The sequence below is a fragment of the Bradyrhizobium canariense genome (genome assembly GCF_019402665.1).
In the GTDB taxonomy this organism is placed as follows: domain Bacteria; phylum Pseudomonadota; class Alphaproteobacteria; order Rhizobiales; family Xanthobacteraceae; genus Bradyrhizobium; species Bradyrhizobium canariense.
The window spans coordinates 57,177-171,182 of the sequence record NZ_VSST01000024.1 but is presented as its reverse complement, the minus strand read 5'-3'; the positions used below and the strand labels follow the sequence as shown (position 1 = coordinate 171,182).

The following is a 114,006-nucleotide window of genomic DNA, read 5'->3' as shown; positions in this document are numbered from 1 at the left end:
TCGGCGGCGAGCAAAAATTCTCTTCAAGATTCGCCTCAGTTCCGATCCGGCAGGCCGGTCCAACCTCAGAAGGACCGACCGGTTTTGCGGATCACCTCGGCACCTTGTGGCGGTTGCGCATGAGCATGGCGGGCTGCGTGCAAGGGGGCAAAGCAAAAGGAAAAGGCCATGACCAATCCAAAACCCAGGCCAACCATCGTTCATGGCGAAACGCACGCCTATCCCGTGCTGCCGCTGCGCGACATCGTCGTCTTCCCGCACATGATCGTTCCGCTCTTCGTCGGCCGCGAGAAGTCGATCCGCGCGCTCGAAGAGGTGATGAAGAACGACGCGCTGATCATGCTCGCGACCCAGAAGAACGCGTCCGACGATGATCCGGCACCCGATTCCATTTACGAGACCGGTACGCTTGCCTGCGTGCTTCAGCTCTTGAAGCTTCCCGACGGCACCGTGAAGGTGCTGGTCGAAGGGCTCGAGCGTGCGCGCGTGCAGAAGTACACCGATCGTGCCGACTATTACGAAGCGACCGCGATTGCGCTCGCCGACACCGACGCGAAGTCGGTCGAGGCCGAGGCCATGGCGCGCTCGGTCGTGTCCGACTTCGAGAGCTATGTGAAGCTCAACAAGAAGATCTCGGCCGAGGTCGTCGGCGTCGTGCAGGCGATCACCGATTTCGCCAAGCTCGCCGACACCGTCGCCTCGCATCTCGCTGTCAAGATCGCGGATCGCCAGGGCATCCTGGAGACGCTGTCGGTCACGCAGCGCCTCGAGAAGGTGCTGGGCCTGATGGAGAGCGAGATCTCGGTGCTCCAGGTCGAGAAGCGCATCCGCTCGCGCGTCAAGCGCCAGATGGAGAAGACCCAGCGCGAGTACTATCTCAACGAGCAGATGAAGGCGATCCAGAAGGAACTCGGCGACGACGACGGTCGCGACGAGCTCGCCGATCTCGAAGAGAAGATCTCCAAGACCAAGCTCTCCAAGGAAGCGCGCGAGAAGGCGCAGCATGAATTGAAGAAGCTGCGCCAGATGTCGCCGATGTCCGCGGAAGCGACCGTCGTGCGCAACTATCTGGATTGGCTGCTGTCGATCCCGTGGAACAAGAAGTCCAAGGTGAAGAAGGATCTGGAGGCCGCGCAGGCGGTTCTGGATGCGGATCACTACGGGTTGGAGAAGGTCAAGGACCGCATCGTCGAGTATCTGGCCGTGCAGTCGCGCGCCAACAAGCTCACGGGCCCGATTCTGTGCCTCGTCGGTCCTCCCGGCGTCGGCAAGACCTCGCTCGGCAAGTCGATCGCGAAGGCGACGGGGCGCGAATTCGTGCGCGTCTCGCTCGGCGGCGTGCGCGACGAGGCCGAGATCCGCGGTCACCGCCGCACCTATATCGGCTCGATGCCCGGCAAGATCATTCAGTCGATGCGGAAGGCGAAGTCGTCCAATCCGCTGTTCCTGCTGGACGAGATCGACAAGATGGGCGCCGATTTCCGCGGCGATCCGTCCTCGGCGCTGCTCGAGGTTCTCGACCCCGAGCAGAACGCGACCTTCAACGACCACTATCTCGAGGTCGACTACGATCTGTCCAACGTGATGTTCATCACCACCGCGAATACGCTCAATATTCCGGGGCCGCTGATGGACCGCATGGAGATCATCCGGATCGCGGGCTACACCGAGAACGAGAAGGTCGAGATCGCGCGCAAGCACCTGATCCCGAATGCGGTGTCCAAGCACGGCCTGGATTCCAAGGAGTTCTCGATCGACGACGACGCGCTGCTGCTTCTGATCCGCCGCTACACCCGCGAAGCGGGCGTGCGCAATTTGGAGCGTGAGCTCTCCACACTCGCCCGCAAGGCGGTGAAGGAGCTGATGATCTCCAAAAAGAAGTCGGTCAAGGTCACCGAGAAGACTCTGGAAGAGCTGCTCGGCGTGCCGAAGTACCGCTACGGCGAGATCGAGAGTGAGCCGCAGGTCGGTATCGTCACCGGCCTTGCCTGGACCGATGTCGGCGGCGAGCTGTTGACAATCGAAGGCGTCATGATGCCCGGCAAGGGCAAGATGACGGTTACGGGCAATCTGCGTGACGTGATGAAGGAATCGATCTCGGCGGCGGCGTCCTATGTCCGCTCGCGCGCGATCGTCTACGGCATCGAGCCGCCGCTGTTCGACCGGCGCGACATCCACGTGCACGTGCCGGAAGGCGCGACGCCGAAGGACGGTCCGTCGGCGGGCGTGGCGATGGCCACCGCGATCATCTCGGTCATGACCGGCATCCCGGTCCGCCATGATGTTGCGATGACCGGCGAGATCACGCTGCGCGGCCGCGTGCTGCCGATCGGCGGCCTGAAGGAGAAGCTGCTGGCTGCTGCCCGCGGCGGCATCAAGACGGTGCTGATCCCCGAGGACAACGCCAAGGATCTCACGGAGATTTCCGATGCGATCAAGGGCGGCATGGAGATCATCCCGGTCTCGCGCCTCGACGACGTCGTCGCCAAGGCGCTGGTCAAGAAGCCGGTGCCGATCGTCTGGGAAGAGGACACCAAGGTGACGGTGAAGCCGGACGGCGACGAAGCCGCCGGCGGCCTGACCGCTCACTGAGATCACAGCTCGAAAAGATGATAAAACGGCGCCTTCGGGCGCCGTTTTTGTTGTGGGGCAGCGGATGACGACAATGCACATCGACGGGCAATGCCATTGCGGCGCGATCACCTTTGAAGCGGAGATCGATCCCGAGACGGTGTCGGTCTGCCATTGCCGGGACTGCCAGACCCTTACGGGATCGCCGTTCCGGGTGACGGCGATCTGCACCAAGGCGGACGTCAAGCTGACCGCCGGCACGCCCAGAATCTACGGCAAGCGCGGCGATAATGGCCGGATGCGCTTCCAGCATTTCTGTGGCGACTGCGGTTCCCCGCTATTCACGAGCGGCGAGGGCGATCAGGAGGACGATTGGGGCATCCGCTGGGGCAGCATTCGCCAGCGCGACAAATTGCGGCCCGTCAGGCAGATCTGGTGCCAGTCGGCGGCGGTGTGGATCGACGCGGTGCCACTGCTGCCGGGACGGCCGGGAGATTGAGGGCCGGCTGGTGGGCGGTCACGGATTCGAACCGCGGACCCTCTCGGTGTAAACGAGATGCTCTAACCAGCTGAGCTAACCGCCCCACGGCGCCTCTTTAGCGCCCCCTCGGGTGTTGGAGCAAGAGGCGGCCGCACCGCAAACCGTGCTCATTTGAACCGCTTGATGACCTTCCGGCGTGGTATCACGACCGACAAAACGACAGAGGCCCCAATGGAACAGCCGAGCGGACACGAGCAGAACGCCGACCAGATCGCCTACTGGAATGGCCCCAGCGGGCAGCGCTGGGCCGATCGCCATGCGGCGCAGGAGAGCCTGCTCGGCCCCATTGCCGACGTGCTGATCGCCCGCGCCAGGCCGAAGCCGGGCGAGCGCGTCCTCGATGTCGGTTGCGGCTCCGGCGCGACGACGTTCGCGTTCGCGAAAGCGGTGACCCCGAATGGTTTCGCGCTTGGGCTCGACGTCTCCGAGCCGATGCTGTCGCAGGCGCGTGCGTTTGCGCCAAAGGGCTTGCCGCTCGATTTCGTGCTGGCGGATGCGACGGTGCATGCATTCGAGCCGGCGAGCTTTGACCTACTGGCCTCGCGGTTCGGCGTGATGTTCTTCGCCGATCCCATCGCATCTTTCACCAACCTCCGCCGTGCGCTGAAGCCGACGGGGCGATTGGCGTTTGCCTGCTGGCGCGAGCCGAAGGAAAATCCGTGGATGATGGCGCCGTTGATGGCGGTCTACAAACATGTGCCCAAGATGCCGCCGGTCGGGCCGGACGAGCCGGGCCCGTTCGCCTTTGCCTCCGAAGAGCGCGTGACGCGCATCCTGAAGGGCGCGGGCTTCGTCGACGTCGCCATGGAGCCGCACAATCTCGCGATGGATGTCGCGATCGGTGGCGGGCTGGATGCCGCGGTCGAGGGCTCGCTCCAGATCGGCCCCGCCAGCCGCGCGCTGCAGGGCCATCCTCCGGAGACATATGCCGCGGCAAAAGCCTCGATCCGCGAGATGCTCGCGCCGTTCCTGAAGGGGCAGAGCGTGGCGCTTCAGGGCGCGATCTGGATCGTGACGGCGAAGGCGGCGTAGGCGTCACTGTCTAGGCGTAGCCGTCGCCAAACACTCGGCGTCGTCCCGGCCTAGTGCGCAATTGCGCACGGGGGCCGGGACCCATAGCCCCAGGGACAAGTGCGGCGCGAGTCTGATAACCACGAGTCTTCGTTAAACTACTTCCTGTGGTTATGGGTCCCGGATCAGCGCTCCGCTTTGCTGCGCTTGTCCGGGACGACACCGGAGATCGGAGCTGCCACGCAGCCGCCTCACACCACATCATCCGGCGCCAGCGCGCAGCCGTTGTCGGGATGCGTCTCGACCTGAAGGGTGGTATGGCCGATGCGGTGAGAGCGCTTCAGCATCCGCGCGGTCTCCATCAGGAAGGCATCGCCGGCGCCGGTGGGCATGACGAGGTGGCAGGTCAGAGCCGTCTCGGTGGTCGAGATCGGCCAGACGTGGAGATCGTGGATCGCAGTGACGCCGGGCCTCCCCAGCAGAAGGATCTTGATCGCGGCAATGTCGGTGCCCCTGGGCGCGGCTGCCATCGACATGTCGATGGAGCCGCGAAGCAGGCTGGTGGTGCTCCAGAGGATGGTGGCGCAGATGACGAGGCTGGTGACGGGATCGAGCCAGAGCCAGCCGGTCCAGATGATCAGCGCCGCCGAGATGACGACGCCGAGCGAGACCGCGGCGTCGGCCGCCATGTGCAGATAGGCGCCTTCGATGTTGATGTCGTCCTTGCGGCCGCGCGCGAACAGCATGGCGGTAAAACCGTTGATGAGGATGCCGATGCCGGCGACGACCATCACGGTGATGCCGGCGACCGGCTCCGGCTCACGCAGGCGCAAAAATGCTTCCCAGCCGATCGCGCCGGTCGCGACCAGCAGGAACACCGCGTTCGCCAGCGCCGCCAGGATGGTGGAGGCACGAAGGCCGTAGGTGAAGCGGCCGCTGGGCGCGCGCCGCGCCGCGATCGATGCGCACCAGGCCACGACCAGGCCGAGCACGTCGCTAAGATTATGGCCGGCGTCCGCAAGCAGGGCGGTGGAGTTGCCGATATAGCCGTAGACGGCCTCGGCCACGACCAGCGCGGTGTTGAGCGAGATGCCGATCGCGAAAGCCTTGCCGAAGCTGGCGGGCGCATGGACATGGGTGTGGCCACCATGATCGTGATCATGGCCGTGGCTATGGTCATGGTGATGACCGCCGTGATGGTCGTGGCTTCCCAATTCTAGCGCTCCTCGGAAGCTGCCAAATCAGGCGCCATTGTAGGCGTTTCGGCAGCCCCGTCACGGCGGAACAGCACATAGAGCGCCGGTAGTACCAGCAGTGTCAGCACGGTCGCGGAGATGATGCCGCCGATCACCACGGTCGCAAGTGGCCGCTGCACCTCGGCCCCGGCCCCGGTGGCAAGGGCCATCGGCACGAAGCCGAGCGACGCCACCAGCGCCGTCATCAGCACCGGACGCAGGCGTGTCAGCGCGCCCTCGCGCACCGCGTCAACAACGGGGTGCCCCTCGCTGCGCAGCCGCTCGATGAAGGCGATGATCACGAGGCCGTTGAGCACGGCCACGCCCGACAGCGCGATGAAACCGACGCCAGCGCTGATGGATAGGGGAATGCCGCGCAGCAGCAGCGCCATGACGCCGCCCGTCAGCGCCAGCGGCACGCCGGAGAAAACGAGCGCCGCATCCGCCGCCGATCCCATGCCCATGAACAGCAGCAAAAACACCAGCAGCAGCGCCACCGGCACCACCAGCGTAAGCCGCTTGGTGGCGGAGACCAATTGCTCGAACTGTCCGCCCCAGCCGATCCAGTAGCCCGGCGGCAGTTTGACCTTCTCCGCGACGGCCGCCTCGGCCTCGGTGACGAAGGAGCCGAGGTCGCGCGCGCGGACATTGGCGGTGACGACGATGCGCCGCTTGCCGTTCTCGCGGCTGATCTGGTTCGGGCCGGGCGTCGCATCGACGGTTGCGACCGACGACAGCGGCACATAGCGCATCTGGGCGAGGGGGGAGCCGGGCAGTGCCGTCCGGATCGGCGCGCCGATTGTTGCCTCCTCACCCGGTGGCAGCGGGATCGGGATCGCCCTGATGGCTTCGAGATTGCCGCGCAGATGTTCCGGCAGGCGCACGACGATGTCGAAGCGGCGGTCGCCCTCGAACAGCTTGCCGGCGGACTTGCCGCCGACCGCGATCTCGACGATGCCCTGCACCTCGCTGATGCTGAGCCCGTACCGGGCGAGTGCCTGGCGGTCGAGACGAACCGTGAGGATCGGCAGGCCCGAGACCTGCTCGATCTTGACGTCGCTGGCGCCGCGAATACGGCGGATCGCGGCCTCCACCTGTTTTGCCGCGCCTTGCAGGATGTCGAGGTCGTCGCCGAAGATCTTGACGCCGACGTCGCTGCGCACGCCGGAGATCAGCTCGTTGACACGGAATTGGATCGGCTGGGAGATTTCATAGGCGCTGCCGGGGATGTCGTCGGCGGCACGGTCGATGGCCTCGATCACCTCGGCTTTGGGCCTGCCGGGGTCGGGCCATTCGGCGCGCGGCTTCAGCATGATGTAGCCGTCGGTCTGTGCCGGCGACATCGGGTCGGTCGCGATCTCCGCGGTGCCGATGCGGGTGAAGAACTCCTTCACCTCCGGAATCTGCTTGATGCGTTTTTCCAGCGCCTTTTGCAGGTCCAGCGACTGGGTCAGGCTGGTTCCGGGAATCCGGATCGAGGCCAGTGCGACGTCGCCTTCGTCCAGGCTCGGAATGAACTCACCGCCCATGCGCGCGGCGGCAACGCAGCTTGCGACCACGATGATGGCGGCCATGATTGCGACGCTGAGGCGATGGTCGATCGCCAGCCGGAGCAGGGGGAGATAGGCGCGCTTCGCCAGCCGCATGAACAGGTTTTCGTGTTCCGACACCTTGCCGGTGACGAAGATGGCAACCGCGGCCGGCACGAAGGTGATGGAGAACAGCACCGCGGCGCCCAGCGCCATCAGCACCGTCAGCGCCATCGGGGTGAACATCTTGCCTTCGACGCCGGTCAGCGTCAGCACCGGCAGGTAGACCACCGCGATGATCAGCGTACCGAACAGGCTCGGCTTGATCACCTCGCTCGAACCGCGCCGGATCGCACGCAGCCGTTCGGAGGTCGTGAGCAGGCCGCCTTTCTCGCGCTGAGCCTCGGCCAGCATGCGCAGGCAGTTCTCCACGATGATCACGGCGCCGTCGACGATGATGCCGAAATCGATCGCGCCCAGACTCATCAGGTTCGCACTGACCCTGGTCTCGACCATGCCGGTGACCGTCATGGCCATTGACAGCGGAATGACGCAGGCCACTACCAGCGCTGCGCGGATGTTGCCGAGGATCAGGAACAGCACGGCCACGACCAGGGCCGCGCCTTCCACCAAATTGTTCTCGACGGTGCGGATGGTGGCTTCGACCAGATCAGTGCGGTCGTAGACGGTCCGCGTCACGACGCCGTCGGGCAGCGATTTGGCGATCTCCTCGAGCCGGGCCGCGACACGGCGCGCCACGGTGCGGCTGTTTTCGCCGATCAACAGCATGGCGGTGCCGAGCACGGTTTCCTCGCCATCGCGCGTTGCGGCCCCCGTGCGCAAATCGCGGCCTTCGGTGACGGTCGCGATGTCCCTGATCCTGACGGGATTGCCGCCGCGCGAGCCGATGACGATGTCCCTGATTTCGCCGACATTGCCGACCTGGCCCGGCGAGCGAACCAGATATTGCTCGCCGTTGCGCTCGATATAACCGGCGCCGACGTTGGCATTATTTGCGGCGAGCGCCGTCATGACGTCGCGGAAGCCAAGCCGGTAGGCCATCAGCTTGCCGGGATCGGGGAGCACGTGGAATTGCCGCTCGAAGCCGCCGATGGTGTTGACCTCGATCACCCCCGGCACGTTGCGAAGCTGCGGCTTGATGATCCAGTCCTGCACGGTGCGCAAATCGGTCAGCGAATAGTCGTGGCCGCCTTGCGTCTTCGCGCCCGCCTTGGCCTCGACGGTGTACATGAAGATTTCGCCGAGCCCGGTCGAGACCGGTCCCATCGCGACCTCGACGCCGGCCGGAAGCTGGTCCTTTACCTGCTGGATCCGTTCGCCGACGAGCTGGCGGGCAAAATAGATGTCGGTGCCGTCCTTGAAGACGACCGTCACCTGGCTCAGGCCGTAGCGCGAGAGCGAGCGGGTGTAGTCGAGCTTGGGCAGCCCGCCCATCGCGGTCTCGACGGGGAAGGTGATGCGCTGCTCGGTTTCCAGCGGCGAATAGCCGGGGGCACGGGTGTTGATCTGGACCTGGACGTTGGTGATGTCAGGAACGGCGTCGATCGGCAGGCGCTGGAAATTCCAGGCGCCGAAAGCGACGACGCCGAATGCGAGCAAGAGGACCAGCCAGCGCTGCTGCAGCGAGACCGCGATGAGGCGCTCAATCATGCTCGGCCTCGCCCTTGCCCATCTCCGCCTTCACGACGAAGCTGTTTTCCGCGACGTAATGCTCGCCGGCCGATAGTCCGGCCCTGATCTCGACATGGCGGGAATCGGAATCGCCAAGCTCCACGGGGCGCGCCTCGATCTTGTCGCCGTCCTCGCGGACGAACACGATGGTCCTATTCTCCAGCGTCTGGATCGCGCTTTTGCGCACGGCGACCGCGACGTCGCGCGCGGCGAGGATCAGCCGTGCCGTGACGAACAGGCCGGGACGCAAGCGCCCGTCGGGATTTGGCAGCACCACGCGCGCCAGCGCGGTCTGGGTGTCGCTCGAGCCGATCGGGGCCATGTAGGAGATGGTGCCCTTGATCTCGCCGCGGCCGTCGTCGGGATCGATCAGCACCTCGTCGTTGAGGCGGACGCGCCGCAGGTCCTGCCGGTAGATCGACAGGTCGACCCAGATGGTCGAGAGATCGGCGACGACGAAAGCCGGCTTCTGCTCGGAGGCGTATTCGCCGAGCGAGATCTGCCGCTCGATGATGGTGCCGGCAAGCGGCGCCTTGAGCTCGTAGACGGTGAGGCTCTGGTTGCTCTCGATCGCGGCGAGCAGATCGTCCTTGCCGACCTTGTCGCCGATGCGCTTCTGGATCGATTTGGCGACGCCGGGAAAGCGCGGCGTCACCTGCACCACGGCTTCCTGGTTGGCGCGCAGGATGCCGTTGAAGGCGAGCGTGTCGGTCAGCGTGACGCTCGCGGCTTCCGCCAACGTTACGCCGGCGGCTGCGAGCTTGATGTCGGAGATGCGGATCCGGTCGGCGCCGTGCTCGTCCTGCTCGACATGGTCGTTCGGCTTGTCCGGCTTCTTGTCTGCGGCGTGTTCGGCATGCTCGACCCTTGTTGGGGCCAGCAGGGAATAGCCATAAGCGCCGAGCGCGGCGGTAACGAATGCGACGAGGATGGTGGAGGACGTCTTCATCGTGCGCTCTCCCGCGCCAGCGTGAAGGGATTGCCGACGAGGCCTTCGATGGTCGCCACCCCCGCGTGGAAATTCTGCAGCGCCTCCTGCTCGCGCAGCCGCGCCTGGGTGACGCTGGCCTGCGCATCGAGCACTTCGAGCAGGCTGAAGCGGCCCTGGCCGTAGCCTTGGGCGATGGCGTCCGAGGCTTCGGTGGCCTTGGGAATGGCGCTCTCGCGCAGCACCGCGAGCTCGCGCAGCGAGCCCTGGAGCGAGTCGTAGGCGCGGCCCGCGACCACGATCAGCGTGTTGCGGTTGGCCTCGCGCTCGGCCTTGGTCTTGGCAAGGCTTTCCTGCGCCGAAAGGATATTGCCCTGGTTCTGGTCGAACACGGGGATCGGCACCGAGACGGTGAGGCGCGCCGCGTCGTCATTGGTCTCGTTGAAATGGCGCCAGCCGGCGGCGATCCGCACGTCGGGATAGGGCCGCAGCCGCGCCAGCAACAGCTCGGCATTGCGCTGGGCATAGATCGCGGTCCAGCGCACCAGCTGCGGATTGGCATCGATCGCGGCGACGACGGACTGGAATGTCGGCGGCCGTCCCATCGTGTCGAGCCGTCCGGAGACCTCGCCGAATTTCGGTGCCGCGTCGCCCATCAGTACCGCCAGCTCGCGCCGGGCGCTGGCCAGCGTCGCCTTGAAGCGCTCGCGGTCGGCCCTCACCAGGGCGGATGCCACTTCCGCACGGCCGGTCTCGGCCGGCGAGGAGGCGCCGGCCTCGACGCGGCGGCGCAAGAGCGGCGTCAGCCGATCGATGGCGGTGATCTGCTCGTCGAGGATCTGGATGCGCCGCTGCGCGCCGAGTACGCTAAGGAAGGCAATCGCGGTCTCCGACAGCACCTCCAGCCTGACGGCCTTGCGCTGGATCGCGGCCACCTCGATGCCGGCGACACCCGCCGCAATCCGCGCGTCGCGTTTGCCGAACAGCTCGAAGGCCTGGCTGATCTGAAGCGTGGTCTCCGCCGATCGCGTGCCGCGATAGATGCCGGACCCGAACGAATTGTCCTGTTCGTAGCTCAGCTCCGGATTGAGGAGCGCACCGGCCTGGATGCGCTGGCCCGTGGCGATGCCGACATCGCGCTCCGCCGCGGTCAGTCGCGGGCTCGTGGCCAGCGCGCGCGAGAGTGCGCTCCGCATCGTCAGAGTCTGGGCGTGAGACGGCGCAAGCGCCAATCCGACAATCAGACACGCTACCGCGCACGCCAGGCGCGCGGCCATTCCCCTGTAAAACATGAAACCGACCTGTGAAGGATGAACCTCATGGGCGCGGAGCGCCCGACCAATCCATTCAGGTCATATGTTTGGGAGGCGGGGAGTCGGTGTCGGGAACAATTCCGGCGAGCCGGGGTGCGCGTTGTGGGCGCGATACGGACACGAGCCCGATCGATGCGGCCGGTGGCGCCGGCTGCGCCACCGTCACCGAGAAGCAGCCATGGCAATGATGTCCGCCGATGGCCTTGTGGTCGTTGTGATCTGCGGAGCCGTCAAGGACCGCGCTGATCTCCGAGCCGCCACCGGGCGTGGTGACGTCGATGTCGTGCAGGCCATGCAGCGCTCCCGCGAGCAGGTAGACAACCGCGATCAGCACAGACAGCAGCCCGCGCCAGTTGCGCGGCCGGCATGATCCTGAGGGCTGGCGGTTCGCGAGCACGATTTCACTCTGGTTGCGGTCTGCGTCCGGCCTAGCATGGGGGCGGGAACAGTGTCGACCCGCAACATTGTTACGTCCCTGGAACAATTGCCGCAGCGGTCGCGAAGACGGCAGCTCTTCTCATTGGCGCGTGATCAAGCTGAGCTGAGCATCGGCTGACGCTCCGCCTGCCACGTTCGGCACATCGCCGGCTTCGACCGTGACGACGGCGCGACAGCCGGCTTCCATGGCGCGTTCCAGCCATTTGATGGCTTCGTCGATCCACTGGTCGTGGTGCTCGGGATCGGCGATTGCCTTTTCCCGGAATGCATCTGCCTGATGAAGGCACGCGGTTCTGCGATCCACGCGGCTCTCCCAATCCAGAGGTTCCGCCCCGATCGCATCCTTGATGATCGGAGAGCCGGCGTCGTTAACATAGGACAGGAACCGCCGCCCAAAAACAAAGCCCCAGCCGGGACCGACCGGCTGGGGCTTTCGTGCTCACAAACTTCATCCTTGGGACTTGGACAAATAATCCGCATCGCGCCGGTTCGTTCCCGCAGGCTCGGTCCAATTTGGAACCTTCCTTATTCGTTGTGATTAGCGACGAGGAGACATTGAGGAGGACGGACCATGGACGGATTGATTTATCTCATCGGCTTGATCGTCGTGATCATGGCGATCCTGTCGTTCTTCGGCCTGCGTTGAGAGGGCGGTGATGACGATGGAAACTCTCATACGGGAAGACATCATGGAAGGCGGCGGCGTCGCTGCCGATGACCGGCGCACCATCCAGTGGAGCTCGGTCATCGCAGGCGCTTTGGCTGCCGGCGCAATGTCGTTCATCCTGGTCGGCTTTGGAGTCGCCGTCGGCCTGGGCGTCAGTTCAGCCTCGCCGACATGGCGCGATGCATCGGCGGCGCTTGCGCTGCTGTCCGGCTTCTATTTGATCATCCAGGCGATTATCAGCTTCGGCTTTGGCGGCTATGTCGCCGGCCGTACAGCAAGACCAGCGCCGGCGATTGCGACGATCGAAGACGATGGCGAACGACGGGATGGCGTGCATGGGCTGATGTCCTGGGCGCTTGCCGTGCTGCTTGGTGCCGCTCTGCTCGCGATGCTCGGCGCAGCAGCGATTGACCGCTCGCCGATGCGCAGTTCGGCCAGCAATACCTCCGCCGCCGAGCCCTTGTTGAGTTACGAGCTGGATAAGCTGTTTCGCGTAGCGCGGCGGCCCCCCAACACCGACCTCAGGGAACCTCGTGCCGAAGCAGGACGCATCCTGATGACGTCATCGAGCCACAGCGGCGTCAGCACCGATGATCGGGCCTACCTCGTGCAGCAGGTGGCCGCGCTGACGGGACTCGCGGCACCCGACTCGGAACGACGGGTCGACGCCGTGATCGCGGATTCAAGGACGGCGATCAATCGGGCGCGGCGTAACTCCATCATCGTCGCCTTCTCCGTTGCGGCAGCAACCCTGATCGGCGCTGCGGTGGCCTGGGCTGCGGCGGTGGCCGGCGGTCGCCATCGCGACGGCGAGCCGCTGCCGAACTGGATGGCAAGCTCGAACCGCTTCCATCGCAATCCGCGCGCGATGCCGGTGCCGTAAGCGGATCGGGCGTTGTTGCTGTCTACCTGTCGGTCCCGGCGCGCCGGCGGATAAACTCGGCAATGAGAGTTGTGATTTCCGCCGGGCGCTCCAGGTTAGGGAGATGTGCCACGCCCGGCATTTCGTGGCTCTCTGCGTCTGGGACTGACGCGACGACTTGGCGACAGCGTTCCTGGACGTAGGGGAAATCCAGGTCGCCCCATACAACCAGGGTTGGTACCGCGATTTCATGAAGCCGGTGGAAGAAGGGGCGAATGTCGACCTCCGATCCGAATGGCGGGCACCGGAGCGCTATGCCGTTCATATCAAGGAGCAAATCGCGAGCGGCACCGACTACGCGGCCTTCGGGCGCCAGCGGTCCATCAAGCCAGAGGCGCGCCTTCATGGCGTTCAACCGACCGAGATCGCCGGATGCCTCGGCCTGCCTCGATTGGATTATCAGCGTCTCGATGTCAGGGGTGTAGACCGGATCGGCTGCGCCTGCGACATTCGGCGCGATCAGAACGAGGGCCCGAACACGCGACGGATGCCGGAGGGCGGCGTCGAGCGCGATGCGGCCGCCGAGGGAGCAGCCAACGAGGATTGCGGGCTGGTCGTCTGCGGTAGCCTCCAGCACCGCGACCAGGTCTGCGAGTGCGGAAAAGTCCTCCGGCTCGGCGCGAGTTTCGCCGAACCCCCGTCGATCATACGCGACCGTCTTGTGAGTGGCGCTCATTCCATTCAATTGGGCGCGCCACATGCGACGGTCGCACACGTTGGCATGAAGAAAGACCGTCGCAGTGCCGCTGCCTGCAACCTCGGTTGCAAGCCTGGCGCGACCAGACACAATGTGTTGCATCGATTGCATGTCCAAGACCGACGACGGGTCGCGCCCAACCGATAGCCGGGAGCGATCCCGGCCATGGTGCTTTGACGAGAGGCGCTAGGCCTTCTCCTCCCAGATCATGGCGAGGTGGACGATCGTCTGCACCGCCTTCTCCATGTCCTGCCGGCTGACCCATTCGAGCCGGGAGTGAAATGCGTGCTCGCCGGCGAAGATGTTGGGGCAGGGCAGGCCCATGAAGGAGAGGCGGGAGCCGTCGGTGCCGCCGCGGATCGCGGTGCGCATCGGGCGCAGGCCGGCGCGGCGGATCGCTTCGATGGCGTATTCGAGAATGTGCGGGTGGCGATCGATCACCTGCTTCATGTTGCGGTACTGCTCCCGCACTTCGAATGTGTAGGTCGAGCGCGGAAAATCCTTCATCACGTCCTTGACGATGTTCTCGAGCAGGATCTCCTTCTCCTTCAGCCCTTCCTCGGTGAAGTCGCGCACGATGAAGGAGAGCGTCGCCTGCTCCAGCGCACCCTCGATGCCGATCGGATGCAGAAAGCCCTGCTTGCCTGATGTCGTCTCGGGCGAGCAGCCTTCCCGGGGCAGGCGCTCGACGATGGCGGCGGCGATCTTGATGGCATGCTCCATCTTGCCCTTGGCGTAGCCGGGGTGGGCACTGACGCCGTTGATGGTGATGGTGGCACCGTCCGCCGAGAAGGTCTCGTCCTCGACGCTGCCCGCACTCTCGCCGTCCATGGTGTAGCCGAACTCGGCGCCCAGCTTCTTGATGTCGACATTGTCGACGCCGCGGCCGATCTCCTCGTCAGGCGTGAACAGGATCTTGATGGTGCCGTGCTTCACTTGCGGGTTGTTGATGAAGAAATGCGCGGCATCCATGATCTCGGCGACGCCGGCCTTGTTGTCGGCGCCGAGCAGCGTGGTGCCGTCGGTGGTGATGATGTCGTTGCCGATCTGGTTCTTCAGCGCCGGATGCTCGGCGAAGCGGATCACCTGGCTGGTGTCGCCTGGGAGGGTGATATCGCCGCCGCGATAGTTCTTCACCATTTGCGGTTTGACGTCCTTGCCGGTGACGTCGGGCGAGGTGTCCATGTGCGAGCAGAAGCAGATCACCGGCACCTTCTTGGGTGTGTTGCCCGGGATCGTTCCGTAGACGTAGCCGTAATCGTCGAGATGAGCGTCCTCGACGCCCATTTCCCTGAGCTCGGCGGCGAGCACACGGCCGAGATCCTTCTGTTTCTCCGTCGAGGGCGAGCTCGGGGATTCCGGATCGGACTGGGTGTCGATGGTGACGTAGCGCAGGAAGCGCTCGGTCACGGTGTGCGAAAAGGTGAGGGAGGACATTTCTGGTCAAACCGCCGAGTGAGGTGAGAGAGGCGGTATACCAGAAAACTGGGCCGCGTTGCGGCCGGAGCAAGCCGATCAGGCTTAACGAAACGTGAGTGGTCAGATCGCCTCTTTCAGCTCCTTGACCGGGCGGAAGGCGACCTTCTTGCTGGCCTTGATGTGGATGGGCTCGCCCGTGGCGGGATTACGGCCGGTGCGGGCGGCGCGCTTGCGCACCTGCAGGATTCCAAGCCCGACGATCCGGACGCGGTCGCCCTTCTTCAGATGCTTGGTGATGAGGTCGACCATGTCGGTCAGAACGGCCTCGGCGCGCTTCTTCGACAGGTCCTGGCTCTCCGCAATGTCGGCGGCGAGGTGCTTGAGCGTGATGGTGGCGGGAGCGGCTGCCTTCTTCGCCGAATCCTTCTTGGCCGAGTCTTTCTTAGCCATGTCTGGCCTCCTCGATTCCTGCCGGTGGTCGGGATGACGGCTCCCAAACCCCGCAAGTTCCCGGAGGGGTAGACGATTCGGGGCTGGACTGACACGTCAGGCCCGCGGGCGAGGGTCACGTTCGTGCGCGCTCTCAGCGGAAAACCGATCGTTCCGGCTGTGGATGCAACATCCTTGACTTCAACAGGTCCGGCCTTTAAGTCCCCCCTCGTTCCGCAGACATTTGCGTGTCACGCGGGAGTAGCTCAGTTGGTTAGAGCGCCGGCCTGTCACGCCGGAGGTCGCGGGTTCGAGCCCCGTCTCTCGCGCCATTTTTGGCAATCCTTTCATACCCTTACCTTCAAATCCTGATCTCGCTTCGATCCCGGGTCCGGCGCGCCCCGACTTCCGCGTGCTTTTTGGTCTTTGACCCACGCAAAATCTCTCGCCCGCGCCACGGCCGTCAGGCGCCGGATTGATCGCGCCGTCGATCGCATGGTACCGCTCAATCCGGGATTGTTCGGATCGATTTGATGCAGGCAGCCGATTTCAGCGCGACGTTGCAGAATTTGTTCGCGAAGGGCGTGCGCTACGGCACCGTCATCGATCTGGGCTGCGCCGATGGGCACTTCGTGCTCAACCATCAGTCGTGCCTCGGCGGTGCGGTGCCACTGAACGTCGATGCTAACAGGATCTACGAGGACTCCCTCAAGGCGATCAAGGAGGTGCTTGGCGGGCACTATCGCATTTGCGCCATCACCGACCACGAGGGCGAGATCGAGATCACGGAATCGGTGCATCCCTACTGGTCATCGCTGCGCCCCGCCGGCGACGTCTACTGGTCGCGGGTCAACGACCTCTCCACCAGCAAGGTGAAAGTGCCGGCGACGACGCTTGATGCGCTGGTCGAGGAGCTGTCGCTCAAGCCGCCGTTCCTGCTCAAGCTCGATGTGCAGGGCGCGGAACAGGCCGCACTGAAGGGCGCGCGGTACGTGCTCGAGAATTGCAGCGTTGTCGTCTGCGAGACTGACGTTGACGACTTCCAGGACATCAACGCGATGCTGCTGGACGCAGGTTTCTTCCTCTACGATTTGACGACGCTGCAGCGCCTGCGCGACGGAACGCTCGGCTGGTTCTACCCGGTCTATGTCAGCGGCAAGCTCGCCCATCTGAAGCCGCAGGCGTTCTGGGACGCCGGCGACAATGCTGCCGTGATCGGCGTGCAGGAGACGCGCCGCAAGATGATCCTGGAGCAGAACAGGAAGGCCCTCAACCGGCTGCGTTATGGGCAGAGCGGTGTCGGCCGCAATGATCCCTGTCCCTGCGGTTCAGGCGACAAATTCAAGCACTGCTGCGGCAGCTATTGACCCGATCCATATCGGAGCATCACCCCATCGCCTGAATCAAAGAGGCCGCCCGAAGGCGGCCGTTCGGTATCAAACCGGACCTTTTTGATCCTCAGCGGATCTCCGACGTCCCGGCGCTGGTCACCACGACCGGCTTGCCGGCCTTGATCACGTGGGCGGATTGGGCGGTCTGGCTGTAATCGGCATTGGTGCGGGCTGCGATCCCGAAGCCGGCCACCGTGATGCCGGCCACCAGCGCCACCACCACGATCTTCAGGTGGGTCGCACGATCAGCAGAGTGAATGGAGTGGTTCATCTGAGCCTCCCGACGGGCTTTGCCGCCGTCTATGGCTCTTCTTGTAAGGACCGTCTGTTTCCGGATGGTTTCGCGGGTTCCGCAAAATGGTTTCATGAATACGCCCGGTTGGTTTCGCCGGGCTTGCGGTCTGCACCGGCCTCAGACGGCCGCCCGGCCGATATCGTCCCGGATCGAGCGCGCCGCCCAGACGAACAGGAGCGCCCCCAGCGTGGTCGTGACCGCCGCCGAAAGCAGGGAATAGCGCACGGCCTCGGCGCCGTAAGCGCCCTTCAGGGCATCGTTGACCACGCCTACCGCGAGCGGCCCGACGCCCTGGCCGAAGCAGGTGGCGGTGAGCGCGATCAGGGCGGAGGCCAGCGCCCGCATGCTCGGCTTGGCCACCGTCTGCGCGATCGCGAAGATCGGTCCGAGATGGAAGCCGACCAGGAACGAGGTCAGCGCCAGCGTGGCCACCATCATCGCAAAGTCCTGCGTCAGCATGCACAGCGCGAACACCGGGCCGGCAAGGCCCGAGGTGATGGCGGGCGCCCACAGCTTCCAGCGATCGTCGCGGCGGCTGATCTGCGCCACCACGAAGCCGCCGAGCAGGGTGCCCGCCATGCCGGCGAGCCCCTTGAAGGTGCCGGCATAGGTGCCGATCTCGGCGCTCGACAGATGGTGCACGCGCGCGAGGAACGGCGGTATCCACGCCGCGGTCGCATAGTTCGTGTAAGTGGTGAGACAGAAGCCGATCAGCACGATGATGAAGCTCTGCTGCGAGGCCAGGAAGCGCAGGGTCGGCCCGAGCGGCTCAGGCACGAAAGTCTCCTGCATGGCGCCGCGCTTCGGCTCGGAGATCGTCAGCCACAGGACAATAGCGAGCAGGATACCGGGCAGGCCCGCGACGTAGAATGCCATCCGCCAGCCATAGTGCTGGTTGACGTACCCGCCCACGAAATAGCCGAGGAAGACGCCGAGATAGGTGCCGACGGCGTAGATGCCGAGCGCGCGCGGACGCTCATTCTTGGCAAAGAGATCAGCGACGATCGATTGCGAGGCGGGAGAGCCCGCGGATTCGCCGATGCCGACGCCGATCCTCGCCAGCGCCAGCGAAGTGACGCTCGAAGCGGCGCCGCACAACGCCGTCATCGCACTCCAGAACGCGAACGCAGCGGCGACGATGTTGCGCCGGTTGAGCCGGTCGGCGACGCGCGCGATGGGAATGCCGAGCAGGGAATAGAACAGGGCGAAGCCGAAGCCCGCGAGCAGGCCCATCATGGTGTCGCTGAGCTGGAATTCCTTCTTGATGGGCTCGATCAGGACGTTGAAGATCGTGCGGTCGAGGAAGTTCAGCGCGTAGATGATCGTGAGCAGGCCGAGCACGTAATAGCGCCGTGCCGAGGGTTTTGCCGCGGCGGCCGTTTGCACCGACATCTGTGACGTCACATCGACCATCGCTTCCCCCAATTTGTCGTTGTTCTCGTTGTCGGTCCAGCCCTGATTGGAGCTGGCATGTCAGCCTTCGCGGATGTAATTCCCCGCTTCGAATTCGACCGGAGGCGCGTTCACATCGAATGAGATTCCGATCGGATTGCGGCCTGCTTCCATCGCTTCGAGCTGCTCGCTCAGCATGCGCCGGATCATGAGGATGCCGCGGTCGCTCTGGCCGAAATGCTCCTCGGAATGGATGGTCTGCGGTCCCTGGCCGACCTGGGCTTCGTAATCGCCCGGAAATTGCTGGTGCTCTTCCTCGGTCATGTCCCACCAGAATTTGCCGTTGAACTTCGAACGCATGCGGCCGATGTCGCCGGCGCTCTTGACGCGACCGGCGACGTAGATGCGGAACGAGGTGTCATCGATCGGCAGCGTCCAGCCAAGCGACTCGACGCGGGCGAACTGCGCCACGCGAGGGTTCGGCACGACGCGCAAGGTGGGGAGCGCCGCCTCGGTGACGCGGTAAAACACACGGCCGTCATCCTGCTTGCGGATCGAGCGTACGGCGATGCCGCGCGGCGTTTTGTCGAACGTCACCTCCGGCATCGACGCCATCATGTTGGTGAATTGCGGACCCGAGAACGAGCCGTGCAGCACCGGCACGTGGTAGGGATCGACCACATTCTCGAAATGCTGGAGCCAGTTGCAGGGGATGATCGCGGGACCGCCGCCGCCGATCGAGGAATCGTCGGCCTCGACGAACTCGCCGTCGTCCATGGTCTCCAGGCATTCATAGGCCGGTAGCACCGGACGTTTCTCGGCCGGGCCCATATAGGCGAAGATCAGTCCGTAGCGTTCCTCGACCGGATACCAGGGCTGGCGCACCTTGTCCTTGAACTGGCCGCCGTCGGGCTCGCAGGGCTGCTCCAGGCAATGACCCTCGGTGTCGAACTTCCAGCCGTGATAGCAGCAGCGGATGCCGTCCTCCTCGACCTTGCCATAATAGAGCGTGGTGCCGCGGTGGCAGCAGCGAGCGTGCAGCAAACCGGCGCGGCCGTGCTTGTCGCGGAACAGCACCAGATCCTCGCCGAGCGTGCGGACTTTCTTCGGCGTGTCGGTGGCGTCACTGATGAGGCCAACCGGATGCCAGTAGCGGCGGAGCAGTTCGCCCATCGGCGTGCCGCGCACGACCGAGGTGAGCTCGGTGCGGGTGTGCGCCGGCTTCATCGCATAGGCCGTGCCGAGATCGCGATCCCGCTGGGTGATGCTCATACCGGTCCTCCCGCAGTTGGCCGTACCGGCCGGGCCATTTTTGATGCCTTGTGCCAAGTGAAGATTAGATAGATGATAATGTCAACGATTTCTAAATGCCTCTTAGTCGCATTCGGATCAGGCTGGGGAGGTCGCGCTACCAAGACTTGGCACGCCGCGGCTTTCTTGGCAGAGGTGGACCATGAGCCAGACATCAAGCAGGGCCGGGCGCACATCGTCCGATGCGGACGAAAGTCAGTCGCCGGCGCCGATCACCGTCATGCTATCGTCGCGGCTGATGGTGCTGGCCAATCTGCTCAAGCGCGGTGCCATCCTGCGCTACAAGCGCCTCGCCGGATTGTCATCGGTCGAGTTCGGCCTGGTCGCCTCGCTCGGCCGGCGGCCGCCGATGAGCGTGGCGCGGCTTGCGGAAGCCGTCGGCCAGGACAAGGGGCAGATCAGCCGCGCGCTTGCGGAACTCGTGTCGCGCAAGCTGATCGCGAAATCGGCCAACCCGAAAGACAGCCGCGAGGTGCTGGTCTCGCTGACCGCAACGGGCCTTGCGGCACATGATGCGATCGTCGCCGGTGCGCAGGAGCGCAATCGGCGTTTGCGCGAACATCTGAGCGAAGCCGAGTTCGCGACCTTGCTGCAGCAGGTCGATCAGCTGACGGCGATCGCCGCCGAGATGCTCGAGAGCGAGAAGATTTCGCGCTGACGTTTCGGCGATCCCGGAACATGTTGGATCGCTTCCAAGACCCTTTCCAAGACTCTTTCTAAGACTCCTTCTAAGAGGCTTTCAATTAGGGAATTCGCGCGCGCTCCCCTAAGCGTCACCGCAAGCGCATGCCGTCATGGGCCGACAGCATGTGCAATCAAAACACGCAGTTTTGGGGTTGCGCGTGAACAGTCTTGGAATGCTGCGGTCGGCCGTATTGGCGACCGCATCCGCCTGGGTTTTGCTGCCGCAGGCATCGCTTGCACAATCTCCTGCGCAGAGTGGCGCGCAGAACATTCCGTCGGTGACCGTCACCGCGCCGGAAGCGCGCCGCCGGGCGGCGCCCTCCGTCCAGCGCCGCGCGCCGCGATCATCCGAGCAGACCGCCAGCCGGAGCAGGCCGCCGCCGCGCAATGTCGGTTTCGTCGAGACGCCACGCGGGCCGGTGCACGGCTACGTCGCCGGCCGCAGCTCGTCCGGCACCAAGACCAACACGCCGATCATGGAGACGCCGCAGGCGGTGTCGGTGATTGGCGCGGAGCAGATCCGCGACCAGAAGGCGAACAAGCTCGACGAGGTCCTGCGCTATGCCGCCGGCGTCCGCGCCGGGACCTTCGGCGCGGACACGCGCAACGACTGGTGGCTGATCCGCGGCTTCAAGTCCGACGATGTCGGACTGTTCCTCGACGGCATGCAGCTGTTCTACACGTCCTATGCGAGCTGGAAGCTTCAGACGCCCAACATGGAGCGCGTCGAGGTGCTGCGCGGTCCGTCGGCCGTGCTCTATGGCGGATCGAGCCCGAGCGGCATCGTCAACGTCATCAGCAAGATGCCGCCCGCGGAGCCCGTCCGTTTCATCGAGACCGGCGTCAACAATTTCGGCAATGCCTATGTCGGCTTCGATGTCGGCGGTCCGGTCGCGACGAGCCCTGAGAACGGCAAGCTGTTCTACCGCGTCGTCGGCCAGGTCCAGAACGGCCCCACGCAGGTCAATTTCACGCCGGATAACAACTACTTCATCGCGCCCTCGGTGACCTGGAAGCCGGACGCCGACACGACGTTCACGGTGCTGGCTTCAGCTTCCCGGCAGGAAACCCGAGGCATCAACTTCCTGCCCTATGAGGGCACGGTGACCAACGCTCGGTTCGGCAAGATCCCGACCAGCTTTTTCGCCGGGGATCCCAGCGTCGACAAGTTCACGCGCGAGCAGGAGATGCTCGGCTATCAGGTCGAGCGCAATCTCACCGACGATCTGACATTCCGGCAAAATGCGCGCTTTGCCCATGTCGACGTGACCTATCGCGGCTACGTCGGCAACAATTGGGCTGACATCAACACGGCTAGTCTTGGTCGCTACAATTGGTATGCGAAGAACACCGCCAACCAAGCCAATCTCGACAACCAGCTGGAGTACCGCTTCAACACCGGCGCGGTGCGGCACACCATGCTGTTCGGGGTCGATTTGAAGGGCTACCAGATCGACGACTATCAGGCTTTCAACTTCGGCACCGTTCCTTCGATCAACGTCTTCAATCCCGCCTATGGATTTGACATTCCGTTGACGGGCGCACCGTTCCGCAACTTCCAGATTACGCAGAAGCAGGCCGGCACCTATCTTCAGGATCAGATGAAGCTCGGCAACTTCACGCTGGTGCTGAGCGGCCGCAACGATTGGGTCGAGACGACGCAGGCTGGCCGTGATACCAGCGCCACGCTCGCCAGCCGCGACGACAGCAGGTTCAGCGGGCGCGCCGGGCTGATCTACAATTTCGACAACGGCATCGCGCCCTATGTGTCGTACGCCACAAGCTACAATCCAATTATCGGCCTCAACGCGCAAAACCAGCTGTTCCTGCCGGAGACCGGCCAGCAGGCGGAAATCGGCGTCAAGGTCGCGCCGCGGGGATTTGACGGCTACTTCACCGCTTCGGTGTTCGACTTGAAACGTCAGCATGTGGCAACGACCGACCCTGTCGTCACGACCTTGCAGAACCAGACCGGGGAGGTGACCTCGCGCGGCATCGAGCTCGAAGCGGTGGCGAACGCCACGCGCGAGCTGAAGCTGATCGGCTCGTTCACGGCCTACCATTTGTTCAACAGCAGGGATCTGGACCCGGCGTTGGTCGGCAAGACCCCGACCAACACGCCTGAGCTTCTGGTGTCCGGCTGGGCGGACTACACCTTCAAGGACGGGCCGCTGGCGGGCTTCGGCTTCGGCGGCGGCATCCGCTATATCGGTTCGTCGTGGGCGGATGCGGCCAATACCCTTGAGGTTCCCGCGGTCGTGCTGGGCGATCTCGCGCTCCACCATGAATGGCAGAACTGGCGCACCGCGCTGAACGTGGTCAATTTGACCGACAAGATCTACGTCGCCAGCTGCGCGGCGGCGTCCTCCTGCTTCTACGGCGACCGCCGGCGCGTCACCGCCAGCGTTTCCTACAAATGGTGAGGACAGGCCAAATGGTGGGGAAAGGCGAAAGGCGATCGTGAGAGCCTGACCGGCTCGTCACCCGGCTTCCACCACGAGATCGATGAGCTCGCGGGCCATGCCCCCCGGCCCGAAGCTCATGCGAGCGCGGCGCGCGACGACCCAGCCACGTTGCCGCCGCGCTCGCCACCCATTTTTCGCTGCGGCGAAGCGGGCGCCTCCTGCCCGACGCATTCGCCAGACGAGCCCGGGTCCGATCGTGATGCATGGCTCCCGGGTCGCTCGCCCGATAATGGGCGCGCTTGGCCTCGTTGTAATCTGGACTTTGCAGCGTCGCGGCCTAGATAGAGTGAGCCTTCCCAACCACGGACGTCACGGCCCAGCGCGTGTGGACTGATCGGGGCGCCCTTGCTGGGGCGGTCGATCTGCTCCATACCAGCCGCGGGGTGATTCCGGGATTTCCACCGTTCTGAGGGCGACAAAGGGCCTAAAAAGAGCGTGTCTTGCGCCCATTGGTGCACTGCGCTAAGGCTCAGAACAATTCCAAACTGGACGAATCCGTGGCTGTCCCGAGGCTGCGGGAAAAAGGGCTCGTCAATGAGCGGCATTCTGCAGAACTATCTTCCACTCGTCGTCTTCATAGGGGTAGCGGGCCTCATTGGCCTGGTGCTGCTGATCGCGCCGTTCATCGTGGCGTTCCAGCAGCCTGACCCGGAAAAGCTGTCGGCGTATGAGTGCGGTTTCAACGCCTTCGACGACGCCCGCATGAAGTTCGACGTCCGCTTCTATCTCGTCGCCATCCTCTTCATCATCTTCGACCTCGAGGTGGCGTTCCTGTTTCCCTGGGCTGTGGCGTTCGGCAAGCTTGGCGCGACCGGCTTCTGGTCCATGGTGGTGTTCCTTGGCGTGCTGACGGTCGGGTTCGCCTATGAATGGAAGAAAGGCGCACTGGAATGGGATTGAACCCTGTGTCGTCCGCCGGTCCGGTTCTCGCGCCGGCCCCCAAGGGCATCCTTGACCCGTCGACCGGCAAGCCGGTCGGGGCCAATGATCCGTTCTTCCTCGAGGTCAATTCGGAACTGTCCGACAAGGGCTTCTTCGTGGCCGCGACCGACGACCTCATCACCTGGGCGCGTACCGGCTCGCTGATGTGGATGACCTTCGGTCTCGCCTGCTGCGCGGTCGAGATGATGCAGGTGTCGATGCCGCGCTACGACGTCGAGCGCTTCGGCTTCGCGCCGCGCGCCTCGCCGCGTCAGTCGGACGTGATGATCGTCGCGGGGACCCTGACCAACAAGATGGCGCCGGCGCTGCGCAAGGTCTACGACCAGATGCCCGAGCCGCGTTACGTCATCTCGATGGGCTCCTGCGCCAACGGCGGCGGCTACTATCACTATTCCTACTCGGTCGTGCGCGGTTGCGATCGTATCGTGCCGATCGACATCTACGTGCCGGGCTGCCCGCCCACGGCGGAAGCGCTGCTCTACGGCGTGCTGCTGCTGCAGAAGAAGATCCGCCGCACCGGCACCATCGAACGCTAAGGTTTTACGTCATGGACGACGCCAAGCTCGACGCCCTGGGGCAGACGATCGTTAGCGCGCTTCCGGGCGCCGCCATCGGTCATTCGGTGGCCTTCAACCAGCTCACGGTCGATGTCGAGGTCAGCAAGATCGTCGAGGTGGTCAAGTACCTCCGCGACGACCCGAACTGCCGCTTCATCAATTTCACCGACATCACGGCGGCGGACTATCCCTCGCGCGAGAAGCGCTTCGACGTGATCTATCACTTCCTGTCACCGACCCTGAACGCGCGGGTCCGGCTCAAGGCCCAGGCCGACGAGACCACGCAGGTGCCGTCGCTGATCGAGGTGTTTCCCGGCGCCGACTGGTTCGAGCGCGAGGCCTACGACCTCTACGGCGTGATCTTCGTCGGTCATCCCGACATGCGCCGCCTCCTGACCGATTACGGCTTCGAGGGTCATCCGCTGCGCAAGGATTTCCCGACCACCGGCTTCCTCGAGGTCCGCTACGACGACCAGGAGAAGCGGGTGGTGTACGAGCCGGTCAGGCTCAACCAGGAATTCCGCAAGTTCGACTTTTTGTCCCCGTGGGAGGGCGCCGACTATCCGGTCCTTCCGGGCGATGAAAAAGCGGGGCCGAAGGTCTGATCATGAACGAGCAACCCGAACAGCTTCGCAACTTTACGATCAACTTCGGACCGCAGCATCCAGCTGCGCACGGTGTTCTTCGTCTTGTGCTTGAATTGGATGGTGAGGTCGTCGCCCGCGTCGACCCGCATATCGGCCTGCTTCACCGCGGCACCGAAAAGCTGATCGAGCAGAAGACCTATCTGCAGGCGATCCCTTATTTCGACCGCCTCGACTACGTCGCGCCGATGAACCAGGAGCACGCCTTCTGCATGGCTGCAGAAAAGCTGCTCGGCATCGAGGTGCCGCGCCGCGCGCAGCTGATCCGCGTGCTCTATTGCGAGATCGGCCGGATCCTGTCGCACCTGCTCAACGTCACCACGCAGGCGATGGACGTCGGCGCGCTGACCCCGCCGCTGTGGGGTTTCGAAGAGCGCGAAAAGTTGATGGTATTCTACGAGCGCGCCTCAGGCAGCCGCATGCACGCAGCCTATTTCCGCGTCGGCGGCGTGCATCAGGACCTGCCGCAGAAGCTGGTCGACGACATCGACGCCTGGTGTGATCCGTTCCTGAAAGTGGTCGAAGATCTCGACCGGCTGCTCACCGCCAACCGCATCTTCAAGCAGCGCAACGTCGACATCGGCGTCGTCTCGCTGAAGGAAGCCTGGGAGTGGGGCTTCTCCGGCGTGATGGTGCGCGGTTCGGGCGCGGCCTGGGATCTGCGCAAGTCGCAGCCCTATGAATGCTACGCCGAGATGGATTTCGACATCCCGATCGGCAAGAACGGCGACTGCTACGACCGCTATCTGATCCGCATGGAAGAGATGCGCCAGTCCGTGCGCATCATGAAGCAGTGCATCCAGAAGCTGAACGCAGCCGACGGGAAGGGCCCCGTCGTCGTCGAGGACAACAAGGTCGCACCGCCGCGCCGTGGCGAGATGAAGCGCTCGATGGAAGCGCTGATCCACCACTTCAAGCTCTACACCGAAGGCGTCCACGTGCCGGCCGGCGAGGTCTATGCCGCGGTCGAGGCGCCCAAGGGCGAGTTCGGCGTCTTTCTGATCTCGGACGGCACCAACAAGCCCTACAAGTGCAAGATCCGCGCGCCGGGCTTTGCGCATCTGCAGGCCATGGACCACATCTGCCGCGGTCATCTGCTCGCCGACGTCTCGGCGATCCTCGGCTCGCTCGACATCGTGTTCGGAGAGGTCGATCGGTGATGGCGCAGGCGCCGATCCAGTTTGACCGCGCCTCGGGGGCCCTTGAAGGGGCCAACCTGTGGGAGCGGACGGCTGCCTTGGCGCTGGTGACGGGATCGAAGATCTCGTCGCACTTCTCGCATATGGGCTACATCGCCTGCGCCAATCTGCTGCGGAAGACGCTGCCCGAGCGCAACATCGCGATCAAGCTCAACCCCGACGCCGTGTTCGAATTTCCCTACGGCGACGGCTATTGGAGCAAGCTGCTCAACCGCTCCTACAATTACGAGGACGAGCTGGAGCTGTTGTTCGCCGACTCCATCGACGTCGACTACACGCTGCTCGATTGCGGCGCGAATTACGGCTATTGGTCGGTGCTGGTGTCAAGCAAGCCGTTCGGTTCGCACAAGGCGATCGCGATCGAGCCGTCGGGGCAGAACTATCCGAAGCTCGCCAACAACGTCCGCATCAATGGCAGCCGCTTCGAGACCATGAAATGCGCGATCGGCGCGGCCCGTGGCACCGCGCGTCTGTCAGGCACCAAGCACGAGGCCTTCAGCATTGCCGGCGATGCGTCGGCGGTCGGCGAGGACGTGCCGGTCATCGCGCTCGACAATCTGATCGACGACGGCAAGGTCGCTAGCACCGGCAAGTACCTGATCAAGCTCGACGTCGAGGGCGTCGAGATCGAGGCGATCAAGGGCGGCGCCCGGCTGCTCCAGGCCGACAGCGTCGTCATGTGCGAGGAGCACGGCAGCGACCGCTCGCACGCAGTATCGCGCTACATCCTCGAACACACCCCGCTGAAGCTGATCGTCTACGATCCCAGCACAAGGCGTATGGAGACGGTGACCGAGCTGTCGATCCTCGACCGCATCAAGGTCTCCACCCATGTCGGCTACAATGTTTTCGGCACCGCAAGCGCATTCTGGCAGGACAGGATCAATGCCCTGAATGCGAAAACCGCGCGCCGCATGCAATGAGAGATTGAAGAGATGTCCGTTCGCCGATTAGCACCGAAGGAAGTCCAGCCCGCGAGCTTTGCGTTCACGGAGGAGAACCTCGCGTTCGCCAAGCAGCAGATCGCGAAATATCCGGCCGGGCGCCAGGCTTCGGCCGTCATCGCCATCCTCTGGCGCGTTCAGGAACAGCACGAAGGCTGGGTCTCGGAGGCCGCGATCCGCGCTGTCGCCGACATGCTCGATATGCCCTATATCCGCGTGCTCGAGGTCGCGACCTTCTACACGATGTTCCAGCTGGCCCCGGTCGGTAAGAAGGCCCACATCCAGGTCTGCGGCACCACGCCGTGCCGCCTGCGCGGCGCCGAGGATCTGATCCACGTCTGCGAGCACCGCATCCATCACGAGCCCTTCCATCTCTCCAAGGACGGCAATTTCAGCTGGGAGGAGGTGGAGTGCCTCGGTGCCTGCGTGAATGCGCCGATGGTGCTGATCGGCAAGGACACCTATGAGGATCTGACCAAGGAAAGCTTCGGCAAGGTGCTTGACGGCTTTGCTTCGGGCAATCCGCCCAAGCCCGGTCCGCAGAACGGCCGCCAGTTCTCGGCGCCGACCGGTGGGCCGACCACGCTGAAGGAGATCACCTGATGCGTGATCTCTCGGCGCCGCGAGTTGAAGGGAGCAGTGTTGTGAAGAAGTGGGGCTTCGTCGCAATGCATTCCGCCGTGGCGGCCACATTCATTTTCCTGCTTCAGCGCTTCGCCCTCAGCGCGTCGCTGGAATCCAGCCTGCTCTGGGCGCTGACCTTTGCCGTCTGCGCCGCCGGGCTTGCCTACAAGCAAGCCAACCGTTGATCGGAAAGCACTGACATGCTCGAGGACAAGGACCGCATCTTCAAGAACCTTTACGGCCTCCACGATTGGGGGCTCGAGGGCGCGCGGCGCCGCGGCGCCTGGGATGGAACGAAGAACATCATCGACAAGGGCCGTGACTGGATCATCAACGAGATGAAGGCCTCTGGCCTGCGCGGCCGCGGTGGCGCCGGCTTCCCGACCGGCCTGAAATGGTCGTTCATGCCGAAGGAATCGACCGACGGCCGGCCGAGCTATCTCGTCGTCAACGCCGACGAGTCCGAGCCCGGGACCTGCAAGGATCGCGAGATCATGCGGCACGATCCGCATCTCCTGATCGAGGGCTGCCTGATCGCGAGCTGTGCGATGAATGCGCATGCCTGCTACATCTATGTCCGCGGCGAGTTCATCCGCGAGCGCGAGCATCTCCAGGCGGCGATCGACCAGGCCTATGAGGCCAAGCTGGTCGGCAAGGACAATATCAACGGCTGGCCGTTCGACATCTATGTCGCCCACGGCGCCGGCGCCTACATCTGCGGCGAGGAAACTGCGCTGCTCGAGAGCCTCGAAGGCAAGAAGGGCCAGCCGCGGCTGAAGCCGCCGTTCCCGGCGAATGTCGGCCTGTACGGCTGCCCGACCACCGTCAACAATGTCGAGTCGATCGCGGTTGCGCCGGACATTCTGCGCCGGGGCGCGGCGTGGTTCGCCGGCATCGGCCGTCCGAACAATGTCGGCACCAAGCTGTTCTGCATTTCCGGCCACGTCGAGCGGCCCTGCAACGTCGAAGAGGCCATGGGCATTCCGTTCCGTGAGCTGATCGAGAAGCATTGCGGCGGCGTCCGCGGCGGCTGGGACAACCTCAAGGCCGTGATCCCCGGCGGCTCCTCGGTGCGCATGGTGCCGGCCGAGCAGATCATCGACACGCCGATGGATTTCGACTCGTTGAGCAAGCTGCGCTCGGGCCTCGGCACCGCGGCCGTGATCGTGATGGACAAGTCGACCGATTTGATCCGCGCCATCGCCCGCATCTCCTATTTCTACAAGCACGAGAGCTGCGGCCAGTGCACGCCATGCCGCGAGGGCACCGGCTGGATGTGGCGCGTCTTGACCCGCATGGCCGACGGTCGCGCCCACAAGCGCGAGATCGACATGCTGCTGGAAGTCACCAAGCAGGTCGAAGGCCACACCATCTGCGCGCTCGGCGACGCCGCGGCATGGCCGATCCAGGGCCTGATCGCGCATTTCCGTCATGAGATCGAAGCGCGCATCGACCAATATTCGCACAAGGCCGACATCGACGATGCCGGCGTCCGCGATCCCGTGAACATGGTCGCGGCGGAGTAGAGACAATGACCAAGCTCATCATCGACGGTAAAGAGATCGATGTCCCCGCCGAATACACGCTGCTTCAGGCGTGCGAGGCGGCCGGCGCCGAGATTCCGCGCTTCTGCTATCACGAGCGGCTGTCGATCGCCGGCAATTGCCGGATGTGCCTCGTCGAGGTGAAGGGCGGTCCGAAGCCGGTCGCGAGCTGCGCCTGGGGCGTGCGCGATTGCCGTCCGGGTCCCAAGGGCGAGCCGCCGGAAATCTCCACCCGTTCGCCGATGGTGAAGAAGGCGCGCGAAGGCGTGATGGAATTCCTTCTCATCAACCATCCGCTGGATTGCCCGATCTGCGACCAGGGCGGCGAGTGCGACCTCCAGGACCAGGCGATGGGCTATGGTGTCGACACCAGCCGCTTCGCCGAGAACAAGCGCGCCGTCGAGGACAAATATCTCGGCGCGCTGGTCAAGACCTCGATGAACCGCTGCATCCAGTGCACCCGCTGCGTCCGCTTCTCGGCGGAAGTGGCCGGCGCCCCCGAAATGGGCGCGACCGGCCGCGGCGAGGACATGGAGATCACGACCTATCTCGAGCACGCGCTGACGTCTGAGCTCCAGGGCAATCTCGTCGACATCTGCCCGGTCGGTGCGCTGACCTCGAAGCCCTATGCTTTCGCCGCGCGTCCGTGGGAGCTCGGCAAGACCCAATCGATCGACGTGATGGACGGCGTGGGCTCTGCGATCCGCGTCGACACCCGCGGCCGCGAAGTGATGCGTATCCTGCCGCGCATCAACGAGGCCGTGAACGAGGAGTGGATCTCCGACAAGACCCGCCACGTCGTCGACGGCCTGCGCACGCAGCGCCTCGACCGGCCCTATATCCGCGAAGCCGGCAAGCTGCGCGCGGCGAGCTGGCCTGAGGCCTTTGCCGCGATCGCCGCGAAGGCGGCCCGCACCGACGGCAAGCGGATCGGCGCGATCGCGGGCGACCTCGCCGGCGTCGAAGAGATGTTCGCGCTGAAGGATTTGCTGGCCAAATACGGCTCGGGCAATCTGGCGGTGCAGGGTGGCGATGCCTTCGATCCCGCGCTCGGCCGCGGCTCCTACATTTTCAATCCGACGCTCGCCGGCGTCGAGCAGGCCGATGCGCTGCTCATCATCGGCGCCAATCCGCGGAAAGAGGCGGCCGTGTTCAACGCCCGCATCCGCAAGCGCTGGCGCGCCGGCGGCTTCAAGGTCGGCGTGATCGGCGCCAAGACCGACCTGACCTACGATTATGACCATCTCGGCGCAGGCACCGACACGCTCGGTGAACTCGCGGCCGGCAAGCACTCCTTCATGGACGTGCTGAAGAACGCCAAGAACCCGATCATCCTGGTTGGTGCCGGCGCCGCCTCGCGCCACGACGGCGCCGCCATTCTCGCAGCCGCGGCCAAGCTCGCGCTCGACGTCGGCGCGCTCAAGGACGGCTGGATCGGCTTTGGCGTGCTGCATGAGAGTGCCTCGCGCGTCGGTGCGCTCGACATCGGCTTTGTCGCCGGTCAGGGCGGGCTGAACGCGGCGCAGATGACGACGTTCGGGACGCTCGATCTGCTGTTCCTGCTCGGCGCCGACGAGATCAAGCCGTCGGACGGCACCTTCGTCGTCTATATCGGCACCCACGGCGACCGCGGCGCCCATCGCGCCGACGTGATCCTGCCGGCAGCCGCCTATACCGAGAAGTCGGCGATCTACGTCAACACCGAAGGCCGCGTGCAGATGACCGGACGGGCCGCATTCCCGCCGGGCGAGGCTCGCGAGGACTGGGCGATTGTCCGCGCGCTGTCGGAGGCGCTCGGCAAGAAGCTTGGCTATGATTCGCTTTCGGCCCTGCGCCAGGCGATCTTCAAGGCCGTGCCGCATCTGATCCGTCTCGATCAGATCGAGGCCGGCTCGGCCGATCAGATCAAGAAGCTCGCGGGGAAGGGCGGCACAACGGAGAAGGCTCCGTTCAAGCCGCTTGTCGAGGACTTCTATTTGACCAACCCAATCGCGCGTGCGTCCGCCGTGATGGCGGAGTGTTCGCGGCTTGCCTCCGGGCAGATGCTGACCGCAGCGGAGTGAGCCGATGGAATTCTTCGAAAGCGCATTCTGGACCGGGTTTCTCTGGCCGCTGATCATCATGATCGCGGAGAGCGTCCTGGTGCTGGTCGTCCTGCTGGTGGCGATCGCCTACATCCTGCTCGCCGACCGCAAGATTTGGGCGGCGGTGCAGATCCGCCGCGGCCCGAACGTGGTCGGTCCCTGGGGCCTGCTGCAATCCTTCGCCGACCTCCTGAAGTTCGTGCTGAAGGAGCCGATCATCCCGTCCGGCGCCAACAAGGGCGTGTTTCTCCTTGCCCCCTTGGTCTCATGCGTGCTCGCGCTCGCGGCCTGGGCGGTGATCCCGACCAATCTCGGCTGGGTGATCTCCGACATCAATGTCGGCGTTCTCTTCATCTTCGCGATCTCGTCGCTGTCGATCTACGGCATCATCATGGCCGGCTGGTCGTCGAACTCGAAATATCCGTTCCTCGCGGCGCTGCGCTCGGCGGCGCAGATGGTCTCCTACGAGGTCTCGATCGGCTTCGTCATCATCACGGTGCTGCTCTGCGCCGGCACGCTGAACCTCTCGGCCGTGGTCGAGGCGCAGCATGTCCGCGGCCTCGCCAGCCTGATCGGGCTGCCGCAGCTCACCATCCTGAACTGGTACGTCTGGCCGCTGTTCCCGATGTTCGTGATCTTCTACGTCTCGGCGTTGGCGGAAACCAACCGCCCGCCGTTCGACCTCGTCGAAGCGGAATCCGAGCTCGTCGCCGGCTTCATGGTCGAGTACGGCTCGACGCCGTATCTGCTGTTCATGCTCGGCGAGTATGTCGCGATTGCCACGATGTGCGCGATGGCGACGATCCTGTTCCTCGGAGGCTGGCTACCGCCGGTGGACCTGCCGCCCTTCAATTGGGTGCCGGGGATCATCTGGTTCTCGCTGAAGCTGTTCTTCATGTTCTTCCTGTTCGCGATGGCCAAGGCGATCGTGCCGCGCTACCGCTACGATCAACTGATGCGCCTCGGCTGGAAAGTCTTCCTTCCGTTGTCGCTGGCGATGGTGATCGTGGTGGCCGGTGTGCTGCACTTTGCCGGCATCGCGCCGAAGTGAGGGCCGTCATGGGTATCAACATCAACGCCACTGCACGCTCGCTTCTGCTGTCGGAATTCGTCTCGGCGTTCTTCCTCGCCATGCGCTATTTCTTCCAGCCGAAGCCGACGCTGAACTATCCCTTCGAGAAGGGGCCGATCTCGCCACGCTTCCGCGGCGAGCATGCGCTGCGGCGCTATCCGAACGGTGAAGAGCGCTGCATCGCCTGCAAGCTGTGCGAAGCGGTTTGCCCGGCCCAGGCCATCACCATCGAGGCCGGTCCGCGCCGCAACGACGGCACCCGCCGGACCGTGCGCTACGACATCGACATGGTGAAGTGCATCTATTGCGGCCTCTGCCAGGAAGCCTGTCCGGTCGATGCCATCGTCGAAGGTCCGAACTTCGAGTTCGCGACCGAGACCCGCGAGGAACTGTTCTATGACAAGGCCAAGCTGCTCGCCAATGGCGACCGCTGGGAACGCGAGATCGCGAAAGCGATCGAACTCGACGCGCCGTACCGGTGAGATGAGAGCATGATCCTTCCCGCGCTGTTCTTCTATCTGTTCGCCGGCGTCTGCGTCGCCTCGGCGGTGATGGTGATTGTCTCGCGCAATCCCGTGCACTCCGTGCTGTACCTGATCCTGGCCTTCGTCAACGCCTCCGGCCTGTTCGTGTTGATGGGCGCCGAATTCCTCGCGATGATCCTGATCGTCGTCTATGTAGGCGCCGTCGCGGTGCTGTTCCTGTTCGTGATCATGATGCTCGACGTCGACTTCCTCGAGCTGCGCGAAGGCTTTATCGAGTACCTCCCGGTCGGCCTCGTGATCGGCGGCATCTTCCTGTTCGAGCTGCTGCTCACGGTCGGCTTCTGGGTCATCAACCCCGGCGTCGCCAAGACGATCACGGCGGCGATCCCGACCAACGTCTCCAATACCGAGGCGCTGGGCCTGGTGCTCTATACCAAGTACATCCACTACTTCCAGCTCTCGGGCATGGTGCTGCTGGTCGCGATGATCGGCGCCATCGTGCTGACGCTGCGGCACAAGGCGAGCGTCAAGCGGCAGGACATCAACGTTCAGAACGCGCGCACGCCCGAAATAGCGATGGCGATACGCAAGGTGACGCCGGGGCAGGGGCTCCAGGATTCTGACGCGGCGGAGTGGGTGAAATGACGATCGGGCTCGGACACTATCTTGCGGTCGGCGCGATCCTGTTCACGCTCGGGATCCTCGGCATCTTCCTGAATCGCAAGAACATCATCGTCATCCTGATGTCGATCGAGCTGATCCTGCTCGCGGTCAACGTCAACCTCGTGGCGTTCTCGACCTTCCTCGGCGACATCGTCGGGCAGGTGTTCGCGCTCCTGGTGCTCACCGTCGCGGCCGCTGAAGCCGCGATCGGTCTCGCCATCCTGGTGGTCTATTTCCGCAACCGCGGCTCGATCGCGGTTGAGGACGTCAATCTGATGAAGGGCTGATCGCATGATCCGGAAAAGTGGATACCGGTTTTCCGACCAGATCATGCGGAAAGATTAAATCATGGTCCAGGCAATCGTCTTCCTGCCTCTGCTGGGCGCCATTCTGGCCGGCTTGATCGCGCTTTTCGGCGCGCATGCCCGCAACCCCTCGGGCGACACGGTCGAGCATCACGATGATCACGGCCATGGCGCACACGCCCATGCGTCCGACACGATCAATGAGGATGCGTCGGTCATCCACGAGACACATCACGAGCCCGGCGACGGCCACGATGACCACCACGTCTCCGAGCCGCCCGCGGCGGGCTCGCGCGGCGCCGAGCTGATCACCACGGCATTGCTGTTCGTGTCGGCGGCGCTGTCCTGGATGACGCTGGTCGATGTCGGCTTCATGCACCATGACATGCGCATTCCGCTGCTGCCGTGGATCCTCTCCGGCGATCTCCAGGTCTACTGGACGCTGCGGGTCGACACGCTCACCGCCGTGATGCTGGTGGTGGTGACCACCGTGTCCTCGCTCGTGCACCTCTATTCCATCGGCTACATGGACGAGGACCCGAACCGGCCGCGCTTCTTCGGTTATCTCTCGCTGTTCACCTTCGCCATGCTGATGCTGGTGACCGCGGACAACCTCGTGCAGCTGTTCTTCGGCTGGGAAGGCGTGGGTCTGGCGAGCTACCTCTTGATCGGTTTCTGGTACCAGAAGCCGTCGGCGAACGCTGCCGCCATCAAGGCCTTCGTGGTCAACCGCGTCGGCGACTTTGGTTTTGCGCTCGGCATTTTCGCGATCTTCCTGCTGGCCGGCTCGACCGATTTCGAGACCATCTTCCATGCTGCGCCCGGCCTGACCGGCAAGACCATCGACTTCCTCGGCTGGCATGCCGACGCACTGACCCTGACCTGCCTGCTGCTGTTCATGGGCGCGATGGGCAAATCGGCGCAGTTCCTGCTGCACACCTGGTTGCCGGACGCGATGGAAGGCCCGACCCCGGTGTCGGCGCTGATCCACGCCGCGACCATGGTCACCGCCGGCGTCTTCATGGTGGCGCGCCTGTCGCCGCTATTCGAGCTCGCGCCGAACGCGCAGGCCGTCGTGATGTTCTTCGGCGCCACCACGGCGTTCTTCGCGGCGACCATCGGCCTCGTTCAGAACGACATCAAGCGCATCGTCGCTTACTCGACCTGTTCGCAGCTCGGTTACATGTTCGTGGCGATGGGAGCAGGGGCCTATTCGGTCGGCATGTTCCATTTGTTCACGCACGCCTTCTTCAAGGCGCTGTTGTTCTTGGGCTCCGGCTCGGTGATTTACGCGATGCACCACGAGCAGGACATCCGCAACATGGGCGGCCTGTGGCGCAAGATCCCCTACACTTACGCGGTGATGGTGGTCGGCACACTCGCGCTCACCGGCTTCCCACTGACCGCCGGCTATTTCTCCAAGGACGCGATCATCGAGTCTGCCTACGCCTCGCATAATCCATTCGCGATGTACGGCTTCCTGATGACGGTCATCGCGGCCGGCTTGACCTCGTTCTACTCGTGGCGCCTGATCTTCAAGACCTTCCACGGCGAGCCGCATGACGAGCATCACTACGAGGCTGCGCATGAAGCGCCGATCTGGATGCTGATTCCGATCGGTGTGCTCGCGGTCGGCTCCATCCTGGCCGGCTTCCCGTTCAAGGAGCTGTTCGCCGGTCACGGCATCGAGGAGTTCTTCCGCGAATCCGTGAAGATGAACCCGCACATCATCGAGGAGATGCACCACATCCCCGAGACCATCGCCTTCCTGCCGACGGTGATGATGGTGCTGGGCTTCCTGGTGTCGTACCTGTTCTACATCCGCCGGCCTTATCTGCCGGTCGAGCTCGCGAACACGCAGCCGATGCTGTACAAGTTCCTGCTCAACAAATGGTACTTCGACGAGCTCTACGACATCATCTTCGTCCGTCCGGCGAAGTGGATCGGCTACCAGCTCTGGAAGAAGGGCGACGGCTTCATCATCGACGGCCTCGGCCCCGATGGTGTCTCGGCCCGCGTGCTGGACGTCACCCGCAACGTCGTGAAGATCCAGACCGGCTATCTCTACCATTACGCGTTCGCCATGCTGATCGGTGCCGCCGGCCTGATCACCTGGTTCATGTTCGGCTTTGGAGGCCAGTAAATGACGACCTGGCCAATTCTATCCGTCACGACGTTCCTGCCGCTGGTCGGCGCGCTGATCGTCTATCTCAGCCGCGGCGATGACGAGGCGGCGCGGCGCAACTCGCGCTGGATCGCGCTGTGGACCACACTGATCACCTTCGCCGTGTCGGTGATCCTGGTCATGCGCTTCGACGCGTCGAGCGCCGACTTTCAGTTCGTCGAGAAGGCGAACTGGCTCGCCACCGGCATCACCTACCACATGGGCGTGGACGGCATTTCGCTGCCGCTGGTGATCCTGACCACCGCCATCATGCCGTTCTGCATCATCGCGAGCTGGAAGGCGATCACCAACCGCGTCCGCGAATACATGATGGCGTTCCTGATCCTAGAAACGCTAATGGTCGGCACCTTCTCGGCGCTCGATCTCGTGCTGTTCTACCTGTTCTTCGAAGGCGGCCTGATCCCGATGTTCCTGATCATCGGCGTCTGGGGCGGTCCGCGCCGGGTCTATGCGTCCTTCAAGTTCTTCCTCTACACGCTGCTCGGCTCGGTCCTGATGCTGCTCGCCATCATGGCGCTGTACTGGAACGGCGGCACCACCGATATCCCGACCCTGATGCACACCGCCGTGCCGCGCTCGCTGCAGACCTGGGCGTGGCTTGCTTTCTTCGCCTCGTTCGCGGTGAAGATGCCGATGTGGCCGGTGCACACCTGGCTCCCCGACGCCCACGTCGAGGCGCCGACCGCAGGCTCGGTGGTCCTGGCGGCGATCATGCTGAAGATGGGCGGCTACGGCTTCCTGCGTTTCTCGCTGCCGATGTTCCCGCTGGCCTCGCACGACTTCGCGCCGCTGATGTTCACGCTCTCGACCATCGCCATCATCTACACCTCGCTGGTGGCGCTGATGCAGGAGGACATGAAGAAGCTGATCGCGTACTCCTCGGTGGCGCATATGGGCTTCGTCACCATGGGTATCTTTGCCGGTACCATGCAGGGCGTCGCCGGCGGCGTGTTCCAGATGATCTCGCACGGCATCGTCTCCGGCGCGCTGTTCCTCTGCGTCGGCATCGTCTACGACCGCATGCACACCCGCGACATCGCGGCCTATGGCGGCCTCGTCAACCGGATGCCGCTCTACGCGCTGACCTTCATGGTCTTCACCATGGCCAATGTCGGTCTGCCCGGCACCTCCGGCTTCGTCGGCGAATTCATGACGCTGCTCGGCACCTTCAAGGTCTCGATCCCGACCGCGTTCTTCGCCACCTTCGGCGTGATCCTGTCGGCCTGCTACGCGCTGTGGCTCTACCGCAAGGTCGTCTTCGGGGCGCTGGTCAAGCCGTCGCTGATGAGCATGAAGGATCTCACCTTCCGGGAGGGCCTGACGCTGTTCCCGCTGATCGCGCTGACGATCCTGTTCGGCATCTATCCGAAGCCGGTGCTCGACATGTCGGCGGCCTCGGTCCAGCAACTCGTCAACAATTACAACACCGCTGTGACGGCCGTGAAGGCCGCCGCACTGCTCCAGTGAGCGGGCAGGTCAGGATATCGCCATGAGCTTTGAGACTGCAGGTTATCAACTGGCGCCGGTGCTGCCCGAGCTCGTGCTCGCGGTCGGAGCCATGGCACTCCTGATGCTCGGCGCCTATCGCGGGCAGGAGACCACCAAGACGGTCACGACGCTTGCGGTGCTGCTCCTGATCGTGGTCGGCGTGCTCGAATACATGCTGCCCGCGGGCAAGCACGTGACCTTCGGCGGTAGCTTCATCGTCGATGATTTTGCCCGCTTCATGAAAATCCTGGCTCTGATCGGCTCGGCCGTGACGCTGGTGCTGTCGACCGAGTTCCTGTCGGATCCGTCGCGCCGCATCTTCGAATACGCGATCCTGGTGCTGCTCTCGACGCTCGGCATGATGGTGCTGATCTCGGCCGGCGATCTGATCTCGCTCTATCTCGGCCTCGAATTGATGTCGCTGGCGCTCTACGTTGTGGCGGCCTCGAACCGTGACAACGCCAAGTCGACCGAAGCCGGCCTGAAGTATTTCGTGCTCGGCGCGCTTTCGTCGGGCATGCTGCTCTACGGCTCCTCGCTGATTTACGGCTTCACCGGCACCGTCGCCTTCACCGGCATCGCGGCGGCCGCGACGATCTCGAATGTCGGCCTGGTGTTCGGCCTGGTCTTCCTGCTCGCCGGCCTTTGCTTCAAGGTCTCGGCCGTGCCGTTCCACATGTGGACACCCGACGTCTACGAGGGCGCACCGACCCCGGTCACCGCCTTCTTCGCCTCGGCCCCGAAAGTGGCCGCGCTCGCGGTCTTCACGCGCGTCACGCTGACCGCATTCCCGGGGATCGTCTCGCAGTGGCAGCAGATCCTGGTGTTCGTGTCGATCGCCTCGATGGCGCTGGGTTCGTTCGCCGCGATCGGGCAGAGCAACATCAAGCGCCTGATGGCCTATTCCTCGATCGGCCATATGGGCTTTGCCCTGGTCGGCCTCGCCGCAGGCACGGTCGAGGGCGCGCAGGGCGTGCTGATGTACATCGTGATCTATGTCGCGATGACGCTGGGCTCCTTCGCCATCATCCTGGCGATGAAGCGCAACGGCCAGCCGGTCGAGCAGATCAGCGATTTCGCGGGTCTCTCGCGGACCAATCCGCTGCTCGCCTTCATGTTCGCGATGCTGCTGTTCTCGCTCGCCGGCATCCCGCCGCTGGCCGGCTTCTTCGCCAAATGGTACGTCTTCGTCGCCGCCATCAAGGCGAATTTGTTCACGCTCGCCGTTATCGGCGTGCTGACCAGCGTGGTCGGCGCCTACTACTATCTCAGCATCGTCAAGACGATGTATTTCGACGAGCCGGCCGGGCAGGTCGATCCGGTGCGCGTCGAAGTCAAGACGGTGCTGGCGGTTGCGGGTCTGTTCAACATCCTCTTCGCCCTGTTCGCGGGCCCGGTGGTGAGCGTCGCCTCCGCCGCGGCCAAGTCGCTGTTCTAGGATGGCATTCGCGCTCGGTCCTCGTGCGGCGTCGGCGGGCTACAAGCTCGCAGCTTTCGAACGGACCGGCTCGACCAATACCGAGGCGATCGAGCACGCGAGGCGCGGCGAACGTGGCCCGATGTGGTTCGTGACGTCGGAGCAGACCGCCGGCCGTGGCCGCCGCCAGCGCGCCTGGATCGCGCCAAAGGGCAACCTTGCCGCCAGCGTCCTCGAAGTCCTCGACGTCGCCCCTTCCGTCGCCGCGACGATCGGCTTTGCGGCCGGGCTGGCCGAGGAGGCCGCCCTGGAGAAGGTCAGCCTGGAGGCGGCACTGCGCCTTGGCGAGGGCCGTCCCCGCTACACCCTGAAATGGCCGAACGACGTGCTGGCCAGCGGCAAGAAGCTGGTCGGCATCGGCCTGGAGGCCGAAGCCATCGGCGACCGCCTTGCCATCGTCGTCGGCATCGGCACCAATGTCGTCGCCGCGCCCGAGGGCACGCCCACACCGGCGGTGTCACTGGCCGCGCTCGGCGTCCAGATCAGCGCTGAAGAGCTGTTCTCGGCGCTCTCCGATGCCTGGGTGGAGTTCCGCGGTATCTGGGACAATGGCCGCGGCTTTGCCGAAATTCGCAAATTGTGGCTGGAGCGCGCCGCCGGCCTCGGCGAGCGGGTCGCGATCCACACGGGAGTGATGACGCTGGAAGGCATTTTTGACACGATCGACGACACCGGCTGCCTGATCGTCCGCACTGCGGAGGGCCGGCGCGTGCCGGTGGCCGCGGGCGAGGTGTTCTTCGGCACGGCCGCCTCCGTGGGAGCTGCGTGATGGCGAAGCCTGAAGAACTGGTATTTGCACCGCTCGGCGGCGTCGGCGAGATCGGCATGAATTTGTCGATCTACGGCCTCGGCAACCGCCAGCAGCGGGCCTGGCTGGCGATCGATCTCGGCGTCTCCTTCGGCGACGAGGAGCATCTGCCGGGCATCGACCTGATCATGCCCGACGTCAGCTTCCTGGAGAAGGAACGCAAGAACCTGATGGGGCTGGTGCTGACCCACGCCCATGAGGACCATTTCGGCGCCATCATCGACCTGTGGCCGAAGCTGAAATGCCCGATCTACGCGACGCAGTTCAGTGCCGCGCTGTTCGAGGCCAAGTGTGCCGCCGAGCGCAATGCGCCGAAGATCCCGGTGACGGTGGTGCCGTCGGGCGGGCGCGTCGATATCGGCCCGTTCAACGTCGAGTTCATTCCGGTCGCGCATTCGATTCCGGAGTCGCATGCGTTGGCGATTCACACCGACGTCGGGACGGTGCTGCACACCGGCGACTGGAAGATCGATCCGACCCCGATCATCGGCCGCCCGACCGACGAAAAGCGGCTGCGGGAGCTCGGCGATGCGGGCCTGCTCGCCCTGATCGGCGATTCCACGAACGCCGTGCGCGACGGCCGCTCACCCTCGGAAGCCGAGGTTGCCAGGTCCATCACCGAGCTCGTCAAGGCCGCCAAGGGCCGCGTCGCAGTCACGACCTTTGCCTCCAACGTCGCGCGTCTGAAGGCCGTCGCCATCGCTGCGAAGGCCGCCGACCGTGAGGTCGTCGTGGTCGGCCGCGCCATGGAACGCGTGGTGCAGGTCGCCCGCGAGACCGGCTATCTCGACGGCGTGCAGAGTTTCCGCTCCGCCGAGGTCTACGGTCATCTGCCGCAGGACAAGGTGCTGGCGCTTTGCACCGGCAGCCAGGGCGAGCCCCGTGCCGCGCTGGCGCGGATCGCCAATGACGACCATCCCGAGATCACGCTCAACCGCGGCGACAGCGTGATCTTCTCCTCGCGCACCATTCCCGGCAACGAGAAGGCGGTCGGCGCGATCATCAATGGCCTGGTCTTGCAGGGCGTGGAGGTCATCACCGACCGCGACCAGCTGGTCCATGTCTCCGGCCATCCCCGCCGCGACGAATTGCGCGACATGATCGCCTGGACCAGGCCGCAGCTCCTGATCCCGGTCCACGGCGAGGCCCTGCACCTGAACGAGCACGCCAAGCTCGCGCGTGCCGCCGGCGTGCCGCGCGTGCTGGTCTGCCGCAACGGCGACCTCGTCAAGCTCGGCCCCGGCGATCCCGGCATCATTGGGCAGGTGCCTGCGGGCCGTCTCTACAAGGACGGCACGATTCTGGAGGACTCCAAGTCCCGCGCCGTGGTGGAGCGGCGCCGCATGGCCTTCTCCGGCTGCGCCTTCGTCGCCATTGCCATGACGCAGCAAGGTGAACTCGTCGACGATCCCGAGGTCGATCTGATCGGCATCCCCGAGAAGAACAAAGCGGGCGAGCCCTTCGACGACATCGTCTTCGACGCCGTGGTCTCCACCATCGAAGGTCTGCCGAAGGCGCGCCGTCGCGACGCGGATGCGCTGGCTGAATCTGTGCGACGCGCTGTCCGTTCGGTGATCAACGAACATTGGGGTAAGAAGCCCCCCTGTCTGGTACATGTGCTGACAGTGTAACGGGAGAGAAACATGCTGGGCCGGCTCAATCATGTCGCGATCGCGACCAAGGACGCCGTCAAGGCCGCCAAAATCTATGGCGCCGCATTCGGGGCCCAGATTTCGGAGGCCGTCGCGCTGCCCGAGCATGGCGTCACCACCGTGTTCGCGACGTTGCCCAACACCAAGATCGAGTTCATCGAGCCGCTTGGCGAGGCCTCGCCGATCGCAAAGTTCCTCGACCGCAACGCCGACGGCGGCATCCACCACGTCTGCTATGAGGTGGTCGACATCATCGCCTCGCGCGACACGCTGGTGAAGGAGGGCGCAAGGGTGCTCGGCGACGGCGTGCCGAAGATCGGCGCCCATGGCAAGCCGGTGCTGTTCCTGCACCCGAAGGACTTTTCCGGCGCGCTGGTCGAAATCGAGCAGGCATAGGCCGAAGCCATGGCCATCCAGATCTCAACGGCAATCGCGATCTACTTCGTCATCTGGTGGATCGCGCTGTTCCTGACGCTGCCGTTCGGCGTGCGCAGCCAGCACGAGGACGGCGTCGGAGTGCCGGGCAGCGACCCCGGCGCGCCGATCCTGACGCGGATGAGGAGCAAGCTGATCTGGACCACTATCATCTCGGCGATCATCTACGGGATCGCCATGGTCGCCTATCACGCCGGTTATCTCTCGATCGAACGCCTGTCGAAATTGATGGGCATGCCGTTTTAGGATTTCGTGGTTGGCTTTGTTGGGGGACCAATGACTTTTCAGAGGATCGTCGTCGCGCTTCTGGTGCTGATCGTCGCCGGCCTCGGTGCCATCGGCTATTTCGAGTGGAAGATGGCCGTGCAGGTGCGCACCCTGAAGGCGTTTGTCGAGGGCTACGTTTTCAACGAGGCCGTGATCGCCTGCGAGCAGGCCAAGAGCTCGACGCCGTTCAAATGGAACGGCGGCAAGAGCACCGCGGTGATCGGCCTGAACTCGGTCAAAACAGACAAATACACCGTCAGCGCCAGCTACACGCTGGTGGCGGACAGCGTCTATTGTGATTACGATCCGATCAAAAGAAAGGCCGAGATCGGCTCCAGCTTCCTGGAGCGGGAGTAACGATCCGGCCCCTAGATGGGATGGGATCGTCATGACCGGAGACGGGGCAGGGGATTATCGGATTCTGCATGAGGCTGACTTGCGGGATTATCTCGCAGGCGTTCCGGACCTCGCAGGGACCCTCGGTGGCGAGCCGGCCTCCTGGTCGATCACCGAAGTCGGCGACGGCAATCTCAATCTCGTCTTCATCGTCAAGGGCGGCCGCGGCGGCGTCGCCGTCAAGCAGGCGCTGCCCTATGTCCGCCTCGTCGGCGAAAGCTGGCCACTGCCGCTGTCCCGGGCTCATTACGAATATCTCGCTTTGTCGCGGCAGGCCGAGCTCGCGCCCGGCCTCGTGCCGGCGCTGCTGCATCACAACGAGGCCTTGGCGCTGACAGTGATGGAGCTGCTCGAGCCCCACATCATCATGCGCAAGGGGATGGTTGCGGGGACTCAGTACCCGCGCTTTGTCGATGACATCACCACCTTCATGGCGCGGACCTTGTTCTTCACCTCCGACCTCGCGCTGTCGGCGGCCGAAAAGAAGCAAGCCATCGCAGCCTTCGCCAGCAACCATGCACTGTGCAAGATCACTGAGGATCTGATCTTCACCGATCCCTACCGCATCGCCGAGCAGAACCGCTGGACCGCGCCCTATCTCGATGCGCTCGCCGCAGAGCTCCGCGAGGACATGGACCTGCATGTCGCGATCTCCCGGCTGAAGCTGAAGTTCATGGCCAGCCCCGAGGCGCTGCTCCACGGCGACCTGCACACCGGCTCGATCATGGTCACGGACGGCGAGACGCGGGTGATCGACCCCGAATTCGCATTCTACGGCCCGATGGGTTTCGACGTCGGCGCGGTGCTGGCGAACCTCCTGATGGCTTATTTTGCCTCCGCCGGTCACGAGCGCTCGCCGGGCGAGCGGCGTGCGTTCGAGGCCTGGGTGCTGGAGACGGTCGAGAACGTCTGGAACGCGTTCGCGCGCAAGTTCCTCGAGCTCTGGCGCGCCGGCGCCGCAGGCGATGCCTATCCCGCCTCGCTCTTCGCCGGCGAGACAGGCGCGGCACGACTGGAGGCCGAGCGGCAGGCCTACATGCAGCGGCTGTTTGCGGACACGGTCGGCTTCGCCGCGGCAAAAACCATCCGCCGCATCTTCGGTCTCGCCCACAATATCGATTTCGAGCTGATCGAGGATCCGCGCCGGCGCGCGATCAGCGAAGCACGCGCCGTGCGGCTGGCAAGGACGATGATGCTGGAGACGGGGGCGTTTCCGACCATCGCGGACGTCACCGCCGCAGCGCGAAAATTGCGCGACTGGCAGCCGGAGTTCTAGCGGGCGTCCTCGCAAATCGGCGCGACCCGCGCATACGTCAACCCCTTCAAGGCGCTTGCGCTCGACGTGCCGCGGATGATCAACTCTCGGACCAGAGCACGGCTTGCGTTGTCGGAGGGACCATGATGTTCAGGATAGTGGCGATCGTCGCGGGTTTGGGACTGGCGCTCGTCGCCTCGGCGGAGGCCCAGACGCCGCGCAAGGGCGGAACCATCCGCATGACCGCGCCTTATGGCTCGAGTTTCACCAGCCTGGACATTCTTACCACGCAGCGCGCCCAGGACGAGATCTACGCCAAGGCGTTGCACCGGTCGCTCTACATCTGGAATTCCGCGGAAGGCAAGCCGGTTCTGGAGCTTGCCAAGGAAGATGTGATCTCGGGCGGCGGTCTCGTTCACACCTTCAAGCTGCGCGACGACGCCTATTTCCACAACGGCCGCAAGATGACGGCCGACGACGTCATCTGGACCTACAACCGCATCATGGACGGCACCAAGGCTTATCCCGGCGCGCGTTATGTCCGCGTGATCGAGGGCGCGGCGGCGGTCGAGAAGGGGCAGGCCAAGGAGATCTCCGGCCTGAAGAAAATCGACGACTTTACAATCGAGATGAAGCTGACCGAGAAAGTCGATCCGGGTTTCTACTTCTGGAACGCGATCACGTCGATCTATCCCGCCGACGAAGCCGCCAAGGACAGCTTTCTCCAGAAGCCGATCGGTCTTGGGCCGTTCAAGTTCGTCGAGCACGTGCCGGGATCGCGCATCGTTCTGGAGCGGTGGGACCGGTTCTACAAGGCCGGCAAGCCCTACGCCGACAAGATCATCGTGTCGGTCATGGGCGAGGCCGCGGCACGCGATGTCGCCTTCCGCAACAAGGAGATCGACACCTCGGTGCTGGGACCGGCGCAATATGTCGCCTATCAGAACGACGCCGACCTCAAGGGCACCGTCGTCGAAGTCGCCGAGGTCTTCACCCGCTACATGGGGATGAATCCCGCGTTCAAGCCGTTCGCCGACAAGCGGGTCCGGCAGGCGATCAACTACGCGATCGACACTGACCTGATCATCAACAAGCTGGTCAAGGGCAAGGCCTACCGGGCCACCAGCTGGCTGCCGCTGACCTCTCCCGCCTACGACAAGGCCATGAAGCCCTATGCCTTCGATCCCGCCAAGGCCAAGCAGCTGCTCGCTGACGCCGGCTATCCCACGGGCTTCGAATTCGAATGGACCACCAGCCAGAACGAGAGCTGGGGTCTGCCGATCGTCTCGGCCGTGATCCCGATGCTGGACCGGGTGGGCATCAAGGCCAAGGTCAAGCAGGTCGAGACCGCGGTGCTGGCGGAGGTGGTTCGCAGCGGCGACTACCAGGCCTTCATCTACTCGCAGGCGACCGGACCAGATCCCCAGGCCGCCCTCAAATGCTTCCACTCGGCGACGCCGCAATCAGCCTGCAACTACATGAACTTCAAGAATCCCGAGTTCGACAAGCTGATCGACGAGGCCGGACAGTCCGATGACGCTGCAAAGCGTACCCAGCTGCTGCAAAAGGCCAACGCGCTCCTCTACGAGGAGGCGCCGGTCTGGTTCTTCAACTACAACAAGGCGGTCATGGCGGTGCAGCCGTGGCTCAAGGGAATTCAGCTGAACGCGACGGAACTCACCCATCAGAACGTCGAAGACCTCTGGGTCGACGAGAGCTCGCCCGCGAAGTGACACACGCTCTCGCGCTCCCTCCGTCGAGATGAACGACGGAGGGAGAGAGGAAAACTGCCGATGCTCTCCTTCCTGTTCCGCCGCCTGCTGCAGACCATTCCGACCGTGCTCGCGGTGGTGGCTCTGGTGTTCGTGCTGTTCAGCGTCGTTCCCGGCAGCATCGTCTCGTCCATGAGCGACGATGCCGATCCGCAGGTCGAGCTGCGCATGAAGAAGCAGCTCGGCCTCGACGATCCCGTCTATATCCGCTTCGGCACCTACATCGCCAAGCTTGCGACCGGTGATTTCGGAACGTCGTTCCGCACGCGCGAGCCTGTGACGTTCATGATCGCCAAACGGATATGGCCGACGCTCCAGCTCATCTTCACCGCCATGGTGTTTTCTGTCGTGATAGGGGTACCCCTGGGTTTCATCGCCGCGCTGAAGCCGGGGGGCATCGTCGACACGCTGGCCATGGTCGTGGCGGTGTCAGGACTTTCGATCGCCAAATTTTGGCTCGGACTGGTGCTGATGTATTTGTTTGCGTTGAAGCTCGGCTGGCTGCCGAGTTTCGGCTATGGCGATGGCGGTCTGAAATATCTGATCCTGCCTGCCGTGACGCTCGGCGTCTCGCCGATGGCGCTGTTCGCCCGGACGACACGTGCCGCCGTGCTCGAGATCATGACCGCGGATTTCGTTCGCACCGCGCGCTCCAAGGGCATGAGCGAGACCCGGGTCGTGAAGTGGCATGTGATGCGCAACGCGCTTGTGATCATTCTCACCACCGTCGGCCTGCAGTTCGGCGGGCTGATGGGGCAGGCGGTCGTGGTCGAGAAATTGTATTCCTGGCCGGGCATCGGCTCGCTGCTGGTCGACAGTGTCCTGCAGCGCGACATTCCGGCCGTGCAGGGCTCCATTCTCGTCGTGGTGCTGTCCTTTCTCGCCATCAATCTGCTGATCGACGTGCTCTATGGCGTGATCGATCCCAGGATCAGATACGCATGAAGCTCCGCGCCAATCTCATCATCGGTGGCGCGCTGTTCGCGCTTGCGATCCTGGTCGGCCTGCTCGCGCCCTGGCTGGCGCATACCGATCCCGTCCTGGACGCCAATCTGCTCAACGCGGAAGAGCCTCCGAGCTGGACCTGGTGGTTCGGCACCGACGACCAGGGCCGCGACATCTATTCCCGCGTCGTCTATGGCGCGCGCGTTTCGCTGACGGTCGGCATCGTCTCGCAGCTCATCAACAGCGTCATCGGCGTGGCGCTGGGCCTGAGCGCCGGCTATTGGGGCGGCTGGTGGGACGATGTCGTCAACGGCCTGACCAATCTCATGCTCGCGATTCCCTCGCTGATCTTCGCGCTGGCCATCATGGCGGTGCTTGGCCCCGGCCTGACCAGCCTTCTGATCGCACTCGGCTTGACCAACTGGTCCTTCACGTGCCGGATCGCGCGGGCCTCGGCGCTGTCGCTGAGGAGCCAGGGCTATGTGCAGGCCGCGACCGTGCTCGGCTACGGCGATCTGCGCATCATGATCACCCAGCTGCTGCCGAACATGTTGGGGCCGATCGTCGTCATCGGCACGCTCGGCATGGGCAGCGCGGTCTTGTCGGAAGCCGCATTGTCGTTCCTCGGCCTCGGCGTCCGCCCGCCGTTCCCGAGCTGGGGCAGCATGTTGTCGGATGCCCGCGATCAGATCACGACGGCGCCGTGGCTCTCGGTGTTTCCCGGCCTTGCCATCTTCCTGACGGTGCTCGGCCTCAATCTGCTCGGCGACGGCCTGCGCGACATTCTCGATCCACAATCGCGGAGCCGGCGCACATGACCGGCGCGCCGCTGATCGAAGTCGAGGATCTGCGTATCGATCTCGACGATGGAACGCAGCGCGTTGCGGCGGCCGAGGGTATTTCATTCCGCATCGATCGCGGCGAGACCTTCGGCCTCGTCGGCGAATCCGGCTGCGGCAAGAGCATCACCGCGCTCGCCTTGATTGGTCTGTTGCGGCAGCCTTTGTCGATCGGCGGCGGCGTCATCCGGTTCGAGGGGCGCGAGATCCAGCACCTTTCAGCCGGCCGGCAACGGGATCTGCGCGGCAATCGCATCGCCATGATCTTCCAGGAGCCGATGACGGCGCTGAACCCGGTCTCGCCGGTGGGCCGACAGATCGCCGAGATGTTCGTGCTGCACAAGGGCAAGAGCTGGCGGGAAGCCGACAGACTCGCGGTCGAGGCGCTTGCGAGCGTCCGCGTTCCCGCGCCGGAGCGGCGCGTGAACGATTACCCGCACCAGCTGTCCGGCGGCATGCGTCAGCGCGTGATGATCGCCATCGCGCTCGCCTGCGGTCCGGATCTCCTGATCGCCGACGAGCCGACAACCGCACTCGACGTCACCGTGCAAGCCGAAATCATTGAGCTGATGCGGAATCTGTGCGCCGAGCGGGGAACCGCAATCCTGATGATCAGCCACGATCTGGGGCTGGTTGCCAATGTCTGTCGCCGCGTGGCTGTGATGTATGCCGGCCGCATCGTCGAGGAGCGCGGCTCGGCCGATATTTTCCGGGCACCCTCGCACCCCTATACGCGGGGCCTGGTTGCCTCGCTGCCGCGGCTCGGCAGTCGCGCCGCGCTTGGCCGCACCCGGCTGACGGAGATCGCGGGCGTCGTCCCGGCCATCACCAATTTCCCCGACGGCTGCCGGTTCAATCCGCGCTGCGCACAGGCGACCGATATTTGCCGGACCACCGCGCCGGGTGCGGATTTGCTGGAGGCCGGCGGTCTGGTCAGGTGTCATCACCATGCATGAGCCGCAAGACAGGTTGGGTGAGACGCGGCCGGACGACGATGTCATTCTCAGCGTCAGGGATCTCGCGGTCCATTTTCCGCTCGGCGGCGGCCTGCTGGGGCGAGGCCGTCGGCTGCTCCGTGCCGTCGACGGCGTCGATCTCACCCTGAAGCGCGGCGAATGCCTCGGCCTCGTCGGCGAGTCCGGCTCCGGCAAGTCGACAGTCGCATTGTCGATCCTTGGTCTCGTGACGCCGACGCGCGGCCGCATCGTGCTGGACGGACAGGACGTGACGAACAGGCCATCCGGCGATCGCAAGGCGCTGGCCCGCATCGTGCAGATCGTGTTTCAGGATCCCTACGCCTCGCTCAATCCACGCCAGACCGTTCGCCGCACGCTGGAAGATCCCCTGCGTGTGCATGGCGTCACGGCCAAGAGCGAGATCGAGGACCGCGTCGCGAAGATGCTGCGGCATGTAGGCCTGCGGCCGGAGCAGGCCGACCGCTACCCGCATGAATTCTCAGGCGGCCAGCGCCAGCGCATCGGCATCGCCCGCGCCCTGATCCTCAATCCCAAAATCGTCATCTGCGACGAGCCCGTCTCGGCGCTCGATGTCTCGATCCGCGCCCAGATCATCAATCTGCTGCTGGAATTGAAGGAAACGCTCGGTCTCTCCTACATCATGATCAGCCACGACCTCGGCGTCGTCGAGCACATGAGCGACAAGGTCGCCGTGATGTATCTCGGCCGCATCGTCGAGAACGGCCACTGGCGCGAGATTTTCGAACGGCCGGCGCACCCCTACACCCAAGCCCTGATCGCCGCCATCCCCGATCCACTGCGCCACGCACCGCTGGCGACGACAGGCGGCGATCTTCCCAATACGCTCAATCCGCCGAACGGATGCGCGTTCAGCCCGCGCTGCCGGTATGCCGAGGCGGTGTGTCGGCGCGAGCCCGGGCCGGCGCTGGAAACGCGGACCGATGGGCACGCGGTGCGATGCTGGCGAGCGGATGAGATTGCGGGGCAGGCGGCGTTGGTGTCGACCGAGGGCGAACATTTTTAGGAAGGAGTGCGGCGACCGAAGCGGAAAAGTTGGTGAGCCATCCGCTGCGTGGCCAGAAGCTGCAGTTGAGCTGCCCTCAAACACGAGCGACTGAACGCTATAGAAGGCATAGAAAGCGTCTCACGAATGTCAGCGCCGTCTGCGCCACCTCCCGCCAGCCGCTGTTTATGGGCAGCGAGCGGTCGCGTCGCGGAAGTTGGACGAACTCGGTAACAGGGTGCTTATTGCGCTTCTGCCGTTCGTAGGCGGCGCGGGTGACCGATGGCGGGGTGTGGTCGCGCTCGCCGGAGATCGTCAGCAGCGGTCCACGCCCGGCGGCCTCGGCGTCGACGGGAGCCTCGGTCCAGACGGGCAGCTCCAGCACCCCGCGAAACGGAGCCGGTTCGATCGCCACCGTCGCGGCCGAAAGCCCGCGCCCGGCCAGGGTCTGCGCGATCAGCCCGCCAAACGAATGGCCGATCAGCGCCGGGCGGCGGTCCAGCGCCCCCGCGATGCGGGCGAAATGCGCCGCGACCTCGCCGATGGTTTCCGGTGCCGCGGCGCCGCCCAGCTCCGCCGGCCACCCGGGCGCCAACGGAGCATAGCCGGCGGCCTCGAACATTTCGGCCCATCGGTCCCACGAGCTGGGCTTCGACCACAGGCCATGGATGAAGATGACTGGCGGCTTCTGCGATGCGTTGGTCCGCTCGATCATCGCAGCGTCGACGGTCTCCATGATCATGATCAGTGGCCTTCGACCGCGAACAGGATCTCCGAAAAGCCGGTCACTGTTGCCGCGCGGTTCCAGTCCCGCTGCAGTTCGCAGATCAGCTGCACCCAGCTGGTGGGCTGGGCACCGGCTTGGACCAGGCGCAGCAGGCCGGCGTCGTGCGCCTCGCGGGAGGTGCCACCCACCGCGTCGACCACCGGATAGACTTCGAAACCCTCCTGTAGCGCGTCCAGCGCCGGGTGCACGAGGCACACCTCGGTCCAGAGCGCCGTCATGATCAGCTTCTTGCGGCCGGTGTTGCGGACTGCGGCGACGAAGTCCGCGTCCTCCCACGCGTTGATCGAGGTCCGGTCGATTGGCACGACATCCGGAAAAACATCCGATATCTGGTGGATGGTGGGTTGGTTGCGACCGGTGGCGACATTCACGGTAGCGATCACCGTCGGCAGGGCGAATAGCTTCGCGGTCCTGGCCACCGCGGTGATGTTGGCGACGAGGGTCCGCTTGGGCATCGATTGGATCGAGCTGACCTGAACCGGTTGGTAGTCGATGATCACCAAAGCCGCATTATGCGGGGTCAAAAGCTGGTCAGTCTTGGGATCGCGGATGGTGGAGAAGGACGTCATCGGAATTTCCTTTGGATCTGAAGTGCTCTGGAGCAGGTCAGTGGGATGCGGGCGGGGGGATGAAAGCCGTGTCGCTGGGGCCGATCCCGGTCAGACGGACGACCGCACCCTCGGCTCGTGTGAAGGCGAAGTGCGCAACGCCGCCGGGCTCGGTGTAGAGGCCGCCTGCCGTCAATGGCTTGACCGGCGCGTCGGAAACCTTGCTGCCGTAACCGAAGTACCAGGTGCCGGAGATCACCGTGGCGAAGCGGTCGTCGCGGTGGGTGTGCGGTGCGATCGCGGTGTTCGGCGGCACGTGAATTTCGAGCACATACGGGCCGGCCTTGGCGGGGTCGCCCGAGAGCAGCACGGTACGGATAGCAGGCACTCCGGAGGTGCCGGCGCCTGCGCCGGACTGCGGCATTGCCTGCGTCTGCTCCAGCGTCAGAGCGGTCTGACCCAGGTGCCCATTCTCCGCGGCGACGGGCCGTTCGTTGAGGAAGGCCTCGATCGCGGCCGACGTAGCCGCGGGTTGCTCCTCCATCAGCCAGTGACCGGAGCCTGCGATGACCCGCTCCTGCACGTCGATCGCGCCGGCCTGCATCACCGCCGCCATTGCCGGGCCGAAGGATGCGGCGCCACCGACCGCGAGAACCGGCATGAGCAGCTTGCCGTGCGCCGAGAGCCAGGCGCGGTTGTCGATCGCGTCCTGATCGAAGGCGGCGAACTGGCGGAAGCCGGCGTGCATGCGCCCCGGCGCGGCGTAAAGCTGCGCGTAGTGGGCTCGGGACGCCTCCGGGAAATTGGCCGGATTGGCCGAGAAGTCGTTCCAGAACCGGTCGAGATAGATCCGCTCGCGGCCGGCCACCAGGCGCTCCATATCCGGCCCGCCGAACCGGAAGTGCCACAGCAACGGGTTCTTCAGGATTTCTTCCCACGGCCCGACGCCCGGCACCGGCGCATCCATCAGCACCAGGTTCGTCACCCGCCCGGCGTGCCGTGAGGCCAGAGCGAACGCGACCATGTTGCCGATGTCGTGCGCCACGATGTCAGCGCGCGGCGCTTGCAGCGTGTTCATCACGCCGACGATGTCTTCCGCCTGATTGACCTTCTCGAAACCGGCCTCGGCGCGGGCGGAAAGGCCCATGCCCCGCAGATCGGGCACGATCACCGTGTGATTGCGAGCAAGGTTCGTCGCGAGCGGCGCCCACATGTCTCCGGTCTCGCCATAGCCATGCAGCAGCACGACCGTCGGTCCAGACCCGCCGACCCGGACGTGGAGGGTGGTGCCATTGGTCGCGACCTCTTCGGTGTGGAAGGTATTCGGGAAATCCGTGGGCCCGTCGGCCGCTGACGCGGCGGCGGTGCCGGCCAGGATGGCGAGCGCGGCTCCGGTGAGGGCAAACCGGCGAAGCTGGTCGGGGACGTTCATGGGCGATCTCCTGTGTTGGCCTTTTTCGTAGACGCAAAGCTAGACGAGGAAGATCGTTGGGATTAGCTACTACCCAGGCCAAGCATTTTTGACTGGAGCGCAAAGGTGGCAGCAGATACCGCGGACCGTGCCCGGGAACTGGAAGTGTTCTGCGCGGTCATCGACGGCGGCAGCTTCTCGGCTGCGGGTCGCGCGTTTGGACTGACGCCGTCGGCCGTGAGCCGCACTCTGGACCGGGTCGAGCAGCGGCTCGGCGTACGCTTGCTGTTGCGGACGACGCGCGCGTTGACGCCGACCGCGGAAGGCCGCGCCTATCTCAGCGCGGCCCGCCGCATTCTCGCCGATCTCGACGAAGCCGAGCAGGCGATCTCCGACCAGGGTTCGCCGCGCGGCCGCATCCGGGTCAGCGCTGCGGTCTCCCACGGGCGTCTTTGCATCGTGCCTCTGCTTGGCGAGTTCGTGCGCCGCTATCCGAACATCGTGGTCGACATCAATCTTGGCGACGGGATCGTTGACGTCGCTGCGGGGCAGGCGGATGTGGCGGTTCGCGGCGGTCCGCTGACTGACAGCGCGCTCACGGCGCGGCGCCTCAGCGAGAACGGCCGAACCATCGTCGCCTCGCCGGACTACCTGGCGCGCTGGGGCGTGCCCGAAACGCCGGAAGAGCTCTACAACCACAATTGCCTGAATTTCAGTTTTCGCCGGGCCGAGCCGGTTTGGCCGTTCCGCCGGGACGGAGTCGACTTCGCCCTGAAGGTGCGAGGCGCCATCGAGGCGAACAGTGGCGAGACACTGGGCCAGCTGGCGCTCGACGGCGTCGGCATCGCCCGTGTCGGCAATTTCAGTCTCGGGGACGCGATCGCGGAGGGGCGCCTGGTCCCGCTTCTCGAACCGTTCAATCCTGGTGACAAGGAGATCTTCCACGCCGTCTTCGTCGGCGGGCCGAACATGCCTGCTCGCGTCCGAGTATTCGTGGACTATCTTGTGGAGTGCATGGGCGGCAGTCGTGTTGAGGGAAAATCTGGTTGGCACGCGAGGCGTGGAACGGAATCGGTTTCGACCTGACGCGACAGAGGCGGTCGACGGTTTCGGCTCTCCAGAACCTATGATGTCTGGTGCTATCGATATCCGCCAACGACATGTGAAATGGCATCGCGGCGAGGCTATCGATTGTCGGTTGAGCCTATCGTCTGACGCCGACCAGACGAGGGCGGGGATTTGCGAGCGCCTTCCCGACGGGCAGGGCACGCAGCCATTCGCGGAAGCTGACGATCTCGGGACAATCCGCGGTACCCTCAGGCGCAATCAGCCAATCACCCAGACCTGATATCTTTAGGGGGGCCAATCCGCGCTTCCCAGACGCGCGATCGACGCCATGATGGAATTAGGTTCGGCATCATGGGACCACAACAATTGTCGATCTCACCGCCTAAGCGCTTCCACGGGATCGAGCCGGGCGGCGTGCCACGATGGGTAGAGCGTTGCGAGAAGCGACAGGGTTAGCGCCATGATCAAGACCGCGCTGGTCTCCCCGAAATCAATCTCCGCTGGCAGCTTCGAGAGAAAATAGAGTTCTCTCGGGAACAAGTCGGCGCTGGTCAGCCAGGATAGAAACTGTCGGATCGAATCGATATTAAGACAGACGAGAAGCCCAACGACCAACCCGACCGACGTTCCCACGACGCCGATCGAAGCACCCGTAATCAGGAATATCCGCATGATCGAGCCTCGTGAAGCACCCATGGTCCTGAGGATCGCTATATCGCTGCCCTTATCCTTCACCAACATGATGAGCCCAGATACGATATTCAACGCAGCTACCAGCACAATCATGGTCAGAATCAGAAACATCACATTGCGCTCGACCTGAAGCGCATTGAAGAAGGTCGAGTTCCGCTGCCGCCAGTCCACTAGGAAGACTGGCCGCCCGGCTGCTTCCGTCACAGCCTTGCGAAACTGATCGATGCGAGCGGGATCGGCTGTAAAGATCTCGACCGCAGTCACGTCCTTGTCGCGGTTGAAGTACGACTGAGCCTCTGCGATTGGCATGAAGACCATGCTCGCATCATATTCAGACATACCAATCTCGAATATGGCTCTGACTTCACACTTCTTGATCCGCGGCATAACCCCCATCGGGGTGACCGCGCCGTGTTGCGCAACGAGCGTGATGGCGTCACCGGCATGGAGCGAGAGCTGATCGGCGAGGCGCTGCCCGATGGCAACCCCCTGGTTCTCGTCAAAGCCTTCGATCGATCCTTGCTTGATGTTGTCGGCGATAGAGGTGAGCTTCTTAAGATCGTCGGCGCGAATGCCACGCACCAGAACTCCAGATGCGCCGGAAGACGACGCTAGCGCGGTGCCGTCGACGACAGGCGCGGCCAAGCGGATACCTGGCACCAGGCTGAGACGCTCGGCCATATCCTTCCAGTCGGTTAGAGGTGTTTCCAGCGGCTGGACTAGAATGTGACCGTTGAGACCGAGGATCTTGTCTAGAAGCTCTTTGCGGAAGCCGTTCATGACGGCCATGACAATGATTAGCGTGGCAACGCCAAGCATAATGCCGAGAAACGAAAATCCGGCGATGACCGAGATAAAGCCGTCCTTGCGGCGCGCCCGCAAATAGCGAGCTGAGAGCATCCATTCGAAGGGCGCAAACGGTGCGGTCGGCGGCTCTGTCATGATCTCAGCTTATGCCCGGTAATGACCGTCATTCTGTCCCATTGCGACGCGCTTGGCTAGTCGCGCACGCTTAAGTTGTCTGGTTTGGGCCGTCATCCAGGCGGCCTGATCCCGACTTCGAGCCAATTCCCGGACCGCACGGTAGCAGTTAGCTTCGCCATCAAGCGGCAGCACCGCAAAGTTTCGAGCGCCGTCACCTCAGTCGAGCCAACACCACGTCGCGGACTAGCCGAATGCCTCTCGTCGGCGTAATTTCCGCGCGCTCCCCGCCTTGAGACATCGTTTCCCCGAGGCTCAGTGCTGTCGGTGCAGGCCATAAATGGAACAGTTAGAGCGGTATCGCTATTGGCCAGCACCGTCAGCGAAGTGCTTGCGGTAAAACGCCACGACGTCGGTGTGGAAACTCCGATGAAAATCGACACGGTCGAAATTCGGCGCATCGGTGCAAGCGGTAGGGTTGGCCTGCGTCTCCTTCGGGATGCAAGTGGCAAGAAAAGAGAAGTGTTTGGCGTTGGCCACGAAGTGATAATCCGGCGCCGGGAGCCGTTGTTTGATCGTTGAAGCACAGCATCCGGAGAGTCCGTCAGCATTTTGCGCCGGATCGGAACTCCATAGTTGCACCGGTATCGCTATTTTCTTCAGGTTCTCCTCGGAGAAAACAAAAGCCGGATAAGGATCGGCCATTACTGCGGCTATGACGCGGGGGTCAGGTGTGATCGGTTGGCCCGGCACCTCGCCGCTTTCAAGCTGCTTGCAAGCCAACAGGCTCGATGTCGCGCAATTGGACAAGCCCTTTCGTAATTCTGGATTGCCGCCGATGACGGCGAGACTAGCCGCCAAACGAGAAGCCGTAGAGGCCAATGTGCCGGGCGTCGATGCGCGATGCATCGGGCCAGCTTTCGAGCATGTAGTCGATCAGTCGCTTGATATCCGCGGGGCGTTCGACGAGCACGGAAAGGCTGTCGGTACGGCTGGCATCGCGCCAGGTGTCACCGGGATGATTGAGCGCAGCGACGACAAAACCAGCATCGGCCAGCGCCGCGGCCGTGTCGTGGTGACCACCGAACCATCCTCTCCTGCCATGCGATATCACGATAAGAGGAAGCTTTTCGCCAGTCACCGAGCACCCGGGTACGGCGAAGAAAATGGCACCACGTGCGTCCATCTCTTTTGGAGGCTCGGCGCATGGTGTCCAGACCAGCAGCCTGATCGCCGGCCCGGCCGCGGCAGCGGGAATGTCGAAATTTCTGACCCCCGCAGCGTTTGCCGCGGTCAGCCCAAAGAAGAAGAAACAAATAGCGAGAACGAGCTTGGCGCGACCCATCATTTGCCCCGGTAGCTTCACCTCACAAGAAGACAACTTGAATCAAGCGATTATGTCGCCTTTGGGTCATTTTCAGCTCCCGACGCCGCCGACCAGTCGAGGGCGACGATTTCCGAGCGCGTTCCGGGCCGGCAGCGCCCGCAGCCACGCGCGGAAGCTGACGATCTCGGGACAATCCGCGGTGCCTTCAGGCGCAACGAGCCAATCACCCAGACCCGATCCCTCATCGACCCGGTCGCAGCGATAGCCCGGATGGTGGCCGAGGCCGCGAGCGATCAGCAGGTCGACCTTGCCTTCGACCAATTCGTGCAGGCCGGCCGGATGCAGCACCCGTAAGCCGATCTCCGCATGCGTGCTGCGAAACGCCGCGAGATCGAGGCGGCGGAGGTCGAAGCTGCCATGGATGCCCAATTGCAGCAGCACCGCACCTGCCGGCCTCAATTGTGAGGTCGCATCCGCAATGTGGCGAAAGCCTTCGGAGACCCCGGGCAGATAGGCCTGACCGGCGACGGTGAGGATGAGCTGCTTGTGCAGCCGCTCGAAAAGCTGCACGCCGAGGCGCGCCTCCAGCGCCTTCACCTGCTGCCCCACGGCGGCGGGCGTCACGTGTAGCTCGTGCGCGGCCAGCTTGAAGCTGAGATGCCGGGCGGCGGCTTCGAACGCGCGGAGCGCGTTGAGTGGGGGAAGGATGTAGGTCATCGGTCTCCATTTTGACACCGATGAGCTGTGGCCTTGCAATAGATTTTCTTGCGCTGAGCCGCAGCGATGATGCTTTGCGAAGCGGTGACGGCGCCGGATACGATCGACCTGCAATCCGGAGAAATCCTATGTCCCCAGCTCACATCGTCAGCCACAATCCCGCAACGGTCCATGCTCCCGCCGGCGGCTACTGCATGGGACTTGAACTGACGCAGCATCGCCGCCTGTTGTTCATCAGCGGCCAGGTGCCCCAGAGATCCGACGGCACCGTCCCTGACGGTTTTGAGGCGCAGTGCGAGCAGGCCTGGCGCAATTTGATCGAGGTGCTCGCCGCCGCGGGCCTTGGCGTCGCGCATCTGGTCAAGGTCACCACGTTCCTGACCGACCGCGCTCAACTCGTGACCAACCGCTCCATTCGTCGCGCGATGCTGGGCGAACACCAGCCCGCGCTGACGGTCGTGATTGTCGAGACCGTCGACAGCAAATGGCTGCTGGAGATCGAGGCGATCGCCGCCGAGTGAAACCGGCCGACTTTGCAATGAGCCAATCATATCAGGTGTCCCATGGCTGAGATCATCCATCCGTTTTACGAAGCGCATCGCGGTGCCATGGAGGCCGCCATGCGCGATCGGCTCGACCTGGCCGGAGCGATGTTGCGCGAGCGCGCGCAGCTTTCGGACATCGACGGCATCAGGCGGGAGGTGATGGACGAATTCGAAATCGTGCTCACCCAAATGCCCTATGTCGGCGGCGCTGCGAGCCGCATGAGCGATTTCTTCATGCGGTTGATGGGCTTCATGGCCATCAGCCGGGTGCTGCGGCGCCACGGCGTGCCGGTGGCTGTGATCGGCGAGATCGAGCGGGAAACCTACAAGGCGCAATTGCTCACCGTATCGGAAGCGCAACGTCTCGCCTTGGGGCGTCAATTCATGTCGCCGGAGAACCAGGCCCTGCTACGCGAGCAGGCGGCGAGAAGCACGACCGAAAGCCATCAGACCGAATTTCCGGAAGATTTCGTCTATGATTTCGTCGAGCCTGATACGGGTGACAGTTTTGAATTCGGCATCAACTACAAGGCTTGCGGCTTCTGCAAGCTCGCGGCGCGCCATGGAGACAAGGACGTCCTGCCGAATATTTGCGGGCTCGATTTCGTCGCCTACGCAGCGCGAGGCATCCGCCTGGAGAGGACACAGACGCTAGCGGGCGGTGCGAGCCACTGCAATTTCCGGTTCTCGCGGCTTGGGGCGGATGAGTAGGCCGAGAGCTAGGCCGCGGTCTCATGCTCCGCGATCGAAGGTGAGGCTGGATTGCCCCTGCGGTCACGTCGTCATTGCGAGCGCAGCGAAGCAATCCAGAATCTTTCCGCGGCGGCAGTCTGGATTGCTTCGCTGCGCTCGCAATGACGGAGGTTGGGGCGCTGTCCGGAGCCGACCTGCGCACACCGCCACGATGACATCATGCTCCTGTTTTGCCCGACGAGTCAAACGCCGCCATGGTCGCTGCTACACAATTTCGGATTTTTGTAAGTCGTTGAAGTCCCTCACAGTCTCTACTGTGCATGGGGTTGTTTTCGCGCTTTTGGTTTTGAGGGGCGGCTATTCCACCGCCTTTTCCCTCAGCCGCTGCGCATAGACATTGATGACAAGCGCCGCCAGCAGGATCAGGCCGCGGATCAGGATCTTCAGGAAGCTGTCGATGTTGACGTGGTCGAGGCCGTTGTTGAGAACGCCGAGCACGAACAGCCCGACGATGGTGTTGCCGATGCCGCCGCGGCCGCCGAACAGGCTGGTGCCGCCGACCACGACGGCGGCGATGGAGTCGAGCAGATAGGTATCGAACTCGTTCTGCTGCGCGCTGCCGAAATGGGCGACACCGAGCATGCCGCCGATCCCGGAGCACACTGCCGAAATGACCATCACCGCGCCGAGGATGAGCTTGACGTTGAGGCCGGAATATTCGGCCGCCTCGCGGTTGCCGCCGACCATGTAGACGTAGCGGCCGAAGCGCGTGTAGGTCAGCACCAGATGGCCGCCAAGCAGCATGATCGCGGCGACGATGACGATCCATGGGATGCCGCCGATCGAGCCGGAGCCGAGCGTGGTAATCACGCCGGGCACCTTGTAGGCGATCTGGCCGCGCACCAGCAGCGCCGAGATGCCGGCCGCGATCTGCATCATCGCCAACGTCATGATGAAGGAGGGGATGCCGATCACGGTCAGCCCGAGCGCATTGACGAGGCCGAGCAACGCGCAGAGCAAAATAGCCAGCAGGATCGCCGCTGCTCCGGGCAGGGGAATGTTGGGAATGTTGACGTAGGATTCCTGGAGCGTGAAGTAGGCGACCGCGATGCCCGTGACGTTGGCGATGCTGGCGATCGAGAGGTCGATCTCCGCGCAGAGGATCACGAAGGTGAGGCCGACGGCGATGATTCCCGTGACCGACACCTGCGTCAGGATGTTGCCGAGATTGTCCAGCGTCGCGAAGGAGGGGCTGGCCAGTGCAAAGAAGCCGGACAGAAAAATCAGCGTCAGGAACGGGGCGATGTTGCGCATCTGCGAGCGCAGGAAGGGCGCAAGCCCCCGCGCCCGCTGCCCCGCCGCCAAAGCCGTGTCACTGCTCGCCATCGTGCTTCTCCGTCACGCCGCTTCCAGCAGGCGGTCCTTGCTGACCGGCTCGTTCGTGAACTCCCGCACCAATGCGCCGCGCTTGAGCACGAGGATGCGGTCAGCCAGTGACAGCACCGTTTCCGGCTCGGTCGACAGCACGATGATCGCAAGCCCTTTGGCGCGGAGATCGCGGACGATGTTGATGACGTCGTTCTTGGCGCCGACATCCATGCCGCGGGTGGGCTCGCACAGCACCAGGAGTTTGGGCGGATAGGTCAGCCATTTCGCCAGCGCGACTTTCTGCTGATTGCCGCCGGAGAGCATGCCGAGATCGAGGCCGACCACCGGCGGTCTGATCTGGAGCTGCTCGACCTGGCGCTTTGCGATGTCGCGCTCCTGCGCCGGCTTCAGCAGCAACGCCGAGATGCGATCGAGGATGCTGATCGAGATGTTCTTGTAGACCGGCTCCTGGTGAAACAGCATCGCCCGCCGGCTCTCGGGCACCAGCGCCACGCCGGCGCGCCGCGCCGCTGCCGTGCTCGCGAAAGTCTTGGGCTTGCCCTCGACCGCGAGCGTGCCGCCGTCCGGCTTCAGCTTGCCGAACAGGATGCGGGATAATTCCTGCTGGCCACAGCCCATGAAGCCGTAGATGCCGAGCACTTCGCCGGCGCGCGCCTCGAAGGAGATGTCCTTCAGGCTGCGGGCCAGCGACAATTGGTTGACCTTCAGGACCACCGAGCTGTCGCTCGGCTGCGGCAGCATCAGATCGTCGCTGTAGCTGTGCTCGAGCGCTTCGCCGCCGCGACCGATCATGGCCTCGATCAGCGCGCCCTTGCTGGTCGCCGCACTTGCGGTCTCCGCGACCTTCCGCCCGTTGCGGAACACAGTCACCGTGTCGGACACGCGCAAGATGTCCTCGATGAAATGCGAGATGAAGACGATCGCCGTGCCTTCCTCGCGCAGGCGCCGCAGCGTCGCGAACAGTCGCTCGACCTCGGGCGGGGAGAGGGCGGACGTCGGCTCGTCCAGGATGACGATGCGTGCGCCGGAGAACAGCACGCGGGCGATCTCGATCAGCTGCTGGAGCCCGATCGGTAAGTCACCCAGCCTGCTCATCGGATCGACATCGATGCCGAAGCGGGCGAGCTGCTCGCCGGCCTCGCGCGCCATCCGCCGCCATTGCACCAGGCCGAGCCGGTTGGTCGGCTGGTTGCCCAGAAACACGTTCTCCGCGACCGTGAGGTCGGGCGCGACCGACAGCTCCTGGTGCACCATGGCGATGCCGGCGCTGTGCGCGTCGCGGGCCGAGCGGAAATGCGTCTCCTGTCCGTCGATCAGGAAGCGGCCGGAGAATTCTGTGTGCACGCCGGCGATGATCTTCATCAGCGTGCTTTTTCCCGCGCCGTTCTCGCCGACGAGACCGTGGATCTCGCCGGGTGAGAGCGCGAAGTCAACACCACGAAGCGCCTCGACGCCGCCGAAGCTCTTCGTGATGCCCTGCAGTTCCAGGATGGGCGAACGATCCTCTCGCATGGAGACTCAGATCAGGAAATGATCCTGCATCCACTGCATCCCGGCGGCGTTGGCCTTGGTGACGACCGGTCCGTCGGTAACGACGTTCTTCGGAATGCCCTGTCCGCTCTTTTCGCCGCCGACTACGGCGGAAACGCCCGCGATGATCGCGCCGCCATGGATTCGGCAGGACGGATTGCGGACGGTGGCAAACATGCGGCCTTCGCTGACCGCCTGGATCGCCGGTGGCATCGCATCGACGCCGCCAATCAGGATGTTGGTGCGGCCCCGCGCCTTCATGATGTTGACGGCGGCGAGCGCCATGTCGTCATTGTGGAAGAACGCCGCGTCGATCTGCGGGTACTTCGTCAGGTAGGTTTCCCAAAGACGTGCGGTCTTCGACACATCCCAGTCGGCCGGCTGCGTGTCCAGCACCTCAATGCCGGGGAATTGCTTCACGACGTTGTTGAAGCCCTTGGCGCGGCCCTGCGCGCCGGTGTGGCCGAGGGCTCCTTGCGTCATGATGATCTTGCCCTTGCCGCCCATGGCGTTGCAGAGCGCCTGCGTCACCGAGGCGCCCATGAACTCGTTGTCAGGGGCGAGGAAGGAGTGGACATTGATCTGGTCCAGCGGCGCAATCAGCGTGTCCATGTCGATCACGGGCGTGCCGGCGTCGATCATCTTCTGCACCGGCTGGGTGAGGGTGCCGATGCCAAAAGCCTGGATCGCGACGAAGTCCCATTTCTGCGACGCCATGTTGTCGATCGCCGCGCGCTGCTTCACGGCATCGAGCTGGCCGTCGAACCAGGTGACTTCGACATTGAACAGCTTGCCCCAGAATTCCGCCGCCTGCTTGCCCTGCGCGCACCAGGTCGCCTGGAGGCCTGCGTTGGAGAACGCCGCTTTCAGCGGCTTCTCGCTGCGTCCGACTTCGGCTGCAAGGGCGGGGTTTATGCCCATGCTGCCGAGGATGGCAGTCGCGGCGCCGGCGATTGCTGCCGCCTGAAGAAGATCGCGCCTCGTCGTCGAGAAATCTTTCGTCCCGGACATCGCTCGCTCCCATACAATTCTATTTTCGACGCGTCATTGATTGCGCGACCGATGTCCGAAAGTGTCTCACAAGAGTTGGCGCCACTCAATCCGCAATCAACGGCGGGATCGCCGCGAGACGCGTTGGTGCAGCGCAAATCGTCAGGCCGGGGCGCCGGCGAACGCGTCGATCTCGATGAGCAGTCGGTCCCAGGCCTGCGCGATGTCCGACGACCATTCATCGCCGAGAAGATCGCGCAGCGTGTCCCTGACGACGGCGAAGAAGGCAGTGAACAGCTCGCGCGGCGTGCCGTAGCCATCGTGCGACACGACCTCGCATGCGATCAGCCGGAATTGCCCACGGCGATCACCGGCGAAGTCGAGAATCGCCTCGATCGTGAGTGCCAGCATCGAGCCCATCACGAGTTCGCTGCCTTGTTTGCGGAACATCGCCCGCGTTTCGGGATGCTGTTCGAACAGCCGTCGATAGACGAGTGGCGTGAGGTCGATGCAGCGCGAGGCTGCAAGTTCAAAGCTCTGTTCGATCGGATTGGGAGACAGGTTCATCGGCGCTGTGGCCATTCAGACAAAAAAAGAGCGGGGCCCTAGCCCCGCTCGAAAATTGTGTCGACCCTATTATCCCCGATTCTAAGATTTGATCTTGATTGGCGGGGCGACGCTGCATTTTGCGCGTCAGGGGCTCCTCCCGAGACTTGGACCACCAGACTTCGACCTCGCGGCCAGCCTGAGCAAGGGGATGCTAGATCAACTTTTCTCACTTGTCATCATTTTCGGCAACGAATGTTCAAAATTCGAGCAATTGACGAAATGATCGGGCTGCCGGCCGGGTAAGCATATGACAAACATAAGAAATCTGTGGATGGGCCATCGGCTCGACTGCCTCAAATGCCGGAGGTTCCCTCCCGTGGGCGGTCGGACCACGGTTTTCCGGGAAGTTTGCGCTGGATTAAGAAGGCGGCGGAACCGGGCTCGACTCGGCCATAGCGCGGTGTTTAGTTAGTAGACGAACGAATGGTTCGGCGGATGCGCGCACGGCTGCAAAAATTCCTACCTCTGGTCCTGCTCGCCCTGGTGATGCAGGTGCTGGCGCCGATTGCCGCCTGTCTGGCGGCCGGCCAAGCCGTGGCCGATCCGTTGTCCGCCGCCGTCATCTGCCACAGCGCGAGCGAGCAGGGCGGCCTGAACGACCCAGCGGGTACGCCGGTCGCACATGCCGGTGCGTGTGCCCTCTGTTGCCTGGCGCAGGTGGGCGCGTCGCTCGATTCGTCGCCGCATGCCGCGCTCTCCGTTCCCTTCCGCCATGCCGAACGCGTGGTGTGGCACGCGGCGGAGGCATCCGCCGGGGCGGCCCATAAAGGCACAAACGCGCAGGCGCGCGCACCGCCTCAATTTTCCTGACGACTCTCGTGATCGCCGCGGTCCGCCGTAGGCGATTAATGCTGTCGAAAGGCCGGAGAGAAAGCCCGGCGTCAGGAATGCCCCATGTTACGTTGTCATGCCCGCCGTGGTGTGAGCGTCGTTGCCATTCAGGCCGCGCTGCTTGCATCATCGAACGGAGCCTTTGCCCAAAGCAGCAGCGCAGTGCTGCCGCCTATCACAGTTGAGGCGCCTCAGCAGAAGCGTGCGTCGGCCGTCCGATCGCCACGCAATTCTGCGCGATCGGCCCGCGTCACGCGAAGCCTGCGAACGACCCCATCGCCGCAGCAAACCGCGAGCGAACAGAGTGCAGGGGCTCCGGGTGCCCTGACGGTTCTGACTGCGCAACAAGCGCTGGCGGAGATTAACCAGACTCCGGGCGGCGTGGCGCTCGTCTCGGCCGATGCGTACAGGAACTCGACGCCGTCCAACACGATCAAGGATGTTCTGGATTACGTGCCCGGCGTGTACGCCCAGCCCAAATGGGGCGACGACACCCGCCTTTCGATTCGCGGGTCCGGCCTGTCGCGCAATTTTCATCTGCGCGGCGTGCAGCTCTATATGGACGGCATTCCGATCAACACCGCGGATGGTTATGGCGATTTCCAGGAGATCGATCCGAGCGCCTACAAATATGTCGAAGTCTTCAAGGGCGGCAACGCGCTTCAGTTTGGCGCCAATTCGCTCGGAGGCGCGATCAACTTCGTGACTCCGACCGGCCGCGACTCGTTTCCGAATGGTGTGTCCTTCGATGTCGGAGGATTCGGCTACAAACGCCTTCAGGCGAACGCAGGAGGCGTCAACGGGCGGTGGGACGGTTTCGTGACCGCTTCCGCGCAGGCCGCGGACGGTTTTCGCGATCACAGTTTTGGCTCGAGCAACCGTTTGAGCGGCAATATTGGGTATCAGTTCTCACCGGATGTCGAGACCCGGTTCTACCTCAATGCCAACGAAGTCCGGCAGCGAATCCCGGGTACCGTGACCAAGACATCCGCTTTGACCGATCCGGAAGCTGCTGCACCCGCGAATGTTGCGATGGATCAGCAGCGCAATATCGATACTGTCAGGCTCGCCAACAAAACCACCGTTCGTTTCGATGACACCAAAGTCGAATTCGGCGCCTTTGGTGTCGATCGCCATTTGATGCATCCGATTTTCCAGTGGCTGGACTACCGTTACAAGGACTATGGAGGATTCGCGAAGATCACGGATGACCGCACCATTGGCGGCTTCCGCAACAGGTTGGTCGCGGGCGTCTATGTGCTGAACGGCAGCATCGACAACCAGCAGTTCGCCAACATTGGCGGGCAGAAGGGTGCACTGCTTTCTTCCTCGATCGATCGGTCGGAGAATACCTCCGCCTATGTCGAAGACAGCTTCTACGTCATTCCAAATCTTGCGGTGATCGGCGGCACGCAATTTCTGTACGCGACCCGCAATCGGCAGGATCGTTTCCTCAGCGACGGGGATCAATCGGGGGCAACGCGCTTTAATGTCTGGTCGCCGAAAGGCGGTCTGTTGTGGCAAATCGATCCCGCCTGGCAGGCCTTCGCCAATGTCTCGCGGAGCGCCGAGGTGCCGAGCTTCGGCGAAAGCGCGATTGGTCCTGGCATTCCGACGATTCCGTTCACCAGCATCCGCCCGCAGATTGCGACCACGTACGAAATCGGGTCTCGCATGAAGCGGCCTGATTACGCCTGGGAACTGACGGCGTACCGGGCCAACATTCGCGACGAACTGCAATGCCTCTATAGTGCTTTTGGCAACTGCAATGTGACCAATGCCGACCACACCATCCATCAAGGCATCGAGGCCGGCGCGGGCGCAGCAATCTTTCGTGACATCTTCGTCAACGGCCCGGCGCCGGACAAAATCTGGCTGAATGTCGCTTATTCCTTCAACGACTTCCGCTTCGACAAAGATCCCACTTTCGGAAACAATCGATTGCCGGGAGCCCCAAGTCACTATTTGCGCGCGGAGCTTCTCTACAAGCACCCTACCGGTTTCTATGTTGGACCCAACGTCGAATGGGTGCCACAGGCCTACTTTGTGGACAGCATGAACACGCTGACGACAGAGCCTTACGCCTTGTTGGGATTGAAAGCCGGGTTCGACAATGGCGGCCCGATGTCTGCCTACATCGAGGGGCGCAATCTCACCAACAAGACCTACATAGCCAGCGCGAGCATCATCGATCGAGCGACGGCGACGTCAGCATTGTTTGAGCCGGGTACGGGAAGAGCAGTGTACGCTGGAATGAGGTATCGATGGTGACGGGCAAATGGCACTTGGGTCTATGTTCGGCTCCGCGGCAGGCCGGCGTTCCGAATGCCGATGCTGAAGGCAGCGGAAGGGTGTCGCGGAAGAATGCAGGGCCATTCTCGGCCCGATCAATCGTGAAAGAGGCAATCAACATGAAGACTATCGGACGAACTCTCCTTGCAATTTCACTGTTGCTGACCGGCTGTGCCGTCGCGCGGGCCGACGACGTCAAGGCGGGCGATCTCGTCATCTCGCAGGCGTGGAGCCGGGCGACACCGGGCGGCGCTAAGGTCGCCGGCGGCTATCTCACCATCGAGAACAAGGGCACAGTGGCCGACAAGCTGGTCGGCGTCTCCGCCGAGATCGCGGGGAAGGCTGAGGTCCACGAGATGGCGATGGACAATGGCGTGATGAAGATGCGTCTGCTCGACAAGGGTCTCGTGATCGATCCCGGCAAGACGGTGAAGTTCGCCCCCGGCGGCTACCACCTGATGCTGCAGGAGCTGAAGGGCCCCTTCAAGCAGGGCGACAAGGTGCCGGTGACGCTTCAGTTCGAGAAGGCCGGCAAGGTCGCCGTCTCCCTCGACGTACAGGGCGTCGGCGCCCAGGCGCCGGGCGAGGGCGGGCACATGATGAAGAAAATGCCGGATCATTCGGGAATGAAGATGTGACGAGCATGATCTGGACCTTCGGGAGACCCAATATGTCGAAGCGAACCTGGCTGATCTTTCTGAGCGTCTTTGCGGCAACGCCAGCGACCGCGCACGTCTTCCTCGAAGGCAAGCAGGCCACGGTCGGTGCTTCCTACAAGGCCGTCTTCGCCGTCCCGCACGGCTGCGCGGGCTCGCCCACGGTGAAAATCCGGGTGCAGATCCCGGAAGGCGTGATCGCGGTGAAACCGATGCCGAAGGCGGGCTGGAGTGTTGACGTGGTCGAGGGCAAATACGCCGGCGAATACGATTATCACGGCAACAGGCTCTCCTCCGGCGTCAAGGAGGTGACTTGGTCCGGCGGCAAGCTGCCGGACAAGAACTATGACGAGTTCGTCATGCACACGGCCCTGACCGACACGCTCAAACCGAACACAATCCTGTACTTTCCCGTAATCCAGGAATGCGAGACCGGCGTCAGCCGCTGGATCGAGATCCCCGCGGAGGGGGCCGGGCATTCGCACGAGGGCAAGTCACCGGCGCCGGGCGTAAAACTCCTGCCAAAACCCTGATGCGCCTGCTCGCCGCGCTCGCGACGCTGCTCCTCGTCGTCGGCTTCGCAACCGGCGTCTCGGCGCACGCGGCGCTGGTCGCGGTCGAGCCGGCGAGCGGCAGCATGCTCGCGAGCGCGCCAAAGGCGGTGGAGTTGCGCTTCAATGAGACAGTGACGCCGGGCGCGATCCGGCTGATCGACGGCGCGGGCAGGGCGCGGGATGATGTGCGCGTCAACGCATCGGGCGAGACCATCTCGGTCGTGATGCCGGCGGACCTGCCGCAGGGCACGGCCGTCGTCAGCTATCGCGTCATTTCGCAGGACGGCCATCCCGTCGCGGGATCGGCGATCTTCTCGATCGGCACGCCGACGGGGACGCAACCTCCCGCAAACGCCGATGGCGGATTGAACGTGCTGATCTGGCTGGCGCGGGTCGGTCTCAATCTTGGCCTGTTCGTCGGCGTCGGCGGCGTGTTCTTTGCTCGCTGGGTTGCGTGGTCGATGACCGGCATGACCGTTCCGCGCGTGGCGCTCGCCATCGGCCTCACGAGCGCGGTGGTGTCCATTGGCGTGTTGGGGCTGGATCTCCTCGGCCTACCGCTGTCCGCTCTCGCGACGATGGCTCCCTGGAAAGTCGCATCCGGGACCAGCGCGGGCCCAGCCTTGCTCGTGGCCATCGCTGCAATGCTGTTCGCGCTGCTGGCGCTAGGCCACGCGTGGTGCGCGCGCGCTCTGGCGATCATTGCCTTCGTCGGCGTCGGCTTGTCGCTGGCCATGACCGGGCACGCCGCTACGGCACCGCCCGAACTGTTGACCCGCCCGACAATCTTTCTCCATGGTCTCGGTGTGGCCTTTTGGATTGGGGCCCTCGCGCCGCTGGTCGCCCTGTTGTCAAAGACATCGGCCGCGGCATTGCCTGTCGTGAACCGCTTCTCCCGCATCGCCGCGCTGGCCGTTGGCGTTCTGGCATTGACCGGCCTCGCGCTCGCCATCGTCCAGCTTGAGAAGCCGTCCGCATTGGTCGAGACTCGGTATGGACTCATCCTCTCGATCAAGCTGGCGCTGGTGCTCGTGCTGCTGGCGCTTGCCGCGCTCAACCGCTTTCGCCTGACTCCGGCTCTGGCGGGGGATCACAAGGCCGCGCAGAGCCTGAAGCGCTCGATCGTGCTCGAATGCGCCATCGCGCTCGGCATCTTCGCCGTCGTGGCCGGCTGGCGCTTCACGCCGCCGCCGCGGACGATCATTCCAGAGACGCCGCTGGCGATCCACATCCACACCGACAGGGCGATGTTCCAGGTCCTGGTCTCGCCGGGTAAGGCGGGTATCGACGATTTCGTGCTGCAGCTCATGACCGGCGAGGGGGCGGTGCTTGAGGCCAAGGAGGTGACGCTGACGCTGAGCCTGCCCGAACGCGGCATCGAGCCGATGGAGCGGGACGCCTCGCGCGGGCCGGACCGCTACTGGCACGTGCGCAAGGTCGAGCTGCCCTTTGCCGGCCGCTGGCATGTGCGGATCGACGCGCTCTTGAGCGATTTCGAGAAGATCACGCTGGAGGACGAGCTCGAGGTGGCGGCGCCCTGAATCGGGCTCTTCGGCGCATCACGTCGAACCTGAAGTCGACGGAAAAATGACAGGAATTCCGCTGTGTTAGCGGGTTTTCCTCATTCCCGGTCTTGTGTTTTGGCTCCCAATCCGGTTTCACTGCAAGCCATCACTGATTCCTCGAGTATTGCCATGCGGTTGTCGCGGTTCTTTCTGCCCATCCTGAAGGAAAATCCGAAAGAGGCGGAGATCGTCTCGCATCGGCTGATGCTGCGTGCCGGCATGATCCGGCAGGAGGCCGCCGGCATCTACGCTTGGCTGCCGCTCGGCTTCCGCGTGCTCAAGAAGATCGAGCAGATCGTGCGCGAGGAGCAGGACCGCTCCGGCGCGCTGGAACTGTTGATGCCGACGCTTCAGCTTGCCGATCTCTGGCGCGAGAGCGGCCGCTACGATGCCTATGGCCCCGAGATGCTGCGCATCGCCGACCGGCACAAGCGTGAGCTGCTATACGGGCCGACCAACGAGGAAATGATCACCGAGATCTTCCGCGCCTATGTGAAGTCCTACAAGAGCCTGCCGCTGAATCTCTATCATATTCAGTGGAAATTCCGCGACGAGCAGCGTCCCCGCTTTGGCGTGATGCGCGGCCGCGAGTTCCTGATGAAGGATGCCTATTCGTTCGACCTCAACGAGGCCGCGGCGCGCGTCGCCTACAACAAGATGTTCGTGGCGTATTTGCGCACCTTCGCGCGGATGGGGCTGAAGGCGATCCCGATGCGCGCCGAGACCGGCCCGATCGGCGGCGATCTCAGCCACGAGTTCATCGTGCTCGCCGAGACCGGCGAATCCGGCGTGTTCATCAATCGCGACGTGCTGGACCTGCCGGTGCCGGGCGAGGACGTCGACTACGAGAGCGATTTGACGCCGATCATCAAGCAATGGACCTCGGTCTATGCGGCGACGGAAGACGTTCACGACGCGGCGCGCTTCGAGCAGGAAGTGCCCGCGGACAAGCGGGTGAACACCCGCGGGATCGAGGTTGGGCAGATCTTCTATTTCGGCACGAAATATTCCGACGCGATGAAGGCGCTGGTGGCGGGCCCCGACGGGGTCGACGTGCCGATCCATGGCGGCTCCTACGGCGTCGGCGTCTCGCGCCTGCTCGGCGCCATCATCGAGGCCTGCCATGACGATGCCGGCATCAAATGGCCGGAGGCCGTTGCCCCGTTCCGCGTGTCGATTCTCAACCTCAAGCAGGGCGATGCGGCGGTCGATGCGGCCTGCGAGAAGCTCTATGCGGAGCTGTCCGCCAAGGGCGTCGACGTGCTCTACGACGACACCGACCAGCGCGCCGGAGCCAAATTCGCCGCCGCCGACCTGATCGGCATTCCCTGGCAGATCATGATCGGGCCGAAAGGGCTCGCCGACGGCAAGGTCGAGCTCAAGCGGCGAAGTGACGGCGCCCGCGAGACCATGTCGCCTGCGGACGTGGTCGCAAGACTTGTGGGCTGATAAGGCTGGTCGGCTGAATATTGTTCATCGCCCCAGATTGCGGCCGCCAATCCGGCCACATTTGACCCCGAATCATGGGACTATCGAGCGATGGATGAGACCATGACCGAAACCGTTCAAACCGCGCCTTTTGCGCCATTCGAGTGGATGCTGTCGGCGCGCTACTTACGGGCGCGCCGCAAGGAGGGATTCATCTCGGTCATCGCCGGGTTCTCCTTCCTCGGCATCATGCTGGGCGTGGCGACGCTGATCATCGTCATGGCCGTCATGAACGGCTTCCGCAAGGAGCTGCTCGACAAGATCCTCGGGCTCAACGGCCACATCCTGGTCCAGCCGCTGGAGTCGCCGCTGACCGACTGGAAGGACGTCGCCGACCGCCTCAGCCAGGTCCAGGGCATCCGGCTCGCAGCGCCCGTGGTGGATGGCCAGGCGCTGGCGTCATCGCCGTGGAACGCCTCCGGCGTGCTGGTGCGCGGCATCCGCTCCGACGACCTCAACAACCTCACCTCGATTGCCAAGAACATCAAGCAGGGTTCGCTCGAGGGCTTTGACGACGGGCAGGGGGTCGCGATCGGCCGGCGCCTCGCCGACCAGCTGTCGCTGCACGCCGGCGACAGCATCACGCTGGTGGCGCCGAAGGGCGCGGTCACCCCGATGGGCACGACACCGCGCATAAAACCGTACAAGATCGCGGCGGTGTTCGAGATCGGAATGTCCGAGTATGATCTCGGCTTCGTGTTCATGCCGCTCGCGGAGGCGCAGGCCTATTTCAACCGCAGCAACGACGTCACCTCGATCGAGGTCTTCACCACCAATCCGGATCAGATCGTCGCGTTCCGCCAGGCCGTGACGGAGGCGGCGGGCCGGCCGGTGTTCCTGGTGGACTGGCGCCAGCGCAACTCGACCTTCTTCAACGCGCTCCAGGTCGAGCGCAACGTGATGTTCCTGATCCTCACCATGATCGTGCTAGTCGCGGCGCTCAACATCGTCTCCGGCCTGATCATGCTGGTGAAGGACAAGGGCAGCGACATCGCGATCCTGCGCACGATGGGGGCTTCGCAAGGCTCGATCATGCGCATCTTCCTGATCACGGGCGCCTCGATCGGCGTGGTCGGTACGATGGTCGGCTTCATCGTCGGGCTGGTGATCTGCCTGAACATCGAATCGATCAGGCAATTCCTGTCCTGGCTGACCAGCACCGAGCTATTTTCGCCAGAGCTGTATTTCCTGTCGAAGCTGCCCGCCGAGATCGACATCGGCGAGACCTCGGCCGTCGTCATCATGGCGCTGACGCTATCGTTCCTGGCGACGCTGTATCCGTCTTGGCGCGCCGCGCGCCTCGATCCCGTCGAAGCGCTGCGGTACGAGTGAGGGGCTGATGGAGAGCCAGGGGGCGGAAGATGTACCGGTCATTTATCTCCACGAGATAAAGCGACAGTACTTGCAGGGCGAGGTGCCGCTGACGATCCTCGACGGCGCCAAGCTCGCGCTGTGGGCGGGCCAGTCCGTCGCGCTGGTGGCGCCGTCCGGCTCGGGCAAGTCGACGCTGCTGCACATTGCGGGACTGTTGGAAGCGCCTGATTCCGGCGAGGTCTACGTCAATGGCGCGCCGACCTCGCAACTGCCCGACATCGAGCGCACCCAGCTTCGCCGTACCGACATCGGCTTCGTCTACCAGTCGCACCGGCTGCTGCCGGAGTTCTCGGCGCTCGAAAATGTGATGATGCCGCAGATGATCCGCGGCCTCAAGAAGTCCGAGAGCGTCAAGCGCGCCAAGGAAATCCTGGGCTATCTCGGCCTCGGCGAGCGCATCACGCACCGTCCGTCTGAGCTGTCGGGCGGTGAGCAGCAGCGCGTTGCGATCGCGCGCGCCGTGGCCAATGCTCCGCGGGTGCTGTTCGCGGACGAGCCGACCGGCAATCTCGATCCGCACACCGCGGACCACGTCTTCCAGGCCCTGATGCAGCTCGTCAAGGCGACCAAGGTCTCCATGCTGATCGCGACCCACAACATGGAGCTCGCCGGCCGCATGGACCGCCGCGTGTCGCTGTCGAACGGCCAGGTGGTCGAGCTCGAGTAAAAACCGCGAAAACAACCCCATGCACAGTAGCCAAGTGCTTGGCCGGACTGACTAAAAAAATGGCGCTCCCCGGGGCGTTCAAGGCCGGATCACCGTCAGTTTGAACGGTCCGCCATTGGCGGCGGCATGGGCTACCGCCTCATTGGCGTGGTCGAGGTCGAAGGCGGTGGCCTCGTACTCCTCCAGCCTCAGCAGTCCCGCGCGCACCAGCGCGATCAGGCGGCCTGACGCATCCGGCGGGTACATCCAGACGCCGTGGATGCTGATGCAATTGCGCATGATCCAGGGGTAGGGCAGCTCGAGGCCGGCGCCGCCGGCCATGCCGACACCGCCCATCAGCACGACACGGCCGTAAGGACGCACCGTCATGATCGCCGCGCGCACCACATTCGTGCTCACCGAGGGCGGCATGATGTCGAGCACGCAGTCGATCGGCCCTCGTGCCGCGCGCTTCATGCGCTCGCGGTCGTCGTCCTCATTGCCGGAGAGCCTGACCGGCTTGACGCGGTCGCCGAAGCGGCGGACGAGGTCGGCCAAGATCTTGTCGTTGCGGCCGGGCGCGACCACGCAGGCCGCGCCCATCGCAAGCGCGACCGAGACGGCCGCGCTGCCGAAATTGCCGGTGGCCCCGCTCACCAGCACGGTCTCGCCCGCCTGAAGATTGGCGGCAAGGAAACCGCCATAGGGCACCAGCAGCGTCCCCAGCGCGCACCATCGCGTGGCTTCGTCGGACGTGATTTGGCCGAGCCGTTTCACGTTCTCCGTCGGCACCCGCATCTGCTCGGCGAACGAGCCGTGGCGGAAATGCTGTTGCAGGCGCATGGCGCCGGCACCGGGGGCGGTGAGTCCTTGCAGGGCAATGTCGGGCGCTGCGGCGTCGTCGCGTGAGCGCACCGTCGGGTCGCAGAACACCCAGTCGCCAACGCTGAGCTTCGTCGCGTCCGGGCCGATGGCGCGGACCCGGCCGATGCCGCCAGGCCCCGGGATGATCGGCAGGTCGAGCGCATAGTTGCGCGCCCCGCTGAAGACCTCGTTCATGTAGGACAGCACCCGCGTTGCGACGACGTCCACGATGACCTCGCCCGTGCCGAGCACAGGGTCCGCGGCTTCCTCAATCGCAAGCGGCGATCCAAACGATTTCAATACGGCAGCCTTCATGATCTCACCTCAAAGTGGAGTGAAGCCCATATGCGCCGCCTTTCCAGGGTCGGGAAGGCCTGGTATTATCCTAGTATTCCCCAGGCCCTCCATCGAGGCACGTCACCATGGCCGACCCACGCCGCGTCGAATTCGGCGACTTCCTCAGGTCCCGCCGCGAGAAGCTGTCGCCGAAGATGGTCGGACTTCCCGCGGGCCGGCGACGCCGCACCGCGGGCCTGCGCCGCGAGGAGGTCGCGCAGCTCGCCGGCATCGGCGTCGACTGGTACATCCGGCTCGAACAGGGCCGCACCGTCAGCCCGTCGGTCACCACCGTCGACGCGCTGGCGCGCGCGTTACGCCTCAGCAAGACCGAGCATGCCCATCTCAAGGCACTTGCGCGCGACGGCGATAGGCGCGCGTTCACGCGCGAGGTCGTGCCGCCGCCCGTTCGACGGATGATCGAGAGCCTGGCGCAGCCGGCCTATGTCACGGGGCGGCGCTGGGACGTGCTGGCCTGGAACGCGGCGGCCGAGGAGATCTTCGGGTTCGGACAATTGCCCGAGCAGGACCGCAACACGCTGCTGCTGGTGATGACGAACAAGCAGGCGCGAAAATTCTACGGTGCCGGCTGGGCCGATGTCGCCAAGAGCATGGTCGCGATGTTTCGCGCCACTCACGACGTCTGGGCCGGCGATCCCGCCTTTGCGGAATTGCTGACGCGGCTGCGCCAGGGCAGTCCGGAATTCGTCAAATGGTGGGAAGCGCACGAGATCCGCAGCACCGCCGCGGGCCTCAAGACCATGAACCATCCAACCAAGGGCGTGCTCCGGTTCGAGCACACCAGCTTTCAGGCCAATGACGATCCGGCGCTAAAGCTCGTGATCTACACGCCGGTTTAGATTGCGGAAGCACAGGGCCCGAGTTCGTCACGTATGACGGTCAATGATCTGAAGCAGCCGATCGCAGGATGCCTCGATCCTCTTGTGGGGCGATGTGGCGACGCCCAGCAACAGGCCGGATCGCGCCGAGGCCGCAGACGCATGCCATAGCGACAGCGGCGTGGGCGCCAATCCAAACGATGCCGCTTCCCGCGCGATCGCGACGTCGGAGGTTCCGTCCGGCAGTCTCAGGACCGCGGCCAATCCGGCGATCGCAACGTCCTTGGCAACGCCCTTGGAGCCTGCTTTCAAATATTTCAGCAGCGCATCGCCTTGCGCGGCATAGGCCCGCTTCGTGCGTCGAAGATGCCGTAGATAGTGGCCGTCGCGAATGAATTCGGCGGTTGCGATCTGTACGGAGGGCCCGGGCGCCGGAGCGAGGCATGCCGCAACCTCGGCAAAACGGGAAGCCAGTGAGGCGGGTGCAACGACGAAGCCCAGCCGCAAGGCAGGAGTCAGGGTCTTGCTGAAAGACCCGATGTGAATGACGCGCCCGAAACGATCGAGAGAGGCGAGCGCCGGTGTGGCCCGGCCCCTCAGCTGAAGCTCGCTCAGATAGTCGTCCTCGATCACCCACACCCGCTCATGGGCGGCCCAGTCGAGAAGGCGTGAACGTCTGGCCAGCGACAATGTGGAGCCAAGCGGTGCCTGCTGTCCCGGGGTCACGACGACCAATGCAGCATCAGGTGCGTGTTTCAGGCCGTAACCGACGTCGATGCCGTCCGCGTCAACCGGAATCGGCGTGATCGACAACCTTGCAAGCTCAAGCCCGTGCCGTGTGAAGGGGAAGCCCGGGTCCTCCATCCAGACCTTTTTCTGCTCGAGGCAGAGAACCCGGAGTGCCAGTCCGAGCCCGCTGCTGAAGCCGCCGGTGATGATGATCTGCGACGGTGCACATTCGATCCCCCTCGCCAGCGCCAGATACGCAGCGATGTCGCGCCTCAATTCCAGCTCGCCGCGGGGATCCCGGTAGATAGCCGGTGCGCTCGTCTCCGCGCGCACCGCCCGCGTGCGCATCCTCGCGAACAGCTTGGCGGGAAAGGTCTCGTGAGCGGGCACACCCATCTGGAAAACGGCCGGTCCCGCAGTGAGCTCCTGGTACATCTCCATGAACGAGCCGGGGTGGGGAGCTGCTTCCTGCCGAGGGGTAAAGGCGGGCCGATCCGCGACGTGCGTTCCGGTTGCGCGCGACGCGACAATCAGTTGCGCGGATGAGAGTTTTTCGTAAGCCGAACGCACGGTGCCGCGCGCGACACCCAGCTGAGCCGCCAAATCCTGCCAGGACGGCAGACGAGCTCCCGGCGCGAGCACGCCGCTCTCGATGGCAGCTCCGATACCTCTGCGGATTTGTTCCGCCAATGGCGTCTTCGCAGATCGATCGAGCTCCAGCCGCAGCGGTTTGACCATGCCTCCGTGGTACACGATTTTTGTCCATTCTTGGTGCTTTTTTGTAGACCAGTGCGAGGACATTTATCAGACAAGGAACGTATCCGGCGACCGCCGCCGAACAGAACCGATCATGGAGTATGAAAATGGCCAAGCGTCTCGATTACGACCGCATTGCACCCGCAGGGATGAAAGCGCTCGGCGGCGTCTACGGCTATGTCATGCAGAGCAATCTTCCTGCCACGCTCGTCACTCTGGTCTATCTGCGCATTTCGCAGATCAACGGCTGCGCCTACTGCCTCGACATGCACACGCGCGATCTGCTGAAGAGCGGACAGAAGATCGAAAAGATCGCGCTGGTGCAGACCTGGGCGGAAGGCGGTCATCTCTTCGACGAGCGGGAGCGTGCCGCCCTCGCATGGGCTGAAACGGTGACCCTTGTGGCTGAAACCGGCATCCCGGATCAAGCTTACGAGGCTGCCCGCGCCGTCTTCCAGGAGCGCGAGCTCGTCGATCTCACCATCGCGATCGGCCTGATGAACGCGTACAATCGCATGGCAATCAGCTTCCGAAATACGCCACAGGCCGCGAAGGAGGAGATGGCAGCCTGACCGCGGTGCCAGACGGCAAGAGGGTACAGACATGCCTTCGACTGCGACGGCATGTCCTGAGAAATCGGCGATTCAAGGCAGGAGCTTGATATGACCATCGCAATTTCCGGCGTGAAGATTCCCGACAGTAAGATCGCACGGGAGGCCGCCGAGCTGGTGCGCCAGTACGAAAACGACATGTTGTTCAACCACTCGGTCCGCGTCTTTGTGTTCGGCGCGATCAAGGGACATCGGAAAAATCTAAAATTCGATTCCGAGCTGCTCTACATCGCGGCGCTGTTCCACGATCTCGGGCTTGTTGACCATTACCATACACAGACCATCCGATTTGAAGTTGATGGCGCCGATGCCGCCCGCGAATTTCTGAGGGGACACGGCATTGACGAGCCAAAGGCCGATCTGGTTTGGGAGGCGATCGCGTTACATACGACGCCTGGAATTCCACAATACATGCGGCCGGAAATCGCTCTCACGAATGCGGGCGTTTTGGTCGACGTCGTGGGGATTGGCTATGATGAGTACACGCCGGAGCAGCGCGACCAGGTGACCACCGCATTTCCGCGCGGTGACTTCAAGAACGAGTTCCTTCAGATACAAACCTGCTCAGCCTTGAAGAAGCCGCAGACCACGTTCGGGACTGTTAATTTCGATTACATCGAAGATCACGACCCCACATTTCACAAGCCGAACGCATGCACTCGCATCCGCAACACTCCCTGGCAGAGCTGACCTTCGGCGCGATGTTCGAGTTTCGCTACGTTGACTCATGGCGACGGTGCGGCCGGGGGCGTTACGCTGGCGTTCGGCTGCTGAATAGCCGGCCACGGGCTCTTGGGAGCCGGCGTCGTCACCGCGCATGACGTCGCAAGCTGCGGCCACACTGACGTCAGGCCCGTCAGGTCGATGTCGAATTTCGTGATGTCCGCCTTGTCGTCGGGTAGCAGCATGGTTTCGCGGACATGCAGGGAGCGGGACGCCAGTATCGCCTTGACCATCTCGGGATCGATGCTGCCGCGCCAGACCTCATATTTTCCGGCCCGCAATGCAGACCCTCCGGCCGTCTTGTCCGGAGCGGCGTCCGCCGTCACCAGGATGGTGCTCTTGCCGACGGCCGTCTCGTCGATCTCGCCCGCGAATGTCAGCGGCACGCGCTTTCTGCTTTCGCAAGACAGACGCCATTCTCCATAGGCCGGAACGAAGCGCCGTTCTCCTTCTTCAGCATCGCGATCTTGCGGACGAAGGGGCGCGCTTCGTTTTCCAGTTTCCAGGGTCCGTCCGCCACGTCTGGATTGGTAATCTGGCGACCAAGTGGGAGCAGGCAGAACGGCAGCCTCCCAGGGGACGGTGACGACGGGAACCTAAATGCCATCATGCGGTTATCGCGCAGACAATTTGCGCGACCCGGCTGCATCACTCAGAAAGTCAGGCGGGCTACCTGTGGTCGAAGCGAACAGCAGCGGGACGATCAAACGGCTGGCTCCTCGTGGAGCTAGGGAAGTGGCAGGGGAACACCAATGACGACAGCGACCGGGGTCCGCTCGGCCGATCGCAATTCCGTCTTAGCCACACTCGGCGACTACATCCGAGAGATCAGCAATCCCGACGATCTCGCCTACGCCGCGGCGGAGCTGCTCGGCCGCAGCCTGAACGTCAGCAGGGCAGGTTACGGCACGGTCGACACCTCAGCCGAGACCATCACCATTGTCCGCGACTGGAACGCACCGGGCATCCTGAGCCTCGCAGGCGTGCTGCAGTTTCGCGACTATGGCAGCTACATCGAAGACCTCAAGCGGGGCGAGACCGTCGTCTGTGCCGATGCGGAGAAAGACCCTCGCGTCGGCGATCGTGCCAATGCTCTCGAGGCGATCTCTGCGCGCGCGCTCGTCAACATGCCGATCTCGGAGCCCGACGGGGTCGTGGCGCTGCTCTATCTGAACGATGCCAAGCCGCGCGAATGGAGCCCCGAAGAGCTGGAGCTTATTCGCGATGTTGCCGAGCGCACGCGCACGGCCGTCGAGCGCCGCCGTGCGGAAACGGCTGTGCGGGAGAACGAAGCCCGCCTGCTTTTCCTGGACGCACTCAACAAGGAGACGGCCAGGACTCGCGATGCCGACGGCGTGATGGCGGTCACGACCAAAATGGTCGGCGAGCATCTCGGCGTCTCGAACTGCGCCTACGCCGACATGGATCCGGACCAGGACGGCTTCACCATACGCGGCGATTGGGCCGCGCCCGGCGCAATGCATATCATCGGTCACTACAGTCTGGCCGATTTTGGCAAGCAGGCGGTGCGAGAGTTGAGTGCGGGCAGGCCGCTCATCATCAATGACAATCTAAGGGAGATTGCGCCGGACGAAGCCGCCACTTTCCAGAACATCGGGATCGGTTCGACGATTTGCATGCCCTTGGTGAAAGAAGGGCGACTGACCGCCCTGATGGCGATTCATCACCGCGGCCCGCACCAGTGGACGCCGCGCGAACTCGCCTTGCTCACCGAAGTGACCGAGCGATCGTGGGCCCACATCGAGCGCGTCCGATCGGAACAGGCGGCGCGGGAGGCTGCCGAACGACTGACGCTTGCAAACAAGGCGGCTGGTATCGGCACCTGGGACTACGACCCGGTCAACAACGTTCTTCGATGGGATAGCCGCTGCAAGGAGGTATTCGGCTTATCGCCCGACGCCGAAGTCAGCTATGAAGGCTCGTTCCTGAAGGGCCTTCATCCCGAGGACCGGCAGCGCGCCCACGAGGCCGTCTCCGCAGCGCTGACGCCGCACTCTCCGCCAAACTACAACATGGAATACCGGACCATTGGCATCGAGGATGGGGTCGAACGCTGGATCGCCGCGACCGGTCAAGCCATCTTTGCCGACGGCCAGGCTGTTCGGTTCATTGGAACGGTTCTGGATATCACCGCGCAAAAGAAAACCGAGCGTCATCTCAGAATACTGAATGATACCGGGGCCTCGGTCTCTCGCGAACGCGACCTCGACAAGATCGTCCAGATCGTCACGGATGCCGGCGTCGGACTCACGGGTGCTCAATTCGGCGCCTTTTTCTACAACGTTCTGGCGCCGGATGGCGGCAGCTATATGCTGTATTCGCTGTCCGGTGCCTCGCCATCCGCGTTTGAAAACTTTCCGATGCCGCGCAACACCGCCCTCTTTGGCCCGACTTTCGAGGGCTCCGGCGTGGTGAGGTCCGACGACATTCTGCAGGACCCCCGCTATGGCAAGAACGCGCCGCGGAAAGGCATGCCCGAGGGCCATCTTCCGGTCCGATCCTATCTGGCGGTCCCTGTGATCTCGCGCACCGGCGAAGTCTTCGGCGGACTTTTCTTCGGTCACGCAGAGACGGGTAAATTCCAGGCCGAGCATGAATCCGCATTGCTTGGTATTGCGGGCCATGCCGCCACCGCTATCGACAACGCCCAGCTCTTGACCCGGCTCGAGGCGCTCAATGCGGGATTGGAGCAACGTGTTGCCGACGAAATCGCCGAGCGCATGAAAGCTGAAGAGCAATTGCGGCAATCCCAGAAGATGGAAGCCGTCGGTCAATTGACCGGAGGTATTGCTCACGACTTCAACAATATGCTGGCCGTGATTCTCGGCAGCTTGAACCTTGCCAAGCGGCGGCTCAGCAGGGGAGAGGTCAGCATAGACCGCTTCATCGAGGGCGCCATCGACGGTGCAAATCGCGCAGCTACGTTGACGCAGCGACTGCTCGCGTTCTCGCGCCAGCAGCCGCTCGCGCCTGAAGTCGTGGACATCAACAAGATGGTCGGCGGGATGAGCGAGCTGCTCGAGCGGTCGCTTGGCGAGCTAATCCGCCTCGATACGGTGCTGACGGCGGGCCTCTGGCGGGTCAAGGCAGACCCGGCCCAGCTCGAAAGCGCCGTGATCAATCTCGCGGTCAATGCGCGCGATGCCATGCCGAAGGGCGGCAGGCTGACGATAGAAACCAGCAACGCCTCGATAGACCGAAAATATGCTCGCGAGTACGCACTCGCACCCGGGCAGTACGTTCTCGTCGCGGTGACGGACAACGGCACGGGAATTCCGGCCGATGTGCTCGGTAAGGTGTTCGATCCGTTTTTCACGACCAAGGTCGTGGGCAAGGGCACCGGCCTCGGCCTCAGTCAGGTTTACGGTTTCGTGCGGCAGTCGGGCGGCCATGTCAAAATTGACTCGGAAGTCGATGTTGGCACGACCGTGAAGATCTACCTTCCACGCTTCGCCGGCGAGGAGGCGGGCTCAGATCTGTCGCAGGAAGAGACACCCGCCGGTGCGAGCCATCAGAACGAAACCATTCTCGTCGTGGAAGACGACGAGCGCGTCCGCAGCATGTCGTCCGAAAGCCTGCGCGAACTTGGCTATACCGTCATCGAGGCAGCCAGCGCCAAAGAGGCGATCAGGACGATCGAAAATGGTTTCGTTCCGGATCTGCTGTTCACGGATGTCGTCATGCCCGACATGACCGGCGCCGAGCTGGCGGCCGAGCTGTCGAGACGATTCCCGGCGCTGAAAGTGCTGTTCACCACCGGCTACACGCGCGATGCAATCGTTCACAATGGCGTGCTCGATGCCGGCAAGCATCTGCTTCCGAAGCCCTTCGCTATCGAAGACCTGGCTGCCAAAGTCCGCAGCTTGCTTGACGATATCTGAACGCGCTTTGGAAACGGTCTCTCCCGTTTGCAAGCCGCCGTCACAAGGGCTATGTCCCGGCTTTCGGAAGAGCATGAAATGACAATCTCGGATGACAACGACCTCGCGCGCCTGAAAGAAATCGGGCGCATCGTCGCCAATATCCTGGAGGCAATGGGGAAGGCGCTCGAGCCGGGCATGACCACCTCCGAAATCGATCGGATCGGGCGTGTACTGCTGGAGGCTGCCGGCGCACGTTCGGCTCCGGAGCTGGCCTACGACTTTCCGGGCGCAACCTGCATCAGCGTGAACGAGGAGATCGCTCATGGCATCCCGGGCGATCGGCGGATCGCGCGTGGGGACCTCGTGAACATCGACGTGTCAGCCGAGAAGAACGGCTTCTTTGCGGATACGGGAGCATCGTTCGCCGTTCCACCCGCAACGCGAGTGGTCGAACGTCTTTGCAGGGATGGCCGGCGCGCAATGTGGACGGGCCTGCAGCAGGTTGGAGCCGGCAAGCCGATCGCCGGAATCGGTCAGGCCATCGGGACATTTGCGCGGAAGAACGGTTACAGCCTGGTCAGGAACCTTGCCAGTCACGGTGTCGGCCTGTCGCTCCACGAAGAGCCGACGGAGATCGCAACATGGCCCGACCGCTCCGAACGCCGCATCATGAGCGAAGGCCTCGTGTTCACCGTCGAGCCGTTCCTGTCTCTCGGCGCCGAATGGGCACAGGATGGCGATGATCCTTGGACGCTCTACAGCAGCCCCGAGGCGCCGACCGTTCAATACGAGCACACGGTGATCGCCACGCGAAGCGGACCGTTGATCGTGACGATGGCTGGTTAAGGAGGCGTCCTCAAGCCACCGGATCTCGGGCCGCATCCAAAAGGCGGGCCGCATATCAGAGTCCCGATTTAATTGATGCGCCGCGAGTGGCGAGGGGGCTTCTTCTGCGCGAAATACGGGTTCGCTACGCACGTCGCCGACCGACCGACTGCTAAAAATCTGCACTGCTCGAGCGAGGTGTAGCGGCAATCGAAATAGCCAACGGGGCCGTAGATCTGCATGCAGACCGGATAGCTCGGATCATAGGTCTGCGCGCGCGCAGGCGCGCCCGCGAGGAGCAGGCCGATCGCGAGGAGCGCGAGGCGAGTGCGACGCATCTCAGCGCGGCACGTAGTAACCGGGTGAATAACCCGGCACCTGCGCGCGCGGCCTGTTCTGATACGCATAGGGGTCATCGCTCTGACCTGCGAAATAAGGGTTCGCGATGCAGGTGAGGGCGCGGCCCGACGAACTCGCCTGGCACTGCGCGTAACTGTCGAACGTGCAATTGCTCAGCCCCGGCCATTCATCGCCGGTCAGGCAGAAGGCATGGTGGGTCCCGAACGCGCGCGCAGGCACGCTTGCGCTGAGCGTGAGCCCAAATGTGGCGAGGGCGAGCGAAAATATGGCGACAATGGGGAGGGCAATTCGTCTGCGCATTCAATTCTCCAATCACGCGAACGTGCGCGCGACGTTGTCACGCGCGTGTGCCGCAGATGTCGTGTAATCGACAATGGAACTCGTGAAAACACTTGTTTCAAAGGGCTTCCAGCGCGCGCTGGTAAATCTTCATTAATGAAGCGCGATCCTTTGGCGCGGACTGTGGCGTCGAGGTTACAGCAATTCCGTCGCGCGCTGGTATGACGACGCCACGGCCCGGGGGCCTAACGACGAAACTGGAACGGGAATCAAATGAACAAGAATCTGTTGCTTGCTGCTGTGAGCCTTGTCGCGCTCGGCGCGACCGCACCGGCGCTGGCTGCTGACCTCGCTGCGCGGCCTTACACCAAGGCGCCGGCGATGGTTGCCGCGATCTACGACTGGAGCGGCTTCTACATCGGTATCAACGGCGGCGGCGGTTCCGCCCATTCGACCTGGGATCTCGTCGGCGGTGGCCGCGAGGGTTCGCACGATGCGACCGGCGGCACGGTCGGCGGCCAGATCGGCTACCGCATGCAGTCGGGCCAGTGGGTGTTCGGCATCGAAGGTCAGGGCAACTGGGCTGACTTCTCCGGCGACAACGTCAGCGCGCTGTTTGCGACGCGCAACCGCTCCAAGATCGACTCGTTCGGTCTGATCACCGGTCAGATCGGCTACGCCTGGAACAACGTCCTCGTTTACGCCAAGGGCGGTGCGGCTGTCGCCGGCAGCAAGTATGAAGTCTCGACCCTTGGCGGCGCGCTGCTGTCCTCGAACGATCAGACCCGTTGGGGTGGCACGATCGGTGCCGGCCTCGAGTACGGTTTCGCCCCGAACTGGTCGGTTGGCGTCGAGTACAACCACATCTTCCTGCAGGACAAGAACGTCACCTTCGCGCTGGTGCCCTCGACCGATCGCATCCGTCAGGACGTCGACATGGGCCTCGTCCGCCTGAACTATAAGTTCGGCGGCCCGAGCCTCGGCCGCTACTGAGTAGATGCCTGATATCGATCGCTCGACTTCGAGCGGTCGGCGAAAGCCCCGGCCATCGGCCGGGGCTTTTTTGTTGTTGGACTTCAGCGGGTTAACCATTCCGTTTCGAGACGGTCGAGATGGCTTGACTCCTGAGAACGAAATGAGAACAATGTTCTTCATACGTTCTCACCATGGAGTAAGCCATGTTCAGGATTTTCGTCGAAGAAGCCGCCGCGCTAGCCTCGATCGCGCTGTTTGTCGGGATGATCGCGATCTGGGCCCAGGTGCTCCCGCAGCTCTAGGCGCTGGCCAGGTTGGGGAAAAGCAGGACGACGCGGCCGATTGGCCGCTCTGGCGTGGACTCTGGCAGCGTGACGCCCCACCATTATGAGGCGAGTCGGCCGGGCGAGTGCAGGATGCCTCCCGTGCCGGTGACCGCTCCATCTCATCTGCAAGAGGCCGTCACGCGACCATGCCGAGCGCCGGATTTGTCCACCTTCACGTTCACTCGGCCTATTCGCTGCTCAAGGGCTCGATCAAGATCGCCAAGCTCGCGGAGCTTGCCAAGAAAGACCATCAGCCGGCGCTGGCGCTGACCGACACCGACAACATGTTCGGTGCGCTGGAGTTCTCCGACAAGATGGCGGGCTCTGGTATCCAGCCGATCGTGGGCTGCGAGATCGCGATCGAGTTCGGCGACCAGGATCCCACTGCGCGTAACGTGCTGCTGCCCTCGCGCGTGGTGCTGCTGGCCGCGCAGGAGCGCGGCTATCGCAGCCTGATGCGGCTGAACTCGCGCGCGTTCATGGAGACGCCCGACACTCATGCTCCCCACATCAAGTTCGACTGGCTCGAAGGCGAGACCGAAGGCCTGATCGCGCTGACGGGCGGTCCGGACGGGCCGATCTCGCTGGCGCTTGCCGGCGGTTATAGCGAGCTCGCGGCGGCGCGCTGCGAGCGTCTGGCCAGCCTGTTCGGGGACCGCCTCTACGTCGAATTGCAGCGCCACAACATCGAGAAGGAGCGGCGGGTCGAAAGCAGCCTGATCGACATCGCCTATACCAAGGGCCTGCCGCTGGTCGCGACCAACGAGCCGTATTTCGCCGCGACCGACGATTACGAAGCCCATGACGCGCTGCTCTGCATCGCCGGCGGCCGGCTGATCGCGGAGACTGAGCGCGAGCAGCTCACGCCCGATCACCGCTTCAAGACCCGCGCCGAGATGGCGGTGCTGTTCGCCGACATTCCGGAGGCGCTGGCCTCGACGGTCGAGATCGCCGAGCGCTGCTCGTTCCGGCCGATGACGCGCAAGCCGATCCTGCCGTTCTTCACGGTCGGCGCTGCCGCAAGCTCCGATGCCGCCTCCGTCGAGGCGGCCGAATTGAAGCGGCAGGCGGAGGAGGGGCTCGCCAACCGCCTGCGCGTGCACGGGCTGTCGCAGGGCACGACGGAAGAAGACTACAACGCGCGGCTTGCGTTCGAGCTCGACGTCATCATGCGCATGAAGTACGCGGGCTACTTCCTGATCGTCTCCGACTTCATCAAATGGGCAAAGGGCCAGGGCATTCCGGTCGGGCCAGGCCGTGGCTCCGGCGCGGGCTCGCTGGTTGCGTGGGCGCTGACCATCACCGACCTCGACCCGATCAAGTTCGGCCTGCTGTTCGAGCGCTTCCTCAATCCGGAACGCGTCTCGATGCCGGATTTCGACATCGACTTCTGCCAGGACCGCCGCGGCGAGGTGATCAGATACGTCCAGGAGCGCTACGGTCGCGACCAGGTCGCGCAGATCATCACCTTCGGTACGCTGCAGGCGCGCGGCGTGCTGCGCGACGTCGGCCGCGTGCTGCAGATGCCCTATGGCCAGGTCGACAAGCTCACCAAGCTCGTGCCGCAGAATCCGGCCGCGCCGGTGACGCTGGCCGCCGCGATCGAGAGCGAGCCGAAGCTCCAGGCGTTCCGCGACGAGGACCCGGTGGTGGCGCGCGCCTTCGACATCGCGCAGCGCCTCGAAGGCCTGACCCGTCACGCCTCGACGCATGCGGCCGGCATCGTGATCGGCGATCGGCCGCTGAGCGAACTCGTGCCGATGTATCGCGATCCCAAATCCGACATGCCGGTGACCCAGTTCAACATGAAATGGGTCGAGCCCGCGGGCCTCGTGAAGTTCGACTTTCTCGGTCTGAAGACGCTGACCGTGCTCGACGTGGCGTGCAAACTGCTCAAGCCGCGCGACATCCATGTCGATCTCGCGACGCTGCCGATCGACGATGCCGAAAGCTACCAGATGCTGGCGCGCGGCGAGGTGGTCGGCGTGTTCCAGGTTGAAAGCCAGGGCATGCGGCGCGCGCTGGTCGACATGCGCCCCGACCGTTTCGAGGACATCATCGCGCTGGTCGCGCTCTATCGACCGGGTCCGATGGCGAACATCCCGACCTATTGCGCGCGCAAGCACGGCGACGAGGAGCCGGAATATCTCCACCCCGTGCTGGAGCCGATTCTCAAGGAGACCTTCGGCGTCATCATCTACCAGGAACAGGTGATGCAGATCGCGCAGGTGATGTCGGGCTATTCGCTCGGCGACGCCGACCTGCTGCGCCGCGCCATGGGCAAGAAGATCCGCGCCGAGATGGAGAAGCAGCGCGAGATCTTCGTTGCAGGCGCAGTGAAGAACGGCGTGCCGAAGGGGCAGGCCGATACCATCTTCGAGCTGCTGGCGAAATTCGCCGACTACGGCTTCAACAAGAGCCACGCGGCGGCCTATGCGCTGGTGTCCTACCACACCGCCTACATGAAGGCGCATTACCCGGTGGAGTTCATCGCGGCGTCGATGACGCTCGATCTCAACAATACCGACAAGCTGTCCGAATTCCGCGCCGAGGCGCAGCGCCTCGGCATCAAGGTCGAGCCGCCCAACGTCAATCGCTCCGGCGCGACTTTCGAGGTCGGCGACAAGACCATCTACTACGCGCTCGCGGCGCTGAAGGGCGTCGGCATTGCGGCCGTCGAGCAGATCATCGCGGAGCGGACCAAAAACGGCTTGTTCACCTCGCTCGCCGACTTCGCCGCGCGAGTGTCGCCGCGCGCGATCAACAAGCGCATCATCGAAAGCCTCGCTGCTGCGGGCGCCTTCGACACCCTGGAGCCGAACCGGGCGCGGGTCTTCGCCGGCGCCGACTCGATTCTCGCCGCATGCCAGCGGGCGAACGAAGCTGCAACCATCGGCCAGAACGACATGTTCGGCAGCTCGGCCGACGCGCCGACCATCATGCTGCCGCAGATCGAGCCCTGGTTGCCGGCCGAGCGGCTGCGCCGCGAATATGATGCGATCGGCTTCTTCCTGTCGGGGCATCCGCTCGACGATTACGCCACCGTGCTGAAGCGGCTGCGTGTGCAGTCCTGGGCCGAGTTCTCCCGCGCGGTGAAGACCGGTGCCACCGCCGGCAAGGTCGCTGCCACCGTGGTGTCGCGCATGGAGCGGCGCACCAAGACCGGCAACAAGATGGGCATTATGGGGCTCTCTGATCCCACGGGTCACTTTGAGGCGGTGCTGTTCTCCGAAGGCCTTGCGCAATATCGCGACGTGCTGGAGCCGGGCGCCGCGGTGCTGCTCCAGCTCGGCGCCGAGCTTCAGGGCGAGGACGTCCGCGCGCGCGTGCTCCACGCCGAACCGCTGGACGAGGCGGCGGCCAAGACGCAGAAGGGCCTGCGCATCTTCGTGCGCGATACCAAGCCCCTGGAATCGATCGCCAAGCGTCTCGCCGGCCCCGACATGGCCGCTTCCAACGACGCCGCGCCGAAGGTCGGCAGTCCCGGCACAGCGCGCCGCTCCAACGGCGACGGCGAGGTCTCGCTGGTCATGATGCTCGACCTCGAGACCGAGGTCGAGATGAAGCTGCCCGGCCGCTTCAAGGTCTCGCCGCAGATCGCCGGCGCCATCAAGGCGGTCGCGGGCGTGGTGGACGTGCAGCAGCTCTGATCGAGTGGCCAGCGCTGAAGGTCGTGCGTGCTCCCTGCGGATGTTGTGGTTTCGTCACGTCATTGCGGCTATGATCGCGGCGATGCCATCGTCCACCTCGCCGGGAGGAAACGCGACATGTGCGACAAATGCTCTGAAGCTCTGCAGGGAAACGCTGGGCCGTCGCGGCGGTCCGCAATGCTGTTTGGCGCCGCCGCGTTCGGCCTTGCCCTCGCCGGCAATGCTTTCGCCAAGGAGACCAAGGCGCCGCCCAAGCCGCAGAACGTGCTGTCACCCGATGCGTCGTTGAAGCGCCTGACGGAAGGCAATGCGCGCTATGTCGACGGGGTGTCGCGGCGGCACGATTTCAAGCACGAGCGCGAGGCGTTGGTCGGCGGACAGAACCCGTTTGCCGCCGTGCTGAGCTGTGCCGATTCGCGCATCGCGCCGGAATATGCCTTCGACACCGGCCGTGGCGATCTGTTCGTTTGCCGCGTCGCCGGAAATTTTGCCGGCACCGAAACCATCGCCAGCATGGAATACGCGGTGGCCGTACTGAATACGCCGCTGATCCTCGTGCTCGGCCATGACGCTTGCGGCGCGATCGATGCGACGCTGAAGGCGATCAAGGACAACAAGCCGCCGCCGGGCCATATTCCCTCGCTGGTCGATGCGATCACGCCCGCCGCCAAGGCTGCGATGCAGCAGGGCGGGGACGTCCTCGACAAGGCGATCCGGCAGAACGTCATCGACAACATCGCGAAGCTGAAATCGGCAGCGCCGATCCTCAACGCGGCCGTGGAGCAGGGCAAGCTGAAGGTCGTCGGCGGCATCTATCGGCTCACGACGGGAACGGTCGACCTGATCGCGCAGGGCTGAACCGGCTGACTTCGCCTCGCGCCGGTGCGTCGCCGCGTCACTTACGCGGAGCTGACGCCGGCGCGGGTGGCCATCCCTCCGCCTCAATCCAAGTCTTCGCTATTTGGAAGCCTTTCGTTCAAGTGCCATTCAGCTGGCCACGCGTCTAATGCGGGGCGGCACCTCAACAACAAAACGGGCAAGCAAGCCATGCGTGGGACGCTCAGAGCCTTCATTTGCCTTCTCCTGCCGATCGCGGTCCTTGCCGCAGGCGCGCCGGAGCCGGCGCGTGCGCAGCAGCAGGAAAAGCGTATCGCGCTCGTGGTCGGCAACGGCGCTTATGCCAAGTCGCCGCTGGCGACGACGGCAAACGATGCCGGCCTGATCGCGCAGACGCTGCAGGCGGCGGGCTTCGACGTCGTCGGCGCCCGCGATCTCGACGGCGACACGCTGCGCAAGAGCTTTCGCGATTTCATCCAGAAGGCGCAGGCCTCCGGACCGGGCACCGTCGCGATGGTGTATCTCGCCGGCTATGGCGTGCAGCTTGCGGGTGAGAACTATTTCATCCCGGTCGACTCCAACATCACCCGCGACACCGACATTCCGACCGAAGGCTTGCGCATCGGCGACTATCTCCGCCAGCTCGCCTCCGTTCCGCTCAAGGCCAACATCATCGTGCTCGACGCCGCGCGGGCGCAGCCCTTCGTGGAGGGCGGCCAGCAGATCGCGAGCGGACTTGCGCTGGTCGAGCCCGACGCCAACATGCTGATCGCGTTCGACGCCGCGCCCGGCACGGTGGCGCCCGAGGAGCCCGGACCGTACGGCATCTATGCGCAGTCGCTGGCGGAGATGATCCGCACCGGCGGCCTGCCGCTGCCCGAAGTGTTCGACCGCGTTCGCCTGCGCGTCAACGAGGCCAGCAAGGGCGCGCAGGTGCCCTGGAACGAGCAGAAGATATCGGCGCAATTCTCGTTCTTCGAGCGCGGGCCCGACGCGCCGCCGCCGGAGGCCGCGCCCGACCAAGTCGCTGCGATCCGCAACAAGCCGATCCGCGATCTCGGCGTGCAGGATGCCTATGCCGCCGCGCTCACGCGCGACACGCTTCCAGCTTACGAAGAGTTTCTCTCCGCCTATCCCGGCGACCCGCTGTCGAAGCGCGTGATGGTGATCGTCGCGGCGCGCCGCGAGGCCATCACCTGGCGGCGGACCTATCGTACCGACACGCCGGAAGCCTATTGGTCGTATCTGCGTCGCTATCCGCGCGGTCCGCATGCGGCGGATGCGCGCCGGCGCCTGGCGATTCTCACCGCGCCGCCCGAGCCGCCGCCGAGCTTCGCGATGATCGACTACGACGTGCCGCCACCGCCGCCGGAGGAGGTGGTCTATGTCGACCGTCCCGTACTGTATTTCAGCGATCCGGATTTTGGCTTCGCGCCGCCACCGCCGCCGCCGGTCTACTATCTGCCGCCGCCGCCGCCGGATTTCGTCGTGCTGTCGCCGCCGATGCCGGTGATCGGCCTGTTCGTGCTGCCGCAGCCGATGTTCGTGCCGATTCCCGTGTTCGTCAGGCCGCCGGTCTATGTCGCACCGCCGCCGAACAACATCATCTATCAGAACATCCATAATACGACGGTCATCAACACAGTGATCAACCAGCCGCCGGCACCGCCGGTGGGTGCGGGTGCGGGTGCGGGTACCGGAGCGGGACCGGGCAATCTCACACCGGCCATTGCCGGGCGCACCAATCCGGCTGGTCCAGCCATGCCGCAGGCGGTCCTGCAGCGTGCCGCCCTGATTCAGCAGGGCAAGGCGCCGATGCCGCCGAGCGCGACGATGCGGCCGACGGCGAGGCCAGGAACGCCTCCGGCGACGCCCGCCAATGCCGCGCCGACCGGTACGCCACCTGCCGCTCCGCCTGCCAGTCCATCTGCCACGCCACCGGCCAAGCTGCCCCAAGCCAACACGCTGCCGGTTCCCGGCACCCATGGCGGTCCACCTGTACCGTCAGCGGGAGCCGGGCCACTGCCGGGCGGCAGACCCGGGCAGTCGACAGCCACTGCTCCCGGCGCGCCGCTGCCGACCCATTCGGGAGTGCCTGCGGGAGTGCCTGCGGGAGCGCCTACGGGCGCGCCGACGACTGCTGCTCCCGGCACCACGCCGCCAGCCCATCCCGGTGCACCGACCGGCGCGCCGGCGACTGCGCCCACGGCGACAAGCCCGGCCGCTGTGCCCGGCCAACTGCCGAAGCCGCCGGTTGCCCAGGCCCCGCCCGGGACCGGGCCTGGGGACCATGGCAAGTCCGCGACCCGGGAGCCGGCTGGCTCGCCGCCGGCTGCCCGCACGCCTCCGCCTCCTGGCCCAGTTGGACGACCGGTCACGCCGCCGCCCTCGGCGGTGCGGGAGCCGATCCGGCCGCAGCATCAGCCGACCGCTGCTCCCGCCCAGGCTGCCCGGCCGCCGGCACCACCACCACCGCGGCCTCAGGCCGTGGCGCGCCCGACGCCTCCGCCTCCACCGCGTATTGCACCGCCGCCACCGCCACGGGTGGCTCCGCCCGCCGCGGTCGCTCGGCCGGCGCCGCCGCCAATGGCGCGTCCCGCGCCGCCGCCAATGGCGCGTCCCGCGCCGCCGCCGCCGGTCGCCCGGCCGGCGCCACCTCCGCCGCCTCGGATGGCCGTCGCGCCACCGCCGCCGCCGCGCCCAGCAGCGCCCCCACCGCGTCCTCCGGCTCCGCCGCCGGCGGCAAAGAAGTGCCCGCCGAACCAGCCCAAATGCTAGTGGGGTCCGCGGGCGCAGCGTGATCTTTACGGAAGAGGGCCTTTCGCGGGCGAAAGCCGCCCCGAAAGGCCCTTATTTCCTTGCTTCTGGTCGAAATCGCGCTATACACCGCGCCATCTCACACGGAAGCATGGCTCACAAGGCCGTCCGGTGGCAGCCGGGGCGACAACGCTCCGTTCTGCTCACACGCTTCCGGAGGAACCAACCGGAGAATTAGAACGATGGCACTACCCGATTTCACTATGCGTCAGCTCCTCGAAGCCGGCGTGCACTTTGGTCACCAGTCTCACCGCTGGAATCCGAAAATGGCGCCGTTCATTTTCGGCGCTCGCAACAACATCCACATCGTCGATCTCGCGCAGACCGTGCCGTTGCTGCATAACGCCTTGCAGGCGGTCAGCGACACCGTCGCCAAGGGCGGCCGCATCCTGTTCGTCGGCACCAAGCGCCAGGCGCAGGACGGCGTTGCCGACGCGGCCAAGCGCTGCGCTCAGTATTTCGTCAATTCGCGCTGGCTCGGCGGCACGCTGACCAACTGGAAGACGATCTCGGGCTCGATCAAGCGCCTGCGTCATCTCGACGACGTCCTCGCCGGCGGCGATGCCTCCTCCTACACCAAGAAGGAGCGCCTGACGCTTCAGCGCGAGCGCGACAAGCTCGATCGCTCGCTCGGCGGCATCAAGGACATGGGCGGTCTACCCGACCTGATCTTCGTGATCGACACCAACAAGGAAGACATCGCGATCCAGGAAGCCCAGCGGCTCAACATCCCGGTCGCGGCGATCGTCGACACCAATTCGGATCCGAAGGGCATCACCTATGTGGTGCCGGGAAATGACGACGCCGGCCGCGCGATCGCGCTCTATTGCGATCTGATCGCACGCGCTGCGATTGACGGTATTTCGCGCGCCCAGGGCGATTCCGGCATCGACGTCGGTGCTTCGGTTCGGCCGGTCGCAGAAGAGCTGCCCGCCACGAGCGGCTTCCAGGGCCTCGCCGGCCCGCGTGGCACCTCCGACGATCTCAAGAAGCTCCCGGGCGTGTCGGGCGCGATCGAGAAGAAGTTCAACGACCTCGGCATCTTCCACTTCTGGCAGCTGGCCGAGCTCGATCACGACACCGCGCACAAGATCGGCGAAGAAGTCGGCTTGCCGAGCCGCGCGGACGCCTGGGTGGCCAAGGCCAAGGCCCTGACCGCGGAAGCGGAATAGTCAAAAAGAGCGATGGGTTGGCCGGACAAGTTCCGGCCACCATTTCAGTTGACGCGAATTCCTGAGATGGACCGCGGCGAGGCGATCTGGCCGCGCCGCGGCAAACCGGCAGGCAAAAAGGATTTTGAACGATGGCAACGATCACAGCTGCGATGGTCAAGGACCTGCGCGAGTCGACCGGCGCAGGCATGATGGACTGCAAGGCCGCGCTGACCGAAAACGACGGCAACATGGAAGCGGCGCAGGATTGGCTGCGCAAGAAAGGCCTGTCGAAGGCCGCCAAGAAGTCGGGCCGCGTCGCCGCCGAGGGTCTGATCGGCGCGCTCACCAAGGGCAACAAGGGCGTCGTGGTCGAGGTCAATTCCGAGACCGATTTCGTCGCGCGCAACGGCCAGTTTCAGGGCCTCGTCAAGATGATCGCCCAGGTCGCGTTCAACGTCGGCGCCGATGTCGACAAGATCAAGGCCGCCAAGGTCGGCGACGTCACGATCGAAACCGCGATCAATGACGCGATCGCCACCATCGGCGAGAACATGACGCTGCGGCGCGCCGCTTCGCTCGAAGTCAGCCAGGGCGTGGTGTCGAGCTACGTCCACGGCGCGGTCGTCGAGGGCGCCGGCAAGATGGGCGTGATCGTGGCGCTGGAATCGCCGGGCAAGGCCGACGAGCTCGCAACGCTTGGCCGCCAGATCGCGATGCATGTCGCGGCCGCCAACCCGCTGGCGCTCGATCCGTCCGGTCTCGATCCGGCGGTCGTCAAGCGCGAGAAGGACGTGCTCGCCGACAAATATCGCCAGCAGGGCAAGCCCGAGAACGTGATCGAGAAGATCGTCGAGTCCGGCCTGAAGACCTACTACAAGGAAGTCTGCCTGCTCGAGCAGGCCTTCATCCACGACACCGGCAAGTCGGTGGCGCAGGCGGTGAAGGAAGCCGAAGGCAAGGTCGGCGGCGCGGTGAAGATCGCGGGCTTTGTGCGCTATGCTCTCGGTGAGGGAATCGAGAAGCAGGAAAGCGACTTCGCGGCCGAGGTCGCGGCGGCCAGCGGCAAGAAGTAAGCGCCGGAACGTTCCTCCCGGCGTGCCGCCGGAAGCGGCGGCCGGACAAGGAAAGTGCTCATGACTGATCCGGTCTATCGTCGCGTCGTGATCAAGCTGTCCGGCGAATATCTCGCCGGATCGCAGGGTTTTGGCATCGATCAGCCGACCATTGACCGGGTCGCCGACGATCTGATCGCAGCCCGCCATCTCGGTACCGAAGTCGCCGTCGTGATCGGCGGCGGCAATCTCTTTCGCGGCGTCGAGGTCTCCTCGCGCGGCGTGTCGCGCCCGACCGGCGACACCATGGGCATGCTCGCGACGATGATGAACTGCCTCGCGCTGGAGGCCACGATCGAGCGCAAGGGCACGCCTGCGCGCACGCTGTCGGCCTTCGTCATGCCCGAGATTTCCGAACTGTTCACCCGCACCGCGGCACACAAATACCTCGCCGAGGGCCGGATCGTGTTGCTGGGTGGCGGAACCGGTAATCCGTTCTTCACCACCGACACGACCGCGGTGCTGCGTGCGGCCGAGATCGGCGCCCAGGCGGTGCTGAAGGCGACCAATGTCGACGGCGTCTACTCGGCCGACCCGAAGAAGGACCCGACGGCGACGCGATTCGACCGTCTGACGCATTCGCAGGCGATCGAGGGTGGCTACAAGGTGATGGATGCGACCGCCTTCGCACTTGCCCGCGAGACGTCGCTGCCTATCATCGTGTTCTCGATTGCGGAGCCGGGTTCGATCGGCGCTGTACTGCGTGGCGGCGGCCACGGAACCATTGTCGCCGGCTGACGGCTTGTCGTTGCACCCTAAGAGAAGGGGTGCGGAGAGGTCGCCGGGATTTTGAAGGAGAAACGTGATGGCCACGGATAATTTCGATCTCAACGAAGTGAAGCGCCGCATGCAGGGGGCGATCCAGTCGCTCAAGCACGAACTTGGCGGCCTGCGCACCGGTCGCGCCTCCGCCTCGATGCTCGATCCGGTGCAGGTCGACGCCTATGGCAGCCACATGCCGCTGAACCAGCTCGCCACCGTCAGCGTGCCGGAGCCGCGCCTGATCTCGGTGCAGGTCTGGGACAAGTCGATGGTCAAGGCGGTGGAAAAGGCGATCGTCGATTCCAATCTCGGCCTGTCGCCGGCGACCGAAGGCCAGGTGCTGCGCCTGCGCATCCCCGAGCTCAACGAGGAGCGTCGCAAGGAGCTCGTCAAGGTCGCGCACAAATATGCGGAAGCCGCCAAAGTCGCCGCGCGCCATGTCCGCCGCGACGGTCTCGACGTTCTCAAGAAGCTCGAGAAGAATCACGAGATGTCCGAGGACGATCAGAAGCGTCACGCCGACGAGGTGCAGAAGGCGACCGACGGCACGATCTCCGAGATCGACCAGTTGCTGGCCGCCAAGGAAAAAGAAATCCTCACCGTCTAAACGCGATGGATCGCGCTTTAGGTTATTGTTCGCGCATGATCTTTTCGGAAAACCGCGTCGCACTCTTCCGGATCATGCTTTAAGGCAGCCTCATGTCCAACGCCGCCGCGCCCGCAACGGAAGGACCCGATCGGTCCGATGCGCCTGCGCATGTCGCCATCATCATGGATGGCAACGGACGTTGGGCGGCCGCGCGCGGCTTGCCACGGGCGGAAGGCCATCGCCGCGGCGTGGAGGCCCTGCGCCGCGTGGTTCGCGCGTCGCATGAGCTTGGCATCCGCTATCTCACCATCTTCTCCTTCAGCTCGGAAAACTGGTCGCGCCCGGCGAGCGAGATCGGCGATCTGTTCGGCCTGTTGCGCCGCTTCATCCGCAATGATCTGGCGAGCCTGCATCGCGACGGCGTCAGGGTACGTATCATCGGCGAGCGGGAGGGGCTGGAGGGCGACATCTGCGCGCTTCTCAACGAGGCGGAGGAGCTGACGCGCGATAACACGCGCCTCACGCTCGTCGTCGCCTTCAATTACGGCTCGCGGCACGAGATCGCGAAGGCGGCGCAGAAGCTCGCGCGCGAAGTCGCCGAGGGCCGGCGCAATCCCGACACGATCGATGCCGAGACATTGGGGGCGCATCTCGACGCGCCCGACATTCCCGACCCCGATCTCATCATCCGCACCAGTGGCGAGCAGCGGCTGTCGAACTTCCTGATGTGGCAGGCCGCCTATAGCGAGCTCGTCTTCGTGCCGATTCACTGGCCCGATTTCGACAAGGCGGCGCTGGAAGGCGCAATCGCCGAATTCGCCAGGCGCGAGCGCCGTTTCGGCGGCCTGGTCGCGAAAACCGCCTCGTGAGCGAACCCGACTCCGCACCGGCCGGCTCTCAGCCTGCCCCGAGCAATCTCGTGATGCGAATCCTCGCAGCGCTGGTGCTGGCGCCGCTCGCCATTGCGCTCGCTTATGCCGGCGGCTGGCTGTGGGCGCTTCTCGTCACCCTGGTGTCGATCGGACTGTTCGCGGAATGGCTGATGGTGGTGGGCGCAGGCTCGACCGCGCTGACCGGGGCGGGAACGATCGTCATCGCCACGATGGGCTTGTGCGTTGCCTTCGGCGCGCTGAAGACCGCAATCATCACCGGCTTGATTGGCGGGGCGATCGTGACGGTGATCGCGCGGGGCAAGTTCGTCTGGGCGGCCTCCGGATTCGCCTATGCGTCGGCGGCGCTACTGGCCTCGATCCTGCTGCGGAAGGATCTCGTGAACGGCTTCGCCGCGCTGATGTTCGTGCTGCTCGTGGTGTGGGCGACCGATATCGGCGGCTATTTCGCCGGCCGCGGCATTGGCGGACCGAAGCTGTGGCCGCGCGTCAGCCCGAAGAAGACCTGGGCAGGGGCGCTCGGCGGCTTTGCCGCAAGCCTTTTGGTCGCGGCCGGCTTTGCCGCTTGCGGGCTTGGAAAGATAGTTCCATTGCTGCTCGTCGCCGCGGTGCTGTCGGTCGTGTCGGCCTGCGGCGATCTGTTCGAATCCGCGGTCAAGCGGCGCTTCGATGTCAAGGATTCCAGTCACTTAATTCCCGGCCACGGCGGCCTATTGGACCGTCTGGACGGTTTTGTCGCTGCCATCCTGGTGGCATGGATTATCGGCTTCCTTCGCCATGGTGTGCATAGCGCCGGAAGCGGTCTTATGGTTTGGTGAACATATGAGCGCGGTTCCATTGCGTAACAACAAGGCTGCGGCATCGACCGTCCGCAGCGTCACGGTTCTCGGCGCCACCGGCTCGATCGGCGACAGCACGATGGATCTGCTGCGCGCCTCTCCCGAGCGCTACCGTGTCGAGGCGCTGACGGCGAACAGCAATGTCGAAGCGCTGGCAAAGCTCGCCAAGGAGTTTTCGGCGCGCTTCGTCGCGATCGCCGACACCTCAAAATTTGCCGAGCTCAAGGCCGCGCTCGCGGGCACCGGCACCGAATGCGGCGCCGGTGAAAGCGCAGTGATCGAGGCCGGCGCGCGTCCGGCCGATTGGGTGATGGCCGCCGTGAGTGGCGCGGCCGGGCTGAAGCCGGCACTGGCGGCGGTCGACCGCGGCGCGCATGTCGCGCTTGCGAACAAGGAATGTCTCGTCTGCGCCGGCGATTTCTTTATGCAGCGCGCGGCGAAAGCGGGCGCCTGCATCCTGCCTGCGGATTCCGAGCACAATGCGCTGTTCCAGGCACTCGCCTCGGGCAATCGCGACGAGCTCGTCCGTGTCATCATCACGGCCTCCGGCGGCCCGTTCCGGACCTGGAAGCCTGCCGACATCGAGCAGGCGACACTCGAGCAAGCCCTGAAGCATCCGAACTGGAGCATGGGCCAGAAGATCACGATCGATTCCGCCTCGATGATGAACAAAGGGCTCGAGGTGATCGAGGCTTCCTATCTGTTCGCGCTCTCGCCCGACGAGATCGACGTCCTCGTTCATCCGCAGTCAATCATCCACGGCATGGTCGAGTTCTCCGATCGCTCGGTCGTGGCCCAGCTCGGCGCACCCGACATGCGCACGCCGATCGCGCATTGCCTCGGCTGGCCCGACCGCATCAAGGGTCCCGCCGCCAAGCTCGATCTGGCCAAGATCGGCCAATTGACCTTCGAGGCGCCGGATTTCGAGCGCTTCCCCGGCCTGCGCCTGGCCTTCGATTCGCTCCGGACCGGGAAGGGGGCGACCACCGTCTACAACGCCGCCAACGAGGTCGCGGTCGCGGCCTTCATCGCGGGCAAGATCCGGTTCGGCGCGATTGCCCGGCTGGTTGAGGCGACGCTGGACGACTGGGTTCGTGGCGGGAACCAGGCCCCGCTGACGTCAGCGGACGATGCAATCGCTGTTGACCATGTTGCGCGAAATAGGGCTGCCGCCCTATTGCCTCAAATTGCCTTAAAGGCATCCTAGATGGTTCGGGGCCAGGGCCTTGCGGCGCTGGATGAGGGAATTCGATGATTGACTTTTTCGTCCATAGTTTCAATACGTTGAGCCATGGGCTCCTCGGCTACGCGGTTCCCTTCCTGTTCGTCCTGACTATCGTCGTGTTCTTCCATGAGCTCGGCCATTTCCTGGTCGCGCGCTGGGCAGGCGTTCGCGTGTTAACTTTTTCGCTCGGTTTCGGACCTGAGCTGGTCGGCTTCAACGACCGTCATGGCACCCGGTGGAAGATCTCGGCGATCCCGCTCGGCGGCTACGTCAAGTTCTTCGGCGACGAGAGCGAGGCTTCGACGCCGTCGTCCGAGAAGCTTGCGGCCATGACGGCCGAGGAGCGCGCCGGCAGCTTCCATCATAAGAAGGTCGGCCCGCGCGCCGCCATCGTTGCCGCCGGACCGATCGCCAATTTCATCCTGGGCGCGCTGATCTTCGCCGGCATGGCGCTGTATTACGGCAAGCCGAGCACGATCGCGCGCGTCGACGGTGTCGTCGCCGACGGTGCTGCGGCGGCAGCCGGCTTCAAGATCGGCGACGTCGTCGTCCAGATCGATGGCAAGCCGATCGAAAGCTTTGCCGATATGCAGCGCATGGTTGCGATGAATGCCGGTTCGCCGCTTGCCTTCCAGGTCAAGAGGGACGGCACCATCGTGTCGCTGACCGCGACGCCGGCGCTGCTCGAGCGCAAGGATCCCTTCGGCAACAGCCACCGTCTCGGCGTGCTCGGCATCGAGCACAAGTCTCAGGCCGGAGAGGTCTCGACTTCGCCGGTCGGCGTCGGCGAAGCGCTCAAGATCGGGGTTGAACAGGTCTGGTTCATCATCACCAGCACCTTCAAGTTCCTGGGCTCGTTGTTCGTGGGGAACGGCAATCCGAACGAGGTCAGCGGCGTGCTCGGCATTGCCAAGATGTCGGGGCAGGCGGCCAGCGCCGGGTTCCAGTTCGTGATCAACCTCTGCGCGGTGCTGTCGGTGTCGATCGGTCTGTTGAATCTGTTCCCGATCCCGCTGCTCGATGGCGGTCACCTTATGTTCTATGCGGCGGAGGTCGCCCGTGGTCGGCCCCTGTCCGAGCGGACTCAGGAGATGGGGTTCCGAATCGGGCTCGGCTTGGTGCTGATGTTGATGGTGTTTGCGACCTATAACGACATCCTCCGGATGGCCTCATCCTGATAGGGGCTTTTTTGTGGCGTTGTCGGGCGTTGCTCTTGGGCAACGTCTTGGAATGAAAATGAAATTACGGCGCGCTCGACCGTTTGCGGCGTCGGTGAAATTGTCTACAAGCGGCTTGAACTTGGGGAATCTCCAGACCGGGGTTGGGTCTGGTACGGAATGATAAGGGCGCGTTGCGCAATGAAGTTTGGACTGCGACTCCGGGGGGGCTTGCTCGCAACCCTGATCATGTTCGGCGCGCCGGTGCTTGCCCCGGTTGGGGCTGCCTTTGTGTCTTCGTCTGCGCTTGCTCAGACCGTGCAGTCGATTTCCGTTGAAGGAAATCGCAGGGTCGAGGTGGAGACGATCCGCTCCTATTTCAAGCCGGGTCCCGGCGGTCGCCTCGATCAAGGCGCTATCGACGACGGCCTCAAGGCGTTGATCGAGACCGGCCTGTTCCAGGACGTCAGGATCAACCGCGGTGCCGGTGGCCAGATCGTCGTCTCCGTGGTGGAAAACCCGGTGATCGGCCGCATTGCCTTCGAGGGCAACAAGAAGATCAAGGACGAGCAGCTCACTGGTGAAGTCCAGTCCAAGGCGCGCGGCACCTTCTCCCGCGCCATGGTGCAGTCCGACACGCTGCGAATCGCCGAAATCTATCGCCGTTCCGGCCGCTACGACGTCCGCGTCACGCCTGAAGTCATCGAGCAGCCGAACAACCGCGTCGATCTCGTCTTCACGGTCGAGGAGGGCGCCAAGACCGGCGTCAAGTCGATCGAGTTCGTCGGCAACAACGCGTACTCGTCGTACCGCCTGCGCGACGTCATCAAGACGCACGAATCGAACCTGCTGAGCTTCCTCGCCAGCAGCGACATCTACGATCCCGATCGCGTCGAGGCCGACCGCGACCTGATCCGCCGCTTCTATCTCAAGAACGGTTTCGCCGACGTCCAGGTCGTGGCCGCGCTCACCGAATACGATCCGGAGAAGAAGGGCTTCAACGTTACCTTCAAGATCGAGGAAGGCTCCCAATACCGGGTCGGCTCGATCGACTTCCGCTCCAGCATTCCGAACTTCGATCCCACCTCGATGCGCAACTATTCGCGCGTCAATGTCGGCTCCCTCTACAACGTCGAATCGGTCGAGAAATCGGTCGAGGAGATGCAGATCGAAGCCTCGCGGCGCGGTTATGCGTTCGCCGTGGTCCGTCCCGGCGGCGACCGCAACTTCGAGGCGCACACCGTGTCGGTCGTGTTCAACATCGACGAGGGCCCGCGCACCTATATCGAGCGCATCAACTTGCGCGGCAACACCCGCACGCGCGACTACGTGATTCGTCGCGAGTTCGACGTCTCCGAGGGTGATGCCTACAACCGCGCGCTGGTCGACCGTGCCGAGCGCCGCTTGAAGAACCTCGACTATTTCAAGAGCGTGAAGATCACGACGGAGCCCGGCTCGTCGAGCGACCGCGTGATCCTGCTCGTGGACATGGAAGAGAAATCGACCGGCGATTTCTCGGTCTCGGGTGGTTACTCCACCACCGACGGCGCGCTGGCCGAAGTCTCGGTGTCCGAACGCAATTTGCTCGGCCGCGGCCTGTTCGCCAAGGCGGCGGTGACCTACGGCCAGTATGCCCGCGGCTACTCGCTGTCGTTCGTCGAACCCTATTTGCTCGATTACCGGGTCGCGCTGGGTCTCGACCTCTATCAGCGTGAGCAGAAGTCCAACAGCTACATCTCCTACGGCACCAAGACGCTCGGCTTCTCGCCGCGGCTCGGATTCTCGCTGCGTGAAGATCTGTCGCTGCAGGTGCGCTACTCGATCTACCGGCAGGAAATCACGCTGCCGTCCTACCTGGCGAACTGTAACAACAATGTGGGTTCGGCGGCTTTCAATCCGAGCCCGGCCTTCGCCAATGCAAATGGCATCGACCTGAGCTCCACCAACGGCCTCGGCTGCTACAGCGACGGTGAAGCCTCGCTGCCGGTGCGCAAGGAACTTGCCAACGGCAAGACCCTGACCTCGGCGCTCGGCTATTCGCTGTCCTACAACACGCTCGACAATAACAAGAACCCCACCGACGGTCTGCTGGTCGATTTCCGGCAGGACTTCGCCGGTGTCGGCGGCGACGTCTCCTACCTGAAGACTGTGGTGGACGCGAAGTACTACACTCCGCTGGTGTCCGATATCGTCGGCCTCGCTCGCATCCAGGGCGGCATGCTGAACAAGATGGGCAGCGATCTGCGCATGCTCGATCACTTCCAGATGGGCCCGAACCTCGTCCGCGGCTTTGCCCCGAACGGCATCGGACCGCGCGATTTGAACCCCTTCGGTACGCAGGACGCGCTTGGCGGCACCAAATATTGGGGTGCTTCGCTCGAATTGCAGATGCCGTTCTGGTTCCTGCCCAAGGAAGTGGGTCTGAAGGGCGCCGTCTACGCCGACGCCGGTGGACTGTTCGACTATCAGGGCCCGACGACATGGTCGGTGACCAACGAAATGACCACGACCAAGAACTCGAGCTGCACGCCGTCGACCGTCAATCCAGCTTCGGCTGGAACCTGCACCGGCCTGGTGTATGACAACGGCAATGCGGTCCGGTCGTCGGTCGGCGTCGGCTTGATCTGGGCCTCGCCGTTCGGTCCGCTGCGCTTCGACTACGCCGTGCCGCTGACCAAGGGCAAGTACGACCGTACGCAGGAGTTCCGGTTCGGCGGCGGCACCTCTTTCTAATTCGAACAGCACGGCACGATCCGGACCACGGGATCCCGTTTCCGAAAGGGATCGTGCCAATCCAGGAGATGAGGCATGATGCGGCTTGGCCGCTTCATGCCGAAGCCGGACCGCGACGGGGTGGAATGGCGCAGCCGACCTTCTTCACACAGCCGCCCGCCTCAGCGCTGGCCGACATAGCCACGCTGACCAAGGCGGAGCTGGTCGATCCCGCCAGGGGCGGCCAAATCATCAGGGGTCTTGCTTCGCTCGACGAAGCCGGCCCGATGCACCTGACGTTCTTCGACAATCTCAAATATGCCGATGAGCTCAAGGCGACCAAGGCCGGTGCTTGCCTGGTGAGCCCACGCTTCGAGGCCCGGGTGCCCGCGCACGTCGCCGTGCTGCGGGCGCCACAGCCGTTCCGCGCCTTCGTCAGGATCGCGCGGGAGTGGCACGGCGACGCGCTCCGGCCGCAATCCTGGACCGGCAACGACGGCATCGCGACGTCGGCCATCATCGACCCCACCGCCAGGCTTGAGGACGGCGTGATCGTCGATCCCCTGGCCGTGATCGGTCCTGACGTGGAGATCGGCAGTGGCACGGTGATCGGTGTGGGGGCCGTGATCGGCCCGGGCGTCAAGATCGGCCGGGACTGCAATGTCGGCGCACGCACCGCCATCCAGTGCGCGCTGATCGGCAACGATGTGCTGATCCATCCCGGCTGCTCCATCGGCCAGGACGGCTACGGCTTCATCTTCTTCGGCCCCGAGGGCCACCTGAAAGTGCCCCAGACCGGCCGCGTGCTGATTCAGAACAACGTGGAGGTCGGCGCCGGCACCACCATTGATCGCGGGTCCTTGCGCGACACCGTGATCGGCGAGGGGACCAAAATCGACAATCAGGTCCAGATCGGCCACAATGTGACCATTGGCCGGCACTGCCTGCTGGCAGCCCAGATCGGCCTTGCCGGCAGCCTCACCCTCGGCGACAACGTGGCGCTGGGAGCGAAGGTGGGCATCAACAATCACGTCAAGATCGGGGATGGAGCTCAGGTCACTGCCATGAGCGGCGTCAAGGACGACGTTCCTCCCAACGGACGCTGGGGCGGGTTTTTTGCCAAGCCGACCCGGCAGTGGTTCAAGGAAATTTTGGCGGTCGAGCGCCTGGCGCGCGACAGCAAGGCCGATCCGAAGCAGGAGGAACGGGAGTGACGGACGAAGCACCGGTCAGGTTCGAGCTTGTGGACATCAACATGATCCTGCAAACGCTCCCGCACCGTTTTCCGATGCTGCTGATCGATCGCGTGATCAACATCCGCACCGATTACAGCGGCATCGGCATCAAGAACGTCACCTTCAACGAACCGCCGTTCCAGGGCCATTTTCCCGATCGCCCGGTCTACCCCGGCGTCATGATGATCGAAGCGATGGCGCAGACTGCCGGTGTGATCGGCATCAAATCGGTCGAGGGCACCGACAAGCCGCGCGCGGTCTATTTCCTGACCATCGACAAGTGCAAGTTCCGCAAGCCGGTGCTGCCCGGCGATACCATCGAATATCACATGCGCTCGATCGGCCGCCGCAAAGCCATGTGGTGGTTTCACGGCGACGCCAAGGTCAATGGCCAGGTGGTTGCGGAGGCCGACGTCGGCGCCATGCTGACCGACTGAGCGGGATCAACTTCTCTGGATACGCTCGCGTGCAGGACAAGCGTACCGGCCGCCGCTGACCTCGCGCTTGATGTTCTGGTTGAAGAACTTTCCCATGGACGGTGCGCCCAGCAGGCGCTCGACCGTGTCGACCGGCACGCCGCAATAGCCGTCATAAACGCCATCCACAGCCACGATGAGGGCCTGCTGCGCACGGTCGTAACAGACCCGCTGAAGCACTGTGCTGCGGGTAATGTCGCGGCATTCGTATGTCTTGAGATCGACGAGGCGGTGTTCGGCGGTCTCGATCGTCTCGGATACGATCGGCGCGGCCGCGAGCTGTGCGAATAGAAGTGCCAGGGCCCTGACCACGATACCTGAAGCTCCGCGTGAACTTGTTGACGAACCGGGAAGGCTGCCTCATCCGGCACTTGAAACAGGGAGAGATCATACGTCACTGGACAGATCGGGCATAGTCGCGCTAACCAGCGGAAAACCGAGCGACTTCAACACCTAATCAGACCTTCTTGATGAGTCAGATTGCTTGATGAGTAAGATTGATCCCACCGCACGGATCGCGGACGGCGCCGTGATCGGCGAGGGCACCGAGATCGGACCCTATTGCATCATCGGTGCGCATGTCGTGATCGGCAGTAACTGCAAGCTGATCGGACAGGTCACCGTCATCGGCCACACCTCGATCGGAGATGGCTGCGTGATCTCGCCGTTCGCGGTGCTGGGCGGCGCGCCCCAGGATCTCAGCTACAAGGGCGAGCCCACGAAGCTTGAGATCGGCTCGGGCTGCACCATCCGCGAAGGCGCGACCATGAATGTCGGCACCATCAAGGGCGGTGGCCTGACGCGCGTCGGCAACGACGGCTATTTCATGAACAACAGTCATGTCGGGCATGACTGCATGGTCGGCAACAACGTGATCTTCGCAACCTCGGCGACGCTCGGCGGCCATTGCGAGATCGGTGACTCCGTCTATATCGGCGGCCTGTCCGCAGTGCATCAGTTCACCCGCATCGGCCCCTATGTGATGGTTGGCGGTGTCTGCGGCGTGCGCGACGACGTCATCCCGTACGGGCTGGTCAACGGCCAATATGCGGTGCTTGAGAGCCTCAACCTGATCGGCATGAAGCGGCGCAAGTTCACCAAGCAGCGGCTTGCGACCGTGCGCGCGTTCTATCAGAAGCTCTTCCATGGCCCCGCTACCTTTGCCGAACGCCTGGAGGCGGCGCGGCCGCTCGCCGGTGAAGATCCGGCCATCGGTGAAATCCTCGACTTCATCGGCAAGGGCAAGCGCCCGCTCTGTCTTCCCCCCATCGCGAAGTGATGATGGGATGGCCCCGGGCATGACATCGGCGGCTTCGGAGATTTCATCGCCGGTCGGCGTGGTCGCTGGCGGCGGCGCGATGCCGTTCGCGGTTGCCGAATCGCTCGCCGCCCGCGGCATCACGCCGGTGTTGTTTCCCCTTCGGGGCGCCTGTGACCCGGCACGGGTGGAGAAATTCCGTCATCGCTGGATCTCGGTCGGCCAGCTCGGCCGCGCCATGCGGCTGTTTCGCGAGGAGGGCTGCCGCGACCTGATCTTCATAGGCACGCTGGTACGGCCTTCGCTCTCGGAGGTCCGGGTCGACTTCACGACGCTCCGGCTGCTCGGCAATGTCATCCGCGCTTTCCGCGGCGGCGACGATCATTTGTTGTCCGGCGTCGGGCGTATTCTCGAACAGGGCGGCTTTCGCATGGTCGGCATCAAGGATGTCGCGCCCGACCTCTTGATGCCGGAGGGCTGCATCAGCCGCGCCTGGCCGAGCGACACCGGCAAGACCGACATCGAGCGCGGACGCGCGGTGCTGACCGCGCTCGGTCCGTTCGACATCGGCCAGGCTGCGGTCGTGATCGACGGCCATGTGGTGGCGGTCGAGGACATCGAGGGCACCGATGCGCTGCTCGCGCGGGTGGCACGGCTGCGCGAAGAGGGCCGCATCCGCGCCGCCACCGGGCGGGGCGTGCTGGTGAAGGTCCCAAAGAGCGGGCAGGATCTGCGCTTCGACCTGCCGACGATCGGCCCGCGCACTCTCGAGGGTGTCGCCGCCGCAGGGCTCGCAGGCATTGCCGTCGTCGCGGGCAACACCATCGCCGCCGAGCCGCAGGCAATGATCGCGCTCGCCGACGCCAAATATCTCTTCGTCATCGGCCTGCCGGCGTGATGCAAGGCCGCGATCCCAAGCGCAAGATATTCCTGATCGCCACGGAGGAATCCGGCGACCGGCTCGGCAGCGCCTTGATGAAGGTGCTGCGCCAGCGCCTCGGCGACGGCGTGCAGTTCGTAGGCGTCGGCGGCCACACCATGGCGCGCCAGGGGCTGGAGACGCTGTTTCCGATCGAGCAGCTCTCGATCGTGGGCTTCGCCGCGGTCGTGCAGCAACTGCCGAAGATCCTGCGACTGATCCGCGAGACCGCGGAGGCCGTGACCGAAGCCGCGCCGGACGCGGTCGTCATCATCGACAGCCCCGACTTCACCCACCGTGTCGCCCGCCGCGTGCGGGCGCGCAATCCGGCGATCCCGATCGTCGACTACGTCTCGCCGCAGCTCTGGGCCTGGCGGCCGGGGCGGGCGCGGACCATGCTCGGCTATGTCGACCATGTGCTCGGCCTGTTGCCGTTCGAGCCGGAGGAATATCGCAAGCTCGGCGGTCCGCCATGCAGCTATGTCGGCCATCCCCTGATCGAGCAATTGCCCTCGCTGCGGCCGAACGCGGAGGAGCAGGCGCGCCGCGACGGCGAGCCGCCGGTGTTGCTGGTATTGCCCGGCAGCCGCCGCAGCGAGATCAGGCACCATCTCGACGTGTTCGGCGCGACGCTCGGCCGATTGCGGACGGACGGCCGCCCGTTCGAACTGATGCTGCCGACCATGCCGCATCTCGAAGCCACCATTCGCGAAGGCATCGCGAACTGGCCGGTCCAGCCTCAAATCGTGGTCGGCGAGAACGAGAAGCGCGCCGCCTTCCGCATCGCGCGCGCGGCATTGGCAAAATCCGGCACGGTGACGCTGGAGCTCGCGCTATCGGGCATCCCGATGGTGACGGCCTATCGCGTCGGCGCGATCGAAGCCTTCATCCTGCGCCGCGCGATCCGCGTCTCTTCGGTGATCCTCGCCAATCTCGTGATCGGCAAGGATGTCATCCCGGAGTTCCTGCAGGAAGACTGCACGCCGGAGAAGCTGGCGCCCGCGCTCTCGGAGCTTCTGACCGATTCACCACTGCGCCGGCAGCAGGTGGAAGCGTTCGCCCAGCTCGATCCGATCATGTCGACCGGCAACAAATCGCCGAGCGTGCTCGCCGCCGACATCGTGCTGGCGACGATGCGAAAGGGCAGGCGGGCTAGCTAGGACGTGTACTCACAAGCGGCCCTAGTCCGCTTGGATCCAGCCATTCCAGCATTCAAACCCTCGCTATCCGATTTGGCAAAGAGGCGTTAATCCGAGCTTGAAGCCACATTAGAAGTGAGGTCGGTGTCTCCTTGTGGCGCCAGGGCTGACCTGCCTCGCGCAGCCGGTCGAGGACTCGTGCCCCTGAACGGACATCGCGGATATCCAAATTCTTAATATCAATGGCGCTGCGGTAGCCCAGCAACTGAATGGGATGATGTCCTCGCAGTGGTTAATAGCTTCTCCTGGCCTCTCAGAGCGTCCAGCAGTTCGTCGGCCGAGAAGGGCTTGATCAGGACAGTGAGACCTTGCGCGGAGATCAATTTCATCGTTTGCGACCTGATGTCGCCCGTCATCACGACGGCCGGTAGGTTCAAGCCAAGGGCGACACGCAGGCTCTTAATGGTCTCGATGCCATCCGATGAGCCACGAAGGTTGTAGTCACACAGCAGTACATCCGGGCGCAGACCCTGCTCTTTGATCAGGGTCAAGGCTTCGCTCGCCGTTGCGATAACGGTGGCGTCAATCCCTCTTGCCTTCAACGATCTCTGCAGCGCCGATCGCAGGGACGCCTCGTCCTCTATCGCGAGAACGCTGCCCAGGAAGGCACCACTGCAAGGGGGCACCAGCGACGCCGCTTCTGGCGCATTGGCGCCGGATCGAGCGCGCGGAACCTCGATGAAAAACCGTGTGCCCCTCCCTGCGATAGAACGCACCTCGACCTTGTGATCCAGCATTTCTCCAAGCCGCCTTACGATCGCGAGGCCCAGCCCAAATCCGCCCCGTTCCGCGCCATCAGTCCCCTGGTAGTACTCATCGAATATGTGCGGAAGTTGATCTTCGGTGATACCGATTCCGCTGTCCCACACTTCGATGCGAACCTTGTCACCGACTCGTCGGCATCCAAGCAAAATTTGTCCCCGGTCAGTGTATCGGACTGCATTTGATAAGAGGTTGCGGATCATCTCCGCAAGCATTCGGCTGTCGCTGCGGACGATGAGCCCGGAACGTGCAACGCGCAGTCGGAGTCCTCTTTCCTGCACAGACGCGGCGAAGTCTCTAGCGAGCGGCTCGAAAATTTCAACTAGAGAAAACTCACTCACGGATGGACGCAGTTTTCCGGATTCCAGCTTGTTCACATCGAGCAGGCTGGAGAGGATGCTGGTCATGGTATCCAGCGATTTCCGAATGTCAGCGACAAGATCGTGCGCTTCACCGCTTGAATGGAGCGATTCAAGCGCTGCCTGCAGAAGCTTCAGGGTCTGCAATGGCTGGCGCATGTCATGGCTTGCCGCAGCAAGAAAGCTCGATTTGGCGCGATCGGCTAATTCTGCCGCTTCTAAAGCGCCCTGCAATCGGGACTCCCTTTCCAGAATGGCGTGATGGTGAAGCCTCCGCTCGCTAAACAGGGCAGCAAGAACAAGAGCACCTAATGTGATCGCCAGAATGGTAGCTTGAGCAGTCAGCACACGATCTTCGATCGACAGACGTGCGTCCCCGAAAATGCCGATGGTGAAGATTGTCGTCCAGACGACCGTAGTCGAGCATAAGAACGTGGCAATCGCCGTGAACGCTGAACGAAGGCGAGCCGCGATCCAGAGCAGAAGTGGACAAAGTGCGCTGACCGCCAGCACCGCAGTCCAGGGCTCATTGCGCAAGAAAGCCAGCAGCGCGCATATGAGAGACACCACGCCGAGCGCAAGAACGCCCTCCGCAACTTCCCCCCGCGGCGGGGGAGCGCGCGCTAGCGACGCCAGGCCAATTGCGAGCGGCGTCACCGCAATCGTCCCTGTTGCGGCAGATGAAACCCAGTGAAGCCAGATCACCGCCGGGGACGCAGCCGACCCGTGAAACAGCGCAAATACTGCCGTACCACCAAGGCCGGAAAGGCTCGCTGCAATACCGGTCGCGGCAAATAGCGCAAGTACGCTGCGCAGTTCATTCAACTCGAATGGAGATCCACAAAAGCGGTGGATCAGGCCCGCGATGATGACGACTTCACCGGAGTTCGTGACAGCAAAGAACAACGAACTCCAGATGTTGCGATCGCCTAGCAGGTTAGCCGCAATCGTTGCAGCGACCACTCCGAGCACGACAGGCAGCTGTGCCGCAGGACCAAGCGCGATCAAAATCCCCGAAGCCACCCCCCCCGCTGGCCAGAATAGGGCAACACCATCGGCCGGGTCCAGCAATGCAAGGCTCAGCCGCGCGGTGAGAAAATAGGCGAGTGCCACTGCGAATGTCAAAAGAACGTCTGCGCCGCTTGCGAGCGGGCGGCGAGCCACCATCTGTTTTGCGGTAATCCCCAATGCCTTCCACCACTCGTCTGGGCCCATATCCCTGACGCGCAAAGCCTTCCGGGGCCGCCGCGACGTCGCCAACTCGGCGGCTCTAGCGAGTATAGGCCAGATTTCCGCTCAAGCCATCATGTTGTCTTGCATTAGTCTTCCTGTGGCCCAACTCGGACCCAAGGTGAGATACGCCAACCCGACTGCTATCGGATACGGAGCGGACCTCTATGAGGGAGCTCGGGTGTGTCAGTACACGCTCTAGCCGAGACCAGCGTCGACCTGAAAACATTGGCGCGTGATGCGCTGGCTGTCGTCGGAGGCGAGGAACAGCGCCATGTTGGCGATGTCCTCAGGCGTCACCGCGTCGGGAATGGCCTGACGCGTGCGCAGCTCGGCGATCGCCTGGTCGTCCGGGTACCACAGCCGGCGCTGACGCTCCGTGATCACCATCCCCGGCGCTATCGCATTAACGCGGATGCGGTCGGGCCCGAGCGACCGGGCCAGGGAGTTGGTGAAGCCGACAATCGCGGCCTTCGCCGCGGCGTAGACCGGCAGCCCCGGCGCGCCGCGCATCCAGGCAATCGACGACATGTTGATGATCGAACCGCCGCCGCGCGCCTGCATCTGCGGCACCACCGCTTGCGCTGCAAAGAAGACGTGCTTGAGGTTGACGCCGATCATCCAGTCGAACTCGGCCGAGGTTACCTCGGCCAGTACCTGGCGTTGATCGTTAGCGGCGTTGTTGACGAGAACCGCGGCATCGCCAAGCGATCCCTGAACCTGCGCCATAGCGTCGCGCAAGGCGTCGATGTCGAGCAGATCGCACGGCACGAACAAGGGCGCGGTCCCAGCCGCGGCCTTTACATCCGCGACCAGCGCCCGGCCGGCTGCCTCATCGAGATCCAGGAACGCGACACGAGCCCCTTGCGCCGCGAACGACCGCACGAAGGCGGCACCGATGCCGCTGGCGCCACCGGTGATCAACACCACGCGATCCCTAAGACCGGCATAGCTCGTTCTTGTCATGCGATCAGTCGCTCCGTCTCGGGGTCGAACAGGCAGATGCGGCGGGTGTCGAGCGCGAACGGGGCGGCGGCGCCCGGTGTGGGGCGGATATCCGGCGTGATGCGCGCCAGCGCAGGCTCGCCGCCAAGCCGCAGCAGCACGATCGTTTCGGCTCCCGTCGGCTCGACCATCTCCACCGGCGCGTTGACGACGACGGGCGGATCGGCGGAAAATACGCGGCTGCCCTCGGCGATGCATTCCGGCCTGATCCCGACCACCACGTCTCGGCCGACAAAGGGGGCCGCCGCATCATATTGGCCAAGGCGGAGGCGGACCTCGTCCGGCCGTCCCGCGCCGATCACGACCACCGGCCCGCTGGCGTCAGCCTCCAGCCGTGCCGGCATCGTGTTCATCGGCGGCGAACCCATGAAACGGGCCACGAACAGATTGGCGGGATAGCGATACACGGTGTCCGGATCGGCAAACTGCTGCACCACGCCTCGATGCATCACGGCGATGCGCGTCGCCATCGTCATCGCCTCGATCTGGTCGTGGGTGACATAGACGATGGTGGCGCCGATGCGCTGGTGCAGACGCTTGATTTCCATTCGCATCTCGACACGCAGCTTGGCGTCGAGGTTGGAGAGCGGCTCGTCGAACAGGAAGAGCAGGGGATCGCGCACCAGCGCCCGGCCCATCGCCACACGCTGGCGCTGGCCGCCGGAGAGCTGCGACGGCTTGCGGCCGAGTAGCGGCTCGATCTGGAGCAGCCTTGCCACATTCGCCAGCGCCTTTTCCTGCTCCGCCTTCGCTACGTGGCGGCATTCCATGCCGAAGGTGATGTTCTGGCGCACCGTCATCGACGGATAGAGCGCGTAGGACTGGAACACCATGGCGATGTCGCGGTCCTTCGGCGGAATGTCGTTGACGACACGTCCGCCGATTTCCACGGTGCCTGAGCTCGGGAGGTCGAGCCCGGCGATGATGTTGAGCAGCGTAGACTTGCCGCAGCCGGATGGGCCGACGAGCACGGTGAATTCACCGCTCTCGATGTCGAGATCGATGCCCTTCAGCACCTCCAGATTGGCGTAACGCTTGGACAGGGCGCGAATGCTTAGGGCTGCCATGACGATCCGATCATTTCACGGCGCCGGCGGTGAGGCCGCGCACGAAATACTTGCCGCCGATCAGATAGATCAGCAGGGTCGGCAGGGCGGCGATCATCACCGCCGCGCTTTGCACGCCATGCTGCGGAATGTCGGCGACCGCGGCGGATAGCGCGATCAGCGCGGCGGTGACCGGCTGCTGCTGACCGGTCGTGAATGTCACGCCGTAGAGAAACTCGTTCCAGATATGCGTGAACTGCCAGATCACGGTGACGACCAGAATAGGCGGCGAGAGCGGCAGGATGATGCGCCAGAAAATACGAAAGAACCCTGCGCCATCGATGCGCGCAGCTCTTATCAAATCCGGCGGGATCGCAGTGTAGTAGTTTCGGCAGAACAAGACGGTAAAGGAGAGTCCCTGGATCGTGTGGATCACGACCAGGCCCGTGAGTGTGTTCATCAGGCCCGTATCGCGCAACACGATGGTCCAGGGAAGCAGGCGCATCTGCTGGGGAAGGAAGAGGCCGAGAGTCACGATGCCGTAGATCCAGCTATCGCCGCGAAAGCGCCAGAGCGAAATGGCGTAACCGGCGACAGCACCGAGCAGGGTCGAGAAAATCGTCGCGGGAATCGTGACCAGCGCGGAGTTCAGCATGTACGGCCGGATGCCGGCGCAGGTCTCGGCGACGCAGAAACCGCTCCAGGCGGTGGCGTAATTGCTCCATGCCCATTGTTTCGGCCAGCCGATCATCGAGGCCTGCGCGATCTCCTCGTTGCTACGGAGCGAGTTCAGCACGACGACGGCCAATGGCGCGAGCCACGCCGCAGCGACCAGCGAGACGACGAGATAGATCAGGATCCGGCCTGGCGCGAAGGTTCGCTCACGCATGGATCGCCCGCCGCCGCTGGACGTAACGCCACGCTGCATAGGGCAGCAAGACCGCAAGAAGAATGAGCAACATGAGCACTGCCGCCGCCGCTCCCCGTCCGAGCAGGCTGCGCTGGAACATGAGGTCGTAGACGACGAGGGCCGGCAGCTGGGTGGCGATCCCGGGACCGCCGTTGGTGAGTGCGCGGACGAGGTCGAAGGTCGAAATCGCGAACTGCAGCTGGATGACGATGACGGTGATGGTGATCGGCCAAAGGGTCGGCAGGATGACGCGCCGGTACATTCGGATCGGTCCGGCGCCGTCGATTTGCGCGGCCTTGATCAGGTCGGCGTCGACGGAGCGGAGGCCGGCCAGGAACAGCGCCATGGCAAAACCGGAAGATTGCCAGATCGCGGCGATGACAATGGTCCAGATGGCCATGTCGCGGTCGATCAGCCAGTCGAACCGGAACGAGATCCAGCCTAGGTCGCGAACCAGCTTCTGGATCCCGAGGCCGGGATTGAGCAACCAACTCCAGACCGTGCCGGTGACCACGAATGACACCGCCAGAGGATAGAGGAAGATCGACCGCAGCAGGTTCTCGCCGCGAATACGCTGGTCGAGCAGGATCGCAAGGATGAGGCCGGACGCCAGGCTCAGCAACACGAAGGCGCTGCCAAACAGCAGCAGATTGTCCAAGGCAATCTGCCAGTTCCGCGATGCTGCAACCGCAGAATAGTTGCGCAAACCGACCCAGCCCGAGACCGGGACCAGAGTGGACGGTGTGAACGATATCCAGATCGTCCACAGCGTAAACGCAATGAGGTGCGCGGCGGACATCAGCAGCGGCACCCAGATCGTCAAATATTCGGGCAGCCGGCGTACCCAGTCAGAGGCCGCCGGCCGGCCCGGTGTTGTCGAGACGGCGATCGTCAACGTGAGCTCTCGACGGCCTCGGCGAGGCGTATGGCCGCTTGCTCAGGCTTGATCGTCTTGTTCTTCACGTACTCCGTGATCACGTCGATCATCGCTGCGGTCATCCCGTTTTCCTGCGCCATGTTGTGCGCAAGACTGAGGACGGCCTGATTGCTGGCGATCGCGTCTTTCAGGGCTGCCGCGGTCCGCCGTTGACCGTCCGACCAGCCTTCGCCCGACAGATCGACATCGGTGCGCACGGGGATCGATCCCGTGATCTGCGAATACATGGTCTGGATCGCTGGGTCCATCACGAGCTGGGCCATCAGCGTCTGGCCGGCCTGCAGATCGGCCTCCTTGCGCTGCCAGAATATGAAGGCGTCGGCATTCAACAGGAAGACCGGCTTGCTGTTGTCGCTCGGGCCCGGAGCGATCATGAAGTCCTCGAACTTGAAGCCGGCGTTGCGCAAGACGCCCTGCGCCCACCCGCCCATGATCATCATGCCCATGTCGCCCTCGACAAAGCGCTTCAGGTTGGTCGAAAAGTGCTGGGCGCCGACGTTGGGGTCCATCCAGTCGGCAATCTTGCGCACCTGTACGAAGGCATCCTTTATCTCGGGGCCCTCCAGGGCCTTCTTGTCGAGATTCATGATGGCTGCGCGGTATGCGGCGGGACTGATGCCTGCCAAAGCGGCCTCGAATTTCTGGCCGTCGTCCGGGCGGGTGCCACCGTTGGCGATGGGATAGGGGACTCCGCCTGCTTTCATCTTCTCAGCGAGGTCGTTGAACTCAGCCCATGTGACGGGGACCTTGTCAGCCTTGGCCTTGTCCATCGCGCGTTTGGAAAGAAACAGCATGTTGGTGCTGTAGATCTGCAACGGCAGTGCAATCCACTTGCCTCCCGGTTTGTGCAATTTTGCAAGGTCAGGCGCGACAACCTTTTCGTAGCCGGCGGCAGCGACGACGGCATCGAGATCGACGGTTGGGGCAATCTTCGACCAGGCCGCGATCTCGGGGCCCTTGAGCTGCGAGCAGGCCGGTGGGTCGCCGGCCATGATCTGGGCACGCAGCTTGTTCATCATCTCGGTGGTGAAGCCGGGGACGGGCGAGTGCTGCCAAACCCCGCCTTTCTCTTCGAACTTCTTGCCGAGCGCCGTGATGGCGGCCCCATCGCTGCCTGCGGACCATTGCGAGATCGCAGTCAGACGCGGCTTGATCGCGCCTTGCGCGCGGGCAAAGGCCGGCAGCGCGAGCGCGGCGGCAGATCCGGCGAGCAGTTGGCGCCTTGTTGTCGTGATCGGCATGGCAAGTTCCTCCCGGTGTGAACTCTTTCGCGCGAGAGCCGCGCGGCATCAG

Annotated in this window: 102 protein-coding genes, 2 tRNA genes and 2 pseudogenes; 69 read left to right on the top strand and 37 right to left on the bottom strand. The window is 64.0% G+C overall.

Features of this window, described 5'->3' with window-relative positions; translation table 11 throughout:
- Positions 1-168 precede the first annotated feature (168 nt).
- Together lon and FXB41_RS14555 are read left to right on the top strand one after the other, a co-directional pair.
- The gene (lon, locus tag FXB41_RS14560; RefSeq protein ID WP_219682228.1) at positions 169-2,592 is read left to right on the top strand and encodes an endopeptidase La; all 2,424 of its coding nucleotides are present in this window, start codon (positions 169-171) and stop codon (positions 2,590-2,592) included.
- Positions 2,593-2,665: 73 nt separating this feature from the next.
- Positions 2,666-3,070 carry a GFA family protein gene (locus FXB41_RS14555; RefSeq protein WP_219682260.1) on the top strand — a complete coding sequence of 135 codons (405 nt, stop codon included), beginning with the start codon at positions 2,666-2,668 and terminating at the stop codon, positions 3,068-3,070.
- A gap of 8 nt (positions 3,071-3,078) precedes the next feature.
- On the opposite strand, the gene FXB41_RS14550 is transcribed toward FXB41_RS14555, so the two are convergent.
- Positions 3,079-3,155, bottom strand: a tRNA-Val gene (locus FXB41_RS14550).
- Between the two features lie 128 nt (positions 3,156-3,283).
- Here FXB41_RS14550 and FXB41_RS14545 point away from each other — a divergent pair.
- Positions 3,284-4,144: a class I SAM-dependent methyltransferase gene (locus FXB41_RS14545; protein WP_219682227.1), complete on the top strand. Its 861-nt coding sequence runs from the start codon at positions 3,284-3,286 to the stop codon at positions 4,142-4,144.
- A gap of 230 nt (positions 4,145-4,374) precedes the next feature.
- Here FXB41_RS14545 and FXB41_RS14540 read toward each other — a convergent pair whose 3' ends face one another.
- The 6 genes from FXB41_RS14540 to FXB41_RS14515 form a co-directional block, all read right to left on the bottom strand.
- Entirely contained in the window at positions 4,375-5,337 is a 963-nt protein-coding gene (locus tag FXB41_RS14540; protein WP_219682226.1) for a cation diffusion facilitator family transporter, read from the bottom strand.
- Positions 5,338-5,339: 2 nt separating this feature from the next.
- Positions 5,340-8,558 (bottom strand): efflux RND transporter permease subunit, encoded by a 3,219-nt coding sequence (locus FXB41_RS14535; protein WP_219682225.1) that lies wholly within the window; start codon positions 8,556-8,558, stop codon positions 5,340-5,342.
- Positions 8,551-9,528 carry a divalent metal ion exporter adaptor subunit IhpB gene (ihpB, locus tag FXB41_RS14530; RefSeq protein WP_219682224.1) on the bottom strand — a complete coding sequence of 326 codons (978 nt, stop codon included), beginning with the start codon at positions 9,526-9,528 and terminating at the stop codon, positions 8,551-8,553. The genes FXB41_RS14535 and ihpB overlap by 8 nt, the downstream gene beginning before the upstream one ends.
- Entirely contained in the window at positions 9,525-10,799 is a 1,275-nt protein-coding gene (gene ihpA, locus FXB41_RS14525; protein ID WP_219682223.1) for a divalent metal ion exporter subunit IhpA, read from the bottom strand. Before ihpA ends, ihpB begins: the two co-directional genes overlap by 4 nt.
- Positions 10,800-10,854: 55 nt before the next feature.
- Positions 10,855-11,217: a hypothetical protein gene (locus FXB41_RS14520; protein ID WP_219682222.1), complete on the bottom strand. Its 363-nt coding sequence runs from the start codon at positions 11,215-11,217 to the stop codon at positions 10,855-10,857.
- Positions 11,218-11,337: 120 nt separating this feature from the next.
- Positions 11,338-11,562: a protein-tyrosine phosphatase family protein gene (locus tag FXB41_RS14515; RefSeq protein WP_219682221.1), complete on the bottom strand. Its 225-nt coding sequence runs from the start codon at positions 11,560-11,562 to the stop codon at positions 11,338-11,340.
- A 352-nt stretch (positions 11,563-11,914) separates the two neighbouring features.
- Between FXB41_RS14515 and FXB41_RS14510 the strand changes: the two genes are divergently transcribed.
- Positions 11,915-12,808 (top strand): hypothetical protein, encoded by an 894-nt coding sequence (locus FXB41_RS14510; RefSeq protein WP_007603523.1) that lies wholly within the window; start codon positions 11,915-11,917, stop codon positions 12,806-12,808.
- Between the two features lie 22 nt (positions 12,809-12,830).
- Here the strand turns inward: FXB41_RS14510 and FXB41_RS14505 are convergent, their stop codons facing one another.
- From FXB41_RS14505 to FXB41_RS14495, 3 genes are all read right to left on the bottom strand, one after another.
- Positions 12,831-13,646, bottom strand: a complete 816-nt coding sequence (locus FXB41_RS14505; protein ID WP_219682220.1) for an alpha/beta fold hydrolase — start codon at positions 13,644-13,646, stop codon at positions 12,831-12,833.
- An 84-nt stretch (positions 13,647-13,730) separates the two neighbouring features.
- Positions 13,731-14,981, bottom strand: a complete 1,251-nt coding sequence (pepT, locus tag FXB41_RS14500; protein WP_219682219.1) for a peptidase T — start codon at positions 14,979-14,981, stop codon at positions 13,731-13,733.
- A gap of 102 nt (positions 14,982-15,083) precedes the next feature.
- Positions 15,084-15,413, bottom strand: coding sequence for an HU family DNA-binding protein (locus FXB41_RS14495; RefSeq protein ID WP_007603525.1), 330 nt, complete (start codon positions 15,411-15,413; stop codon positions 15,084-15,086).
- Between the two features lie 234 nt (positions 15,414-15,647).
- Here FXB41_RS14495 and FXB41_RS14490 point away from each other — a divergent pair.
- Positions 15,648-15,724, top strand: a tRNA-Asp gene (locus FXB41_RS14490).
- Positions 15,725-15,925: 201 nt separating this feature from the next.
- Positions 15,926-16,759 carry an FkbM family methyltransferase gene (locus FXB41_RS14485; protein WP_219682218.1) on the top strand — a complete coding sequence of 278 codons (834 nt, stop codon included), beginning with the start codon at positions 15,926-15,928 and terminating at the stop codon, positions 16,757-16,759.
- Between the two features lie 91 nt (positions 16,760-16,850).
- On the opposite strand, the gene FXB41_RS14480 is transcribed toward FXB41_RS14485, so the two are convergent.
- The 3 genes from FXB41_RS14480 to FXB41_RS14470 form a co-directional block, all read right to left on the bottom strand.
- Positions 16,851-17,054, bottom strand: coding sequence for a hypothetical protein (locus tag FXB41_RS14480; protein WP_026232877.1), 204 nt, complete (start codon positions 17,052-17,054; stop codon positions 16,851-16,853).
- A gap of 141 nt (positions 17,055-17,195) precedes the next feature.
- Entirely contained in the window at positions 17,196-18,491 is a 1,296-nt protein-coding gene (locus tag FXB41_RS14475) for a spinster family MFS transporter (RefSeq protein ID WP_007603529.1), read from the bottom strand.
- A 60-nt stretch (positions 18,492-18,551) separates the two neighbouring features.
- Positions 18,552-19,742, bottom strand: coding sequence for an aromatic ring-hydroxylating dioxygenase subunit alpha (locus FXB41_RS14470; protein ID WP_007603530.1), 1,191 nt, complete (start codon positions 19,740-19,742; stop codon positions 18,552-18,554).
- A gap of 181 nt (positions 19,743-19,923) precedes the next feature.
- Between FXB41_RS14470 and FXB41_RS14465 the strand changes: the two genes are divergently transcribed.
- From FXB41_RS14465 to FXB41_RS14325, 29 genes are all read left to right on the top strand, one after another.
- Entirely contained in the window at positions 19,924-20,439 is a 516-nt protein-coding gene (locus FXB41_RS14465; RefSeq protein WP_007603531.1) for a MarR family winged helix-turn-helix transcriptional regulator, read from the top strand.
- 199 nt (positions 20,440-20,638) lie between these two features.
- Positions 20,639-22,888 (top strand): TonB-dependent siderophore receptor, encoded by a 2,250-nt coding sequence (locus tag FXB41_RS14460; protein ID WP_219682259.1) that lies wholly within the window; start codon positions 20,639-20,641, stop codon positions 22,886-22,888.
- 576 nt (positions 22,889-23,464) lie between these two features.
- Positions 23,465-23,830 (top strand): NADH-quinone oxidoreductase subunit A, encoded by a 366-nt coding sequence (locus FXB41_RS14455; RefSeq protein WP_007603535.1) that lies wholly within the window; start codon positions 23,465-23,467, stop codon positions 23,828-23,830.
- Positions 23,821-24,408: a NuoB/complex I 20 kDa subunit family protein gene (locus FXB41_RS14450; protein ID WP_007603537.1), complete on the top strand. Its 588-nt coding sequence runs from the start codon at positions 23,821-23,823 to the stop codon at positions 24,406-24,408. Before FXB41_RS14455 ends, FXB41_RS14450 begins: the two co-directional genes overlap by 10 nt.
- A gap of 11 nt (positions 24,409-24,419) precedes the next feature.
- On the top strand, positions 24,420-25,034 hold the full coding sequence (locus FXB41_RS14445; protein ID WP_007603539.1) for an NADH-quinone oxidoreductase subunit C: 615 nt from the start codon (positions 24,420-24,422) through the stop codon (positions 25,032-25,034).
- Positions 25,035-25,036: 2 nt separating this feature from the next.
- Positions 25,037-26,233, top strand: a complete 1,197-nt coding sequence (locus tag FXB41_RS14440) for an NADH-quinone oxidoreductase subunit D (protein ID WP_007603549.1) — start codon at positions 25,037-25,039, stop codon at positions 26,231-26,233.
- Positions 26,233-27,195, top strand: a complete 963-nt coding sequence (locus FXB41_RS14435) for an FkbM family methyltransferase (RefSeq protein ID WP_219682258.1) — start codon at positions 26,233-26,235, stop codon at positions 27,193-27,195. The genes FXB41_RS14440 and FXB41_RS14435 overlap by 1 nt, the downstream gene beginning before the upstream one ends.
- 12 nt (positions 27,196-27,207) lie before the next feature.
- Positions 27,208-27,819 carry an NADH-quinone oxidoreductase subunit NuoE gene (gene nuoE / locus FXB41_RS14430; RefSeq protein ID WP_219682217.1) on the top strand — a complete coding sequence of 204 codons (612 nt, stop codon included), beginning with the start codon at positions 27,208-27,210 and terminating at the stop codon, positions 27,817-27,819.
- Entirely contained in the window at positions 27,819-28,025 is a 207-nt protein-coding gene (locus tag FXB41_RS14425) for a hypothetical protein (protein ID WP_007603552.1), read from the top strand. The genes nuoE and FXB41_RS14425 overlap by 1 nt, the downstream gene beginning before the upstream one ends.
- Positions 28,026-28,040: 15 nt before the next feature.
- Entirely contained in the window at positions 28,041-29,366 is a 1,326-nt protein-coding gene (gene nuoF, locus FXB41_RS14420; RefSeq protein WP_219682216.1) for an NADH-quinone oxidoreductase subunit NuoF, read from the top strand.
- Between the two features lie 5 nt (positions 29,367-29,371).
- Positions 29,372-31,447 carry an NADH-quinone oxidoreductase subunit NuoG gene (nuoG, locus tag FXB41_RS14415; RefSeq protein WP_219682215.1) on the top strand — a complete coding sequence of 692 codons (2,076 nt, stop codon included), beginning with the start codon at positions 29,372-29,374 and terminating at the stop codon, positions 31,445-31,447.
- A 4-nt stretch (positions 31,448-31,451) separates the two neighbouring features.
- Positions 31,452-32,519: an NADH-quinone oxidoreductase subunit NuoH gene (gene nuoH / locus FXB41_RS14410; RefSeq protein ID WP_007603555.1), complete on the top strand. Its 1,068-nt coding sequence runs from the start codon at positions 31,452-31,454 to the stop codon at positions 32,517-32,519.
- A gap of 14 nt (positions 32,520-32,533) precedes the next feature.
- The gene (nuoI, locus tag FXB41_RS14405) at positions 32,534-33,022 is read left to right on the top strand and encodes an NADH-quinone oxidoreductase subunit NuoI (protein WP_026232873.1); all 489 of its coding nucleotides are present in this window, start codon (positions 32,534-32,536) and stop codon (positions 33,020-33,022) included.
- A 9-nt stretch (positions 33,023-33,031) separates the two neighbouring features.
- The gene (locus tag FXB41_RS14400) at positions 33,032-33,670 is read left to right on the top strand and encodes an NADH-quinone oxidoreductase subunit J (RefSeq protein ID WP_007603557.1); all 639 of its coding nucleotides are present in this window, start codon (positions 33,032-33,034) and stop codon (positions 33,668-33,670) included.
- Positions 33,667-33,975, top strand: coding sequence for an NADH-quinone oxidoreductase subunit NuoK (gene nuoK / locus FXB41_RS14395; protein ID WP_007603558.1), 309 nt, complete (start codon positions 33,667-33,669; stop codon positions 33,973-33,975). The genes FXB41_RS14400 and nuoK overlap by 4 nt, the downstream gene beginning before the upstream one ends.
- Before the next feature lie 61 nt (positions 33,976-34,036).
- Complete coding sequence (gene nuoL / locus FXB41_RS14390; protein ID WP_007603560.1) at positions 34,037-36,136, top strand: NADH-quinone oxidoreductase subunit L; 2,100 nt, start codon at positions 34,037-34,039, stop codon at positions 36,134-36,136.
- Positions 36,137-37,645 carry an NADH-quinone oxidoreductase subunit M gene (locus tag FXB41_RS14385; protein ID WP_007603561.1) on the top strand — a complete coding sequence of 503 codons (1,509 nt, stop codon included), beginning with the start codon at positions 36,137-36,139 and terminating at the stop codon, positions 37,643-37,645. It abuts the gene before it with no gap.
- Positions 37,646-37,667: 22 nt separating this feature from the next.
- Positions 37,668-39,104, top strand: a complete 1,437-nt coding sequence (nuoN, locus tag FXB41_RS14380) for an NADH-quinone oxidoreductase subunit NuoN (protein ID WP_007603562.1) — start codon at positions 37,668-37,670, stop codon at positions 39,102-39,104.
- 1 nt (position 39,105) lies between these two features.
- A complete protein-coding gene (locus FXB41_RS14375; protein ID WP_007603563.1) occupies positions 39,106-39,912 on the top strand; it encodes a biotin--[acetyl-CoA-carboxylase] ligase in 807 nt (268 codons plus the stop codon).
- Positions 39,912-41,582 carry a ribonuclease J gene (locus FXB41_RS14370; protein ID WP_007603564.1) on the top strand — a complete coding sequence of 557 codons (1,671 nt, stop codon included), beginning with the start codon at positions 39,912-39,914 and terminating at the stop codon, positions 41,580-41,582. The genes FXB41_RS14375 and FXB41_RS14370 overlap by 1 nt, the downstream gene beginning before the upstream one ends.
- A gap of 12 nt (positions 41,583-41,594) precedes the next feature.
- Positions 41,595-41,999: a methylmalonyl-CoA epimerase gene (gene mce, locus FXB41_RS14365; protein ID WP_007603572.1), complete on the top strand. Its 405-nt coding sequence runs from the start codon at positions 41,595-41,597 to the stop codon at positions 41,997-41,999.
- Between the two features lie 9 nt (positions 42,000-42,008).
- A complete protein-coding gene (locus tag FXB41_RS14360; RefSeq protein ID WP_007603573.1) occupies positions 42,009-42,284 on the top strand; it encodes a DUF1467 family protein in 276 nt (91 codons plus the stop codon).
- A 30-nt stretch (positions 42,285-42,314) separates the two neighbouring features.
- On the top strand, positions 42,315-42,662 hold the full coding sequence (locus FXB41_RS14355) for a hypothetical protein (RefSeq protein WP_007603574.1): 348 nt from the start codon (positions 42,315-42,317) through the stop codon (positions 42,660-42,662).
- Positions 42,663-42,693: 31 nt separating this feature from the next.
- Positions 42,694-43,977, top strand: a complete 1,284-nt coding sequence (mtnK, locus tag FXB41_RS14350) for an S-methyl-5-thioribose kinase (RefSeq protein WP_219682214.1) — start codon at positions 42,694-42,696, stop codon at positions 43,975-43,977.
- Between the two features lie 122 nt (positions 43,978-44,099).
- Positions 44,100-45,689 (top strand): ABC transporter substrate-binding protein, encoded by a 1,590-nt coding sequence (locus FXB41_RS14345; RefSeq protein WP_088941256.1) that lies wholly within the window; start codon positions 44,100-44,102, stop codon positions 45,687-45,689.
- A gap of 60 nt (positions 45,690-45,749) precedes the next feature.
- The gene (locus tag FXB41_RS14340) at positions 45,750-46,673 is read left to right on the top strand and encodes an ABC transporter permease (protein ID WP_007603579.1); all 924 of its coding nucleotides are present in this window, start codon (positions 45,750-45,752) and stop codon (positions 46,671-46,673) included.
- On the top strand, positions 46,670-47,491 hold the full coding sequence (locus FXB41_RS14335) for an ABC transporter permease (protein ID WP_007603580.1): 822 nt from the start codon (positions 46,670-46,672) through the stop codon (positions 47,489-47,491). Before FXB41_RS14340 ends, FXB41_RS14335 begins: the two co-directional genes overlap by 4 nt.
- Positions 47,488-48,468 carry an ABC transporter ATP-binding protein gene (locus FXB41_RS14330; protein ID WP_007603581.1) on the top strand — a complete coding sequence of 327 codons (981 nt, stop codon included), beginning with the start codon at positions 47,488-47,490 and terminating at the stop codon, positions 48,466-48,468. The genes FXB41_RS14335 and FXB41_RS14330 overlap by 4 nt, the downstream gene beginning before the upstream one ends.
- Positions 48,461-49,513 (top strand): ABC transporter ATP-binding protein, encoded by a 1,053-nt coding sequence (locus FXB41_RS14325; RefSeq protein ID WP_219682213.1) that lies wholly within the window; start codon positions 48,461-48,463, stop codon positions 49,511-49,513. Before FXB41_RS14330 ends, FXB41_RS14325 begins: the two co-directional genes overlap by 8 nt.
- A 97-nt stretch (positions 49,514-49,610) precedes the next feature.
- Here the strand turns inward: FXB41_RS14325 and FXB41_RS14320 are convergent, their stop codons facing one another.
- The 3 genes and pseudogenes from FXB41_RS14320 to FXB41_RS14310 all read right to left on the bottom strand — a co-directional run.
- Positions 49,611-50,234: an alpha/beta hydrolase gene (locus FXB41_RS14320; protein ID WP_007603583.1), complete on the bottom strand. Its 624-nt coding sequence runs from the start codon at positions 50,232-50,234 to the stop codon at positions 49,611-49,613.
- 2 nt (positions 50,235-50,236) lie between these two features.
- A complete protein-coding gene (locus FXB41_RS14315; protein ID WP_007603584.1) occupies positions 50,237-50,848 on the bottom strand; it encodes a hydrolase in 612 nt (203 codons plus the stop codon).
- Positions 50,849-51,320: 472 nt separating this feature from the next.
- A pseudogene (locus FXB41_RS14310) lies at positions 51,321-52,259 on the bottom strand (alpha/beta fold hydrolase); the annotation flags it as partial.
- 105 nt (positions 52,260-52,364) lie between these two features.
- Here FXB41_RS14310 and FXB41_RS14305 point away from each other — a divergent pair.
- On the top strand, positions 52,365-53,324 hold the full coding sequence (locus FXB41_RS14305) for a LysR family transcriptional regulator (RefSeq protein WP_219682212.1): 960 nt from the start codon (positions 52,365-52,367) through the stop codon (positions 53,322-53,324).
- Positions 53,325-53,442: 118 nt separating this feature from the next.
- On the opposite strand, the pseudogene FXB41_RS40695 reads toward FXB41_RS14305, so the two are convergent.
- The 5 genes and pseudogenes from FXB41_RS40695 to FXB41_RS14290 all read right to left on the bottom strand — a co-directional run.
- Positions 53,443-53,586 (bottom strand): annotated as a pseudogene (locus FXB41_RS40695) (LysR family transcriptional regulator); the annotation flags it as partial.
- 95 nt (positions 53,587-53,681) lie between these two features.
- Positions 53,682-54,941, bottom strand: coding sequence for a lipoprotein-releasing ABC transporter permease subunit (locus tag FXB41_RS14300; RefSeq protein ID WP_219682211.1), 1,260 nt, complete (start codon positions 54,939-54,941; stop codon positions 53,682-53,684).
- Between the two features lie 342 nt (positions 54,942-55,283).
- Positions 55,284-55,781, bottom strand: a complete 498-nt coding sequence (locus FXB41_RS40690) for an alpha/beta hydrolase family protein (protein WP_246648834.1) — start codon at positions 55,779-55,781, stop codon at positions 55,284-55,286.
- Positions 55,771-56,268: an alpha/beta hydrolase family protein gene (locus tag FXB41_RS40685; RefSeq protein WP_246648833.1), complete on the bottom strand. Its 498-nt coding sequence runs from the start codon at positions 56,266-56,268 to the stop codon at positions 55,771-55,773. Before FXB41_RS40685 ends, FXB41_RS40690 begins: the two co-directional genes overlap by 11 nt.
- A gap of 69 nt (positions 56,269-56,337) precedes the next feature.
- A complete protein-coding gene (locus FXB41_RS14290; RefSeq protein ID WP_007603589.1) occupies positions 56,338-56,964 on the bottom strand; it encodes a LysR family transcriptional regulator in 627 nt (208 codons plus the stop codon).
- A gap of 128 nt (positions 56,965-57,092) precedes the next feature.
- On the opposite strand from FXB41_RS14290, the gene FXB41_RS14285 reads away from it, so the two are divergent.
- On the top strand, positions 57,093-57,485 hold the full coding sequence (locus tag FXB41_RS14285; RefSeq protein ID WP_219682210.1) for a RidA family protein: 393 nt from the start codon (positions 57,093-57,095) through the stop codon (positions 57,483-57,485).
- Between the two features lie 42 nt (positions 57,486-57,527).
- Positions 57,528-58,220 carry an L-2-amino-thiazoline-4-carboxylic acid hydrolase gene (locus FXB41_RS14280; protein WP_219682209.1) on the top strand — a complete coding sequence of 231 codons (693 nt, stop codon included), beginning with the start codon at positions 57,528-57,530 and terminating at the stop codon, positions 58,218-58,220.
- Positions 58,221-58,559: 339 nt separating this feature from the next.
- Here the strand turns inward: FXB41_RS14280 and FXB41_RS14275 are convergent, their stop codons facing one another.
- The 4 genes from FXB41_RS14275 to FXB41_RS14260 form a co-directional block, all read right to left on the bottom strand.
- Positions 58,560-59,588, bottom strand: coding sequence for an ABC transporter permease (locus tag FXB41_RS14275; RefSeq protein WP_007603594.1), 1,029 nt, complete (start codon positions 59,586-59,588; stop codon positions 58,560-58,562).
- A 12-nt stretch (positions 59,589-59,600) separates the two neighbouring features.
- A complete protein-coding gene (locus tag FXB41_RS14270; protein ID WP_007603595.1) occupies positions 59,601-61,103 on the bottom strand; it encodes a sugar ABC transporter ATP-binding protein in 1,503 nt (500 codons plus the stop codon).
- Between the two features lie 6 nt (positions 61,104-61,109).
- Positions 61,110-62,132, bottom strand: a complete 1,023-nt coding sequence (locus tag FXB41_RS14265; RefSeq protein WP_219682208.1) for a sugar ABC transporter substrate-binding protein — start codon at positions 62,130-62,132, stop codon at positions 61,110-61,112.
- 141 nt (positions 62,133-62,273) lie between these two features.
- Complete coding sequence (locus FXB41_RS14260; RefSeq protein ID WP_007603597.1) at positions 62,274-62,678, bottom strand: globin; 405 nt, start codon at positions 62,676-62,678, stop codon at positions 62,274-62,276.
- A 477-nt stretch (positions 62,679-63,155) separates the two neighbouring features.
- Between FXB41_RS14260 and FXB41_RS14255 the strand changes: the two genes are divergently transcribed.
- The 8 genes from FXB41_RS14255 (at position 63,156) to FXB41_RS14220 (ending at position 72,147) form a co-directional block, all read left to right on the top strand.
- The gene (locus tag FXB41_RS14255; protein ID WP_246648831.1) at positions 63,156-63,530 is read left to right on the top strand and encodes a DUF2946 family protein; all 375 of its coding nucleotides are present in this window, start codon (positions 63,156-63,158) and stop codon (positions 63,528-63,530) included.
- 84 nt (positions 63,531-63,614) lie between these two features.
- Positions 63,615-65,822, top strand: coding sequence for a TonB-dependent receptor family protein (locus tag FXB41_RS14250; RefSeq protein ID WP_007603599.1), 2,208 nt, complete (start codon positions 63,615-63,617; stop codon positions 65,820-65,822).
- A 140-nt stretch (positions 65,823-65,962) separates the two neighbouring features.
- Entirely contained in the window at positions 65,963-66,481 is a 519-nt protein-coding gene (locus tag FXB41_RS14245) for a copper chaperone PCu(A)C (protein ID WP_035995788.1), read from the top strand.
- A gap of 32 nt (positions 66,482-66,513) precedes the next feature.
- The gene (locus FXB41_RS14240; protein WP_007603602.1) at positions 66,514-67,032 is read left to right on the top strand and encodes a YcnI family copper-binding membrane protein; all 519 of its coding nucleotides are present in this window, start codon (positions 66,514-66,516) and stop codon (positions 67,030-67,032) included.
- A complete protein-coding gene (locus FXB41_RS14235; RefSeq protein ID WP_007603604.1) occupies positions 67,032-68,594 on the top strand; it encodes a copper resistance CopC/CopD family protein in 1,563 nt (520 codons plus the stop codon). The genes FXB41_RS14240 and FXB41_RS14235 overlap by 1 nt, the downstream gene beginning before the upstream one ends.
- A gap of 153 nt (positions 68,595-68,747) precedes the next feature.
- Positions 68,748-70,067 carry a proline--tRNA ligase gene (gene proS / locus FXB41_RS14230; RefSeq protein ID WP_007603605.1) on the top strand — a complete coding sequence of 440 codons (1,320 nt, stop codon included), beginning with the start codon at positions 68,748-68,750 and terminating at the stop codon, positions 70,065-70,067.
- A gap of 90 nt (positions 70,068-70,157) precedes the next feature.
- Positions 70,158-71,438, top strand: a complete 1,281-nt coding sequence (locus FXB41_RS14225; protein WP_007603606.1) for a lipoprotein-releasing ABC transporter permease subunit — start codon at positions 70,158-70,160, stop codon at positions 71,436-71,438.
- 7 nt (positions 71,439-71,445) lie between these two features.
- Positions 71,446-72,147, top strand: a complete 702-nt coding sequence (locus tag FXB41_RS14220; protein ID WP_007603608.1) for an ABC transporter ATP-binding protein — start codon at positions 71,446-71,448, stop codon at positions 72,145-72,147.
- A gap of 78 nt (positions 72,148-72,225) precedes the next feature.
- Here FXB41_RS14220 and FXB41_RS14215 read toward each other — a convergent pair whose 3' ends face one another.
- The gene (locus FXB41_RS14215) at positions 72,226-73,305 is read right to left on the bottom strand and encodes a zinc-binding dehydrogenase (RefSeq protein ID WP_219682206.1); all 1,080 of its coding nucleotides are present in this window, start codon (positions 73,303-73,305) and stop codon (positions 72,226-72,228) included.
- A 107-nt stretch (positions 73,306-73,412) separates the two neighbouring features.
- Between FXB41_RS14215 and FXB41_RS14210 the strand changes: the two genes are divergently transcribed.
- Positions 73,413-74,186 (top strand): helix-turn-helix transcriptional regulator, encoded by a 774-nt coding sequence (locus FXB41_RS14210; RefSeq protein WP_219682205.1) that lies wholly within the window; start codon positions 73,413-73,415, stop codon positions 74,184-74,186.
- A gap of 27 nt (positions 74,187-74,213) precedes the next feature.
- Here FXB41_RS14210 and pdxR read toward each other — a convergent pair whose 3' ends face one another.
- Positions 74,214-75,632 (bottom strand): MocR-like pyridoxine biosynthesis transcription factor PdxR, encoded by a 1,419-nt coding sequence (gene pdxR / locus FXB41_RS14205; RefSeq protein WP_219682257.1) that lies wholly within the window; start codon positions 75,630-75,632, stop codon positions 74,214-74,216.
- 125 nt (positions 75,633-75,757) lie between these two features.
- Here pdxR and FXB41_RS14200 point away from each other — a divergent pair, with 125 nt between their 5' ends.
- Together FXB41_RS14200 and FXB41_RS14195 are read left to right on the top strand one after the other, a co-directional pair.
- Positions 75,758-76,222: a carboxymuconolactone decarboxylase family protein gene (locus FXB41_RS14200; protein WP_007603613.1), complete on the top strand. Its 465-nt coding sequence runs from the start codon at positions 75,758-75,760 to the stop codon at positions 76,220-76,222.
- A 90-nt stretch (positions 76,223-76,312) separates the two neighbouring features.
- The gene (locus FXB41_RS14195; RefSeq protein WP_219682204.1) at positions 76,313-76,951 is read left to right on the top strand and encodes an HD domain-containing protein; all 639 of its coding nucleotides are present in this window, start codon (positions 76,313-76,315) and stop codon (positions 76,949-76,951) included.
- A 35-nt stretch (positions 76,952-76,986) separates the two neighbouring features.
- On the opposite strand, the gene FXB41_RS14190 is transcribed toward FXB41_RS14195, so the two are convergent.
- A complete protein-coding gene (locus tag FXB41_RS14190) occupies positions 76,987-77,370 on the bottom strand; it encodes a hypothetical protein (RefSeq protein WP_246648830.1) in 384 nt (127 codons plus the stop codon).
- A 366-nt stretch (positions 77,371-77,736) separates the two neighbouring features.
- Between FXB41_RS14190 and FXB41_RS14185 the strand changes: the two genes are divergently transcribed.
- Complete coding sequence (locus FXB41_RS14185) at positions 77,737-80,886, top strand: GAF domain-containing protein (protein WP_219682203.1); 3,150 nt, start codon at positions 77,737-77,739, stop codon at positions 80,884-80,886.
- Between the two features lie 78 nt (positions 80,887-80,964).
- On the top strand, positions 80,965-81,714 hold the full coding sequence (gene map / locus FXB41_RS14180; RefSeq protein WP_219682256.1) for a type I methionyl aminopeptidase: 750 nt from the start codon (positions 80,965-80,967) through the stop codon (positions 81,712-81,714).
- A gap of 68 nt (positions 81,715-81,782) precedes the next feature.
- On the opposite strand, the gene FXB41_RS14175 is transcribed toward map, so the two are convergent.
- Positions 81,783-82,031, bottom strand: a complete 249-nt coding sequence (locus FXB41_RS14175; RefSeq protein ID WP_219682202.1) for a DUF3551 domain-containing protein — start codon at positions 82,029-82,031, stop codon at positions 81,783-81,785.
- Position 82,032: 1 nt separating this feature from the next.
- Entirely contained in the window at positions 82,033-82,353 is a 321-nt protein-coding gene (locus FXB41_RS14170; RefSeq protein WP_219682201.1) for a DUF3551 domain-containing protein, read from the bottom strand.
- 252 nt (positions 82,354-82,605) lie between these two features.
- Between FXB41_RS14170 and FXB41_RS14165 the strand changes: the two genes are divergently transcribed.
- From FXB41_RS14165 to fabZ, 15 genes are all read left to right on the top strand, one after another.
- Positions 82,606-83,325 carry an outer membrane protein gene (locus FXB41_RS14165; protein ID WP_007603620.1) on the top strand — a complete coding sequence of 240 codons (720 nt, stop codon included), beginning with the start codon at positions 82,606-82,608 and terminating at the stop codon, positions 83,323-83,325.
- Between the two features lie 454 nt (positions 83,326-83,779).
- A complete protein-coding gene (gene dnaE, locus FXB41_RS14160) occupies positions 83,780-87,283 on the top strand; it encodes a DNA polymerase III subunit alpha (protein ID WP_219682200.1) in 3,504 nt (1,167 codons plus the stop codon).
- Between the two features lie 117 nt (positions 87,284-87,400).
- The gene (locus FXB41_RS14155; protein WP_219682199.1) at positions 87,401-88,141 is read left to right on the top strand and encodes a carbonic anhydrase; all 741 of its coding nucleotides are present in this window, start codon (positions 87,401-87,403) and stop codon (positions 88,139-88,141) included.
- 189 nt (positions 88,142-88,330) lie between these two features.
- A complete protein-coding gene (locus FXB41_RS14150) occupies positions 88,331-90,898 on the top strand; it encodes a caspase family protein (RefSeq protein ID WP_219682198.1) in 2,568 nt (855 codons plus the stop codon).
- A gap of 221 nt (positions 90,899-91,119) precedes the next feature.
- Positions 91,120-92,109, top strand: coding sequence for a 30S ribosomal protein S2 (locus FXB41_RS14145; protein ID WP_007603625.1), 990 nt, complete (start codon positions 91,120-91,122; stop codon positions 92,107-92,109).
- A gap of 131 nt (positions 92,110-92,240) precedes the next feature.
- Complete coding sequence (gene tsf, locus FXB41_RS14140) at positions 92,241-93,164, top strand: translation elongation factor Ts (protein ID WP_007603626.1); 924 nt, start codon at positions 92,241-92,243, stop codon at positions 93,162-93,164.
- A 60-nt stretch (positions 93,165-93,224) separates the two neighbouring features.
- Entirely contained in the window at positions 93,225-93,941 is a 717-nt protein-coding gene (gene pyrH, locus FXB41_RS14135) for a UMP kinase (protein WP_007603627.1), read from the top strand.
- A 67-nt stretch (positions 93,942-94,008) separates the two neighbouring features.
- Positions 94,009-94,572, top strand: a complete 564-nt coding sequence (gene frr, locus FXB41_RS14130) for a ribosome recycling factor (protein WP_007603628.1) — start codon at positions 94,009-94,011, stop codon at positions 94,570-94,572.
- Between the two features lie 92 nt (positions 94,573-94,664).
- Complete coding sequence (locus tag FXB41_RS14125) at positions 94,665-95,423, top strand: isoprenyl transferase (RefSeq protein WP_219682197.1); 759 nt, start codon at positions 94,665-94,667, stop codon at positions 95,421-95,423.
- Entirely contained in the window at positions 95,420-96,262 is an 843-nt protein-coding gene (locus FXB41_RS14120) for a phosphatidate cytidylyltransferase (protein ID WP_219682196.1), read from the top strand. Before FXB41_RS14125 ends, FXB41_RS14120 begins: the two co-directional genes overlap by 4 nt.
- A gap of 4 nt (positions 96,263-96,266) precedes the next feature.
- Positions 96,267-97,490, top strand: a complete 1,224-nt coding sequence (gene dxr, locus FXB41_RS14115) for a 1-deoxy-D-xylulose-5-phosphate reductoisomerase (RefSeq protein WP_219682195.1) — start codon at positions 96,267-96,269, stop codon at positions 97,488-97,490.
- Positions 97,491-97,534: 44 nt separating this feature from the next.
- A complete protein-coding gene (gene rseP / locus FXB41_RS14110; RefSeq protein ID WP_106945001.1) occupies positions 97,535-98,686 on the top strand; it encodes an RIP metalloprotease RseP in 1,152 nt (383 codons plus the stop codon).
- Positions 98,687-98,866: 180 nt separating this feature from the next.
- Positions 98,867-101,398: an outer membrane protein assembly factor BamA gene (gene bamA, locus FXB41_RS14105; protein ID WP_007603633.1), complete on the top strand. Its 2,532-nt coding sequence runs from the start codon at positions 98,867-98,869 to the stop codon at positions 101,396-101,398.
- A 125-nt stretch (positions 101,399-101,523) separates the two neighbouring features.
- On the top strand, positions 101,524-102,591 hold the full coding sequence (lpxD, locus tag FXB41_RS14100) for a UDP-3-O-(3-hydroxymyristoyl)glucosamine N-acyltransferase (protein WP_007603634.1): 1,068 nt from the start codon (positions 101,524-101,526) through the stop codon (positions 102,589-102,591).
- A gap of 41 nt (positions 102,592-102,632) precedes the next feature.
- A complete protein-coding gene (gene fabZ, locus FXB41_RS14095) occupies positions 102,633-103,049 on the top strand; it encodes a 3-hydroxyacyl-ACP dehydratase FabZ (RefSeq protein ID WP_051058562.1) in 417 nt (138 codons plus the stop codon).
- Between the two features lie 6 nt (positions 103,050-103,055).
- Here the strand turns inward: fabZ and FXB41_RS14090 are convergent, their stop codons facing one another.
- Positions 103,056-103,400 (bottom strand): KTSC domain-containing protein, encoded by a 345-nt coding sequence (locus FXB41_RS14090; protein WP_007603639.1) that lies wholly within the window; start codon positions 103,398-103,400, stop codon positions 103,056-103,058.
- A 175-nt stretch (positions 103,401-103,575) separates the two neighbouring features.
- Between FXB41_RS14090 and lpxA the strand changes: the two genes are divergently transcribed.
- The 3 genes from lpxA to lpxB are packed head-to-tail and all read left to right on the top strand — an operon-like array spanning position 103,576 to position 106,425.
- Positions 103,576-104,367, top strand: coding sequence for an acyl-ACP--UDP-N-acetylglucosamine O-acyltransferase (gene lpxA / locus FXB41_RS14085; RefSeq protein WP_219682194.1), 792 nt, complete (start codon positions 103,576-103,578; stop codon positions 104,365-104,367).
- Between the two features lie 19 nt (positions 104,368-104,386).
- Positions 104,387-105,244 (top strand): LpxI family protein, encoded by an 858-nt coding sequence (locus tag FXB41_RS14080; RefSeq protein ID WP_219682193.1) that lies wholly within the window; start codon positions 104,387-104,389, stop codon positions 105,242-105,244.
- Positions 105,241-106,425 carry a lipid-A-disaccharide synthase gene (gene lpxB, locus FXB41_RS14075; protein ID WP_219682192.1) on the top strand — a complete coding sequence of 395 codons (1,185 nt, stop codon included), beginning with the start codon at positions 105,241-105,243 and terminating at the stop codon, positions 106,423-106,425. Before FXB41_RS14080 ends, lpxB begins: the two co-directional genes overlap by 4 nt.
- A gap of 218 nt (positions 106,426-106,643) precedes the next feature.
- Here lpxB and FXB41_RS14070 read toward each other — a convergent pair whose 3' ends face one another.
- The 6 genes from FXB41_RS14070 to FXB41_RS14045 all read right to left on the bottom strand — a co-directional run bounded on the left by FXB41_RS14070 (position 106,644) and on the right by FXB41_RS14045 (position 113,954).
- The gene (locus FXB41_RS14070) at positions 106,644-108,773 is read right to left on the bottom strand and encodes a sensor histidine kinase (RefSeq protein WP_219682191.1); all 2,130 of its coding nucleotides are present in this window, start codon (positions 108,771-108,773) and stop codon (positions 106,644-106,646) included.
- Between the two features lie 240 nt (positions 108,774-109,013).
- Positions 109,014-109,781, bottom strand: coding sequence for an SDR family NAD(P)-dependent oxidoreductase (locus FXB41_RS14065; protein WP_219682190.1), 768 nt, complete (start codon positions 109,779-109,781; stop codon positions 109,014-109,016).
- Positions 109,778-110,887: an ABC transporter ATP-binding protein gene (locus tag FXB41_RS14060; protein ID WP_219682189.1), complete on the bottom strand. Its 1,110-nt coding sequence runs from the start codon at positions 110,885-110,887 to the stop codon at positions 109,778-109,780. The genes FXB41_RS14065 and FXB41_RS14060 overlap by 4 nt, the downstream gene beginning before the upstream one ends.
- A 10-nt stretch (positions 110,888-110,897) precedes the next feature.
- Positions 110,898-111,755 carry a carbohydrate ABC transporter permease gene (locus FXB41_RS14055; protein ID WP_219682188.1) on the bottom strand — a complete coding sequence of 286 codons (858 nt, stop codon included), beginning with the start codon at positions 111,753-111,755 and terminating at the stop codon, positions 110,898-110,900.
- Positions 111,748-112,671: a carbohydrate ABC transporter permease gene (locus FXB41_RS14050; RefSeq protein ID WP_007603650.1), complete on the bottom strand. Its 924-nt coding sequence runs from the start codon at positions 112,669-112,671 to the stop codon at positions 111,748-111,750. The genes FXB41_RS14055 and FXB41_RS14050 overlap by 8 nt, the downstream gene beginning before the upstream one ends.
- Entirely contained in the window at positions 112,668-113,954 is a 1,287-nt protein-coding gene (locus FXB41_RS14045; protein WP_007603651.1) for an ABC transporter substrate-binding protein, read from the bottom strand. Before FXB41_RS14045 ends, FXB41_RS14050 begins: the two co-directional genes overlap by 4 nt.
- Between the last annotated feature and the right edge of the window lie 52 nt (positions 113,955-114,006).

What these genes read in the sequence shown, in the direction of transcription:
- FXB41_RS14400 (WP_007603557.1), top strand. Translation starts at nt 33,032, where the DNA reads ATGATCCTTCCCGCGCTGTTCTTCTATCTGTTCGCCGGCGTCTGCGTC.
- FXB41_RS14475 (WP_007603529.1), bottom strand. Translation starts at nt 18,491, where the DNA reads ATGGTCGATGTGACGTCACAGATGTCGGTGCAAACGGCCGCCGCGGCA.
- FXB41_RS14445 (WP_007603539.1), top strand. Translation starts at nt 24,420, where the DNA reads ATGGACGACGCCAAGCTCGACGCCCTGGGGCAGACGATCGTTAGCGCG.
- pdxR (WP_219682257.1), bottom strand. Translation starts at nt 75,632, where the DNA reads ATGGTCAAACCGCTGCGGCTGGAGCTCGATCGATCTGCGAAGACGCCA.
- FXB41_RS14195 (WP_219682204.1), top strand. Translation starts at nt 76,313, where the DNA reads ATGACCATCGCAATTTCCGGCGTGAAGATTCCCGACAGTAAGATCGCA.
- FXB41_RS14355 (WP_007603574.1), top strand. Translation starts at nt 42,315, where the DNA reads ATGACTTTTCAGAGGATCGTCGTCGCGCTTCTGGTGCTGATCGTCGCC.
- FXB41_RS14470 (WP_007603530.1), bottom strand. Translation starts at nt 19,742, where the DNA reads ATGAGCATCACCCAGCGGGATCGCGATCTCGGCACGGCCTATGCGATG.
- FXB41_RS14280 (WP_219682209.1), top strand. Translation starts at nt 57,528, where the DNA reads ATGGCTGAGATCATCCATCCGTTTTACGAAGCGCATCGCGGTGCCATG.
- FXB41_RS14170 (WP_219682201.1), bottom strand. Translation starts at nt 82,353, where the DNA reads ATGCGCAGACGAATTGCCCTCCCCATTGTCGCCATATTTTCGCTCGCC.
- FXB41_RS14250 (WP_007603599.1), top strand. Translation starts at nt 63,615, where the DNA reads ATGTTACGTTGTCATGCCCGCCGTGGTGTGAGCGTCGTTGCCATTCAG.
- FXB41_RS14545 (WP_219682227.1), top strand. Translation starts at nt 3,284, where the DNA reads ATGGAACAGCCGAGCGGACACGAGCAGAACGCCGACCAGATCGCCTAC.
- FXB41_RS14185 (WP_219682203.1), top strand. Translation starts at nt 77,737, where the DNA reads ATGACGACAGCGACCGGGGTCCGCTCGGCCGATCGCAATTCCGTCTTA.
- FXB41_RS14165 (WP_007603620.1), top strand. Translation starts at nt 82,606, where the DNA reads ATGAACAAGAATCTGTTGCTTGCTGCTGTGAGCCTTGTCGCGCTCGGC.
- nuoF (WP_219682216.1), top strand. Translation starts at nt 28,041, where the DNA reads ATGCTCGAGGACAAGGACCGCATCTTCAAGAACCTTTACGGCCTCCAC.
- FXB41_RS14505 (WP_219682220.1), bottom strand. Translation starts at nt 13,646, where the DNA reads ATGCAACACATTGTGTCTGGTCGCGCCAGGCTTGCAACCGAGGTTGCA.
- FXB41_RS14320 (WP_007603583.1), bottom strand. Translation starts at nt 50,234, where the DNA reads ATGATCATGGAGACCGTCGACGCTGCGATGATCGAGCGGACCAACGCA.
- nuoK (WP_007603558.1), top strand. Translation starts at nt 33,667, where the DNA reads ATGACGATCGGGCTCGGACACTATCTTGCGGTCGGCGCGATCCTGTTC.
- nuoH (WP_007603555.1), top strand. Translation starts at nt 31,452, where the DNA reads ATGGAATTCTTCGAAAGCGCATTCTGGACCGGGTTTCTCTGGCCGCTG.
- FXB41_RS14055 (WP_219682188.1), bottom strand. Translation starts at nt 111,755, where the DNA reads ATGCGTGAGCGAACCTTCGCGCCAGGCCGGATCCTGATCTATCTCGTC.
- FXB41_RS14260 (WP_007603597.1), bottom strand. Translation starts at nt 62,678, where the DNA reads ATGAACCTGTCTCCCAATCCGATCGAACAGAGCTTTGAACTTGCAGCC.
- FXB41_RS14385 (WP_007603561.1), top strand. Translation starts at nt 36,137, where the DNA reads ATGACGACCTGGCCAATTCTATCCGTCACGACGTTCCTGCCGCTGGTC.
- FXB41_RS14275 (WP_007603594.1), bottom strand. Translation starts at nt 59,588, where the DNA reads ATGGCGAGCAGTGACACGGCTTTGGCGGCGGGGCAGCGGGCGCGGGGG.
- FXB41_RS14335 (WP_007603580.1), top strand. Translation starts at nt 46,670, where the DNA reads ATGAAGCTCCGCGCCAATCTCATCATCGGTGGCGCGCTGTTCGCGCTT.
- dnaE (WP_219682200.1), top strand. Translation starts at nt 83,780, where the DNA reads ATGCCGAGCGCCGGATTTGTCCACCTTCACGTTCACTCGGCCTATTCG.
- FXB41_RS14495 (WP_007603525.1), bottom strand. Translation starts at nt 15,413, where the DNA reads ATGGCTAAGAAAGACTCGGCCAAGAAGGATTCGGCGAAGAAGGCAGCC.
- FXB41_RS14535 (WP_219682225.1), bottom strand. Translation starts at nt 8,558, where the DNA reads ATGATTGAGCGCCTCATCGCGGTCTCGCTGCAGCAGCGCTGGCTGGTC.
- FXB41_RS14325 (WP_219682213.1), top strand. Translation starts at nt 48,461, where the DNA reads ATGCATGAGCCGCAAGACAGGTTGGGTGAGACGCGGCCGGACGACGAT.
- FXB41_RS14045 (WP_007603651.1), bottom strand. Translation starts at nt 113,954, where the DNA reads ATGCCGATCACGACAACAAGGCGCCAACTGCTCGCCGGATCTGCCGCC.
- lpxD (WP_007603634.1), top strand. Translation starts at nt 101,524, where the DNA reads ATGGCGCAGCCGACCTTCTTCACACAGCCGCCCGCCTCAGCGCTGGCC.
- FXB41_RS14330 (WP_007603581.1), top strand. Translation starts at nt 47,488, where the DNA reads ATGACCGGCGCGCCGCTGATCGAAGTCGAGGATCTGCGTATCGATCTC.
- pepT (WP_219682219.1), bottom strand. Translation starts at nt 14,981, where the DNA reads ATGTCCTCCCTCACCTTTTCGCACACCGTGACCGAGCGCTTCCTGCGC.
- FXB41_RS14485 (WP_219682218.1), top strand. Translation starts at nt 15,926, where the DNA reads ATGCAGGCAGCCGATTTCAGCGCGACGTTGCAGAATTTGTTCGCGAAG.
- rseP (WP_106945001.1), top strand. Translation starts at nt 97,535, where the DNA reads ATGATTGACTTTTTCGTCCATAGTTTCAATACGTTGAGCCATGGGCTC.
- FXB41_RS14455 (WP_007603535.1), top strand. Translation starts at nt 23,465, where the DNA reads ATGAGCGGCATTCTGCAGAACTATCTTCCACTCGTCGTCTTCATAGGG.
- FXB41_RS14510 (WP_007603523.1), top strand. Translation starts at nt 11,915, where the DNA reads ATGACGATGGAAACTCTCATACGGGAAGACATCATGGAAGGCGGCGGC.
- FXB41_RS14235 (WP_007603604.1), top strand. Translation starts at nt 67,032, where the DNA reads ATGCGCCTGCTCGCCGCGCTCGCGACGCTGCTCCTCGTCGTCGGCTTC.
- FXB41_RS14375 (WP_007603563.1), top strand. Translation starts at nt 39,106, where the DNA reads ATGGCATTCGCGCTCGGTCCTCGTGCGGCGTCGGCGGGCTACAAGCTC.
- fabZ (WP_051058562.1), top strand. Translation starts at nt 102,633, where the DNA reads ATGATCCTGCAAACGCTCCCGCACCGTTTTCCGATGCTGCTGATCGAT.
- lon (WP_219682228.1), top strand. Translation starts at nt 169, where the DNA reads ATGACCAATCCAAAACCCAGGCCAACCATCGTTCATGGCGAAACGCAC.
- ihpB (WP_219682224.1), bottom strand. Translation starts at nt 9,528, where the DNA reads ATGAAGACGTCCTCCACCATCCTCGTCGCATTCGTTACCGCCGCGCTC.
- FXB41_RS14265 (WP_219682208.1), bottom strand. Translation starts at nt 62,132, where the DNA reads ATGTCCGGGACGAAAGATTTCTCGACGACGAGGCGCGATCTTCTTCAG.
- nuoN (WP_007603562.1), top strand. Translation starts at nt 37,668, where the DNA reads ATGAGCTTTGAGACTGCAGGTTATCAACTGGCGCCGGTGCTGCCCGAG.
- FXB41_RS14450 (WP_007603537.1), top strand. Translation starts at nt 23,821, where the DNA reads ATGGGATTGAACCCTGTGTCGTCCGCCGGTCCGGTTCTCGCGCCGGCC.
- lpxA (WP_219682194.1), top strand. Translation starts at nt 103,576, where the DNA reads ATGAGTAAGATTGATCCCACCGCACGGATCGCGGACGGCGCCGTGATC.
- FXB41_RS14345 (WP_088941256.1), top strand. Translation starts at nt 44,100, where the DNA reads ATGATGTTCAGGATAGTGGCGATCGTCGCGGGTTTGGGACTGGCGCTC.
- FXB41_RS14175 (WP_219682202.1), bottom strand. Translation starts at nt 82,031, where the DNA reads ATGCGTCGCACTCGCCTCGCGCTCCTCGCGATCGGCCTGCTCCTCGCG.
- FXB41_RS14155 (WP_219682199.1), top strand. Translation starts at nt 87,401, where the DNA reads ATGTGCGACAAATGCTCTGAAGCTCTGCAGGGAAACGCTGGGCCGTCG.
- nuoL (WP_007603560.1), top strand. Translation starts at nt 34,037, where the DNA reads ATGGTCCAGGCAATCGTCTTCCTGCCTCTGCTGGGCGCCATTCTGGCC.
- FXB41_RS14440 (WP_007603549.1), top strand. Translation starts at nt 25,037, where the DNA reads ATGAACGAGCAACCCGAACAGCTTCGCAACTTTACGATCAACTTCGGA.
- mtnK (WP_219682214.1), top strand. Translation starts at nt 42,694, where the DNA reads ATGACCGGAGACGGGGCAGGGGATTATCGGATTCTGCATGAGGCTGAC.
- FXB41_RS14315 (WP_007603584.1), bottom strand. Translation starts at nt 50,848, where the DNA reads ATGACGTCCTTCTCCACCATCCGCGATCCCAAGACTGACCAGCTTTTG.
- proS (WP_007603605.1), top strand. Translation starts at nt 68,748, where the DNA reads ATGCGGTTGTCGCGGTTCTTTCTGCCCATCCTGAAGGAAAATCCGAAA.
- FXB41_RS14225 (WP_007603606.1), top strand. Translation starts at nt 70,158, where the DNA reads ATGGATGAGACCATGACCGAAACCGTTCAAACCGCGCCTTTTGCGCCA.
- FXB41_RS14340 (WP_007603579.1), top strand. Translation starts at nt 45,750, where the DNA reads ATGCTCTCCTTCCTGTTCCGCCGCCTGCTGCAGACCATTCCGACCGTG.
- nuoG (WP_219682215.1), top strand. Translation starts at nt 29,372, where the DNA reads ATGACCAAGCTCATCATCGACGGTAAAGAGATCGATGTCCCCGCCGAA.
- FXB41_RS14270 (WP_007603595.1), bottom strand. Translation starts at nt 61,103, where the DNA reads ATGCGAGAGGATCGTTCGCCCATCCTGGAACTGCAGGGCATCACGAAG.
- FXB41_RS14145 (WP_007603625.1), top strand. Translation starts at nt 91,120, where the DNA reads ATGGCACTACCCGATTTCACTATGCGTCAGCTCCTCGAAGCCGGCGTG.
- FXB41_RS14285 (WP_219682210.1), top strand. Translation starts at nt 57,093, where the DNA reads ATGTCCCCAGCTCACATCGTCAGCCACAATCCCGCAACGGTCCATGCT.
- FXB41_RS14555 (WP_219682260.1), top strand. Translation starts at nt 2,666, where the DNA reads ATGCACATCGACGGGCAATGCCATTGCGGCGCGATCACCTTTGAAGCG.
- pyrH (WP_007603627.1), top strand. Translation starts at nt 93,225, where the DNA reads ATGACTGATCCGGTCTATCGTCGCGTCGTGATCAAGCTGTCCGGCGAA.
- FXB41_RS40685 (WP_246648833.1), bottom strand. Translation starts at nt 56,268, where the DNA reads ATGATGGGTCGCGCCAAGCTCGTTCTCGCTATTTGTTTCTTCTTCTTT.
- nuoE (WP_219682217.1), top strand. Translation starts at nt 27,208, where the DNA reads ATGTCCGTTCGCCGATTAGCACCGAAGGAAGTCCAGCCCGCGAGCTTT.
- FXB41_RS14300 (WP_219682211.1), bottom strand. Translation starts at nt 54,941, where the DNA reads ATGACAGAGCCGCCGACCGCACCGTTTGCGCCCTTCGAATGGATGCTC.
- FXB41_RS14080 (WP_219682193.1), top strand. Translation starts at nt 104,387, where the DNA reads ATGACATCGGCGGCTTCGGAGATTTCATCGCCGGTCGGCGTGGTCGCT.
- FXB41_RS14465 (WP_007603531.1), top strand. Translation starts at nt 19,924, where the DNA reads ATGAGCCAGACATCAAGCAGGGCCGGGCGCACATCGTCCGATGCGGAC.
- FXB41_RS14220 (WP_007603608.1), top strand. Translation starts at nt 71,446, where the DNA reads ATGGAGAGCCAGGGGGCGGAAGATGTACCGGTCATTTATCTCCACGAG.
- FXB41_RS14460 (WP_219682259.1), top strand. Translation starts at nt 20,639, where the DNA reads ATGCTGCGGTCGGCCGTATTGGCGACCGCATCCGCCTGGGTTTTGCTG.
- tsf (WP_007603626.1), top strand. Translation starts at nt 92,241, where the DNA reads ATGGCAACGATCACAGCTGCGATGGTCAAGGACCTGCGCGAGTCGACC.
- FXB41_RS14125 (WP_219682197.1), top strand. Translation starts at nt 94,665, where the DNA reads ATGTCCAACGCCGCCGCGCCCGCAACGGAAGGACCCGATCGGTCCGAT.
- FXB41_RS14360 (WP_007603573.1), top strand. Translation starts at nt 42,009, where the DNA reads ATGGCCATCCAGATCTCAACGGCAATCGCGATCTACTTCGTCATCTGG.
- map (WP_219682256.1), top strand. Translation starts at nt 80,965, where the DNA reads ATGACAATCTCGGATGACAACGACCTCGCGCGCCTGAAAGAAATCGGG.
- bamA (WP_007603633.1), top strand. Translation starts at nt 98,867, where the DNA reads ATGAAGTTTGGACTGCGACTCCGGGGGGGCTTGCTCGCAACCCTGATC.
- FXB41_RS14240 (WP_007603602.1), top strand. Translation starts at nt 66,514, where the DNA reads ATGTCGAAGCGAACCTGGCTGATCTTTCTGAGCGTCTTTGCGGCAACG.
- mce (WP_007603572.1), top strand. Translation starts at nt 41,595, where the DNA reads ATGCTGGGCCGGCTCAATCATGTCGCGATCGCGACCAAGGACGCCGTC.
- FXB41_RS14210 (WP_219682205.1), top strand. Translation starts at nt 73,413, where the DNA reads ATGGCCGACCCACGCCGCGTCGAATTCGGCGACTTCCTCAGGTCCCGC.
- FXB41_RS14255 (WP_246648831.1), top strand. Translation starts at nt 63,156, where the DNA reads ATGCGCGCACGGCTGCAAAAATTCCTACCTCTGGTCCTGCTCGCCCTG.
- FXB41_RS14435 (WP_219682258.1), top strand. Translation starts at nt 26,233, where the DNA reads ATGGCGCAGGCGCCGATCCAGTTTGACCGCGCCTCGGGGGCCCTTGAA.
- FXB41_RS14290 (WP_007603589.1), bottom strand. Translation starts at nt 56,964, where the DNA reads ATGACCTACATCCTTCCCCCACTCAACGCGCTCCGCGCGTTCGAAGCC.
- FXB41_RS14060 (WP_219682189.1), bottom strand. Translation starts at nt 110,887, where the DNA reads ATGGCAGCCCTAAGCATTCGCGCCCTGTCCAAGCGTTACGCCAATCTG.
- FXB41_RS14150 (WP_219682198.1), top strand. Translation starts at nt 88,331, where the DNA reads ATGCGTGGGACGCTCAGAGCCTTCATTTGCCTTCTCCTGCCGATCGCG.
- FXB41_RS14370 (WP_007603564.1), top strand. Translation starts at nt 39,912, where the DNA reads ATGGCGAAGCCTGAAGAACTGGTATTTGCACCGCTCGGCGGCGTCGGC.
- ihpA (WP_219682223.1), bottom strand. Translation starts at nt 10,799, where the DNA reads ATGTTTTACAGGGGAATGGCCGCGCGCCTGGCGTGCGCGGTAGCGTGT.
- FXB41_RS14480 (WP_026232877.1), bottom strand. Translation starts at nt 17,054, where the DNA reads ATGAACCACTCCATTCACTCTGCTGATCGTGCGACCCACCTGAAGATC.
- FXB41_RS14065 (WP_219682190.1), bottom strand. Translation starts at nt 109,781, where the DNA reads ATGACAAGAACGAGCTATGCCGGTCTTAGGGATCGCGTGGTGTTGATC.
- dxr (WP_219682195.1), top strand. Translation starts at nt 96,267, where the DNA reads ATGAGCGCGGTTCCATTGCGTAACAACAAGGCTGCGGCATCGACCGTC.
- FXB41_RS14425 (WP_007603552.1), top strand. Translation starts at nt 27,819, where the DNA reads ATGCGTGATCTCTCGGCGCCGCGAGTTGAAGGGAGCAGTGTTGTGAAG.
- FXB41_RS14245 (WP_035995788.1), top strand. Translation starts at nt 65,963, where the DNA reads ATGAAGACTATCGGACGAACTCTCCTTGCAATTTCACTGTTGCTGACC.
- frr (WP_007603628.1), top strand. Translation starts at nt 94,009, where the DNA reads ATGGCCACGGATAATTTCGATCTCAACGAAGTGAAGCGCCGCATGCAG.
- FXB41_RS14200 (WP_007603613.1), top strand. Translation starts at nt 75,758, where the DNA reads ATGGCCAAGCGTCTCGATTACGACCGCATTGCACCCGCAGGGATGAAA.
- FXB41_RS14215 (WP_219682206.1), bottom strand. Translation starts at nt 73,305, where the DNA reads ATGAAGGCTGCCGTATTGAAATCGTTTGGATCGCCGCTTGCGATTGAG.